The following is a 94,893-nucleotide window of genomic DNA, read 5'->3' on the forward strand; positions in this document are numbered from 1 at the left end:
CTACTTCTTCTTGAAGATAAAAGCGGCTTTCCCCGGAAAGCCGCGATGAACCTTTAAAAAGGCCTGTATTGCTCTTGCTAATAAAGTGGTTCGAACAGCATGGGCAATGCTTCGGAACGAAACAAAATATTCACCTATTTTAATGACAGCGTAAACCACTAAACACACAATACTAATTTGAAGTTTTACAAAATGATGATGCAAAAAAGGTAAGACCAACCTACTGAAAACCTGGCCATTCCTTCACGCTATTAAAAGCTGATAACTCGATGAGGACAGTAGGTGCGCAAACATCAAAGGCTAGAAGGTAGCGCCTTCAACAAGAAGCCGTATATACGACCGCATCTTAACTTTAATTGCTAAATCACTTTGTAAATACGTGGATTCCATATATGGAAAGGGGCAAAGATAAGTTAGAGCTCCTAGTGATCTCTGACATAAAAAACAAGCGAATCCCCCCAAAAAAAGCATCAAAGTAATTCCAATCACCGCGTAAATATCGGTTTTGCCCATATACTAGCCAAGACAACGCGACGTCCAACAACATGATTACCGCCATACTCGACGCACAAAAAAGCGCGAGAGACGGATGTCATTCTCGCGCTTTTTAGGACCGTATAACTTGAAGTTTACGGTTAGATCTTAGCAGTAAACGTACGGCTAATTACATCTTGTTGCTGCTCACGTGTTAGCGAGTTGAATCGTACTGCGTAACCCGAGACTCGGATAGTTAACTGTGGGTATTTTTCTGGATGTTCGACGGCATCCAACAACATGTCACGGTTAAGCACGTTAACGTTGAGATGCTGCCCACCCTCAACACGAATCGATCCTCCATTTTCCTCATGGTGGAAGTAACCATCCATTAGTGCTGCTAGGTTCACTTTTTGGCTTAGGTCATCTTTACCTAGTGCATTTGGTACGATTGAGAAGGTGTAAGAAATACCATCTTTAGCGAATTCAAACGGCAGTTTGGCAACTGAAGAAAGTGAAGCAACCGCACCTTTCTCGTCACGACCGTGCATTGGGTTTGCGCCCGGGCCAAATGGCATACCTGCGCGGCGACCATCTGGTGTGTTACCGGTTTTTTTACCATATACAACGTTTGAAGTAATCGTAAGGATAGATTGAGTTGGAACCGCTTCACGGTAGGTGTTCATTTTCTGAATTTTTTTCATAAAACGTTCAACCAAATCACAAGCAATATCATCAACACGTGAATCGTTGTTGCCGAATTTTGGATATTCACCTTCAATCTCAAAGTCGACAGCGATGCCATCTTCGTTACGTACTGGTGTTACCTTCGCGTATTTGATAGCCGCTAACGAGTCAGCAACAACCGACAGCCCTGCAATACCACAAGCCATTGTGCGATGAACATCGCGGTCCATTAATGCCATTAACGATGCTTCATAGCTGTAACGGTCATGCGAGTAATGGATCACGTTCAGCGCAGTGACGTATTGCGTTGCAAGCCAATCCATCATGTCATCAAAGCGAGGCATTAAGCGGTCAAAATCGAGAACTTCATCTTCGATACGAGCAACTTGGGGGCCAACCTGCATGTTAGATTTTTCATCAACACCACCGTTAATGGTGTAAAGCAACGCTTTAGCAAGGTTTGCACGAGCACCGAAGAACTGCATATGTTGGCCAACCACCTGCGGGCTTACACAACACGCAATCGCGTAATCATCGTTATCAAAATCCGCACGCATTAGATCATCGTTCTCATACTGAAGTGATGAGGTTTCGATAGACACTTTAGCCGCGTATTGTTTAAACGCGATAGGCAGTTGTTCAGACCATAGAACCGTCATGTTCGGCTCTGGTGCTGGGCCCATCGTGTGCAATGTGTGCAAGTAGCGGAAAGTCGTTTTGCTAACAAGAGTACGACCATCAACGCCCATACCAGCCATTGCTTCTGTTGCCCAAATTGGGTCGCCAGAGAACAATGAATCGTATTCAGGAGTGCGAAGGAAACGAACCATACGAAGCTTCATGATGAAATGGTCAATCAACTCTTGCGCTTGTTTTTCATCAATCAGACCAAGTTTAAGGTCACGTTCGATGTAAACATCTAGGAAGGTTGATGTGCGGCCTAGCGACATCGCAGCACCATTTTGAGACTTAACCGCAGCTAAGTAGCCAAAATAGGTAAACTGGATTGCCTCTTGCGCAGTACGAGCAGGAGAAGACATATCAATGCCGTACTTCAAACCCATTTCTCGCATTTCATCAAGGGCACGAATTTGATCAGTAAGCTCTTCACGTAGACGCAATGTCTTATCTAAATCACCACCCGTTTCAAGCATCTTCTGAGTTGATTTGAACTGCTCATTTTTGTCTGATTTTAGGAAGTCGATACCGTACAAAGCAAGACGACGGTAGTCGCCAATAATGCGTCCACGACCATAAGCATCTGGCAGACCAGTAATAATACCAGAACGGCGACATGCTTTAATTTCGTCAGTATAAAGATCGAACGCTACTTGGTTATGCGTTTTGCGGTACTCAGTGAAGATCTTTTCGATTTGTGGCTCTAATTCACGACCGTACACTTCGCACGACGTTTTCACCATTCGAATACCACCATTAGCGATGATGCCGCGTTTCAGTGGTTTATCGGTTTGTAGACCCACGATTTTTTCGAGGTTTTTTGCAATGTAACCTGCATCGTGTGAGGTGATAGTGGAAACGATATCAGTATCAAAATCGACAGGGGCATGAGTGCGGCTTTCTTCTTTAATACCCTCTAGCACCGATTCCCATAGCTGTGTCGTCGACTCCGACACGTCCGCAAGAAAAGACTCATCGCCTTCATAAGGGGTGTAGTTTCGCTGAATAAAATCACGTGCATTAACGGATGTTTGCCAGTCGCCAGCTTGAAATCCCGTCCAAGCTTCCATCATATCGGTTGTCGGAATAGTCATAATGACCCCCTAAGTTATTGATAAAAAGATAATATCTATGATTATTTATAATCATTGGTTTCTGCTGGCTATACTAAACCGACCAATCTATGAGTAAAGTGAGCTGTTTTCATAAAATACATGCACAAAATGCATTTATTGGAATTACTATATTATATTCAATACCTTAAGTTGAAGGCTAACTACTCTAGATTCCAATTAGTTTGTTCCTTCAGAAGTAGGAAATAGACTCTTAGTGACTCACCGACGTTGAAAACAGGTTAATGATCACCACACCAGACAGAATCAAAGCGATGCCAATGATCGCGTAGATGTCTAGCTTTTGCCCGTAGACCAACCAAGATAACGCCGCGACTAACACAATCCCTGCCCCACACCAAATCGCATAGGCGACACCCAGAGACATAGTTTGAACCGTGAGAGACAACAGATAAAAAGCAAAGCCATAACCGACGAGTACTGCGGCGGTAGCAGGAAGGGAAGTAAATTGCTGCGTTTTAGGCAATAAAGAAGTCGCGACAACTTCAAGCACGATGGCAAGTGACAGCATCACTGGAGGCGGAAGAGATAAAAGCATGTATGAGTCCACAACATTAAATACGGCGCTCAGAATATTGTAGTTTTATTTCCAATTCATGTGATTTTCAGTAAGCAATTATTATGACGTACCTTAAAAATTCTTAAGTGTGACTTTCGGTTAACACGAGGAACCTAAATGCTCTATTATTACAAATACGTAATAATCATTTTCTATTTAATGGGATTATCAAAACATGCACTCACACCTATACTAGCTCCAACAAAACGAGAGAGCGGAAACAATTAAGCTCAACTACGCTTAACGGGTTGAATTTAATTGCACAGTTATCCGCTGTACTGACATATATAGGAAACATCCAATGACAATCGAAATTAAACCTGGTCAAACTCATATCAAATCAAAAGCAATGGTTGCATGGGCAGCTGGCGAGCCACTAAAAATGGAAGAAGTTGATGTACAACTTCCTAAAGCTGGTGAGGTTCTAGTTCGCATCGTTGCTACTGGTGTTTGTCACACTGACGCATTCACATTATCAGGTGACGATCCAGAAGGTATCTTCCCTTCAATTCTTGGTCACGAAGGTGGCGGTATCGTTGAGATGATCGGCGAAGGCGTTACAAGTGTTGAGATTGGCGACCACGTTATCCCACTTTACACAGCTGAATGTGGCGAATGTAAGTTCTGTAAATCTGGTAAAACTAACCTATGCCAAGCCGTTCGTGAAACGCAAGGTAAAGGCCTAATGCCAGACGGTACAAGCCGCTTCTCTATCAATGGCGAAACGATTTTCCATTACATGGGCTGCTCGACTTTCTCTGAGTACACAGTACTTCCAGAAATCTCTCTAGCGAAAGTAAGCAAAGAAGCACCACTTGAAGAAGTTTGTCTTCTAGGTTGTGGTGTAACAACAGGCATGGGCGCGGTACTTAACACAGCTAAAGTTGAAAAAGGCGACAACGTTGCTGTATTCGGCCTAGGCGGTATCGGTCTTTCTGCAATCATTGGTGCTCGCATGGCTGGTGCTAACCGCATCATCGGTGTAGATATCAACGAGAGCAAATTCGAGCTAGCAAAACAGCTTGGCGCGACTGACTGCATCAACCCAACTAAGTTCGACAAGCCAATCCAAGATGTTATCGTTGAGATGACAGACGGCGGTGTTGAGTACTCTTTCGAGTGTATCGGTAACGTAAACGTGATGCGTCAGGCGCTTGAATGTTGTCACAAAGGTTGGGGCGAATCAGTAATTATCGGTGTTGCAGGCGCAGGCCAAGAAATTGCAACTCGTCCATTCCAACTAGTGACTGGTCGTGTATGGCGTGGTTCTGCTTTCGGTGGTGTTAAAGGCCGCTCTGAGCTTCCAGAAATCGTTAACCGTTACATGGCGGGTGAGTTTGGTCTTCAAGAGTTCATCACTCATACAATGGGTCTGCAAGACGTAAACGAAGCATTCGACCTAATGCACAAAGGTGAATCTATCCGTACTGTTCTACACATGGATAAGTAACACATCTTGGCCTCGATTCTTTCGAGCATCGAGGCCACAGCTACAAATGAATAGCAACAAACTGTCTTCACCACCTCCTGCCCGGTGGGTGGTGAAACTTTATGTAATATAGACAAATTTACTCCCAAACCATCAACCTAACGGAGCACAATAGATGACAATCGAAAACATTAGCCAAGTAAAGGTTGCTGGTGGTTGGCACAAACAATACACCCACTTTTCTGCAACGCTTGACTGCAACATGCGTTTTGCGATTTTCTTGCCACCTAACGCAAGCAAAGAAAACCCAGTTCCTGTTTTGTATTGGTTGTCAGGCTTAACCTGTACCGATGAAAACTTCATGCAAAAAGCCGGCGCTTTCAAAGCCGCGGCTGAGCAAGGCATCGCGATTGTTGCACCAGACACTAGCCCACGTGGCGAAGGTGTTGCCGACGATGAAAATTACGATCTCGGCCAAGGTGCAGGCTTCTATGTGAATGCCACTCAAGCGCCATGGGACAGCCATTACCACATGTACGATTACGTGGTAACAGAGCTTCCTGCACTGATTGAGTCTTTCTTCCCTGTGACATCAGTGAAATCAATATCTGGTCACAGCATGGGGGGACACGGTGCCCTTACGATTGGCATTAACAACGAAGATAGCTACCGTTCTATCTCTGCATTTAGCCCAATCAGTAACCCAATGCAATGCCCTTGGGGCCAAAAAGCATTTAACCAATACTTGGGCTTAGATATTGAAGAGTGGAAGCAGTACGACGCCTCTGAGCTTCTAAAAGCCAAAGGCACTAAGCTGCCAATGTTGGTCGACCAAGGCGAAGCCGATAACTTCCTGATTGAGCAGCTTAAGCCTGAGCAATTAGTCGAAGCCGCTAAGGTAACCAATGCCGATTTAGATCTACGTATGCAGCCTGGTTACGACCACAGCTACTACTTCATCTCTAGCTTTATTGATGAACACATTGAGTTCCACGCTGCTTACTTAAACAAGTAGCCAGATGAATTTAGCCCGCACTTTGTAAACGCAAGGTGCGGGCTTTTTTATGCCTACTGATTTTATAACGGTTGCTTTTATAACTGCTTAATACGCTGCTTTAACGCTTCTAAATCTATATCATTGCCAACAATTCGTAATCGAACATACTCTTCAGTCATCGCGTCGCACGTAATAGCAAAATCGACACCCGAACATGTCTTAATACCGATACTCTCAAATAGCTTTGAAAGGTGAGTTCCTCTCTTTTTCAACAACATAATGGGCGTCGATATTGACGTGCCAACCACCTCAATATTGTTCTCAGACAACAAGCCGATCATTTGCTGCTTAAAGTATTCAGTTTTGCTGCGGTTCATTTCTAAGAAGTGTTTTGCATTGGGTAAGGTCGCCGATGCGATTTTTATTGAGGGGTAAGTCGGCGTAAACACACTCACCGCAGCTTCGATTGCAGAAGTCAGGTTTTCACTGCTGGCTAAGTAACCGAGTCGAATCCCAGCGAGCCCTAAACCTTTAGAAAAGGTTCGTAAAACTATTAAGTTGTCCAAGACTAAGGTCTGATCGAGCATAGACTGCTCAGGGGTCAGGTATTCACCATATGCCTCGTCGACAATCAAAATAGCGCCAGAACGCTCACATACTCTCGCTATCTCGACCAGATAAGCTCTGTCGTAGATTCGACCCGTTGGGTTGTTGGGATTATCGATATACACCAAGGCAGGATTTTGACTGCTTATTTTTGATGCCAACACACCGAACAGATCCGACTCGTTTTGATAATCAAACATGTTGATGGACTGGTACTTCCCGCCCACCAAAGTGAACTCTGATACTGCTTCAACAAACTGAGGGCCAATGCCTATCATGGTGCGATTGTTGTGATCGATAAGTTTATTGAAGATAAGTTCTAGCGCCCCAAGAGAGCCCGTGGTGTACGTAATACGACAATCTTCAATCCCAATAAACTGGCGAGTCAGATAAGTCAGCTCCGAAAGCTCCCTGTGGCAATAGTACTTATCAATACCGTAGATAATATCTTTGATCACATGTTCAGGAATTTCTGGTGCGCCAAATGGATTGGAGCCAAGTGAACAATCGATACGAAATGAGTGATCGACATAAGAATGGTATTCGCCACTTAACCGTGGATTTAAATGCATAAGAAAACGCTCAAAAAATATTCATGCGCTATTCTTATCGTACTGAATTTTATCTATATAGGTCATTTCGCGACAGTTCTTCGCCTTGTTTCGAGAGACTGGTTAAAAACCAAGATTGGTTCAAATAACGAATTCTCTTAAGCCATAATCAAGAGTTAAGTACTCGTGTTTACATTTCGAGTTAACCGAACCGCTTTCTTTGCGCTAGATTAAGCTGAGATAAGATAGGGTAATAACAGAGCTTGCATCTTTACTCTCCCTAGTTACCATAGCCCCATTAACATCCCCCATATTTTGAAGGTTGCTATGAAAGCAATTAAGACTCTTTTCTTCCTGATGGTTTTATTGAGCGGTCTGTTTACCGCTTGGCTGTTTATTCCAATTCCAGCGACCATGGACAAGCAAACGCTCGACGTTCCATTAACGGAACCATTCAAGCTTGTTGCGTATCGCAGCAACCCGAATGATGCGAGCAAGCCGCTGACTTACCACTACTATGTGATTTCAGATGTGGTTGGTGTAGACGACATGGACCCATTCCTGATTACCACGGACCAGTTCGTGAAGCTTGGCGAATTCGACGAGAACACATTCAACCTTACGGTTAACGGCAAGATTGATAGCTACACCAACGATTTGTGGATCAAGAAATCTGATGGCAAGCTTCAACACTGGTACGTGAGTATTAACGCGAACTATATTCGTTAAAATCGAACTGCAATAAACCTCATTTTAAAACTGCGCTTTGGCTTCCAAGCGCAGTTTTTGTTTCTAGCAACACCCTCCACTTATCCCGACCCGTTCGACATAAACTGCATTGCCTACTTTTGATTCACTGCTGCCCTTGCTCTCAAGGTGTTATAAGCTCTTTAGATACGATAAGCTCAGACCATGCTCGACGCCCAATAAATCAAAATAATAAAGGATCACCCGTGGAATTTACGCTCGACAAATTTAACGGCATCATCATTGACCCAGCAACAGCCCCTCACGATGTTGACTCATTCAATGCCGAACTCAGCGAGATCACCGAATTTTCAAAGCAGAATAACAAAGGCATCATTTGGATTAGCTTACCTATTTCACTCTCGCACCTTATTCCGGTGGCGACTGAGCTTGGCTTTGTGTTTCACAACTGCTTAGAAGACGAGATTACGCTGATCCACAAATCCGAGATTGTAGAGTTTGTGCCTTTCATTCCGACCCACACCTTGGGTGCTGGCGCGTTAATCACTAACGAACACAACCAAGTGCTGATGATTAAAGAACACGGCATGACGGGCTACAAATTACCGGGCGGTCATATTGAGTTGGGTGAAGGCATTGAAGAATCCGTGGTTCGAGAAACCTTAGAAGAGACTGGCATCGAAGCCACGTTCGTTTCAGTGGTTGGCATGGCGACGAGACACCCGTATCAATTCGGAAAGTCTAACCTCTACTTTGTTTGTCACCTTATCGCTCAAACTCAAGAGATTGCGATTCAAGACACAGATGAAATTGCAGAAGCTAAATGGATTGATGTTGAAGAGTACATTAACAACCCCGACAGCTACCCGTTCAACCGCCAGTTAGTCGGCTCTTTGATAGGCAAACAAGGATTAGAACTCACTCAGTTAGAAGGCAACTATGGCCCAGTCCACAAGCCCGAGATCTTCTTTTCGCAAAACTAGAGCGATTCAAATATAAAAACGCCAAGCTCATAAGAACTTGGCGTTTTGCTTTTCATTTTACTTGTATTGTTTAAGCCATCTCGTTGCTAGTGACTTCCTAATAGACTGTTCTAGAACCTATCTATTTTAGAAAAATCCTAGTGGGTTAGTATCGTAGCTGATCAACAGGTTCTTAGTATTTTGGTAGTGATCGAGCATCATCTTATGTGTCTCACGGCCGATACCCGATTTCTTGTAACCACCAAACGCGGCATGAGCTGGGTAAGCGTGGTAGCAGTTCACCCAGATACGGCCGGCTTCAATGTTGCGACCCATTCGATACGCGAGGTTGGCATCACGCGTCCACACGCCTGCACCCAAGCCATATTCGGTATCATTGGCTATCTCGAGTGCTTCTGCTTCATCTTTAAACGTCGTCACCGCGATAACAGGACCGAAGATCTCCTCTTGGAATACTCGCATCTTGTTGTGCCCTTCCAACATTGTTGGCTGGATGTAATAACCATTACCGAGATCATCAGATTGCTGCGCAACTTCGCCACCTGTCAGCACTTTCGCACCCTCTTGACGACCGATTTCAAGGTAGCTCAGAATCTTATCGAACTGCTCTTTTGAAGCTTGTGCGCCAACCTGAGTATCAGTATCTAGCGGGTTACCTTGTTTAATAGTTTGAGCACGCTCGACCACCTTGGCGATGAACTTGTCGTACACCGATTCATGGATCAGCACACGTGATGGACAGGTACACACTTCACCTTGGTTGAAGAACGCCAGCAACATGCCTTCGACACACTTATCAAGGTATTCGTCTTCATGGTTAAAGATGTCTGGGAAATAGATATTTGGAGACTTACCGCCAAGCTCAACCGTTGATGGAATCAAGCTTTCAGCCGCACATTTCAAGATGTGGTGACCGACTTCTGTCGAACCGGTAAAGGCCAATTTCGCTAAACGATCGCTGGTTGCTAACGCTTGACCCGCTTCGTTACCAAAACCATTGACGATGTTGACTACGCCTGCAGGTAGAAGATCAGCGATCTTCTCCATCATCACTAAGATCGATGTCGGTGTTTGCTCCGCTGGCTTCATCACAACACAGCAACCCGCAGCCAGTGCTGGCGCCAATTTCCAAGCCGCCATTAAAATCGGGAAGTTCCAAGGAATGATCTGCCCCACCACACCGATGGGTTCTGGGAAGTGGTAGCTCGCGGTGTTTGAATCTAGCTCGGCTGCGCTGCCTTCTTGCGCCCGAATACAGCCTGCAAAGTAACGGAAGTGGTCAACAACTAACGGGATGTCTGCCGCTAGAGTTTCACGCACAGGCTTGCCGTTTTCCCACGTCTCCGCCACCGCGATTTCTTCTAGGTGCGCTTCAATGCGATCGGAAATTTTAAGTAGGATATTGGAACGTTCTGTCACACTGGTCGCAGCCCAACTAGCACGAGCCGCATGCGCCGCATCGAGTGCCAAGCTAATGTCTGCCTCTGTTGAACGTGCCACTTGGCAATACACCTGACCATTCACTGGGGAAGTGTTATCAAAATACTCGCCGCTGACAGGCTTCACCCACTCGCCACCGATAAAGTTATCGTATTGAGCTTTAAAGTTCACCACTGCGTTGTCACTACCCGGCTGTGCGTAAATCATAGTTAGATCCTTCTTCGATTTGATATTCGTTATTGAGCTAGAGCTGTCTTATTTTTGTGGCGGCTCCCCTTGAGAAAAGAACTCATGGCGAGACGCCCATGTTTATGCTTTCTGTTTAAAACACTGATACTTCGTGTTTTCTTCACAACAGTAACAACGCAAATCACACGCCAGAACTTCAAAACTTGTTGTTAATAAATTGTAAAACTATGATTACCAAACGTTTACAACCCAAAGTGAGTTGGCATTGAACGGACGTATGGAAACCACTCCAGTGTTCAACTGTTCCAAATTGGTACACCCTCACTGTTACGACATGGAACAGTCATGCACCTTCAACAAGCAAACACCTCAGATTGGCTTTCGTCCTCTTGGCACCGCAGCACAGAAGCGGGTCTAAAACAGAGACGACTTCCTGAAGACATTCGCCTACCACAATCGATTCTTAAGCAGCGACGTCATCAATCGGCTGACTTGATCCACATCGTCGAACGCAATGCGCTGCCTTTGTTTAATCAGATGTTTGCTCGTACCGACAGTCGTTTGATTCTGACCGATATTGAAGGGGTGATTCTGGCGAGTTGGGGACAGGAGCGGTTTAAGGAGAAGCTGACATCAATTGCACTCAGCTCAGGAGCGTGTTGGCAGGAACAACTTAAGGGCACCAACGCGATTGGCACCGCGATTGTTGAAGCTAAACCCGTGACCATCATTGGTGAGCAGCACTTCATCCACCAGCATCGATTTATCAGCTGTTCAGCAAGCCCTGTGTTTGATCACCAAGGGAACATGGTTGGCGTATTGGACATTACCAGTGAGCAGCAACAGCACGACAGTTCGGTGCAGCTACTGGTTCAAAATATGGTTCAGCTTGTTGAAAACCAGCTACTGAGCCACATCCCACAAGGCACCACTCGAATAGATCTCGCGTGTGAGAAATCTTTATTACACAGTGGTTGGCAAGGGATTGTAATAGCCAATGAAGCTGGGGAGGTGGTGGCACACAATCAGGTCGCCTCTCAACTATTGGATCAAACCTCGATCGTCGGTGAGAGTATCGATACCCTCTTCAACCGAACCTCATTAGACACGCCTTTTGTATTTGAGAAACAACACCTCAAACAACCAACCACCAAACGCACGCGCTCCATTTCAGCATCGTGTGATTTGCACCATGGCGAGCAACAAATCGAACACGCTTGGCAGCAAGCCAACAAGGTAATCGATAAAGGGATCAGTTTGTTGATCTTAGGAGAAACAGGAGTTGGCAAAGGCGAGTTTGTTAAAGCGCTGCACAAGCAAAGCCAGCGTAAGTCTTCGCCCTTGGTAGCGGTAAATTGTGGCGCGCTGCCTAAAGACCTTATCGAATCTGAACTGTTTGGTTACGCGCCGGGCGCCTTTACGGGAGCAAGCCACAAGGGCTTCCAAGGTAAGATCCGTCAAGCAGATAAAGGGATTCTATTTCTAGATGAGATCGCCGACATGCCTTTAGAAGCTCAGTGCCGACTACTGCATGTTCTGCAAGACAAATCCGTGGTGCCAGTTGGTTCCAATCAAAGCTATCAAGTCGATTGTCAGATCATCGCTGCAACTCACAAAAACCTCGAGCAGTTAGTCGCAACAGGTGAGTTTAGGCAAGACCTGTATTACAGACTCAATGGCTTAGCCTTCACCTTGCCAAGCCTACAACACCGACAAGACAAGCACGCTTTAATCGAGCACATTCATCGTAAATACGCCGAAGACGAACAGACAATCTGCCCGCACTTGATGAGCTTACTGTGCGCCTATTCTTGGCCGGGTAATATCCGCGAATTAGACAACTTACTTAAGGTTGCTGCTCTATTAGCAAGTGATGAACCCCAACTCACACTCGAGCATGTGCCCAGCCACCTTGCTCAACATCTCACGTCATTAGCGCAAGATAATCAGCATCAACTGACGACTCCTAATGCCATCAAAGGTGCAACGAATAACGATCTAAGAAGTACCGTTGAAGATACCTTGTTGCAAACGTATCAAGCGAACCAAGGCAACATCAGCAAGACATCTCGAATACTCGGCATCAGCCGCAATACCATTTACCGAAAGCTAAAGAGCTTGGGGATTCTATAGTAGGAAAAGGAATCTAAGCTACTCAGAATCCAACTCCACAAGTTGATTGAGCACTTCTTTATCCAATACCGGGTGATGCTTGGTCGCTAGGATCAGCACAATATCGACCGAAGGCAACGGTGGCATATCATCGAGGATTCTCAAATCTGAAGTCACGCTCAGCTTACCCATCGCGCCAATGGCTAATCCAGCTTTAACGATCGCTCGCTGCGCTGAAGCAGTATTGCTACACGCCAATAACTGATAAGGCGTGCCCTGCTTGGTTAAGCCATTCACTGCCGCGGCGTGGTACTTACAATCGGTCTGAAACAAGGCTAATGGCACTGGTTTAGACTCATCGAACACATAATCAGGGCTGCTTATCCATACTCCGATATCATGAGTGAGCCAGTAACCCTCTTCACTATCGGGCGCTCGGGTGACAATCGCCGCATCAAGCCTGCCGTCATCCAACCACTCTCTCAGCGTAATGCTGGGCAGGCTGAATATTTGGATTGAACAGGTGGGTTCTGCTTTCTGCAACAGGCGAATCACTTTCGGCAGAATGGTGTCATTGTAGTCTTCAGGGCAGCCGAGTCGCAGAGGTTGTTTGTCTTCGTAACGCTTTACTTGCTTAAGTGCGGTATTGTGGAGGGCGACCAACTGTTCGGCATGAGATCGCAGCGCTAAGCCAGCTTCAGTCAGTATTAAATTACGTCCTTCTTTCTGGAAAAGAGTGACGTTGAGTTCTTCTTCCAACTTACGCATCTGAGCACTGAATGCCGATTGGGTGCGATTTATCTGTTTCGCTGCACGAGTGAAACTACTGGTTTCTACAAACGCGAGAAAGCCTCGCAAAGCATCAATATCCATATTGAAATCACCACCCATCGTTTTTGTTAATGTATTGCATCAAAATTATCCGTTAGTGCGCCGCAATACAATCCCCTAATCTCAAATGCATGCCCACCAAACGCAAGGAAGCAACGATGCAGCTTTATATTGGAAACCAGAACTACTCAACTTGGTCACTGCGCGCATGGCTAATATTCGACAACTACAACCTGAATGCAGAAGTCATCAAGCTCAAGCTATTCACCTCTGATTTTTACGACACTCTGGCGAAAGTGACGCCAACGGCCAAGGTTCCAACCCTAGTTGATGGTAATGTTGCGGTGTGGGATTCATTGGCGATTCTCGAATACGTTAACGATGCCTATTTGGACGGTGCAGCGTGGCCTAGCTCAGTGAAAGAACGCGCTCATGCCCGAGCAATTTCCGCCGAGATGCACTCTGGGTTCTTTGCCGTCAGAAATGAAATGCCGATGAACTGCCGCGCACAACGAAAGCTCACACTGAGTGAAGACGCACTGAAAGACATCGCTCGTATTGATGCAATATGGTCTGCACAAATGGAACAATACCCAGAGGGATGGTTATTTGGTGAATGGTCGATTGCCGATGCGATGTTTGCACCCGTCGCATTGCGCGTAGAAACCTATGGAATACAACTTTCCGAAAAGGCATCGCAGTATCAACAACGTGTGCTTAACAGTCCATCGATACAAAAATGGCTGGCAGAGGCAAGCTTAGAAACCGATGTGGTTGAAGAAGATGAGGCGGGCAAGCCAGTATAAAATACAAGACACCCTTCCAAAGCTCACTAGTCTGTGAGCTTTTATCTAAACCTTATTAATTTGGTCGATTGTGATCGCCTAATCACAATGTGCAGATGTGATTGTTTATATTCAAAGAAATTCAAATAGTTAAGATAAACATCATGTTACGAGCAACGATCGCATTACTCAGTATTACTAGCTTCGCCGTATCTGCCAACGCCCATCTTCCTTCTGGAGAAGAGTGGCTCAACCATGCGACTGAAGGGCTTGCACCTTATTGGTTAATGCCTAGCGCTCAAGGAGAACCGGTAGGAAACTTCCCTACTTTCCGCTGTGATGACGGTACCTTGCTCGATGTTTCTGATGTGTGCCATGAACTAAACAAAGGCTGGATCACGCCACACTTTGGCAAAGAGTTTACGCGGATGAAGTCACGTCAAACTTATGCCTATGGCGTGCTCTACCACCTTAGTGGCGATAAGCAGGCTTTAGCGCTTGCCAAGCAAGGAGCCTACTACATCATTGATCAGCTAGAAGATAAGCAAAACGGCGGCTTTATCGGCTACACAAAAGAGGGAAAAGTAGGCCAGAATTGGCAGCAGCGTACTTCTCAAGATCAAGCGTATGCATTAGTTGGCCTTGCCATGTACTACTACCTGACCCAAGACAAAAAGGTAGAAGAAGCACTCATCGCCCAACAAGCTTTTATCTTTGATAAATATCGACTTAGCGACAACAGCGGTCTTGCTTGGGTACTCGCCGACGGTGAAGATGGCAGTGCAAAACGACGTGAACTGGTTGCGCAACTTGATCAAATAAACGGCTACCTGTTGTTAGTCGCTCCTCTGCTCAAAGAGCCCATCAAATCAAAATGGCTTGATGACTTAAACTGGCTCACGCAAGCCATGATTGACCAATACCATTCTGAAGATGAACAACGCTTCTACGGTGCAATTCACGATAAAGCAGCGATGATGCCGAATGCTAATCACAATGATTTTGGGCACACCATCAAAGCGTATTGGATGACTTACCTTACAGGCCAAACATTGAATAACTCTGAATGGTCGGAGTTTGGTTTAGACGGTATGAAATACACTTTGGATCAGGCGCAATATCAGAAAGAGTTCGTGAGTGTCTCCCAATATTATGGCGAGGAACTTCAGAAAGCCTGGAAAGGACAAGAGATAACTGGCTGGCAAAGCAGACCGCACAGTGAGTGGGCTTCATCATGGGAGTGGGCGGAACTTGATCAAGCAGCAATGACGGTTTCACTTGTCGATGGTTCGATGAAAGACGTCCTGCAATACACGTTACCGACCTTTCATGATGTATGGGTCGACCACAAATACGGCGGTGTCGGGCTTGAGCCAAAACGCACCAAAGCTTTCCATTGGGGCAACGGTTATCACCAGTTTGAACATGCGCTGATTGGCTATTTGTTCGCTCAGCAAGTTGACGCGAAGCCAGCAATATTGCATTACGCAAGGCCGACCAACAGCGAGATGCCAATGGAACCGTATTACTATCAAGGCGATGTGGTGGAGCTATTGAATAAAGATGACGGAACGCAGAAGGTCAGTTTCAATAACATTCGACCTTAGCGTTGGTTGTTTGTTCTAAATGGACTTGAGATTCAGGGCTACGGGGAATGGACAAGGTCAAAGAGTTAGCACAATAGTGATGTCGCAGACCAAACAAAAGCCGCTGTTGATGATCAGCGGCTTTCTTGATGGAGATAAGCGGAGGTTAGTTGTCCAACCCTTTAATTGGGTTCATCGAGTGATAAACGGTGTTCACGTCACCAGTCATCGACAATGAACTCAAGTCATCAATGAAGAAACGGCTGGTCATTGTGTGCTTACCGCCATTGATAAAGATTTCGATCACTGACTTATCAACATAAACCTCGATGATTTGCTTGGTGCTCAACCTCGGTGCTTTTCTCACTGAGCCAAACTCTTCCGCGTAGAGCTGAGACATCTTACTGCGATCAAGCATGAACTCCTTTTCTGTAGCACTGAATACGATGTTATCACCCGCAACGTTAGTAAGTGTAAACTCAAACTCGTCAGTATCCGTTTCGAGCTCAACCATGAAGCTGGTTGTATCCAATTCAAGAGCATTTTCAACCACCACAGCTTCACCCTGTAGCGCTTTCAATTCAGGTAAAGCAGACTGAACAAGATAGCCATCTTGGATTTGAAGTTCGCGTGGTAACGACAACATGCCCGCCCACTGATACTCATTAGATGGTGTATCAATCTCAGGCAGACCAATCCAAGCAATCAGAATACGGCGGCCTGTATCATCTAAATAAGTCTGTGGTGCATAGAAATCGAAGCCATAATCTGGCTGCGCAATATCTTGGTGGTTTTCCAGTTCTACCGAATCGAGATTTAGGCGGTCACCGACGATATAAGCCACCGAGTAGATATTTTTGAAATCGTATGGATTTTCGCTAGACACACCTTGTGGAGAAAACAGCATCACCGACTGATTCTCTATTTCAAAGAAATCTGGGCATTCCCACATATAGCCAAGGTTGTTGTAACGAGTTTGAATTGGACCTTTGTGCTGCCAATTCATCAGGTCTCGGCTGCAATATAGCGCCATAGAGCCAGTATTTTGAGGCGTTTGAGCACCCACAACCATCAGATAATCGCCGCCCTGTTTCCACACTTTTGGGTCGCGGAAATGTTCGGTGTAGTGATCGTTTTCGATAACCACGCCGTGCTTTTCTATTTTGCCGTCAGCAGTCATCTTGGCAAAACATTGAGTTGGCACTCGCAACCAATTTCCGTCGCGCTTGTTACCTGTAAAAAACAACAATGCATTGTCGTTTTCAACCAATGCACCACCAGAGTAAACACCGTGAGAGTCGTAATCTTGGTCTGGGTGCAAGCCAATGCCGTGGTCTTCGAAATGAACGAAGTCTTTGGTAGAAAGGTGGTACCAGTACTTCATACCATGGACGGGGCCAACTGGCGTCCATTGGTAAAATAGGTGGTGTTCACCATTAAAGAAACACAGACCATTCGGATCATTAAGCAGACCAAACTTAGGCGCAATATGGTAGCTTGGATAGCCAGAGTCTTGTTTGCGAAGCTCTACCATCGCATCAATACTATCTAGAGAAATATCTTCTATACGGCGATATCTTTGCTCTACTGTCCAGTTCGAGTTCAAACTCATACACTCTCCTCTACGGCATTCGTATTTGAAGAGTCTTTTTGAATAAACTGAGTAAGAGCTTCTTGCGTTGGAAGTGCGGTCATTGCGCCTTTTTGCGTGGTCGCCAGTGCACCACACCCATTCGCCCACTGAATTGCAGAATCGACGACTTGTTGATTGTTCCACTCATCATCTTGAGAAAGCTTTGCAAGCAAACCGCCAACAAAAGCATCGCCTGCACCCGTGGTATCCACTGGCGTCACTGAGCGACCTGAAATCAACACACCTTGGTTTTCAAATACTCGCCAAACGCCTTTCGCGCCCTGCGTAACCAAAACAAGCGTGTTGTTAAGATCTGCAATGTTAGCTAAACCTTGTTCGATAGAAGTTGAATCGGTTAAGAAATCCAGCTCTTCTTCTGAGAATTTAACCACATCAGCCAATTCAACCGCTTTCATGACCACAGACTTAATTTCAGATGGGTTTTGCCATACTTCATCACGAAGGTTTGGATCGAAACTGATGTAACCGCCCGCGGCTTTCATGCGTCGGATAGCTTCAAAGGTACTGCTTCGGCTTGGTTCATTAGCTAAAGAGATTGAGCAGACGTGTAACCACTCGTTTTTCTTAAATTCGGGAATGTCTTCAACAGACATAAACTGGTCGGCACTTGGCTTAACCATAAACGTAAAACTGCGCTCGCCTTGGTCATCAAGATCTACCACCACGGTTGATGTGCGTTGTTCAGGGTCCTTCACCAAACGCTCGGTATTCACACCTTCCTTTTGCAGAGTCACCTCCATAAAAGTGCCAAACGGGTCGTTACCCACTCGGCCGAAAAATGCGCTTTTGCCTAAAAGGCGAGAAATCGCTACCGCGACATTGGCAGGCGCACCGCCCGGACATTTCAATAATGTCGAGTCAGTCTCCGGAATGAGGTCGACGACAGCGTCTCCAGTTACCCAAACTTGATTCATCTTTCTTACCTTAAAACTGAAAATCATGACAACCGAAAGCGATGGCCATCGAAAGCAGTAGCAACCGAAAGCAAGGTGACACTTCACGCAGTCATATAAAAATACAAAAAGGCTAGCTAAGCCAAATCACCTAGCTAGCACCCCAAAGCTTAGGAAATGAAGTGAAAAGGGGGGGCTTCACTCCTAGGGAGAAACGTTAAGCTGTTGCTTTAATGTTTTGCTTGCTGCGCTCACGCAGACCTAAAACAACGGTCAGAGCAAAGGCAGTCACGAACGCGATAATCATACCTACCACGTAGTAGCCAATTTTTTCTGGTGATATTGAGATGATGCCCGGAATACCCGCCGCACCCAGTGCTTGTGCTTTCACATTGAACATAGTGATAAACGCGCTTGAAACCGCAGCTGCACAGACCGCAGCAATGAATGGATAGCGAAGCTTCAAGTTTACACCGAACATTGCAGGTTCAGTAATACCAAGCAAACCGGTCACACCAGAAGGAATCGCGATACCTTTCATTTTCTTATCTTTACTCATGAAACCAACCGCCAGTGCCGCTGCACCTTGTGACACGTTAGACATCGCCGCGATAGGGAAGATGAACGTACCGCCAGTCGTTGCGATATCCGCAAGCAGCTGAGTTTCAATAGCAATAAAGCTATGGTGCATACCAGTAATAACGAACGGCGCATAAATTAAACCAAATACCGCACCACCAATGAAGCCTGCGCTGTTGTATAGCCAGTTAAGACCGTCACCCAGTAAGAAACCGATATCACGTGTAAATGGACCCACAACCGTAAATGTCAGAAGGCCAGTCACGAAAATAGCCAGTAGCGGCGTTAGCAAGTTATCCAGAACCGAAGGAATAACTTTACGTAGGCCAAGCTCAACTTTCGCTAGAATAAACGCAGAAACAAGAACGGGCAGTACTGAACCTTGATAGCCCACTTTCTCGATTTCGAAACCTAAAATGTTCCAAACTGGAATACTGCCCGAAACCGATGCGCCACCGAAGCCCCAGCCGTTAAGCAAGTCTGGGTGAACCATCAACATACCTAGAGCCGCGCCAAGGTATGGGTTACCACCAAACTTCTTACTCGCTGAAAATGCTAATAAAATAGGCAGGTAGACAAAAGGAGCATTAGCAAATGTATTGATCATGTTTGCTAAGTCGGTCAAACCCGGATTAGCGTCGATTAAAGATTTGCCATCAATGAACAAGCCTTGAGCCGTCAATAAGTTGTAGATACCCATCAAAAGACCACCAGCAACAATCGCCGGAATGATTGGTACAAAAATATCAGACAGACCTTTCACTGCGCGTTGCAGGATATTTTGGTTGTCAGCACCTGCAGACGCTACATCGTTGGTCGACATTTCCGTCATTTCAGTCAGCTTAGCCAACTCAGCATAAACTTGGTTTACGATACCTGAGCCAAAGATGATCTGATATTGACCTGCCACTTTAAACTGGCCCTTAACCCCTTCTAGGTTATCAATCGCCTGTTCATCAATTTTATCTTGGTCTGCAACCGCAAGACGCAGACGAGTCGCACAGTGTGCAAGTGCGGTGATATTACTTTTACCACCTAATAGAGAAAGCAGCTCTTTTGCTATTTTTGGATAATTCATTACATACCCCATTGGATTATCATTTGAGCTTTTGAATTTTCGGGAACGTTTGCAAAACAAATTTTTGCCTATAAATAACAAATGATCAAAGATAATGGCTCCATAATGTGAGAATGATCTTTAAATTATCTCCCTAGGATGAAGTGACAAGGTTAAAATCGCCTTACAAACAGGAAATGTTATTCCAGGTTTGCAAACAATCCCAAAACTAAAATTACAAATGGATAATGAATAATGGCTAGTCTTCATGATGTTGCTCGTCTCGCTGGAGTTTCCAAGTCGACGGTTTCTAGAGTAATCAACGATGAATATGGTGTAAAAGACGCGACCAAAGTGAAGGTGCGTAAAGCGGTCGAAGAGTGTGGCTATCTCCCAAACCAAGTCGCTAAAGACTTGAAATCTCAGAAAACCAATCTCGTTGGTGTGATTGTCCCTAGGGTTTCTTCCCACGCTACCTCTCAAGGTGTCGACGGTTTAACCGCAGTCTTAGAGCAAGCGGGCAAGCATGTTTTATTAGCGAGCACACACCAAACACACCACAAAGAACTTGAATATATTCAGATATTTAACCAAAAGCGAGTAGAAGGCATCATCCTATACGCGACTCATCTAGACAAGCAATTAGTTAAAGCCATTCAAAGCTCTGCTGTGCCGGTGGTATTGGTTGGTCAAGACGGATCTATGTTTAACATCCCAAGCATTGTGCACGATGATGCACGTGTAGGGTTCGAAGCGGGTAATCGCCTAATCGCGAAAGGTTGTAAGAATATGGGGTTCATTGGCGTTCAAGGCGATGACATCGCGGTCGACAAGATGAGATCGGAAGGATTTACTCAATCGCTCCAATTCAACGACCTCACACTGCAATTTCACGCGCGAGGCGACTTCACCATAGATTCCGGCTACCAGCTGGCTAAGCAGTCTCTCAAAGAGCACAAGAAGCTCGACGGCCTGTTCTGTGCCACTGACCGTATCGCAATCGGTGCGATCAGAGCGATTCAGGAAGCAGGGTTCATTCCAGGGAAAGATGTATTGGTGCTCGGTGTGGGTGACGATGAACTCGCTTCCGTATGCACACCAACGCTGTCTACGTTTAACTATGCGTTTGATAAAGCGGGAGAAAATGGAGCCAAACTGTTGCTCGACCGTATTGAGAAAAAAGGCTTTGAAATGAGTAAAATGGTGCTGACCTTCACCACCATTGACCGAGAATCTTGCTAGTTAATCAGTTCAACAGCTAGCAAAAAGAGCCAGAGTATTAACTAGTCAAACATCTAAACACAGATGCCAAAATGCCAACCTACAAGTTAAAATGATAAGGTTGGCATTTAATGATGCAAATATCACATCATGATTGACGATCTCTATCTCAACGATATATCAAGCAATTAGAACCAAGTTTCCATCTGCAGTGCAAACAGAACCTCGCCGCCCTCTCCCATCGTTGCTGCATCTGCCTCAGTGCTGATCGAGTAACCATTCAGGTCTTCACTCCAATCTACATAGCTTACAGCGAAACGTAGTTCTGGTCGGTCAAAAAAACCAGTGCTGGTTGAAAGCTTCAGTGTTGGTGCAACTGTCGCTTTGTAGAAACCTCCGCTCGCTTGCTCTGTCGAGTTGTCTAAATCCATGTACTGCAATGAACCTTCGTAAACCATCTCAAAGTTTTCTGAGAACTCTTGAGCTAATCGAACGTTTAAAGAAGCCCATGTGAACTCGTCATTCTTCTTCAGACGGTCTTGGCTATGCTCTGCCATCAATGCAGGCGCTAAACGCCAGTTGTCGCCAATACGAGTGACGCCGTAGCTAAACAGGCGAACGGCTTTTGCGTCATCCAGCAGGTCACCATTGGAACCGATGCCTTTTAGCTCTGCACCTAGGCCACTACCCACTAACATACCCGTTTTAAAGAAGCCTTCGCTCAGACCAAAGAAGTTGTCTCCATGGTACGCAAACATTGCGTGTACACCGCTTTCAGCTGCGCCATTTAGGCGGCTATCGTTGTCTGCTGAGGTCATACCGCTCAACATCACTTGCCATTGGCCAATACGGTTATTCATGGTTGCAATGTAGTTTTCTACATCTGTTGACGAGCTATCAATCTCACCAAAATCTCGGCCATAAATAGAGAAATTCGCTTTCCAGTTGTCGCTCATCTGAACGTCATAAACGCCCGCACCAGTACCTGATAAGAAGACAATATCCGAATCGAAAAAGTGAATATCAAAGTTGTCGCGATCGAATCGTTTACCCGCCCAAAACGTTGCTTCAGAAAACGCTTCAGATTCAGAGAACATGCTCAGACGGTTCAGTTCTGAATACACTTGTCGCACATTCAACTGGCTTTCGCTGGCAGTCCACTCGTTATTTGTCTCAGTACTGTCGGCCAACATGATGCGAAACAAAGCACTAGAGCCATCGTCTGCAAATCGCTTATGAATCAAGTTCGCTTCAACGTAATGATCATCTTCAACACCAAGACGTCCAATTGGAGCTCCAATGGCACCCGCCGCTGTCATGTAAGGACCAGTACCTGTCGCGCCGTTTAGGTCGTCGTTGATCAATAACCCAGAGCGAGCATAGCCGTGAAACTCAAACGAAGAAGCCTTTTCATTGGCCTCGGTAGAGACCTGCTCTGTTTGTGCAACCCTTTGTTCTAATTCATTAATACGTTGCTCTAATGCTGCAACGTCTTCACTTGCTAATACCGATGTAGTCATTAGCCCCATTGTTACAGCAACCGCTAAAATGTGTCGTTTCATTCTGATGTTCTCACGTTAATTGTTTTGGATTATCTGCAAACGTTCCCAAAATAATTCGTAAGCACATTTCGGCTTATACTTTTGATGTATAAGCTCTATATCGAAGAAGAAATAGAAATCAGTCGTGTTGATTACTTCACTTTTGTATCTGAGTGGATGATAGATCGATAATTTCGGGAACGTTACCGAAAATGCATAATTCTGATAACTTTGTCACAAGTGAAATTGATTAATGGGCGAAAAATAGTGTATCGCGCACATTGAAGCCTTTATCAAGGTCGTCGATAAGCTAGAGTCAGTTACGAACAAAGCGTGATGAAACACACAATAACCACCACCTTTAACTGATGAATAACTCGATTATCGAAGGTGAACACGGTTTTGTTCGATCTAATAAATGACGATCGAATCATAAAAGGGAAGTTAGAAATGAATCCAGATACTTATGAAAGCTTCCAATAAAAAAGCCAAGTTGAACCTTAGTGATCAACTTGGCTTTAAATGGCTCAATGAATGCTTTCTAGCGCGTTGTAACGTCACAAAAGTAGAGATTATTTAATTGGATAATGTCGCTTTAAAAACGCAATCACATGCGGTACATACTTATCGGTATCAAAAATTGGAGCACTATGACCAACACCCTCCTCGATAAACAGCTGATTCTCAATGCCGTACTTGTCCAAAGCATGTTTGAGGATCTGGCTTTGCGCTAAAGGCACTCGCTTATCCAGTGTTCCATGGAACTGAATGTAAGGCGGAGCATCACTGTTTATATAACTGGTCGTTGAAGCTTGTGCCGCTAGCTCTGGTACTTCACTCGGGATATCACCTAAAAAGCGTGACACCGACGACTTTTTACTGGTTGGTCTGTTCCCTTTATTACCTAGTTCCAGCAGGTCCGTCGGGCCAAAAAAGCTTACAACTCCAGCCACTCGATACTTAGGTTCTGAGTAAAAGCTAATGTCACCGTGCGTATTACTTGCGCCGACCAATCCCGCTAAATGACCACCAGCTGAACGCCCCATCATAACCACGTTATCGGCGGCAAGATTGTACTTGTTAGCATGGTCATGAAGATAGTTAATAGCATCATTAATATCCGCGACTGGTTTTGGGAAAGTTGCTTCGCCACTTAAACGATAATCGACCGCAGCCAACGCATAACCTTCATCCAAAACAGAATTAAGCAACAACGGGTTTTTAGTCGGAATATCGTCTTTAGTGCCACGCTTCCACGCACCGCCATGTACCCAAACGAGCAACGGATATTTTCCATCAACCTTTGCTTCTGTTTTGGGAAGGTAGAGATCAAGCTTGATCTCTCGTGCTTCTACCGTCTTAAACAAGATGTCCTTTTCTACTGTGTATATCGCATTAGCATTAGCATTAGCATTAGCATTAGCAGCCGATAATCCAACAAATGAAAGCATCAGTAATTTTGTTATCTTTTTCATTATGAACCTCTTATCTAGAATGACGCTTCTGCTGCTAACCAGTAACGACGACCATCTTCAACGTAGCCAAACTCTTCGTAATCGGTTTGTTCATCAAATAGGTTGTAGATACCAGCCATCACCTTAAGGTTCTTTTGCACATACCAGTTGGCACCTAAGTCAACATAAGTAATTGATGGCGCTTCGTATTGTGTTCTTGAACTACTCGTTGTCGGTTCTGACTCTTTGCCACGGTATGTCACTCGCATCCAAGATTGGACATCATCACGTACTTGCCAATCTGCATTTACGGTAACTAAATGCTCAGGAACTTGTGTTAGTGGCTTACCCTCATCTTCACCAGACTGCTTCTCAGTATATGTATAGGTATACGTCGAACCGACAGAAATCGCCTCAGTAATGCCTTTGTTTATCGTGTATTCAGCACCGTAAGTAATCGCGTCTTCAATGTTCACGTAGGTAGAATCACAACCACGTCGGCCACAGTTAGTGCTCAGCTCTTTCTTGTCGATCTTGTCTTTAAAGTCACTGTAGAATACGGTGATGTTCGAGCTTAAATCGGCATCGCCAACAAAGTACACGCCCATTTCACTGTTCACTGACGTCTCGGCTTTTAGATCAGGATTACCGTAAACCGAGCAGTCGCCACCACAACTGTCTTGCGCCCAACCCGCTTCCATCTCAGTTAAGCCTGGTGCTCGATATCCCGTTGAAACACCGCCTTTCACTGTCCAATATGAGTCGACACTCCACACACCATAAACGCGAGGGCTCAGATGAGACTCGAACACGTCATTTTGATCAAATCTGAGGCCAGTTGTTAGAGCAAAAGAATCGGTGATGTACCATTCATCTTCCGCAAACAGTGACCATTGGTTATTTTTGAAGACATGATCTTCTGCAGAATCTGTCAGCTCCTGACGTGTATAGTTGAAGCCGATAGTTAGGTAGTGCGCCTCAAGCACAGGCATAGACCATTGTGAGTTCAGAGTCAGGTTTTCCACTTCCATTTCTCCGCCTTCATTCTCAACCGTTTCATTGTTGATGTATGAAGTGCCCGAGCCCCAGTCGTAGTTGCCTGAGTGAGATAGGCCCAATGATTGACGATTGTTCACACGCTCAGAATCTGTGGTTTTCGATTTTCCATCCGTCGTCACTCGTTCTTGATCGTGATAGGTGTAATCAAACGAGAAAGTATCGTCATCCGTAGGCGTCAAGTGTAGTGCGCCACGGTAACTCTCTAATGTTTTGCCTCCGTATCCGTAAAGAATCTCATCTTCCTTACGCTCTTGATATAAACCAGAGAAAGAAGCACTCAACAAGCCATCAATAAGAGGGCCCGCTAGATGCACTTGGCTTTGATATGAATTGCCCGAGTCTGAGTTCTCTTGCAGTGTTGTTTCACCACTGTCATACGATAGATATTTTGCTCAGCAGAAGGCGGCTGATGCGAAGATAAGGCAAAGTGCACATCACCTGCGACCAAGGCTTCGAAATGACGCTTGGGCGCAGAATCTAAACTCACGATCATGTTCGGCGCTTCTTTGCGGATCTTAGCGATCACCTTGGGCATTAAGGTATTAATTTGAGGCAGTAAGCCATAAAATTTCACAGTACTATCAACCTTGCTTGGGTCAAACGACTGCTTATGAACCAACTTTTCCAGGTTAGTAATAACGGTGTTGATATCGTTTTTAATCGACTCTGCTTTTGGGGTCAGCTCATAGCCATACTTCTTACGTACCAGCAGCTCATCATCAAAGAAGGTACGCATTTTTTGTAGCGTACGACTTACCGAAGACTGGCTCATGTTCAGAGACATTGCGGTATTAGAGACGTGTTTTTCTTCGAGTAAATGCTTAAGAACGAAAAGAAGATCCAGGTCAATCTGGGAGAGGTTCATGAGTGCGTCACCAAAATAATGAGGGCATCGTTGAGACAATACGCCGCGCTCAAACCACGGCAATGCATATCAATGATTGGGGTTCAAGATATCGAGTTAACGGCTCTGCGAGCATGATTTAAAGTTCAATAGAAAAACGACTAAATCAAAAAATAGAAATAGAGATCGCTACTTTCTCTTCCCCTGCTCCACCAACTTTTCATTCCATGCCGTATTGCCGTCACGCTTAGTCACGTCATACTCTGAACAGAACTGAGATATGGTCATATTGTTATCGCCAGTGGCAAGCTTGAGAGCCAACTGAACTTGTTGAAGCTTGCTTTGCAGTCGCAAGATTTGACCAGCATTTGGGCTTTTCTCTTTGGCGTATTTTAAAGCCGCATGCTTACGTTCTGCCGCGCCCGCTCGGCGATCTGCTTCTGATAACAGATACTTGAGTTGAGCAACACTCTTGCCTTTCTTGAAGGCAGGATCAAGCAACTCAACGCATTCATCAAACGATGGATCGATAACGTATGGGTCAACTTTATGAGCTTGTTGGCGCATCCATTCGAGTGCGAGTTTTTCATCTGACATAATTACATCTTTACCAAAGAAACAGCCCTATATGGTATCGCTCAATAGCAAACCGCTGCAATAACAAATTGAGTGACTTTACGCCTTTTTACACTGTGCCGATTGACTAATTTAACAATCACAGCTCCAATAGTTGGCTTTAACGCATCACAAACAGCTCTTCGTGGTAGTGCTTTTCAATATCAAATTGATAGGTGTCTAATTCTTTTTTCAGTGATGTAGAGAACAACTCCGGCCCGCAGAAATACATCTCGTACTCGTTGAGGTCGCCACATTGATTGACAATTCTTCCGGCGTTTAGCCGCGGTGAGTGCAAGGTATCTATCACGGTCAACTTCACACCAACCGCGAGTGCTAGGTGCCACAACTCATCGATTAATTGCTTATCAACACCGCGAGTACAATAAAACAGTTGAATACGAGGATGATCTCGTTCTGTTTTGAGCGCTTCAAGTGTTGCAAAAAACGACGCTATCCCGACACCACCAGCAATCCAAATTTGTGGCTTGCTTAGGTCAAAATAAAGTCGACCATAGGGTCCTTCAACCGTAACCGCATCGCCCGCTTTCACTCGTTCATATAGGCCATTAGTAAAATCACCCAGCTCTTTGATCAAAAAGCGCAGCTCTGGATCATCACTGCCAGAAACAATGGTAAACGGATGCGGGTCTTCATTACCGAAACGCAAGTACGCAAACTGCCCAGCTTTGTGACCTTGCCAAGATGCCTCCGGTTTTAACACCAGCTCCATCACTTCAGCTTGTGGAAAATAGCGAGTCGAGATAATCGTCGCTGAGTGACGATTACGACGCCCAACCAAGCCCAACAAACTGTAAATCGCTGCGATAGACCCAGCCAAAGCAAATGCCACAGTTAGATAATAAATAGGTTCTCCCCAATACGCTCGTTTAAGCAGGATTACTGAGTGGAAAGCGATAAACAGGTACGCAACCGACATCAGACGGTGCGACAATTTAAACGGTTTGTACTTCACTGCCGCCCATAGTGACGCCACCAGTAAAATGAGCAACAAGTAGAAGCCCCACTCGCCAATACTCTGAGCAATACCGCGTAATTCATTGACCCATAACTCCCATCCAGTCAAAACAGCTTGCGGCCCTGAACCATCGTGTCGAACAGGCTTATCTAACACACCAGACACCACCAATGACTTAGGTATTTGGTACCACAACCAGTGTGTCACACCCAGTGCAACACCACCGATACCGAGCCATTTATGGACTCGATATGCTTTATCCATACCTTTCAGCCAATTCTCAACCATAGGCAAACGCATCGCCAAGATCATTGTGATGGACATTAACACCAGAGACAAAATACCTGAGTACTGAATCATGGCTGAGCGCCATTCAAAGACATCGCTTGAAGCGAATAATTGCGGTTCCATCGCAAACCAAAAGGCTGACATTGTGGCAATCATTGCCCAAATGATATTGCGGACTGTTTTCATTTGTTAACACTCATAAAGACGACATCATTACTTTAGCTCCTGTGATGTAAAGGGACGTCAACGTACGTAAATCTATGCAAAGGATCTCGTTCATTGTGCTGTAGCAGAGATAAAAGAGACAAACTGCCCACGGCCAATAAGCGCTCTTTGATCGATAAAAGCGGATTCTTCGTACATATAAGTCCGTTAGTGAGCATGCTCGAAGATAACAATAAATGAGAAGAAGAGAAGATATGAAGGACATGACCCTTTCTAAACAAGATATCCAAACAATGGACCCGCGCCACCGCATTCGTTTGGTTAACTCCCTATCTGGATTTAAAAGCGCCAACCTAATTGGTACTTGTGATAAACAGGGGCTTGAAAACCTTGCGATAGTGAGCTCTGTCATTCACCTAGGGTCTGATCCGGCGCTGCTTGGTTTTATTGTTCGCCCAGATAAAAGCCGCCGTCATACGCTAGAAAACATCCTAGAAACTAAGTACTTCACCGTTAACAGCATTGGTGCTGACTTTGTTAAAAAGGCCCATCAAACCTCGGCTCGCTACCCTAAACCAGTCTCAGAATTCAACGCGGTCGGCTTAACGGCCTATTATGACGACACATTCCCCGCTCCCTTCGTCTTGGAGAGCAGTTTAAAGATAGGGTTAGCGTTCAAAGAACAGATAACAATCGAAAGCAATCAAACGCAAATGTTGATCGGTGAAGTTATAACGATTCACGCACCCAAACGCGCCGTGATGCCGGATGGCTACCTTGATTTAGAAGCGTTGGATTTGGTCACGGTATCAGGGCTTGATAGCTACCACGTAACTCAAAGACTGCACCGATTAAGCTATGCAAAACCACAACAGCCACTCTTTCCACTCACTCGTGAAGGTAACCCAACTTCATGGGAAGCTTTCGAACTCAATCTAAACTAATTTTGTTCGGCAATTTGCTATCAAAAGTGCTAACGTCCTTTAATTCCAAGAGATGCATCTCACACAGGCGCATCTCACTGAGCACACTATTCATTCTTACGTCTGTTTCCAAGGACCCTTTTGAAGTTAACTCACTTTAAATACAAAACGCGCGAAGGCCCAGACTACCGACATGGCGATCAGGTGTCATTCATGGACATCAAACAAACCTTCGGTATGGGCAGCATTCGTGTGGGTGCTTGGGTGACGAAAGAAGAAAAAGAGTTGGCCGCAAATCTGATATTCGATTCGCTAGCCGACTTGGCTTACATCTTGGCTTTGCCACCAGAAGCGATTGGCCTTCGCGGCACATTAGGCTTAGCGTTCGGCAGTGGCGGCAGAAAAGGCGTACAAGCACACTATGCCCCGAACCAACGAGAATTAGCCCTCGCGAAGAATGCCGGAGCTGGCGCGCTCGCTCACGAGTTTTGGCATGCATTTGACCACTATATCGCTGAGAAAGCGTTTGAAATCGGCGATACCTCTGGCCCTCGCAAGCAGATCCTGTTCGCCAGCGACTGTTGGTTGCACGATAGAACGGTGCGACCTCATCCATTAAACGAGAGTTTGATGTCTTTGTTTGACGCCACCTTGCTTAGCGACAATAACTTGGACAAACACGATTACGTGGCTCGCAGCGTTATTGCCGACAAGGCGATGTCTGCCCGTTACTTCTCACTACCCACAGAGATGATGGCACGTGCCTTTGAGTCCGTGATTGAATCGTGTTCCGATATCAAGAACGCGTATCTGGTCAATGGCACAACCAAGCCTGACATGTACCCCGTGTATCCAGATATAGCGCACCGAGAACAGATATACCAAGCCCTGCAAGGTTACTTCGCACCATTAGGGCGATCTTTGAGTAAATAGCATTTTGAGTCAGTAACTCTCTGCATATTTACAATGAATGACATGTACCATAAGTTGATCATGTGTAACCTCTGATATAACATGTACAACAAGCGGAACATGTATAATAGTTAATTCATGAATGATTAACTATTCTGTGTATATAGAAAGATTAAACATATCCAAAAGCAACAGGGTAAATAAGTGATGAATATTGTTTCTTTTACTGAGGCCAGAAATAGCCTAAAGTCTGTGCTCGATAGAGTGGTAGACGATTCTGATGTTACGGTAATAACCAGGCGAGATTCAGAAGATGCAGTGGTAATGTCTCTTGATCATTTTAATTCAATGCAAGAAACCTTGTACCTAATGAGCTCGCCTAAAAACGCTGAAAGATTGGCTGAATCTATTGCTCAACTCGAAACCGGAAATACAACCGTTCGAGAATTGAATAATGACGAATGATCGAAAGATTGTATTTACAGATAATGCTTGGGAAGATTACCTATACTGGCAAACCCAAGACAAGAAAATGCTCAAGAAACTAAACAAGTTGATTGAAGCTGCCAAAAGAACGCCCTTTGAAGGGATTGGAAAGCCGGAGCCACTAGTCGGCAACCTGTCTGGCTTTTGGTCAAGACGAATCGATGACAAGAATCGATTAGTGTATAAAGCAGATGACGATAACTTTTACATAATTGCTTGTCGTCACCACTATTAAAAGCAGTAAGCAGCACATAGAAAGAGCAGTAATGATCAGTTGGCCATCTTTGGTAAAACTCGACGGTGACGATGAGCTTATTTACGTCGCATCCGAGAACGATTTTCAGGCAGAATGCTCAGACATGATCTTGGGTGAAGATGATTACCTCATCGATTCTGAAGGTGACAGTTACGCACTTCAATCGAACTCAAATCAACTGTCGCTAGCGAAACGAACTGAGCAGTATTCAGTAGAAAGCGTGACTAAGCTGATACGAAATCATGAGTTCCAGAAAGCCGAAGTGTGCCTGATGAAGATCCACTTCCTGACGATTGAAGAAGCGATTCAGTCTTTGGCTTTTGAGCCACGTTAATAGTTCATTTAAAAGCTAATAAACGAAACCTGTTAAAACAAAAACAGCGCCAATTTAGGCGCTGTTTTCTAGGATGCAATGAGTGGTAATAACCTCAACAACTAAGACGTCGCTTTGTGCGTAATTCCTGACTTATCAACAACCCCTTCAGCAAACTCACCACGCTCAAGTTTTTCGCGTAAAATTGCATGCTGGTCTTCAGTAAAGGTATAACGAGACATAATAAATATACGTACCAAAGCCCCTAAAGCCGGCAGTAAAGCAATACAAAAGAACATGCCATTCAATGCTGTTTCTGTTTGGTCCGCATTTGGAACATAACCAATAGTTGTCAGGATCAGACCTGTTACACCACCTGCTACCGCAACGGATAATTTACCTGTAAATGTTTGGCCAGAGAAAGTTATCGCTGCTGTACGCTTACCACTATGGTAGTAAGAGTATTCAACGGTATCTGCAATCATCGCTGAAATAAGCGGGTTAGTCATCATAAAGAGCCCCGTTACTACTGCCAGCCACATCATCACCACCGTTGTGTTGTCATAACCTGTTAGATAAAAACCAACACGTGCGATAATTTCCAACACACATAGCGCAATAAAGATATCTCTCTTCTTGAAACGTTTAGTTAGGATTGGCGTCGCTAAACACGCGATAGCACTGACTAAAGTGATAGTACCAATCAATGAAACTAAACCTGCATCGCCCATGTTGTAGGTGAAAAAGAAAATGTATAAACCATTAACTAGATTGAAGAACACATTCATAAAGAATGCAGCCAAGATGAAGAATAATGGCTTGTTTTTACGTACCGCTTGAAAAGTATCTTTCAGTGTTACTTTTTCACAGCTCGCCGTCGAAATACGCTCTTTGGTATTGTAGAAACCGTTCAGCATAAACAGCAGACCTGCCACCATCAATACGATAACAGCAGGTAAGTAACCTTGATCAGCACGACCATCAGCAAAAAATGCGCTTAATTTAGGAAAAATAACTAGCGTTGCGCCAATACCAGCATTAACACCTAACATGGCACACGTTGCTGCTTTGGCACGCTCTTGAGGCTCATCAGTCATCACCGACGACATTGACCAAAATGGCACGTCAGAGATGGTGTAAAGGGTACCCCACAGAATATAAGTGATACCCGCATACATCACTTTAGTCGACATGTCCGCATCGATATTATAGAAGGTAGCGATGGTCACCAATACAATCAAAAACGGAGTAAACAACATGTAGGGACGGAACTTACCGAAGCGAGATTCTAACGTATCCATATAGCCAGCAATCAACGGATCATTAACAGCATCCCACACTCGTGCAATAAGAAATATGGTACTCGCAGCAATCGGCGAAATACCGAGAATATCGGTGTAGAAGTACAAGATGAACGAGCCAACCAAGCCAAAACTAAAGCATTGGCCCACGCCATAACCGAAATAAGAAATCAGCTCTCTATTGTTCAATCTATTTTTTATAGTAGTCATTGTTCACGTCTCGATTGATTTAATTCTAGTTTAGAAGCCGACCTTTTTCTCTAGGCCGGCTAAATGACAGTTATTCCACCTCTGCGAGTGTTTGAATCAACTGTACTTCGCTTGCATCATATGGCTGTCCTTGGTCATCAAGCAGATCGTGGAACCACTGACTGGCATAGTTAACGTCATTGCGTTTAATTTCAGGCCAAGGAAGGTGCGTTTGTGTTTTACCTTTCACTAATCCCCATTGATAGCAGCCAATATTCTTATCTTTAAAAATTGGCAGCTGTTCATGTAAGGAAGATTGTGCATGACGTGCTAACCACTCGGTACACATCATCGGGCGATTGTGCGCTTGCACAACTTTCAGCGCTTCATGGAACAAATCCAACGGAAGATAAGCATGGAAAGTGATAATGTCCGATAGCTCCATCGCTCGGCGATCGGTTGGATGCTCAAAAATAGGCAAACTACGGTCGAGAATACTAGGGCAATGCCATGCACCCACCGTTAGGGGCTGAGTCGGGTTCACATCGCGCGCCCACTCAAACGCTTTTTCCATCAACTCGTGGCTAAACGTCTCCATTTCTTCATCGTAAGCTAGCTCACCATTGGTGGTAAAAATCATACGGTTGGTAGGCTCGTTGTACAGATCCCAAATCGCAATACGCGGGTCGTTTTTATAAGTCGAGATAATGTCACGGATGTAAGTTTCAACGTCACCCCACTGTGACTTATCCATAACAACATTACGACCTGGGCTGGCCGCAGCTTGGCTATTATGCAGGTCAGGGACGGGGGCTTTTTGTTGACCTAGATACGGATGGTCACCGGAGAATCCACAATCATCCATTGGGGTCATCATTACCTTAATCTGGTTTCGTTCACAAATATCTAAGAAATGATCAATGCGCTCATGCAGTCCTTGGCGGTCGACTTGCCACACAATGAAAGGCAAATTGGTACGCAGCGTGTTGTAGCCAACCTCTCTCGCCCAAGCCAACTCTTGTTCCATTATTTCTGGTGAAAATGAGTCTGCTTGCCACATTTCGTTCCAGTTTACAGCCGTCCTTGGTAAGTAATTAAATCCACGTAACCATCCATGTTGTTGTTGCCATTGCCACGCTTTGTCTTCAGACCATCTTTTCATCTTACTCACCTTGAAACTAAATTATTAACTAATAATATTAGCTAATATAATGAGCTGCATTTTTATCGCTACTATCTAAGATTAAAAACGAGTGAGCAATCACAACTATCAGACTGCTCGGACAACTTTTTGTGATCCCCATCTTTAACAGGTGATCGAAAGCTGATAATTAGCTAATATCTTTAGCTAACTAAGTTGAGTTGAAATTTACGATGGCTAAAAAAATCACTATGAGTGACATTGCTGCAGCGGCAGGTGTGTCTCAATCAACGGTATCACTGGTACTTAATGGTTCAACGTCTGTAAAAATTGCAGACACCACAAAAAGTAAAGTGCTCGATACCGCCGAATCACTTGGCTACAAAAATAAGAAAGTCGCTCATGCGCTGGGTCGACCTAATAAAATAGCACTGGTTGTCAACGGGTTATCGAGTTATGACCCTTTTATTGATGCTATAAACTCAGCGCGTGAAGAGGCTTGGGCGAACGACTTTATTTTAGTGATCTTCAATTACAGCCACGATGAAGTGCTAGCGAGCAAAATTGAAGTGGAAATCAACAGCGGAGATTATGCAGGCTTGGTGTACGCATCGAGCATGACTCGTGAACTTGAACAACAACGGGTCAATACGCCTCTGCCAACCGTGCTCCTAAACTGCACAAACGAAAGCAATAGCGATGCACCAAGCATTTTACCTGCCGATATGATCGGTGCTTACAAAGCGGTCTCTCACCTTATCCAACAAGGCTATTGTCGTATTGCTATGCTCACAGGCGAAAACTGGATGCTTGCGAGCCAACAACGCAGTGAAGGCTACCGTCAGGCACTAATTGATGCCGATATTGTCCCGAACAGCAATTACTTAGCAGAGGCCAACTGGTCATTAAAAGAAGCACATCAGCAGACATTAGCTTTGTTTAAGTTAGCTCAACCACCAGAAGCTATCTTTTGTGGCAGTGATTACATGGCGATGGGGTGCTATCAAGCACTGGCTGAACTAGGGCTTAAGATCCCTCAAGATGTCGCGATCGTTGGCTACGATAACCAACAAATCGCATCGGAAAGTTTTCCTGCGTTAACATCCGTTGAATTACCTTACTCAGATATGGGCAAGCTAGCGATTGAGTCCTTAATGGCGCAAATTGAGGCTCAGCCTTTGTTATCCAGTAGACGAAAAGTGGAAGGAGAATTGATTATTCGTACATCCTCAACACCATCGGATAAGGTGGGCACATAGCCCACCAATAGTTAGGGCCTAAAACTTAAACTGATAAACCGTCTGATGTTGATAAAGCTCTCCAGACTTCAGGAGCCCGCGGTTAGGTCCCCATTCTGGCTTATTAGGACCATCTGGAAAATATTGGGTTTCTAAGCAAAGACCATCGTACAACTCATAATTTTTACTCTTACCAGGCGTCCCTGCTAGAAAGTTACCCGAATAAAACTGAATAGCAGGCTTCGTCGTTTTTACCTTCATCACGACTTCTTTTGCAGGTGCAACCAGAACCGCTGCAACCGACTCTCCATCGGTCACTTCAGGCTGAAGCACAAAAGCATGATCATAACCACCAGCCATTTTCTGGTCCGACTCAGTCAGAAAATCCCGCCCAATGAGCTTTGCGTTTGAAAAATCAAAACTCGTATCCTCAACCGCCTTTATTTCTCCCGTTGGTATTAAGCCTTGATCTGTTGGTAAATAATGGCCTGAACTCAACTGCAATACATGATCCAAGCTTTTCGAACCAGAAGCCTCACCAGCCAAATTAAAGTAAGCATGATTGGTTAAGTTAACGGGGCAAGTCTTATCAGTATTGGCTTCATAAGAAATAGATACTTGGTTGTCATCCGTTAGAGAATAGGTAACTTTGACACCAAGATTACCCGGATACCCTTGATCACCATCTTTGATATGAAGAGTAAACACTACCTTTTGTGCACTTTGTTCAACAATGCTCCAACGCTTTTTATCAAAGCCCTCTACTCCACCATGTAATGAGTTTTCACCATTATTAACCCCGAGTTGGTAGCGCTTCCCTTCAAGTTCGAATTGGCCTTTAGCGATACGGTTTGCGAAACGTCCAACAATCGCACCAAAATAAGAGCTCTGCTCCATATGTTCAGCCATATTGGGTGAGCGAAGTAACACCTCTCGAGCTACTTCATTCACTGGCATAGAACAACTCAGCCAAGTAGCTCCAATATCCATGAAGGATACACTCATTCCATTGCTGTTCTTGAGGTGGACCAGTTTAGCTAACTGACCATCAAACGATGGAGTGGATGCCATATCTTGCTCTAATTGCTCAAAGTTAGTAATCATTAGTGCCTCTTCGTCTCACAAAAATAGCGTTATATCACCACTACCCCACTTACAACTAATAATATTAGCTAATATTTTGATCTAAATTGCCTTTTACTTAATTCACATACCTTTTCAAGCGTCAGAAACAAAAACAGCGCCTCAATAGGCGCTGTTTCTCGTTTCTTATCTCGCTAGTCGATTAAGCGACAATTAAGCGATAAAAATCTGTGCCAGAGCGTAGCCTAAACAACATGCGCCCACGACACCGATTAAACCCACCGACATGAATGAGTGGTTGAAGTACCACTTACCAATCTTGGTGGTGCCAGAAACATCGAAGTTTACTGTTGCGATATCTGATGGGTAGTTCGGGATGAAGAAGTAGCCGTAAACCGCTGGCATCAAGCCGATCAACAAGGCTGGGTCTAGTCCTAAGCCAAGGCCAACCGGTAGCATCATACGTGCAGTTGCTGCTTGAGAGTTCACCACAACCGATACGATGAATAGCGCTAGTGCGAACGTCCATGGGTAGTTGGTCACCATTTCCACGATGCCAGACTTGAACTGAGGCATTGCGTATTGGAAGTAGGTATCCGACATCCAAGCGATACCGAAGATCGCAATCGCCGCCACCATACCCGATTTGAATACCACACCGTTTGGCACATCTCGCGGGTCAGTTTTAGTCGCCAGCAAAATGATACCGCCGAAGCAGAGCATCATCATTTGGATGATCACCGACATCTTGATTGGCTTGTCGCCGTCAACGATGGTTCTGATCTCAGGCACCATCGCCACGATAACAATCACCACAATCGACAATAGGAAAATCAAAACCGCATTACGAGCCGAGGTTGGCAGCACTTCATCCAAAGACGTCGCAGTAGTGCTTTCGATACGCTTTTTCCACTCAGGATCTTTTAGACGAGCTTGGTATTCAGGATCGTCGTTCAGTTCTTTGCCGCGTTTCAGGCTGTACAAAGAAAGCAAAAACGTACCAAACAGCGTTGCAGGCACCGTCACCATCAAAATGGAAAGCAGTGTAATAGAGTGTTGAATATCAGAAAGCTGCGCGAGGTAGTACACCACAGCGGCTGAAATTGGAGATGCGGTAATAGCTAGTTGAGACGCAACTGACGCTGCCGCCATTGGACGCTCAGGACGAATACCGTTCTTCAGTGCAACATCGCCAATGATCGGCATGATGGAGTAAACCGCGTGGCCAGTACCCAATAAGAAAGTCATCGAGTAAGTCACGAACGGAGCTATCAGGGTAACGCGTTTCGGGTTCTTTCTAAGCACCCTTTCCGCCACTTGCAGCATGTATTTCAAACCACCTGCCGCTTCGAGAATCGAAGCACAAGTAACAACGGCGAGGATGATCAGCATCACGGTGACAGGTGGAGACGTTGGTGGCATCTTGAAGACAAACACCTCGATAACCAAACCAATACCAGAAACAACACCTAAGCCAATACCGCCATACCGAGATCCGATATAAAGGACGACTAATAAAAATAGAAACTCAAAATACAACATAAGCAACCCTGCTAAAAATGTGGACTAATGTTATTTTCTCCCTAAGCTCAGCCATTTACTTATTGCTTGGTCACACTATGATTGCAGGCTCCCGGTAATTGTTTTTTATAAGATTATGGTCACGTAAACAGACCTGTAAGTTTATGAAATGTAATAAGAAGCCAGACGCACAAGCTAGATTTGTTATGTGGAATAATCATAATTGTTTCTGTTAGATCTGGATGGCCTATAAAACACAAGGCTCATAACTGAACGATATTATTTCAACCACAACCAATCACATTTAAAGTCATGCAGAAGCATATTGCCGAGCCGATTGGATATATTCTTACTGAACGTTGACTCGCCTATCACTAGACACTATGTCAAAATACCCGCCCTCACGATGACAACACATTAAGAACCACGGATATGAATTTTCAAGCTGCTATTTTTGATATGGATGGGCTGCTGCTCGACACCGAGCGACTTTGTATGCAGGTTTTTGAAGAAGCATGTCACGCGCAAGGTGTTCCGTTTTTGCAAGATGTCTACCTAGGCATCATTGGTTGTAACGCAAAAACCATCGAACAGATTTTTCGAAATGGTTACGGTGAAGGGTTAGATTACCCAGCGCTGAATAATGAATGGCGCACGCGCTACAGTGCAATTGTTAAAAACCAAGCAATCCCAGTAAAAGATGGCGTGATTGAGCTGCTTGAATGGCTAAAATCGAATGACATTCCAATCGCGGTGGCGACCTCCACTCAGCTTGATATCGCAAAGAAGAAGCTTGAGCTGGCTGGCCTAGATTCGTACTTCACTTCATTAAGCACAGGCTGCGAAGTGACTCACGGCAAGCCTCACCCAGAGATTTACTTGCTGGCGGCTGAACGCCTAGGTGTTGCGCCTGAAACCTGCCTAGCGTTCGAAGATTCGAACAACGGAATTCGCGCTTCTATGGCAGCCAACATGATCAGCTTCCAGATCCCTGATTTAGTAGAGCCATGTGACGAAGTGAAAGCGCTTGGACACACCATCAGCCCTTCTCTGCATGATGTGCTAGCACAGCTTCAACAAGCTGCAGCTTAAGCTCTGACTGCCGTTGATAATGCTTTTATCAACGTAGACAAGCCCCTCTATTAAGCCGACTCACAGAGTCGGTTTTTTTGTTGATATACTTTTTATAAAAGATAAAAACTCGCGCTTGAAACTGTTAAAGTCGATTTGGGATAAATGCTAAGTAATCAGCAAGATTGCTAACGTCTAAATATGGAGACAGAGACGCGTGAAGGAAAAGTTTGAAGACCAACTGCTTGAGTTTGCACAGCAAGAAATGACACAAGATGCAGCGCACGATATCAGCCATATTAAGCGCGTAGTCAAAACCGCCAAGGCTTTATGTACTCAAGAACAAGCTAAGCTTGAAGTCGTGCTGCCCGCCGCTTACCTTCATGATTGCTTCACCTTTCCAAAGAACCACCCAGACCGCGCTCAAAGCTCACAAATGGCAGCAGACAAAGCCATCTCTTATCTCAAATCTATCGACTATCCCGCGCCCTATCTTGATGAGATCCATCATGCCATTGTCACGCACAGCTACAGCGCCAACATCACACCTGAAACGTTAGAAGCTCAAATCGTCCAAGATGCCGATCGCCTAGATTCTCTCGGCGCAATTGGCATTGCGCGCTGCCTGTATGTGGGTCAGAGTTTTAACGCAGAGCTCTATAACCACGAAGATCCGTTCGCGGAACATCGTGACTTGGATGACAAGCATTACAGCGTCGACCATTTCTACGTGAAGCTGTTCAAGCTCGCTGAAACCATGAATACAGAATCCGCCAAGTTAGAAGCCAACAAGCGCACCGACTACATGCGTGGTTTTCTTGAGCAATTGGGCTCGGAAGTTTAACGGCTTAGAAAAAGAAGCAGGCAATAAGGAAGAGAGAAGGATATGGAAATAAACCGCTTTAAAGCATCCGACGCCGAAGAGATCGTCACTTGGTTTACATCCCTAGAAGACTATGTGCTGTGGGGCGGACGAACATTTGGTTGGCCATTGGAAGCAGCCTCAATCGTCGAACGTTCTCAAAAACCACAGGTTGAGCTGTATACCTTCTCTGAAACTCATTCATTACCTGAACCGAACTCAGACACCAAAAGTAATGACTTACTTGGCTTTATGGAGTTTCAGCGTATGTCAGACAGTGAGCTTCGCTTTTGCCGAGTCGCGATTCACCCAAACCAACGAGGTAAAGGGTTAGGACAATCGATGCTTGAAACAGCTTTGGAAGCGGCAAAACAAATACCGGATGTCACCACCATCACCTTGGCCGTATTTAAACAAAACCACGGCGCAAAACGCTGCTACGACAAAGCCGGCTTTCAGGTGGTCGACAAAGAGCCGAGCGTGAAAGAGTTCAATGGCAAAACGTGGCCCCTGTATCAAATGGAATTAAAGCTCAGCTAGTTTGTTTTAATTGTCAGACTGGTTTTAGTTAACAGACTTGTTTTAATTGCCAAATTTGACCCCATATCATTAAGCATTAGCTACACACTCAAGATACACAGATGTAATTTGGAACCTCCAATGACCCAAGAAAAATTCGACACTATTTATCAACGAGCAGCTCACCGCAAAGGCGGAGCAGCCGAGCTCGAAAAGATTGTTCGTGCGCCCCTTTCCCAAGCCGAGTTATCGAAAATCACCGACGATCGTTGGCTAGCCGCCTTTACCGAAAAGGTATTCCAATGTGGTATTTCATGGAATGTGGTGAGAAAGAAGTGGCCGCAATTTGAAGAAGTGTTCTTTGAATTCAATATCGAAAAAATGCTGATGCTGCCGAATGAAATGTGGGAACAGAAAGCGCAAGACCCGCGCATTATTCGTCACCTTACTAAGGTGATGACCATCCCAGCCAATGCCACCATGATCCACAATGCCAAGCGTGAAGCCGATTCATTCTCGCAAATGGTTGCCGAATGGCCATCAGAACGTATCACTGAACTTTGGGATTATCTGAAGAAACACGGCAAGCGATTAGGTGGTAATACTGGTGCCTACACTCTGCGCCAAATGGGTAAAGACACCTTCATCTTGTCATCAGATGTTGAAGCACACCTACGCAGCACCGATGTGATGGATAGCGGTCGTAACACCAAGCGAGCACAACTGGCAGCGGGTAAAGCCTTCAACGAATGGCAGCAACAGTCAGGTCGTAGCCTGAGCGAAATCAGCCAGATCGTTGCCTACAGCTGCGGTGATAATCGAGTTTAGTTGGATTAAAAATGGCTTAAAGCTAAAGATTGCACACAGTTCCCTGCAAACAAAATGTTATAAGTCATTAACAAATAAGCGTGCATCGCACTTTCATCCGGTGGCATTGTATAGATAAATGTATACAATATAGAGTAATACTCATGAATTATTCTCGACCAACCCAACTCGACTAAACAAGGGTCCTTATCTCTATGACAGTTCTCAAAAACTCTGTCTCCAAAGGTGTAAAAACGAAAGTAACAGGCCAGACTCAAGACGATGTTGTTTACTGCCATATCTTCGACGCGATACTAGAACAAAGGCTGCCACCAGCCACCAAATTAAGCGAAGAAGCGTTAGCAGAAATCTTTAGCGTTAGCCGCACCATTATCCGCCGTGCCTTACTGCGTCTTTCTTTAGAACAAGTTGTGGTGATCCGTCCTAACCGAGGAGCCGTGATTGCAGCCCCAACGGTTGACGAAGCCAAACAAATCTTTAAAGCACGTGAGGTGATGGAAATTGCTATCACTGAGCTGGCGGTGAAAAACGCAACCAAAGCTCAAATAGAAGAATGCAGAAAATTAGTCGCGAAAGAGAACTGTGCTTTCGACCAAGGTGACTACGGCTCCGGCTTACGCTTGTCTGGTGAATTCCACATCAAACTGGCCGAAATGGCCGAAAACGCACCACTGTTGGCTTTCCAACGCAGCTTGGTATCGCAAACCTCACTGCTGATCGCTCAGTACGAAACGGGCAATCACTCGAACTGTTCTCTAGACGAACACTCAGGCTTACTGGATGCGATAGAGTCAGGCAACGAACAACAAGCTGTAGAATTGATGCAAGAACACCTAAGCCATATTCGTTCGAAGCTCAACCTAGACAGCAGCACAGCTTCTAGTGATCTGCATGTCGTGTTCTCAGATCTGCTAAAGAGCAAGTCATAGACGATTCAACAAGCGATTAATAACCATCCGCTAACAGCTTTTTGTTAACAGCTTTTTGTTAACAACTTTTTGTTAACAACTTTTTGTTAACAGCTTTTCGTTAACAAAATTGGAGAGAAGTAAGCCTTAGTGTTTACTTCTCTTTTTTATGCCCTCTCCTCTAAAAACAAATACGACGATCGACTCACATCCATCTAAAAATACTGTCTATTCTGCCCTCAACAACGATCTTAGCCTCTATAGAATCACTTCCAACAGTGCCATAAACCCCTCCTTTATCTTGTATACATAGCTATCAATTCATTCACATCATAAAACTGTTCGCTTTTAATTCAACCCCTTATAAAACAAGCAACTAAAGTTAAAATAAAATTGTACACAATCCCTACAAAAGACTATTTGTTGCATTTTTGTAAATAAATAGTTGACCACAGGGTCAGAATGGATAATTATTGACCTAGAAGTCAAAAAGAATACACATGGAAATATGTCGATTTACAAGGAGGTCTCTTGATTACTTTTTTGCTCAATCAGGAAATAAGACGTGAAGATAATCTGTCGCCAAATATGACAGTGCTCAACTACCTTCGTACCAAGGTTAATAAAACGGGTACCAAAGAAGGTTGTGGGTCGGGTGACTGTGGTGCATGTACGGTAGTTCTCGGTGAAGTGATTGATGGACAACTGCAATACCGCTCGGTGAACTCTTGCCTGACGTTCGTTTCAGCGCTGCATGGCAAGCAACTGATCACAGTAGAAGATCTGCAAAATCGAGATCGCTCATTGCACCCAGTGCAGAAGGCAGTAGTTGATTTTCACGGTTCACAATGTGGTTACTGCACGCCGGGCTTCATCATGTCGATGTTTGCACTAGGCAAGAACAAACCCGATGCGAGCAAAGAAGACGTCATGGAATCACTGGCGGGTAACCTATGTCGCTGTACAGGCTACCGACCAATTGTTGATGCTGCGATGTCGCTTTCAACAGACCAACCTTTGATCGACCAATTTGCTGAACTTGAACGCAACACCATCAAGAAGCTAGAAGGTATTCAAGACACCGAGGCCAACTTACGCCTTGGTCACCTCACCGCTTTTTCCCCAAAAAGCACTGATGAGCTGGCCAAGCTGTTTCAAGCACATCCGAACGCGAAACTAGTTGCTGGCGGCACGGATTTAGCACTGGAAGTGACGCAATTCCATCGCGAGATTGAAACGCTGATCAGCGTAAACCTTGTTGAAGATATGAAGGTATGTGAAGAGACCGACACCGATTTAATCATTGGTGCTAACCTGCCTATCAGTGACTCTTACGCACTACTGAAAAAGCACTACCCAGATTTTGGTGAACTGTTGCATCGCTTTGCTTCACTGCAAGTACGCAATCAAGGCACCATCGGCGGTAATGTGGCGAATGCCTCGCCTATCGGTGACACCCCTCCTCTGCTGATTGCTCTCGACGCGAAAATCAAACTTCGCTGCGGAGACGAGTCACGCACGATGCCGATTGAAGATTACTTCATCAGCTACAAAGTGACGGCGCAAAAAGAGAGTGAATTCATTGAACAGATCATCATTCCTAAGCCAACCAACGACAGCTTCCGAGCTTACAAAGTGTCGAAACGTTTAGACGACGACATCTCTGCGGTGTGTGGCGCGTTTGATATTCAAATTGAAGATGGCAAGGTTTCTTACGCTCGTATCGCTTTCGGCGGTATGGCAGCAACGCCTAAGCGTGCAACTCGTTGTGAAAATACGTTATTAGGCAAACCGTGGACAGACGCTAATATTAAGTTAGCGATGCAGGAACTGTATAACGACTTTGAGCCGCTATCTGATTTCCGTGCAAGCCAAGAATACCGTTCATTGTCGGCAGCAAATATGTTGCGTCGTTACTTCATTGAACAACAGAACAAAAACAACCAAATCGAAACAAGGGTAACGTCTTATGTCTAAATCAAATTCCTCTGTTCACAAGAGCAATGCGATGACCCACGAAGAGATGGTTACCATTGCAAAACAAGACCTAAAAACTGGCGTAGGTAAAAGCGTTAAACACGACAGTGCAGCCAAGCAAGTCACGGGCGAAGCGGTATACATTGATGACCGCCTAGAGTTCCCAAATCAGCTGCATGTATACGCACGCCTGAGCACGCAAGCGCACGCTAACATCACCAAAATAGACCTATCACCGTGTTACGAATTCGAAGGCGTGGCGATTGCCATTCAAGCAAAAGACGTACCGGGTGAGCTGGATATCGGTGCGATTCTTCCAGGTGACCCACTGCTTGCCGACGGCAAAGTCGAATATTACGGCCAACCTGTGATTGCCGTGGCAGCTAACGATTTAGAAACGGCACGCAAAGCCGCACACGCTGCAATCATTGAATATGAAGAGCTGCCTGCGATTCTTGATGTAAAAGAAGCGCTAGAGAAAGAACACTTCGTAACAGAAAGCCACACTCAACAACGTGGTGACTCGAAAGCCGCACTGGCAAAAGCGAAACACGTGATCTCTGGTGACCTAGAGATCGGCGGACAAGAACACTTCTACCTAGAAACTCAAATCAGTAGCGTAATGCCAACCGAAGACGGCGGCATGATCGTGTACACCTCGACCCAAAACCCGACTGAAGTTCAAAAACTGGTTGCGGAAGTGATTGGCGTACCGATGCACAAAGTCGTGATTGATATGCGTCGTATGGGTGGTGGTTTCGGTGGTAAAGAGACTCAAGCGGCCTCTCCAGCGTGTATGGCTGCGGTTATTGCCCACCTTACAGGCCGACCTACCAAAATGCGTCTGCTGCGTAACGAAGACATGCAGCAAACCGGTAAACGCCACCCGTTCTACAATCAATACACGGTCGGTTTTGACGACAATGGTGTGATACAAGGTGCCGACATTACCGTTGCAGGTAACTGTGGTTACTCACCAGACTTATCAAGTTCTATCGTAGACCGCGCAATGTTCCACTCAGACAACGCCTATTACCTAGGTGATGCAACTGTGGTCGGTCACCGATGCAAAACCAACACAGCGTCGAATACCGCTTATCGTGGCTTTGGTGGCCCGCAAGGCATGATGACCATCGAGCACATCATGGACGAGATTGCGCGTTACCTGAAAAAAGATCCTTTGGAAGTACGTAAGGCGAACTACTACGGCGAAGAAGGCCGTAACGTAACCCATTACTACCAAACCGTTGAAGACAACTTTTTACCTGAGATAACCGAACAGCTTGAACGCAGCAGTGACTATCACGCACGTCGTAAAGAAATCGCTGAGTTCAACAAGCAAAGCCCTATCTTGAAGAAAGGCCTTGCTATCACACCCGTGAAATTCGGCATCTCGTTTACTGCGACTTTCTTGAACCAAGCAGGTGCGCTCATCCATATCTACACCGATGGCAGTATTCATTTGAATCACGGTGGTACGGAAATGGGGCAAGGCTTGAACATCAAAGTGGCACAAATCGTTGCACAGGAGTTCCAAGTCGATGTCGAACGTATCCAGATCACCGCTACAAACACAGACAAAGTTCCGAACACATCACCAACCGCAGCCTCATCGGGCGCCGACCTCAACGGTAAGGCCGCGCAAAACGCCGCAATAACCATTAAGCAGCGCCTGATCGACTTCGCTTCTTCGCACTTCAAAGTGTGGCCTGAAGAAGTGGTGTTTAAAAACGGCATGGTGCAGATCCGCGATGAGATCATGACCTTCAACTCATTTGTTGAACTGGCTTGGTTCAACCAAATCTCGCTATCAAGCACTGGCTTCTATCGCACTCCGAAGATCTATTACGATCACGAGAAGGCGCGTGGTCGTCCGTTCTACTACTACGCCTATGGTGCTTCTTGTTCAGAAGTCATCATCGATACCCTGACTGGCGAGAACAAGATTCTGCGTGTCGATATTCTGCATGACGTAGGCGCTTCATTGAACCCGGCGATTGATATCGGCCAAGTCGAAGGTGGCTTTGTACAAGGTGTCGGTTGGTTAACAACGGAAGAGTTGGTGTGGAACCAGCAAGGCCGCTTGATGACCAATGGCCCTGCAAGTTACAAGATCCCTGCGATTGCTGATATGCCAATTGATTTCAGAACGCACCTTTTAGAAAACCGTAACAACCCAGAAGACACCGTCTTCAACTCGAAAGCCGTGGGTGAACCGCCTTTCATGTTGGGTATGTCGGTATGGAGCGCACTGAAAGACGCCATTAGCTATGTCGCCGTCGATGGCGCGATTCCTAAGCTCAACACACCTGCAACGCCAGAACGTATTCTGATGGCGATTCAGGAAGTCACTGAAACGGCTCCGACTTCGGTCGATGCTCAATCAGAAACGGCTTAGGGCTCATATCGATCGTTTAGCTTGAGAAGCATAAAAAGGGATTTAGGAGGACATATGTTTAAGGATAATTGGATTCACGAACTGGCAAAGCTGGAAGAGAGCTACGAACCATGTGTCATGGTGACAGTGCTTGAAGACAGAGGCTCAGTGCCACGTGATGCGGGCACCAAGATGCTTGTCACTCGTGACCGAATCATCGCTACGATTGGTGGTGGTCACCTTGAACATGTGGCCACTAAAATGGCGCGTGAGATGCTGATTGCCAGCGAGAAATCACTCAAAGTGGAACGCTTCAACCTCGGTGCTCGTTTAGGCCAGTGTTGTGGCGGAATGGCAACACTAAGCTTTGAACCGATTGGCACTCAGCAGAACCACCTCGTGCTGTTTGGCGCTGGCCACGTTGCCAAGGCACTGCTGCACATTGTCGCGACCCTGCCCTTCCGTGTTACCTGGATTGATGAACGCGAAGAAGTATTCCCTGAAACGCTACCACACGGTGTGAAGAAGCTTGTTTCAGATGATCCGGTTGGCGAAGTGAAACACATGCCACCGAACAGCTATTACCTAGTGATGACCCACAACCACCAGCTCGATTTCGATTTAACTAAAGCGATTATCGACCGTGCAGACAGCCGTTACTTTGGCATGATTGGGTCACTCACTAAGCGCAAGAAGTTCGATTTCCGCTTAGAGCAACGTGGTTACAGCCAAGAACAGATAGAAACTATGCTTTGCCCGATTGGCATTAGTGCGGTGAATGGCAAACATCCTGCGGAAATTGCAGTATCGGTTGCAGGTGAACTGATCGCACACTATCAAGGGCAAGCACTTGAACAAAAGCGCCCAACCAAACAATATCGAAATCAGGATTTGACCGATCAACACAGTCAACCAAGCGACGTAGGCGAACCACCATTGGAAGAGAAGATCGCCTAATAAAAGTCGCAAAGCTTCAGTGACCATAACGTCGCTGAAGTCATTAAAAGGAAGTAAACATGACAACGCAACGCAAAGCTTATCGCGCCAGCATTTTACACAGCGTCGCCGACCCAAAAGACGTCGGTATCGATGAGTCTTACGACTATTTTGAAGACGGTGTTTTAGTGGTTGAGAGCGGCCATGTCGTCGACCTAGGGCATGCCGACGAGGTATTAGCTCGCCAACCTAAAACACTCGAAGTAAAAGAATACAAAGACAAGCTGATCACCTCTGGCTTTATTGATACGCACATCCACTACCCTCAAACAGGGATGATCGCGTCTTACGGTGAGCAACTTCTTGATTGGTTAGAGAACTACACCTTCCCAGAAGAAAAGCGCTTCAAAAACCCAGTCTACGCACACAAAGTGGCGAAGCTATTTCTAGACGAATTGGCAAGCAACGGCACCACCACGGCACTGGTATTTGGCACGGTACACAAAGAGTCCGTCAACGTATTCTTTGAAGAAGCTGAGAAGCGTAATCTACGAATGATTGCGGGTAAGGTCTTGATGGATCGCAATGCGCCTGATTACCTCACTGACACACCGGAATCTGGCTACGCAGACTCCAAGGAACTGATCGAGAAATGGCATAACCGCGGCCGTTTGCTTTACGCGGTGACACCTCGTTTTGCGCCAACCAGCACACCAGAGCAACTTGCAACCGTGGGTAAACTGCTAGAAGAATACCCAGACGTGTACATGCACACTCACCTTTCTGAAAACGAGAAAGAGATCGAGTGGGTGAGATCGCTGTTCCCAGAGCGTGACAGTTACCTAGATGTCTATGACCATTACGGACTACTTCACAAACGTTCGGTATTTGCTCATGGTATTCACCTATCAGATTGCGAATGTAAACGCCTTGCTGATACTGAATCTGCCATCGCCTTTTGCCCAACTTCGAACTTATTCTTAGGCTCTGGCCTATTCCGATTACCAGAGATGGAAGAACACGGCATTCGTGTCGGCGTCGGTACTGATGTTGGCGCAGGCACCAGCTTCTCGATTCTGCAAACCATGAGTGAAGCATACAAGATCATGCAGTTACAGCATAAGAAGCTACACCCGGCTAAGTCGCTATTCTTGGCAACACTAGGCGGAGCTCGTTCGCTGCATTTAGAAGACAAGATTGGCAACTTGGAAGTAGGAAAAGAAGCCGATTTCGTGGTGTTGGACTTACACGCCACACAATTGATGCGCTTTAGAATGGAACAAGCGACCAAGCTTGAAGAGAAGCTATTTGTATTGATGAGCCTGGGTGACGACAGAACCGTCAGCGAGACTTACATCTACGGCGAGAAAGCCTACGATGTGAATTTCAAAGATTATCAAAAGCTCGTTAGCTAGACTGAAAACCGAGTAACAATCGCTAGACAGCGACAGCCGTCGTTAATTAAAAATCCGTCCAGATTTATCTAGCCTTGAAAGACCAGTTGCTGATGCCACTGGTCTTTTTTGTGCTTCATTCAAAGAAATATAAATTAACCGTTCACAAACAACGATCTTCGGTGACGCCAAGTCATTATATTGATAGGTTAATGTTTATACATATCGACTTCATACTTCACTTTAGCGTCTCTCTAAAACATTCGTTTCTCAGCTAAATGGAAGCACTCAATCTAGAAAGGAATTCTATGTTCGAACAGGTCGTCAGCATTCTGTTTCCCGTTTTTGCTTTAGCCAGTGCTGGCTTTGCGGTGGGTCGTTGGCTCAAGCCCGATTTCAAACCGATCAATCGCATCAACATGGATGTGTGTATTCCTGCGCTAGTGTTTGCCTCGCTGACCACCATGCCTCTCGACACCGAACAACTGCCACTCATCACCGCCTCTTTGGTCGCGGTGTTGGTGCCCGCTTTATTGATGATACCAATCTGTAAGATCTTTAAGCTCAACTTCAAAGCTTGGGCGCCGCCACATATGTTCCGCAACAGTGGCAACCTGGCCATTCCCCTGTTCACCTATACCTTTGGTGAGAGTGCATTAGCCCCTGCGGTATTGCTGTTTGTGGTATCGGCATGCGTGCACATTAGTGTCGGTTTAGCGCTACTAAGCGAAGGTAATCCGATCAAACAGATCCTCAAGATGCCGATATTCTTAGCCGCAGCATTAGCGATGACGCTCAACCTATCTGGCATTGCAGTATGGAATCCAATCTACGAAGCCACTTCACTGCTTGGACAAGCTGCTGTCCCAATTATGCTGTTGTCGTTGGGTTCGCAAATGGTGAACTTGAAGCTAAGCGGACTCAAAGTTGGCTTGCTGTGTACGGCTCAATCGCTGTTTACTGGTGCCATCGCCTTCGCCATCATCTACTTCTTTATCCCGCTGCCAACGCTGCACCTACAAATGATGGTGCTGTTCACCATGCTGCCACCTGCCGTGATGAACTACCTGTTCGCTGAACGGTTCAATGTCGAGCCGCCTAAAGTCGCGTCTATGGTGTTGTTCGGCAACTTCCTAAGTGTGGTTACCTTGCCTATCTTGCTGTCGTTCGCGCTGTCTATGTCGAGTTAATTGTCTACGCACTTATCCAGTTTAAGCTCTGCCGTCACTTTAGTAAGGCGCAGAGCTATTGCGAAACAGACTAAGTAAGGACTCACATACCAGAAGAGACTTTCTAGTGGCTGCTTCACCTGTACTTCTCTGGTTTTTATGTATTGGTTTTTCTGCTTCTCATATTGACTCAGCATACCGTCCACCCACACGGCGTCGCTTTCAACCAACGACACGCTCGGCGCAGGAACCGTAAAATCCGATGCATTCGGTAGCAAGGTGAAATCGACATCTTTGAAAGTGATTGCCGTATTCAAATACCACAAACACGCTTCGTGGTGCTGAGCGTGATTATCCAAAGATGGTTGACCTGTGCAGGTATCACTTCGCAGCTTATCCAAAGAAAACTGCTGAACCGATTCTAAAATCGCCACCGCTCTGGTTTGTTCGGTTTCAACCCAATCGCCCGCTACTTTCGCACGAATCTCAGACACCGCACCCAGCATCCCGATACCCGCCAAGAACGGCCATAAATAATCCATGAGCTTCCATTTTCGTCGGCTCAAGTTGAACCCACACCAAATCGGAAGATGAAAAAGGAGCGTTAGCCCAAGCGATAGCAAAACGAAATTCAAAGAGCTAGAGAGCATGAGTTCGCTATCAAAGAAGTTCTTCATAATGAGATACTTGCCTGTATAACAAAGAGAAATTTGATACTAGGTTCGATATTTGAAAAGAGTGTAAGAGGAAAGTAAAAACAGCACAAAAAGTTAGGATTTGGATGAATAATATCCAATCGAAACTTGTTGTTATTTCAAAGCCAACACATGCTCGATAAAAGCCGACTTCTTTTCACGGTACTCTTCTTGCGACCAATCTTCACAAGACATTTTGAGGGTGTTGTATTGCTCCACTAATTCCGGATCCGCACGTAGCTTGTCACGAAACCTTAGAAAACATTCGAACTCAGAACCATTGGCAACTACTTGCAAGGCCACGTCATGTCCTGATGTAGACTCCAACATGCACAGTTCCGGCGTTCTTAAGGTATCGAGTTTCTCATTGAAGCCGAGTGTTGTGAGTTGTTCAATGGCGTACTCAAGTTCACTCGATTCAATACCGACGAATATATCCAAGTCGCCTTTAGATACTGCAGATGGAATAGAAGATGCGCCTACATGCTCAACTCTCGCGTTAGGGATTAGCTTTTTGATTTCACGTTCGTATCGGATAAACAGCTCGTAGCAAGCCGCTTGGTATTGCTCCGCGGGGTAAAATTTCATATATCCTCACTCCGAATCACAAACTATTGAAGACACCAATTGCTAACAGAAGTAACACAATGCTAATAGCTCCGATATAAGAGATTCTGGTTCGCTCTTTTTCAGTTGGAATCAATGGGGGGAAGCGCCCTAGTGTGAATACTTTACAGACTATCCAGCCAGCTCCGTAACCAATGAACTCAATCAAGATCGACTGAAACAGATACCTAAAGAATGAGCTCAATGCTCTAAAATACGCGACTATCAAGTCTTCCATTTTTTGTCCTAACTAAAGTCAATTTGGACTAAAAGTGCCATGGGTAGGTATTCACATCAAGTGCTAAATATAGAACTAAATTCATATGCTTGAATAACGCAAAAGCAATATTCGCTAGATAATCGAGAAAGAAATTAACTTAAAATGCCTGAGTTGGTCAGTGTCACGAGTCCAAACTCACGGCTTCACCAATAATAGTAAGCATTGCAAAGCAAACTACACATTTAAAATACATCTCAAAAAAGGCTTCTCAAGCTTGTAGCTTAGTTAACACTTTAATCGCAGACTCACCAAACGATCCATCTGGATGCTGCTTAGTATTCAAAAAAAAGTGACGCAATACGACATAATAAGTCTCTCTAACTGCAAAGATTAGATCCTTAATCTCATCCGGACTCAATGAATTATCCCTTAGTACAGATCTGTCATCATACCTCATATCTGTATGAGCAATAATTTTACTCCGAATATCTAGTACTTTCTGTACTGAAGTAGAATACGAGTGGAGACTTTGAGAGATTATATCTACTATTCTAGTGTGCCCATTAGCTGTTAAATTATCTTTTAAGCTTCGAATACTTGAAGATCTACTGTCGTTATCGAAAATTCGTCCCAAAGCCAATAGCATAGCCAAACTATGTGCTTCGTATGACGCATGTAGATAATAATTATACTCCTCTGACTCGAACTCCTTTTTAAATTTTGTCCTATTTTCAGAAACACCTAGTTCCCACCATATTTCTCTGTGCCTCGCAGCTTCATCAATAGACAGTTTCAAATCATTTAGTATTTTTTCAGTTTCTTTGTTCATAATTCCCTAATTACAGCTGGACGTACTCAACAAATGAAGTGTTACACAGAATTCCTAAAGTTTAAAACAACTCTTTTAAATCAAAAATAACAGAAGCTTACAGAGCGTTCTTACTGAAAAATCCATCTATAATCGGACTAAATGATGTACCTACTTTTATCTGTCCAAAAACAAAAAGCCCCGGTTATAGGAACCGGGGAAACAGGGTGGGATGAGTTTGGTGCGTGCCCGAAACCAAACTCTCCCCAAGCCTCACCTAAGACTCATGCTCTTAGGTGAAGGATTCACATCATTATTGAAGCGTAGCGCCTTGCTCTACCCAAGTGCCGATCAGTGCGCGTTCTTCGTCGGTCATTTGAGTCATGTTACCGAGCGGCATCACCTTGGTTGTTACGGTTTGAGCAACAATTCTTGGGACGTTGGCTTTGATCTCTTCTGGGGTATCAAACATCACACCGGCTGGCGCAGCAGCAAAAGCAGCGTGGCTCGGGGTTGAAGAGTGACACACAGAACAGCGCTCTTGAATGACCTTGTTGATGGTTTCAAAGCTGACTCCTGCGCTAGCGGTTTGAGCTGCGTGGTCTGCTGGTAAAGCTAGAGCATCAGTTGTAGTTGAAGCAGTATCGATTGAAGCAGCCTCTTCTACCGTCGATTCAGTCGCGCTTACTTGCACTTCTTGAACGACTGGTGCCTGTACAACTGGAGTCATCTGCTTTTTCGCATAAGGCGAGGTAACAAACGCGAGCGTGATCATACCCAATGCCGCTACTGGTACTGTCCATGCAAACTTCTGGCTACCATGACGCGTGTTGAAGTAGTGACGCACCAAGATACTGAAAATCGCTAGACCTGCAAGAATCAGCCAGTTGTATTCCGAGCCATAAGTGCTTGGGAAGTGGTTACTGATCATGATGAACAGCACTGGCAGTGTCATGTAGTTGTTGTGACGAGAACGCAGTAAGCCTTTCGCTGGCAGTGCAGGATCCGGTTCGCGCTTCTCTTCAATCGCTTTCACCAAGTTACGCTGTGCAGGCATGATAACGCGGAATACGTTACCCACCATGATGGTACCAATGATCGCACCAACGTGGATGTAAGCACCACGACCACTGAACACTTGGGTTAGACCATAGGTCGCAGCAACGAGCAATACAAACAGCACAACGCCAAGCAGTACGGGTGTTTTACCTAATGGTGAGTCACACAGTAAGTCGTAGATAAACCAACCGGCAACGAATGAACCAATACCAATCGCGATTGCCGTTGTTGAATCAAGACCAGAGCCCGGTGCAATCAGGTAAATCTCAGCGTTGAGGTAGTAAACCACACCCAGTAGACACACACCGGTGATCCACGTGAAGTAAGCTTCCCATTTGAACCAGTGCAGGTGCTCTGGCATTTCTGGTGGCGCAAGTTTGTACTTCTCTAGGTGATAAATACCACCGCCGTGAATTGCCCATAAGTCGCCTGAAAGGCCCGTTTTTGGGTTTACTCGGTTAAGGTTGTTCTCTAACCAAACAAAGTAAAATGATGCGCCTATCCACGCAACACCAACAATCATGTGAGCCCAGCGTATTGCTAGATTCAACCATTCTGTAATATGCGGATCCATAATAAACTCCTGTATCACAACGCTTTAGCTAAGCGTTGCTCTTCCTTATTGTCGTCCGTTGGCAGATCGTCCAAATGCAACGCCACTCGATCGCTGTCGAAATAAACTTCATCACAGTTGTGCCCTTCGCCGCCTCTATCGACGATCAAGAACTGGTCTTGATCGGTGAGGGCGAGAACTGGGTGATGCCACACCCCTTTGTGATAGTTCACTCCTTGACGACCGTTGCTCAAGAAAGCTCGGCTATTGGCTAATGTAGGATCGTCGCCTTTTGGCGCAACAACAATTAAATAGGGTTGACCAAGTAATGGAATGAATGCCTGAGAGCCAAGTGGATGACGCTCTAACATTTTGATGGTCAGTGGGTAGCTCAACGGTGTGGCTTGGAAGATGCTGATGATCGCTTCTCCATCTTGGTCTTGCACATCCGTTGTCGCTAGCTTGTGGTAGCGACGTGTTGATCCACTATTGATCATGAAGAAATCACTATTATCGGACTCGATAACATCGCCAAACTCTGCAAAAGCCTGCTTGGTTAACGGTTCGATAGATAAACGACGTATTCCATTACTCATACTCATTTCCTTACCTATTTCGCTTTCGTACCAAACAGACGCAAACGGCTGATACCACCATCTGGGAATATGTTTGCACGTACGTGGGTAATCGCACCAAGGTCGTTAACCTCAGAAATGAATTCGTGAATTTCATGTGCTTGCAGTTTTTGTGCTGGCAAGAGTTCACGCCAGAATAGGCTTTGTGTTTCAACTTGGTCGTCGGTGCCACCTTTCACGTAAGCCGCTTGAATTGAGCAGCTGTCTGGGTAGTTACCTTTGAAGTGTGCCGTATCCACAACGATACGTTCGATATTACCTGGGTGGCCTAATGCCACGATTACCCAGTCGTTACCCGGTGTACGACGACGTGCTGTTTCCCAGCCATCACCCATGTTTTCACCGCGCCCAGGGCCTAAGATGTTGGCTTTGTTGCCATAATGTTCATCGCTACATGCGAGTGCTCGGCCACCGTGCTCAACGGCTGCTAGGTCAACTTGTTGCTGAGAGTCTATTGCGTCCCAATCCACGCTTGGTCGGCCATAAACACGTAAGCGTGCGACACCGCCATCTGGGTAGATGTTCAAACGTAGGTGCGTAAATACTTGGTCGCTTTCGATGTCTTCAAGATGATGATGATCGCCTTGTAGTGCCATTGAAGGCAGAATCTCTTGCCACTCTGTTGAATCTGTTGGCTCACCTTGTGGTGAATAACACGCGTCAATTGATGCCGAAGGTGGGAAGTTACCTGTGAAGAATGAGGTATCAATATCAACGCCAGCAATGGTGCCAGCTAGGCCAAGGCGAACGACACAGTAGTCGTAACCTTCGCCGCGTTTGCGTCTGCTTTCCCAGCCGTCCATCCACTTGCCGTTGTCGTCATATAAGTCGTCTTTCCACTCTGGCGCTGCGTGGCTGAGTAGACGGCTTTTATCTGCGAAAAAATCGTCGGTTGCGAAGATAGCTTCTGCGCCGAGTTTTTCGTCTGCAAGGTTTATGTACTGTTCAAATTTATGGGTCATGTCCGTGTAATCCTATGAAATTAATCAAGTAATAATAAAATGAGAACTTAGTGGCTTATGTTTTTACAAATCAAACCTTTAACGCACTAAGACTGGGCTGAGATAGCTGTTAACTCCGTTAACTTACATATCCCAGAGACGAAACATCGCGATCTTGTTGATCTCTTGAATCGCCGTAGCAAACTCAGTTTCACTATCATTTCCTAATCGCATCTCGAACGACTCAAGAATTTGGTAACGATTGGCTCCCTTCACCGCCATGATAAAAGGGAAATTGAAGCGACTTTTGTAGCTGTTGTTGTAAGAAGTGAATTTTTCAAATTCTTCGGCGCTGCACTGGTCGATGCCCGCCCCCGCTTGTTCTTTGGTCGACGACTCGGTGAGTTCGCCGTTTACTGCTGCTCTGCCCGCTAAATCTGGGTGAGCATTGATCAAAGCCAACTGTTTGCCTTGGTCGGCATTTAACAAGGTTGATGCCATTTTTAGATGAAGATTCTCGATATGATCATCTTCGGCATTCAAACCTTGGTCATACACCACTTCTGCAACCCACGGGCTGTGTTCGTAGACATCAGCAAAGTGAGCGACAAAGGTATCGCGGTCCATGGTTGTTGGTTGGCATGATCGAAATTCAGTCACGTTAAGCCTCCTTGCTTCACTGCTACTTTTGCTGTTGATGATTAGCGTTATTTGGTTGATATGGATGATGTTGGTGCCAGTGGTTGGCGATATCGATTCGACGACATAACCACACACTGTCGTGTTCTTTGACGTAATCTAAGAAGCGTCTTAATGCAGCAATACGACCGGGGCGACCAATCAGACGACAATGCAGCCCAACCGACATCATTTTCGGTGCGATTTCGCCTTCCATATAAAGGGTGTCAAACGTGTCTTTCAGATATTGGAAGAACTGCTCACCCGAGTTGAAACCTTGCGCGGTTGAAAAACGCATGTCGTTTACATCGAGTGTGTAAGGGATCACCAATTGCGGATGACCAGTCTCGGTGTGCCAATAAGGCAGGTCATCATCATAAGCATCCGAGTCGTAAAGAAAGCCGCCTTCTTCTGCGACTAAGCGACGCGTATTTGGACCTGTTCGACCTGTGTACCAACCTTGTGGGCGCTGACCCGTCACTTGTTGGATAATCTCAATCGCTTTCGTCATATGGTCGCGCTCTTCAGAATCATCAATATATTGATAGTCGATCCAGCGATAACCGTGACTACAGATTTCGTGACCTGCTTCTACCATGGCTTTAGCTACGTCTGGGTGACGCTCAATTGCCATAGCGACCGCAAAAACAGTCAGTGGAATTTCATATTCATCGAACAAGCGAAGAACACGCCACACACCTACACGGCTACCATACTCATAGATGGATTCCATGCTGATGTGACGTTCGCCTTTGATCGGCTGTGCTGACGGGATCTCTGAGAGAAAGGCTTCAGACTCGTCGTCTCCATGTAACAAACAACGCTCACCGCCCTCTTCATAGTTCAATACAAAAGAAACCGCGACGCGCGCATTACCTGGCCATTGAGGGTTGGGAGGGTTAGCTCCGTAACCGATCAAATTTCTTGAATAATCCTTATTCATCCAAGTACTCCTAACATAAGTGGTTGGCTTAGCCGCTCTTTAGCTGGTTCATCAATATGATTCTTCTATTGGTGATTCCGCTATTGGTTATTTCAAAACCGAGTAACCTTACCCCTGTACATTTATTGTATACAATTATTTATCTCAATGTAAAGATTTTGTTATTCAAGTTAAATTTTGTTACTTTTGTAATTTAAAAACAATAACTTAAAAAATCAAAACCTCACCAAAAAACGATAATCAGGATCTATAAAGCCAGAAAAAAAGACACAATAGTTAACATTTTTCCAACAATTCGCTTTACTAATTGTGTACAGTTCGTACATAGTTAGTGATAACAAAGTGACCAGTTGCACTCTTTTGCAAGGTCGAAATGGATACATAAACCACGGAACAGAGGAGCGCCAAAAGCGCTATTAAAGGACTATGGGAAGATTAACAACACACGTATTAGACACCACACACGGCTTGCCTGGCGCAGAGATCAAGGTAGAGCTTTATAAGGTAAACGAAGACTCAACAGAAAAGCTGGCGACCGTGCTCACCAACTCCGATGGCCGAACCGATGCGCCGATTCTGGCTGGGAATGAATTCCGACCGGGAAAATATCAATTGGTATTCTATGTAGCCGACTACTACAAAAACAAAGGTGTGGAATTGGATGGCGTGCCTTTCCTAGACGATGTGGTTATTCGCTTTGGTCTAGATGATCCAGACGCGCACTACCACGTTCCTCTTCTCGTCTCGCCTTACAGTTTCTCAACCTATCGGGGCAGTTAGTCCCGTGACCTAGAACTTCGAACTAGGCTCAATCACCAAATATTAAACAGATTCACGTGTACACCCCAAAGGTGTGCACCCACTAAACACGCTCATATAAAAATACTAACAACGTTATTAGTTAGAAGTTGATGACTAAACAACAGATAACTAAAGAAATAACGGCTAGGAAAAAACCTTAAAACTTAATATTGAAATCTCGCTGTATTCAATAAATGGATCACAACATAAAAGGACTTGCTGACATGAGTGAGAGTAAAACAGAAATACTCAACCAAGATGCGAACAACGGAATTTTAGAGAAGTTTTTTAAAATTAAGGCCCACGGAAGTAGCGTAAAAAATGAGTTAGTCGGTGGTGTCACTACCTTCGCAACCATGGCTTACATCATCTTCGTGAACCCACAAATCATGGCCGCTTCAGGCATGGATTCAGGCGCGGTATTCGTCGCGACCTGTATTGGTGCTGCGATCGGTTGTTTGTTAATGGGGCTATTTGCGAATTGGCCTGTCGGACTTGCGCCGGGCATGGGCTTGAACGCCTTCTTCTCGTTCACAGTAGTAAGCGAAATGGGCTACAGCTGGGAAGTGGCACTGGGTGCGGTGTTTATCTCCGGTATCTTGTTCGTCGGGATGAGCTTTTACAAAGTCCGCCAATGGATCATTGAAAGTATCCCTGTGAGTTTACGTTACTCCATGACTGCGGGCGTTGGTTTGTTCTTAGGTCTAATTGGTCTTAAAACAGCAGGCATCGTCGTCGAAAACCCAGCAACACTGGTGTCACTAGGTGACTTCACTAAACCTGAAGCGCTACTGGCCGCTATCGCTTTCCTTATCATCGCTGTTCTTAGTGAGCGTAAAGTATTTGGTGCGGTGTTAATCGGTATTTTGAGTGTAACGCTCGTCGGTATGATGCTTGGCTTAGTGCATTACAACGGCTTCTTCGCGGCGCCACCAAGCTTAGCGCCTACGTTCCTAAAAATGGACATTATGGGCGCTCTCGATGTTTCGATGATCAGCGTTATCTTGGCTTTCCTTTTTGTAAACATGTTCGATACCGCGGGTACTTTGATGGGCGTGGCTGAGCGTGCAAACCTAACTAACCCTGAAACAGGAAAAATTGAAGGCCTAAGCAAAGCGCTGAAAGCCGACAGTATCTCAAGTGTGGCAGGTGCGTGTGTGGGTTGTCCGCCAGTAACCAGTTACGTAGAAAGTGCAGCGGGCGTTGCAGCAGGCGCACGAACAGGCCTATCGGCAATTGTGGTTGGTGTGTTGTTCTTAGCGGCGATTTTCCTATCTCCACTTGCAGGGATGATCCCAGCTTACGCAACCTCTGGCGCGTTGATTTACGTGGCGTTCGTTATGATGAGCAGCATGCAGCACGTTGATTGGAAAGACTTCACCAACGGTGCACCTGCTGCCATTACCGCGTTAATGATGCCACTGACGTTCTCTATCGCGAATGGTATCGCACTGGGTTTCATTACCTACACAGTGCTAAAACTGGCGACAGGTAAAACAAAAGACGTATCAATTTCGATGTACTTCCTAGCGGCTATCTTCATCGCGAAGCTCGTGTTCATCGGTTAATCACCCAACGTAACTATCGCTTGGCTTGTTCGCAGGCCGAGCTATCAAGACACATGCTAGAACAACATTTTTAAGAAAAAGCTAATTGTGCTAATCAGCGGAACACACAAATATCCGCTCGGTTAGTGCACCTTTTTTATGACCCTACGCAGTTTGTAGAAGTCATTATTTGACCGCCAATCGCCTGTAAACGGAAACACAGGCAGAGGAATATCAAATGAAACTTCTGTACACCCTAAATGAAAGACCGCCTCACGGCTTAACCTTCCTACTCGCATTACAGCACATGCTCGCCTCGATTGGTGGCATCGTCGCTGTTCCCCTTATTGTCGGCGCGTCAATTGGCTTGCCTAACACCGAAATCGTTTCGCTGATCAATGCTGCGCTGCTGGCGTCAGGTATTGTGACCGTCGCTCAATGTCTCGGTTTTGGCCCTATTGGCATTCGACTGCCCGTGGTGATGGGTTCGAGCTTTGCCTTTTTGGGCGTCGCCATTTCAATCGGCAACGAAGGCGGTGTCGCCGCTATCATGGGCTCAGCGCTTATCGGCTCGTTCGTGGTGATTGGTGCCAGCTTCTATATGGACAAGGTTCGCAAGCTGTTCCCGACCGTGGTAAGTGGTGTGGTGGTTACCCTAATCGGCTTAACCATTTTACCGGTTGCCATGAACTGGGTTGGCGATTCTCCTGCCAACACGGAACAATTCGCCACGCTACCAAAACTGTTTCTCGCACTGGTCTCTTTGGGGATAGTGATTGGCGTATCGGTTTACTGTAAAGGCGCGGTTGCGGCCTCCGCTATCGTGATTGGCCTAGCAGGTGGTTACATTGTGGCGCTGTCACTCGGCATGGTCGATCTTGAGCAGATCAGCTCTGCTGCTTGGGTCGGTGGCCCAGAACCATTTAAGTATGGCTTTACGTTTTCTGCTAGTGCCATCATCAGTATGAGCTTGGTGTACATCGTGGTTATCGCTGAAGCAACCGGTGACTTCATGGCGCTTGGCAACAACTGCCAAACCCAAGTCAGCGGTAAAGATCTAAAACGTGGACTGCTAGGCGATGGTCTTGGTAGTACCTTGTCTTCGATTTTAACAGCGATGCCACTGGCGTCATTCAGCCAAAACGTCGGTATTGTGGGTATCACAGGTGTAGCAAGTCGCTATGTAGTAGCTGCAACCGGTGGTTTGTTAATTTTAGGTGGTTTATTCCCGAAATTAGCCGCTATTGCCGTCACGATTCCGAAACCTGTTTTGGGTGGTGTGGGCTTTGTGATGTTCGGGATGATTGCTTACGCGGGTATCCGCATGTTGATCAAGGCCACAGACACCAAGCGAAATGCCTTAGTAATCTGTGTAGGTTTAGCGTCTGGCTTAGCCGTCACCTTCGAACCAAGATTGCTTCAACATTTGCCACACGATTTGGCCAATTTCCTTCACTCTGGCATCACTACCGGTACTATCATGACGGTGCTGCTGAACCTTGTTCTGCCAAAATCTTCACGCGCAGAAGAACAAGAAGCGTTAGCCGAAAGCCAAGCGCAAGTTGAGCTAGAAATGAAAGAACAAGCAGAAGAAGAACTACACTCAAACGAGCAATTAGAAATTCAACAAGCAACAACAGAAACTGAAGTTCAAACGGCATCAGATAACCCTGAGCCAAAAACGAACTAGATAAATCGCTAACGAGCGTAAAACCGATTTCCGTAGAATCACGGGCGTAACGATAACAGTGAATGTCTCATCGCCCTTGATTTGAATTTATCTTTCAACAACAAATACCAAATAAAGACCCTCTTCCCTGAAAAGGCTGAGATGGCTAAGGACTACTATGAATGGAAACCATCTGGATTAAGAATCCTCTCGCAATCTACACTGGCTCGCAGGCTGATGCAGAAGGCGGAATCGTCATAAAAGGTAATAAAATCATTGAACTGGTTGGCAAACACAAAGAGCCGACCTTACCCGTAGATTACAGCGTCGACGCCTCTCGTCATGTTGTGACTCCTGGGCTTATCAATGCGCACCACCACTTCTATCAAACCCTAACGCGAGCCTACCCCGGCGCACTCAATAAAGAACTCTTCCATTGGCTACAAAGCCTCTACCCAGTTTGGGCCAACCTCGATTCGGAGATGATGAGCCTCGCAACAGAGCTTGCTCTGGTTGAGCTGATGATGTCGGGCTGTACCACTGCTTCCGATCACCATTACTTGCTACCAGACGGGCTTGAGCACGCTATTGATTTGCAAGTCGAGGCCGCAGAGAAACTGGGCGTTAGAGCGATATTTACCCGAGGTTCCATGAGCCTAGGGGAAGATGAGGGTGGATTGCCACCAAGACACACCATTCAAACCGAACAAACCATCATTGATGACAGCCAGCGCTTGATTCGTGATTACCACCAGCGTGATGAAGGGGCGATGATTCAAATCGCGCTCGCGCCTTGTTCGCCGTTCTCAGTCACTACCGACCTGATGAAAGAGACCGCCAAGATCAGTGAGCGTGAAAACGTCATGATGCACACGCACCTATGCGAAACGCTCGATGAAGAAGACTTCTGTATAGAGAAGTTTGGCTTGCGCCCAGTTGATTACCTAGAAGATGTGGGTTGGCTGAACGAGCGCACTTGGCTCGCTCATGGTATTCACTTCAATCCAGAAGAGATCAAACGTTTGGGTAAAGCAGGCATTGGTATCAGTCACTGCCCAACTTCCAATATGATGTTGGCTTCCGGTATTTGTAAAAACAACGATCTAGAAGCAGCAGGCGTAAAAGTCGGGCTAGGTGTGGATGGTTCGGCCTCAAACGACGGCTCTAATATGATTGCCGAAGTGCGCATGGCGATGTATCTACAACGCCTGCAATATGGTTCCGCCAACGTTTCACACTTTGATGCATTGCGCTGGGCGACATCCGGTTCTGCCGCGGCAATGGGCAGAACCGACATTGGTACACTAGAGGTTGGCAAACAAGCCGATATCGCGATGTTCAAGCTCGATGATATTCGTTTTTCTGGCAGCCACGACCCACTGGCCGCATTACTACTTTGTGGTGCTCAACAAGCGGATAAAGTGATGGTTGCAGGTAAGTGGCGAGTGAACGATGGCGCTGTGATTGGCGTAGACATGGAGCAACTGATGCACCGCCACCATGCTGCCGCCATGAAGCTCGGTAAGCTGGCGATGAATAACTAGGTACACGCCAACTAGAAAAGCGAAAACAAAAAGGCCGACATGATGTCGGCCTTACTTATTCATTCACAGCCCCGTCCTCAATGTGTAAATACATTTCAGGAAGGGACATTATAAGCACGAAAAGAATATCTACAATGACCTTTATATTAAAATACAATGTCTTAACTCAAATCCTAAACAACTTCCAGAATAATTTTCTCAAGCTTATCTAAGCCTTCGCTGAGTACTTCAGATTCAATAGTTAATGGTGGAAGCAGACGAATTACATTCGCTTTTACACCACACGAAAGCAGAATAAGACCATTTTCTTGTGCTTTCGCTATCACCGCTTTAGTTAAGTCCTGCAATGGCTTGCCTGACTCTGGATCAGTAAACTCAATAGCCATCATCGCTCCAGTGGTACGTATTTCACCAATAGCTGGAACCGATTCCTGTAGCTTGCTCATACGGGCATTCACAACCTCACCAATGCCCATTGCTTTAGCACACAATTGCTCTTCTTCGATAATTTTTAGGACTTCTAAACCAGCCACACACCCCAACGGAGAGCCAGCGTAAGTACCACCTAAGCCACCTGGTAGTGCCGAATCCATAACACCGGCTTTTCCCACTACTGCTGAGATAGGGAAACCACCCGCAATACCTTTTGCCATTGTTATCATGTCGGGTTCAATGCCCAGATATTCAGTGGCAAACATTTTACCCGTGCGCGCAAAGCCCGTTTGAATTTCATCCGCGATAAGCATAATGCCGTATTTGTCACACAACTCACGCAGGCCTTGAGCAAACTCCGCGGGGGCTTGATAGAAACCGCCTTCACCTTGCACAGGCTCAAAGATTATCGCCGCCACGCGTGATGGCTCAATATCACACGCAAACAAATCATCGAGCGCTTGCAGGCTTTGTTCTGTGCTTACGCCATGAAAAGCATTTGGGTAAGGTGCATGAAATATTTCATTTGGAAATGGGCCAAAGCCCGCTTTGTAAGGCGCGACTTTACCAGTTAGCCCCATGGTCATATTAGTACGGCCGTGGAAGCCACCTTTAAAAGCAATCACACCACTGCGGCCAGTATGAGCTCTCGCTACTTTCACAGCATTCTCAACCGCTTCAGCTCCTGTTGTCAGGAAAATCGCTTTTTTATCACTGTCACCGGGGGCGAGTTCTGTGAGCTTTTCTGCCAGTTCAACAAAGGAGGCATAAGGCGTCACCATAGCACAAGTGTGTGAAAAGTTATCCAGTTGAGCCTTTACCGCTTCGTTGATACGCTTATTTGCATGCCCTGTATTCGTTACCGCGATACCAGCAGCAAAGTCGATATATTTATTTCCATCCACATCCCACACGTGAGCATTCTCTGCTTTTTCGACATAAAGTGGGTACAGTGCGCCCATGCCTTGAGCGATAACTTCGCTTCTTCTTTGATGTAGTTGTTGATTTGTCATTGTCATGTCCTTTGATTAGTTGCCGCCAAAGCAGAGATATTTGATGCTCATGTATTCATCGATACCTTGTTTTGCCCCTTCACGCCCGATACCGGACTGCTTAACTCCACCGAAAGGGGCTACCTCGGTAGAGATCATGCCTTCGTTAATTCCTACCATGCCGTACTCCAGTGCTTCTGCTATCTTCCATACACGGTGGATATTTTGGCTATAGAAGTAAGACGCTAAGCCATAGATAGTGTCGTTAGCCATTTCGATAAGCTGTTGGTCATCATCAAATTTGATCACAGGAGCGACGGGGCCAAAGATCTCTTGCGAGATAATATCCATATCATGCGTAACGTTTTTGAGAACGACAGGTTGCATGAATAGACCATCAAGAGTTTTCGGCTCAGTAACTGGTTTCGCGCCCTGTTCGATTGCGCCGTCAATGAGGGACTGAATACCTTGTTTTGCTGATTCGCTGATTACCGGACCAACATTTACACCCTCTTCTAGACCATTGCCTACTTTAAGCTGCTGCACTGCTGCATCGAATTTTTCAACAAACTCATCGTACACCTTGTTATGTACATAAAAACGGTTAGCGCAGACGCAAGTTTGACCGGCATTACGAAACTTAGACGCCATTGCACCAAGCACAGCCGCATCAATATCTGCATCATCAAATACGATAAATGGTGCATTTCCACCGAGCTCCATTGACGTTCGCTTGATGTCGTTTGCACTTTGCTGCATCAGCACTCTTCCAACTTGCGTAGAGCCCGTGAAAGAGAGCTTACGAATCAGAGGATGTGAGGTAAAAATACCGCCAACTTGACGAGAATTCGCGCCCAATACCACTTGCAGTACATCACGAGGAATGCCCGCTTGATATGCTAGCTCAGCTACAGCAAAAGCAGATAAAGGTGTGGATTCAGACGGCTTCACAATAAAACTACAGCCAGCCGCAAGTGCTGGACCTGCCTTACGAGTTATCATTGCAATAGGAAAATTCCACGGAGTAATCGCACAAGCTACTCCAATAGGTTGTTTCATAGTTACAAGGCGTTTGTCGCTACTTGGCGCTGGAATTGTCTCACCATAGGTACGCTTCGCTTCTTCAGCAAACCACTCGATAAAGCTTGCGCCGTACAACACCTCACCTTGTGCTTCTGCCCATGGCTTGCCTTGCTCTAACGTCATCAGGCGACCGAGATCTTCCTTGTTATCAAGTAACAACTGATACCATTTTTGTAGTAAACCAGAACGGGTTTTGGCTGGCAGCAAAGCCCACTCTTTTTGCGCGAAGCTTGCACGCTCGACCCCATCTAAAATGTCATGTTCAGACGACACTGGTGCATAACCAAGTATTTCACCCGTCGCGGGGTTACTTACAGCAATACCTTGGTCTTGATTTAGCACCATAAACGACAGCAATGATTGATTTGTAATTTGTTGCATGGGGATTCCTTTTGACAGCTTTACCTTGGCGTCTACTGATAGTTACCCTACCAAGCAGAAAACCAATAGTTCATTGTTTTAATAATGGTTTTCCTAAGCAGGGATCTGCTGAGTAATGCAGTGGATGTTACCTCCACCCAGCAAAACCTCACGCGTTGGTATACCAACGACTTGATGTTCAGGCATCGCTTGCCGCAATATTTTTATTGCCTGCTCGTCAGTTCTATCATCGAGCAATGGCAAAAACACATAACCATTCGCGATAAGAAAGTTGGCATAAGAAGCACTTAACCTTTCCCCTGCATCACGTGTCATTCCATCACTTTTATCAATTCCGCTTGCTTCTGCTTCGCTATAGTGCAAAGGCCCTGGCAACGGTAAACGGATGATTTCAATCTCTCGACCTTTAGCATCAGATTGATCTTTTAACACTTGTTCCGCCTGACGAGATAATGCGAATTGTGGGTCTGATGGATCATCTGTCCAACTCAATACCACTTTCCCCGGGGCAATTACATGCATCAAATTATCAACATGTCCGTCAGTTTCATCATCGAATAGTCCTTTAGGCAGCCAAATGACCTTTTCAATACCTAGATATTCTTTGAGATGTGTTTCTATCTGTTGTTGATTCAACTCAGGGTTGCGTCCCGGACTAAGCAAACACTCTTCTGTTGTATATAGCGTACCTTCGCCATCAGTATGAATTGAGCCCCCCTCTAAAACGAATGGGGCGTTGTAGTGATCAATTCCGATAATGTCACATACTGAGCTAGCCACTAGGTCGTCCTGCTGCCAGTTTTCATAGAGGCCATTATAGTCACCACCCCAAGCGTTAAACTGCCAGTTGATTCCACGACGCTCGCCGTCTTGATTCACCAACACTGTGGGCCCAATATCACGCATCCACGCATCATTGAATGGGATTTCAACAAGCCGAATATCTGAATGAAGCAATGTTCTCGCCTTATCAAATTGCTTCGCACTCACGGCGACACAAACCTTAGTCACTTCTGCTATTGCATTCGCAATGCTAGCGAATGTTTGCTGGGCAGGAAGGGCGTTATCACGCCAATTGTCTCGTCTTTCTGGCCAAGCCAACCAAACTTCTTCAATAGGATGAAACTCAGCTGGAAAGTAGAACCCATCTTGCAGTGGTGTTGTCGATAACTGCATAGTCTGCCCCTTTAAACTGCTAGTTTGCCCACAGAGCCATATAGATCTGGGCGGCGGTCACGGAACAGCCCCCACGAGTGACGCGCTTGAGCCGTTGCGGCTAAATCAATCTCCGCGTAAATGATAGCTTCCTCATCACGTGGCGCTTCTGCCAACTTGCCACCAGTATGATCGGTAATAAAAGAAGAACCGTAGAATGTGGTTTCAATGCCATCATCACATTCTGTGCCTACGCGATTAGACGCAATCACAGGAACCAAGTTTGCAGCGGAATGGCCTTGCATAGTGCGTTGCCAGTGATCACGAGAATCTAAAGTTGGATCTTGTGGTTCGCTGCCAATAGCGGTTGGGTAAAAAATGGCTTCTGCACCATGTAACGCTAAGCTACGAGCAAGCTCGGGAAACCATTGATCCCAGCAAATACCAGCGCCGAACTTACCAAACTGGGTTTGCCATACTTTGAAACCAGTATCTCCAGGACTAAAATAGTATTTTTCGCTATAACCCGGACCATCCGGGATGTGTGATTTGCGGTAGTTATCTAGCACAGTGCCATCGGCATCAATCATCACTAATGAGTTAAAGAAGGTATTGCCCGCTTTTTCAAAATAACTAACTGGAATCACGACCCCGAGTTCTTTTGCCAATGCACTCATCTCTGTTATCAACAGACAATTGTCTACTTCCTCAGCCAACTCAAAATACTTAGCTTCTTGCTTCTTACAAAAATAAGGAGCAGCGAACAATTCCTGCGGCAAAACCACATTGGCACCGTTACTCGCAGCTTCACGAATCGCTTGCTTAGCTTTATTTAGGTTATCTTCCAGATCCCAGCTTTTGGTCAGTTGCAGGGCCGCGAATTTTACTACTCTACTCATTGGATGTTCCTTATCGTCCGGTTAGATAGCCAGTTTATCTCTTAGGTTGTAATACGCTGCGCCAACTGCTGTGAATGGTATTTGGAAGTGACGTCCACCAGGGAAGGCGTAGTGCTTGAGTTGTGCGAAGGCATCAAATCGTTCGGCATGCCCTGTTAAGGCTTCTGCCAATAACTTGCCAGCCAAGTGAGTACAGGTAACTCCATGACCACTGTAGCCTTGCAAATAATAAATATTGTCGTCGAATGCGCCGAACTGCGGCATACGTGAGTAGGTAAGTAAGAAGTTACCAGTCCATGTGTAATCAATCTTGATACCTTTAAGTTGAGGGAAAATACCTTCTAACTTAGGACGAATCAGAGACTCAATGTCTTGAGGGTCACGAGCGCCATAAACCACCCCGCCCCCAAACAACAAGCGTTTGTCGGCACTCAATCGGAAATAGTCCAGTAAGTAATTACAGTCTTCAACGCAGTAGTCACTTGGTAAAACCTGTTTTAGTTGCTCATCGGTAAGCGGCTCTGTCGCCACGACTTGAGTTCCACATGGGATGGCTTTGTTACTGATATTCGGAGCCAACCCACCTAAGTAGGCGTTGCCAGCTAACACCAAGTATTTACTCTTCACGCTACCGCTCGCTGTTCTTGCAACAGGATTCGCACCTTTTTCAATGGACGTTACCGCTGATTGTTCAAAAATTTGGCCACCAAGAGAAACAAATGCTGCGGCTTCCCCCAATGCGAGTTTAAGCGGATGAATGTGCCCACCTCGCATATCAAGCAAGCCACCGGTGTAAGCTTGAGTACCAACCGCCTCTTCTACTTGGCTAGCATCCAACATGGTGAGCTGGTCATTACCATATCGCTCCCAGTTTTTCTTATGATGCTCTAAACCTATTAACTGCTTTTTGTTTAGCGCGGTAAATAGGCCACCGCGTTTGTGGTCACACTCAATATCGTATTTTTCGATTAGGCCACGAATGACATCTCCGCCTTCGAAAATCATGTCACACAGGGCTTTAGCCTGGGGTTGGTCGTAACGGCTTTCTATTACATCAACATCTCGGCTGTAGCTATTGACGATCTGTCCACCATTACGACCAGTTGCTCCAAAACCAACTTTGGCACTCTCTAGTACCACTACCTTAAAACCTTTCTCGGCTAAATGAAGAGCCGAAGATAAACCTGAAAACCCAGCCCCAACCACACACACATCACACTCAATGTTGTCTTGCAGTTGTGGGAACACTGGCATGTTCGGGATAGAGTGGGCGTAAAACGAATCCGTATGCTTATTCATAGTGATATTCCTTTATTAATCATCAGCAGGCTAAGGGTGAAGGCGAATCCAAGTGGTTTTGGTTTCTGTGAATTTTTCGATGGCGTGCAGTGATTTATCACGGCCGTTACCACTCATTTTGAACCCACCAAAAGGGACGGTCATATCACCTTCGTTGTAGTTGTTCACCCAAACAGAACCTGCCTGAAGCTGTTTAGCTACACGGTGTACGCGGTTAATGTTATTGCTCCAAAGCGCCGCACCTAAACCGTATTTTGAGTCATTGGCGATTGCGACGGCTTCAGCTTCATCTTTAAATGAGATAACACAAAGTACAGGACCAAAGATCTCTTCCTGGGCGACACGCATTTTATTGTCAACGTTATCAAGAATGGTCGGCTCAACAAATGCACCTTTGCCTTCAACATCACCCCCGCAACGAAGAACTGCACCTTCCGCTTGGCCAAGCTCTATATATTCAAGCACTTTTGATTTGTGACCTTGATCGATGAGCGCTCCCATCGAAGATGAGGTGTCCATTGGGTCTTTCGGCATAAAGGATTGAGCCGCAGAAATGACTTTATCAACAAAGCGATCTTTGATGCTTTCGTGCACTAATAAACGAGTTGCAGCGACACAGACTTCGCCTTGGTTATAGAAGCAACCACCAGCGGTTTCTGCGGCTGCACGATCGAGGTCTTCGCAGTCTTCAAATACGATATTGGCATTCTTACCACCAGCCTCAGCAAACACACGCTTAAGATTGGTTTCACCAGAACGAACCATTAATTGACCAGCAATACGAGTGGAACCCGTAAATGCAATACAGTCGACGTCATGGTGTTTCGCTAAAGCATCACCGGCTTCATGGCCAAAGCCTGTAACGACTTGAAAAACGCCACGTGGTAAGCCTGCTTGATTGGCGAGTTGACCAATATAAATAGCAGTGAGAGAAGATTTTTCAGAGGGTTTAAGAATAACGCTATTACCTGCTGCTAATGCAGGGCCAAGTTTCCAGCAAGCTAACCATAATGGAAAGTTCCATGGAACTACCGCTGCAACAACACCGATAGCTTGATGAGAAACAAAGGCGTGTACATCTTGTTCCGTTGGCGCGACTTCCCCATACACTTTATCGATGGCTTCTGCATACCAACGCAGTGCACTTGCAGCACCAGGGATATCGGTTGAAAAGCTATGGCTGATTGGCTTACCCGTATCTAGGGTTTCCAGCAACGCAAGTTCTTCACGATGTTGGTCAATCAGCGTTGCAAATTGGCTGAGTACCGCTTTGCGATATGACGGAGCGCTGTTGCTCCATTCACCAGAAAGGAAAGCTTGACGAGCACATGTTACCGCAAGCTCAACATCTTCTTCTTGGCAACGAGCTATCTGGGTCAGTGTCTCGTCGGTAGCCGGGTTAACAACATCTAGAGTTTCTCCACTGATAGCTGCGCTATATTCGCCATTAATAAAGGCACGATTTTCGATGTTTAGATTGTTTCTCAGTTCAATCCATTGTTCTTGGGTTTTCATACGCTCTCCTTGTTATCACAACAAGGCAAGGCCCACTTAGAATGTGGTTGGCGTATGCGCGCTTATCATTCGACAAGCCTTGTCTGTGTGATTTGTGAACTTGTGCGGCTGCGTCGTATCAATAATGTACGATTCACCTTGTTTAAGGACAAAAGATTGCTCTTTGTATTCCAGAGTGATTTCGCCCTCTAAAATAGTGCCGATCTCTTCGCCTTCATGTTTAATTTCCGCCGCACCCGTTGTGCCGTGGGGGGCATACTCTTCAATCAAAAATCCAATTACCTGTTCTTTGCTGCCGTTGGTTACCAATTTCATTGAAACCGACTCACTGCCCATTTCAACCAACTCTTCAGGTGCAACGACAACCTTCACTTCATCGCTTTTGGGTTGTTCAAGTGTGAAAAACTCCGAAAGAGATAAAGAAAAAACATTCACTATTTTTTGCAACGAACTTACTGAAGGGCTTACCTTCGCATTCTCAATCGAAGAGATCGCGCTATGTGTAATACCTGCTCGTTCGGCTAATTCTCGTTGTGACAATCCATGTTCTTTTCTTAATCGAACAATATTTTTACCAATCTCTTGGTTGTCCATGTAGGTGGCTCCTAACTTATAGAGAGGCCGCCATCATAAATTCTTTAAACAAAATTTGAGAGAAATGATTCGTTTTTGCTTTCCATTCTGGGTGCCACTGCACGCCAACAAAGAATTTTTGCCCTGGAAGACTAAACGCTTCCACTAAACCATCCGGTGCTTTAGCTTCCACAGTCAGTTGGGGAGCTAATTGGTCAACCCCTTGGTTATGAAGAGTATTAACCTCAAAAAAGATAGTGTTTTCCCAATGATTTTCAGTCAGCCATTTCTCAAACAAACTTTGTTTTTGCACCAACACCGCGTGTGATGGAGCGTACTTTTCCTCAAAGTCTTCGACCTCACTCTCTCTATGGTCGTTGAAACCTGAATCATGAACTGCTGGGTTCAGTGAGCCTCCCAGAGCAACATTCATCTCTTGAAATCCACGGCAAACACCAAAACACGGAATGTCTTTGTCTATCGCTTGACGAATCAAAGTAAAGGAAAGCTCATCTCGAGCTTCATCTTTCTTAGACTCTTCATGAGTGCCGTTGTAATGATGTGGTGCCACATTTGAGTGACTCCCCGGAAATAAAAAACCGTCGCAGATGTTAAGAAGACGCTCAACGTCTTCACTTGCCATATCCGGAGCCAATATCAGTGGCAACCCACCAAAGTCTTTCACAGCCGTGAGGTAAAAATTATTCACTGCCTGTATTTGATAGCCACCCAATTCTTTAGCGCAACTAACAATTCCAATAATGGGTTTGCTTGTTCTAGACATGTTACTTCCGTGCTCGATTTATTTAACACTTACACTACAAATCATGTACAAAATTATCAACACCGATGTTCGATATTATGACCAAAGCGTGACCAAACCAACCTTTTTGGTCAAAAAAACGACTAATTTTGGACATTATATTGAGCAAAACACAATCAACTGTTACAAAATAGTTAACAGAAACATCTTTCAATAAAATTGTAAATTTCAAAGTAATCAACGCAAGCTTATGTATTAAAAGGAAATAACCTTTAAAACTAGACTTTAGTCTAATTAGTACAATTGACTTGTTTCTTTTTTATTACTTTTAATTTACCAAATAGAGGCTAGTTGGAGAACACAATGGAATCGTATCTACAGGAAGTTAAAAATTTTCGACAAAAATGGCCCAACATCGAGTTTGTTGATCTGATTTTTACCGACATCAATGCCACACCAAGAGGCAAGCGCATCCCAGTAAGTGCACTACACAAGCTGCATAAAGGAGTAGCTCTTCCCCTCTCGACAATTACTTTAGATACCAAAGGTAATGTGGTTGAAACAGCAGGGTTAGGTGAAGAATTGGGAGAACCAGACAACATGTGTTTCCCAATTGCGGATACATTGATGCCTACCGCTAAAGAGCAAGTGGGCCAAATAATGTTGAGTATGATGGATGAGTCAGCCCACACCCCAAACCCGCTCTTTATTCGTAATATCGTCAGTGAAATTCTCGAAAAGTTACACACCAAAGATCAACATCCATGTGTTGCCTTAGAGCTAGAGTTTTACTTAATAGACAGGAAGCGGGGTGAGATGGGAGCACTACAAACAGCCATCAACCCAAACAAAAAATCACGAGAAAAAGATACCGAAGTCTATGACTTAGATGGTTTGGATGATTACGCAGACTTTTTGGCCGATCTTAACAAAGTCGCTCAAGAACAAGGGTTAAATACTTCGGGGGCACTATCTGAATCCGCCCCAGGACAATTCGAAATTAACTTCAACCACTCTAAAGATGTACTACGAGTGTGTGATGAAATCATCATCGTCAAACGCCTAATTCGTCAAATTGCTAATCAACATGATTTCGATGCTACCTTCATGGCTAAGCCATTTAGTGAGCAAGCTGGTAACGGTATGCACATCCACCTTAGCTTGGTGGATTCCAACGACAATAACCACTTCAGCCAACAAGATGGTGAACCCAGTAATCTCTTTTATCAAACCATGGCCGCGATGCTTGCTCAAACATCCGATTCCATGGCCTTGATTTGCCCTAACGTTAACTCTTACCGCCGCTTTGTTCCAGGAGCTTACGTGCCAACGAAAGCAGACTGGGGCGAGAACCATCGTGGTGTCGCACTGCGTGTTCCTATCAGCGACAGCAACAATCGCCGAATTGAACACCGCATTGCGGGAGCTGACGTTAACCCTTACATTCTCGCTGCAGTAGTACTATCCGCAGTATTAGCGAGTGAAAACTATACCAAAGACCAATGTCCTAACTCCCTCAGTGATGATGCAATAGACTTACCTCTGCGTATGTCTGAAGCTCTCGATCAGCTAGAACGCAGTGAGCTGACCCCGTACATCTCTAAAGAGTTTGTCGATCTATATTTAGCTTGTAAACGAAGTGAACTGGCGGAGTTTGAACGCGCCATCACTCCATTAGAAATCGACTGGATGTTGCACTCAGCATAAACAAAGGAACTACACGTATGACTACGCAAACTAAGGCGTTGGACGCGCCGCTGAAGATCAACAGTCAACACATCATGGTATCTCTATTGGTTGTCGCGACTTTCATTTTCTTCACATCAATTGGATTGAACCACCAAGAAGGAGAGGCCTATGGATGGATGAGCCTTCTCCCTACCGCACTTGTTTTGGTATTCGCCCTAACTACACACCGCACCGTAGAGGCGCTTTTTAGTGGTACCATCGCTGGTGTACTACTACTCAATCCTGCGCAAGCCGTTGAGCAAATTGTCGGCATATCGATGGATGTAATGATGAACGAAACCATTGCATGGATCGTTCTAGTTTGCGGACTGATGGGGGGATTAATCGCAATTCTCGAAAAAGGCGGCAGTATTTTAAGCTTTTCAGATATGTTGGTCACAAAGGTTAAGAGCCGTAAACAATCTATGCTGATGACCTTTTTCCTCGGCATCATGATCTTTATTGATGACTATCTGAACGCGATCGCTATCTCATCATCGATGAAGAAGATTACTGACGGATACAACATCTCCCGTGAAAAACTATCTTATCTAGTCGATTCCACCGCTGCGCCGATTTGTATTCTGGTGCCAATATCAACATGGGCTATTTTCTTTAGCTCACTGCTTGAAGCGAATGGAGTGGCTGAAGCTGGTGAGGGTATCAAAGCATATATTGAAGCGATTCCATACATGGCTTATGGCTGGGTTACGCTGATAATCGTCCTTCTCGTTGCGTTAGAAAAGATGCCGGATTTAGGCGCAATGAAGCAGGCTGAGGAACGAGCGAAGAAAGGTCAAGTACGTCCTGACGGTGCAACAGACATCGACTTTGGCGCAGATATTACAGCGCACACCAACCCAACGATGGGATTAATCAACTTCCTATTGCCTATGGTGGTGTTAGTTGGTGCAAGCTGGTACTTCGGTATTGATCTATTAGCAGGCGTATTTGTCGCAATTATCTTTACTATCTGCTTCTATGGTGTTCAACGTCTAATCTCAATGAATGATATGTTTGAAGCTGTCTACGACGGAATCAAAGTTATGCTGCTGCCATTGGCAACGGTGATTGGTGGATTCATGCTGAAGTCTGTGAATGATTCTCTAGGAGTGACACAATATGTCATCGAGACAGTAAGCCCTTATCTATCGGCGTCTTACTTCCCAGCAATTATCTTTATGATCACCGGTGCATTGGTGTTTGCTACCGCATCTTCTTGGGGAACTTTTGCAGTTGCTATGCCAATCGTATTGCCTCTAGGCGAACAACTTGGCGTACCTCTACATTTAACTATTGCGGCTCTGCTTTCGGCATCAGCAGCGGGCAGTCACTCATGTTTCTTTAGTGACTCAACGGTATTGTCAGCTCAAGGTTCCGGGTGTACCTCAATGCAACACGCAACCACTCAATTCCCCTACGCATTGATAGGTATTGTCGCAACAGCTCTCTTCTTCTTGTTAGTTGGCTAAGCCTCATACAGCTAAAATACAAGCGTAAAAAATGCCTTATTCTACGATAAGGCATTTCAATTTCCTGAAGAGCAAGCTTAAAGCAACTCTCAGCAAGACTCTCCAGCTTTCAAGTGCTCCCTTTCACACCACAGCCTTTAATCACTAGCTGAGTGATGAACTCAGCGGCATCGGCATAGTCTTTATCATCGAGTTGGTCCTTCTGCATCACGCTGCAAATCTGCCAGCCAAAATCGGCGTAGGTTTGAGTTGCCGCCCAGATGGTAAACATCAGGTGATGAGCGGGAACATCGTCCATTAGGCCCTGCGCCGACCATGTCGAGAACTTATCAAGAATCATCTGGGATTGCTTATACAGCTCGTCACCAATCTCTTTCGGCAATACTTTAGCGCCAGACATCACTTCATTGGCAAATACCTTAGAAGCATGTGGATGGTCGCGAGAAATGATCAGCTTGGTTTGAATATATTGAGACAAGGCTTCAACAGGATCGCTCAACTCTTCAATCGGACGAGACGCTTCTAGTAAAGGCTGAGTGACGGTTTCAAGCACAGCGTTGTAGAGCTTATCTTTTGAGCTGAAATAGTAGAAGACGTTGGGTTTGGGAATGTCGGCCGCTTTTGCGATATCAGCCATTTTTGTTGCGGCATAACCATGAGTGGCGAATTGTTCACACGCGACTTCGATGATTAAATCTTGATTCTTTTGTCTGATCCTAGACATATTGCATCCTTTACAGCTCGTTACTAAAATCATAGTAATCAACGTGCTTCATTAGTCCAGAAGATAATCTCAGAACTCAAGGTCACCGCATTGATAACAATAAAATGGCCGCTCTATTTGTTAAGAAGCGACCATTCCATACCGTGTTTTTGAACTGTTCAAGTTAAAGAATCAATATCGCGCGGAAGTCATTCACATTGGTCAGCGTTGGCCCCGTGGTTAGAAGCACATCGACTTGCTTGAAAAAATCGTAGCTGTTGTTCGCATCGAGATAGTCTTGCGCTTTAAGCGACAGGCTCGAACCTAGTTGCCATGTTTGAGGCGCGATCCATGCTCCCGCATTGTCTTCAACACCATCAATCCCGTCGGTATCAGCAGCCAATGCAAATATGTTGTCTTGGCCTTTAAGCTCGTTATACAAGCTCAACAAGAACTCACAGTTACGCCCACCGCGACCATTCCCTTTAACGGTTACCGTGGTTTCCCCGCCGGAAAGTATCACGCAAGGCGTCTCAAATGGGTGCTTGTTATTAGCCACTTGTTTGGCTAGCGCAGCATGCACCTTCGCGACATCTCGCGCTTCTCCCTCTATGCAATCACTCAACACATAAGCGGGAATACCCAAGCCTTCAGCTTCTGCAGCAGCGGATTCCAATGCCGACATTGGTGTCGCGATAATATGGTGCTCCGCGTTCTTCCAACATACGTCATCTGGTTTAACCGTCTCTGACTCTGGATTATTTAGCCATTCAAATGCCGAGCGTGGTGTTTCTATTTGATAACGTTCTAAAATGGCCATCGCATCAAAACGCGTGTTGGTGTCGGGTACGGTTGGGCCCGATGCAATCACACTAATGTCATCGCCCGGCACATCAGAAATCGCCAAAGATACGACTCTTGCTGGGTAAGCAGCCTTTGCTAGTCGCCCACCTTTAATCGAAGATAAATGCTTGCGAACACAGTTCATCTCATCAATGGCAGCGCCTGATTTAAGCAACGCCTTATTGATTTGTTGCTTCTCTGCTAGGCTGATGTCACCACCGGGCAAACTTAGCAAAGCAGAGCCACCGCCTGACAGTAGGCAAATAACCGTGTCGTCAGCGCTCAAGCCACTCACCAATTGCAGCATACGTTGGCTTACCTCTAAGCCCATCGCATCTGGTACTGGATGCGCCGCTTCAATCACCTCAATGTGTTCGCAAGGTGCGGTGTGCTCATAACGAGTCACCACTAAGCCTTCAAGATCACGCAGTGCGAGATCTTGCTGTTTCTTTGCCTGCCAAACCGCTTCAAGCTCTGCGGCCATCGACGCGGCTGCTTTTCCTGCTCCTATCACCACAGTACGCCCGGCTTGATTAGCAGAGCGATAAAAAATGTCTTGAGGAAGAAAAGGTTCGATGTGATTTTTAGGTAGCGCCTGATTAACAGCACTTGAGAAAAGGGTTTGTAGAAACTGCTTAGCATCAATGTCCATCAGCCACTCCTTAGTTGACGGAGAAAAAAAGAACCCCGATACAAGGCCAAAGGGTGCCTGCTAAGATCAAGTTGGAAAGGAACAACTTCAACCTCTGCCCTGTATCAGGAACGCGTATAAAAGGAGACGAAACTACGCGATTTATAAACAAACTGTTGGGCTACGAATCGATAGCAGCCCTAATTAATTAACTGATAATCGGTTGATTGACTAACCACTAAACGGACAAACCGTTAACTAGATTAACGAATCGAGTGGTCAGAACGTTTCTCAATCGCTTGGATAAGCGCAGAGTGGTCCCAACCTTCGCCACCCATTTCGGCACACTCGCCAAACAACTCTTGAGCGTTAGCCGTATTAGGTAGTGCGACACCCAATTCTTGAGCGCCCGTTAGCGCTAAGTTCAGGTCTTTCTGGTGAAGCGAGATTCTAAAGCCCGGGTCGAATGTGCCTTCAACCATACGCTCACCGTGCACTTCCAATATCTTAGAGTTAGCAAAGCCACCTAATAGCGCCTGACGTACGCGTGCTGGATCAGCGCCAGCTTTTGAAGCAAAAACTAACGCTTCAGACACGGCTTCGATATTCAGAGCAACGATGATTTGGTTAGCCACCTTACACGTTTGGCCTGCACCGTTGTCACCCACCAGCGTGATGTTCTTACCCATGATTTCAAATAGAGGTCGCGCTTTATCGAAGGCATCTTGCTCGCCGCCCACCATGATAGTCAGCGCTGCATTGATCGCGCCCACTTCACCACCTGATACCGGTGCATCAAGGTATGAAGCACCACCTTCATTGATTCGCGCTGCAATTGCTTTGGTCGCGATTGGCGAGATCGAACTCATGTCGATAACCAGTTTCCCAGCTGCACCGCCCGCCATTAGGCCTTTCTCAACACCGTTGTCACCAAACAGGACATCTTCCACTTGAGGGGTATTCGGCACCATTAGGATAATGATATCCGCTGCTTCAGCCGCTTCCGCTGGTGAGTGGCAGACCGTTGCACCCGCTGCCACAAGATCGGCAGGTGCTGCATTAAAGTGATCCGACAGAATCAAATCGTGACCTGCTTTTTGAAGGTTACTCGCCATAGGTTTCCCCATGATGCCAGTTCCGATAAATGCAATTTTAGACATGTTGTTCTCCTTAACGTTTGAGGGTTACCAGACGCAATTAACGGTACTGGTGTAGCCAACCAAGGCCTTCTGTCGTTGTCGTTTTAGGTTTATATTCGCAGCCAACCCAGCCTTGATAACCAAGCTCATCAAGATAATTGAGCACGAATGGGTAATTGATTTCTCCAGTCCCCGGTTCGTGTCGACCTGGATTGTCAGCCAGTTGAACGTGTGCGATTTGACCAATGTTCTGCTGCATGGTCGGCGTAAGATCGCCTTCCATAATCTGCATGTGATAAATATCGTATTGGATAGAAAGGTTATCGCTCCCTACCTCTTTGATGATCGCTTTGGCTTGCTCAGTCGTGTTCAAGAAGAAGCCCGGAATATCACGGGTATTGATCGCCTCTATCACTAAGCTAATGCCTTCTGCTGCTAGCGCGTTCGCCGCGTAATGCAGGTTAATCACAAACGCCGATTGCGCATCTTGTTGGGTCACACCTTGCGGAACAATCCCGGCCAAGCAATTCACTTGAGTACAACCGAGCGCTTTTGCGTAAGCGATAGCTTTAGGTACACCCGCTTGAAACTCTTCAACTCGTGCAGGGTCGACCGCGATACCACGGTCGCCAGCGTCCCAATCACCCGCAGGCAAGTTAAATAGCACTTGCTCTAGGTTATTAGCATCGAGCTTTGCTTTGATTGCCTGAGCATCAAAGGCGTAAGGGAAAAGATACTCCACACCTTGAAAGCCCGCTTCTGCGGCGGCTTCAAAGCGATCCATAAAATCAACTTCCGTGAATAACATTGACAAGTTTGCTGCAAATTTTGCCATGACTCTGTCCTTATTCTTTATTTGGTGAAACTATGACTGTTTAGTGAAGCAACGGTTATTTGGTGGAGCTACGGTTGCTTAGTAAGCCTCGCTCTATTGGAGACTTTTCGTAGAGCTAAACCTCAGCTCTACGGATACACATTACTTAATGATTACTTGTACGCCAGCGCCGTTGGAGCGTCGCCGCGGCTTTCGGCAAGTGGCTCAAATTCGTTGATGGCGTTGATCTCTACGCCCATCGCAATATTGGTCACTCGCTCAAGAATCAGCTCAACAACAACCGGTACTTTATGCTTATTCATCAACTCTTTGGCTTGTTCAAACGCAGCGGCAATTTGCTCAGGTTCACGAACTCGAATCGCCTTACAACCTAAACCTTCAACTACTGCGACATGGTCTACCCCGTAGCCTTCAAGCTCTGGCGCATTCTGGTTATCAAACGCCAGTTGTACACAATAATCGATATCAAATTGGCGCTGTGCTTGGCGAATCAAACCTAAGTACGAGTTGTTCACCAACACATGAATGTATGGCAGGTTGAATTGCGCACCAACGGCCAGTTCTTCGATCATGAATTGGAAATCGTAATCACCAGAGATAGCAACGATATCGCGATCTGGATCGGCCGCTCGTACGCCTAATGCAGCGGGTGTAGTCCAACCTAGTGGACCTGCTTGACCACAGTTGATCCAGTTACGCGGCTTATAAACATGCAGGAACTGAGCGGCAGCAATTTGCGACAAACCAATGGTGCTCACATAACAAGTGTCACGACCAAATGCCTTGTTCATCTCTTCATAAACACGCATCGGTTTCATTGGCGCTTCATCGAAATTGGTTTTACGCAGCATGGTCGACTTGCGTTCCTGACACTCACTTGCCCAAGCATTTCGGTTCGGCAGCTTGCCAGCATCACGCCACTCTTGCGCCACTTCAACCATTAGCTCTAGTGCTGCTTTCGCATCAGAGACAATGCCTAAATCAGGACAGAACACACGGCCTATTTGGGTTGGTTCAATGTCTACATGTACGAACTTTCGGCCTTCGGTGTAAACATCCACAGAACCGGTATGACGGTTAGCCCAGCGGTTACCAACACCAAACACAAAATCAGAATTAAGCATGGTTTCATTGCCATAACGGTGAGAAGTTTGTAGCCCTACCATACCCGCCATTAACTCATGATCATCCGGAATCGAGCCCCAACCCATTAAGGTTGGAATCACAGGAACACCAGTGATCTCGGCAAACTGCTGCAACAATTCAGACGCGCCAGCGTTAATCACGCCACCACCAGATACAATCAGCGGTTTTTCAGATTGAGACATCATGGTTAATGCTTTCTCAACCTGCGCGCGTGTCGCTTTTGGTTTGTATGGTTCAAGCGGCTCATAGGTATCAATATCGAACTCAATCTCAGCCAACTGCACGTCTAAAGGCAAGTCGATCAAAACAGGGCCAGGGCGTCCAGAACGCATCAAATGAAAGGCTTTTTGAAATGCGCGTGGTACTTGAGCAGGTTCCAGCACCGTGGTTGCCCACTTAGTGACTGGTTTAGCGATAGATTCAATATCAACCGCTTGGAAGTCTTCTTTGTGAAGGCGAGCACGCGGAGCCTGACCTGTAATACATAGGATTGGGATTGAATCTGCAGACGCCGAATAAAGCCCCGTGATCATGTCCGTTCCCGCAGGGCCAGAGGTACCAATACACACACCGATATTGTCTTGATTGGTACGCGTGTACCCTTCGGCCATATGCGATGCACCCTCTACATGTCGAGCTAAGACGTGGTCGATTCCTCCAAGCTTTTTCATAGCCGCATACATAGGGTTAATTGCTGCGCCGGGAACACCAAATGCGATGTCTACACCTTCACGTTTAAGCACTTCTACCGCTGCTTCAATCGCTTTCATAATTGCCATTCGAACCTCCAGTTCAGATTGTATACAATTAAACTAACTTTTGTGTACTATGAACCATCCTCGCTATTTATCAACCCCAGAATGAAACAATTTCGTTACATCAACCCATCGCATTAAGTACGCACTCATCCTGAAAAGCTTACAATTCATTGCTTTACATAAAATATCTTTACGTAAAAATAAATTACAAAAAGATCAAATGATAAATAAATGTTAAATACCGTTTGCTTGTTTACAATTTCTACAATATAAATATCCTTAAAAATAGCATTTTGTATACAAAGTGGCATCGTATTGTTTAAAGGAGACAACAATGATGAATGACGTAAAAGAGAGAGAAGAAGTGCAGTGTATGCAGGTACTCGGGAATATGGACAACTCCGAGTACAAAGAGATCTTGTCTAAAGATGCATTAAAATTCTTAGAAGCTCTCGTCAATAAATTTGGAGATCGCCGTCATGCCCTGCTAAGTGACCGCGACACAAAACAAGCTCAATATGACGAGGGTGAGCTACCCAATTTCAGAAAAGACACCATTTCCATTCGTCAGAATAAAGAGTGGAAAGTGGCAACACCTCCAACAGAGCTACTCGATCGCCGCGTAGAGATCACCGGCCCTATCGAAAGAAAGATGGTGATCAACGCGCTAAACTCAGGCGCGAAAGTCTTCATGTGTTGCTTTGAGGATGCGTCTTCCCCGACTTGGGCCAATATGGTCGAAGGGCAAATCAACCTAAGAGATGCCAACCTTGGAACCATTAGTTACTTCGATGAGAAAAAGCAGAAGAGTTACCAGTTAAACAACGATCCTGCACTGCTGATTGCCCGCCCACGAGGCATTCACTTGCCAGAGCAGTCCATTCAATTCAACAATCAGCCGATAGGCGGTTGCTTGATGGACTTCGCTTTGTACTTTTTCCATAACTATCAGTCACGTGCAAAACAAGGCTTAGGTGTTTACTACTACATTCCCAAGCTTGAGAGCATGGAAGAAGCACAGTGGTGGGACGATATTTTCAGCTTCACCGAAAACTATTTCCACGTACCCAAAGGCACCATTCGTGCGACCGTGTTGATTGAAACTCTGCCAGCCGTATTCCAAATGGAAGAGATCTTATACGCCATGCGTGATCATATCGTAGCGATGAACTGTGGCCGTTGGGATTACATCTTCAGCTACATCAAAACGCTGAAAAACCATAAAGACCGCATCTTGCCAGACCGCCACGGGATCGGCATGGATCAAGAATTCCTCAACGCCTATAGCCAACTGTTGGTGCGCACTTGTCACGCTCGTGGCGCATTAGCAATGGGTGGGATGTCAGCCTTTATTCCAGCAAAAGACCCGCAAGAAATGGCACGTGTAACCGCCAAGGTTATCGAAGATAAACAAAGAGAATCTCAGAACGGACACGACGGCACATGGGTCGCGCACCCTGCACTGGTTGATTTGGCAATGTCGATCTTTGATAAGCACTTAGATGGCAAAGTAAACCAAATGGATTTCCAAAGCCCAGAGCATGTGATCAATGCAGACTCGTTGCTAAAGCCTTGTGAGGGCAGTCGCGACGAAGTAGGAGTACGTAAGAATATACGCATCGCGCTGTATTACATCGAAGCTTGGATTCAAGGCTACGGCTGTGTGCCTATCTACGGCCTCATGGAAGATGCCGCGACTGCTGAGATCTCAAGAGCCAATATCTGGCAGTGGATCCACCACGGGGTAACACTCGATGATGGCCAAACCTTTACCAAATCACTATTCCACTCTTGGCTTTACCAAGAGCTAGACACGATAAAACATGAAGTCGGAGACTCGCGCTATACAGCAGGTCGATTTGAAGAGACAGCTGATCTTTTCTATCAACTTTCTACAGCCGAAGAGTTCGCTGCCTTCCTAACTTTACCCAGCTATGGGCTATTACAAGAGTCCAGTTAGGACTCTTGTACCGAGCTGAATCAGTCAATGATATTCACAACAAGCGTAATGATTGGCTGACTTAGCTTGGTACACGGCCCCTTGAAAAACTAGGAGATAACATGGGAAGTTTGACTCTACAACAAGCGTTAACCATCATTGATGGCACCTTAAAAGCAGGAAACAAGATCCACACAGAACCTTTGACGGTCGCCGTCTTAGACAGCGGTGGCAAGCTGATTTCTCTGCAACGTCAAGACGGCTCTAGCATGATGCGACCAGACATCGCGATTGCTAAAGCGTGGGGAGCACTCGCACTGGGTTGTTCCTCTAGAAAACTCGCCCAAGATGCTGATAATCGACCAGCATTTATCTCCGCCGTAAACGTACTCGCACACGGAAACATGGTGCCAGTGCCAGGGGGCCTACTGATTCGAGATAAGGATAAAACGGTACTTGGTGCGATTGGGGTCAGCGGTGACATCTCAGACATCGACGAAAGTTGCGCCATCAACGGCATTGGTTGTGCAGAACTGTTCAGTGACGAGATGCTGCAAGCTTAACTCGCCAATTCGCTGTACTTGAAGTTCTTAAACAAGCACAAAAAAACCGAAGCAATTAAGCTTCGGTTTTTTATTGAATCTAAAGGAAGATCAGAAAAACTACTCGTACGCGCTCAACCATGTTTTCAGAAGTTGGTTGGTGTTCTTCTTCTGACTCGCAGACAATGATTTAACCAGTTTTTTCTGCATTTCGACATGTTCAGTCATCATTTGGTCAATCAGAATAAGACCATCTTTAGTTAACTGGACACTCACGCTGCGTCTGTCTTCTTTGCTGTGTTCACGACTGATCAGCCCTTTGGCTTCTAGCTTATCAAGGCGATTGGTCATCGCGCCAGATGTCAGCATCATGGATCCAATCAGTTCAGATGGCGTCAGTCGGTAAGGCTTCCCAGAACGTCGCAACGTCGCCAGCACATCAAACTCACCCAGCTTCATGTCGTATTTTTTATGAAGCTCGGCAACTTGCGTCTCCATATACTTGGCAATACGCATAATCCGACCCATCATTGCCATAGGCTCAGTATCTAGTTCGGGCTTTTCCTTTGCCCATTGCTCTACTACGCGGTCGATAGCATCCATTTGCAATCTCGCTCCGTTGTTAGTCTGATTACTTCAAACTAGTTTAACATAAAGATACTTTACAACCACTAGTTCTCAGTATACAGTTCACACAATAGTTATCTTAACGTAAAGATATTTTAAATGAACATATTATTAGCAATGATCCCCGCGTTCTTTTGGGGAACAACCTATGCAGTGACGCAATTTACGCTACAGGAGTGGCCACCATTATTATTGGGTGCTTTGCGTGCGTTACCTGCTGGTTTGTTATTGCTAGCAGTAAAACCAACACTGCCTAAAAAAGGCGAGTGGCAAATCATTTTCACACTGGGCCTTATCAATATCGCGACCTTCTTTGGCTTGATCTTCGTGATGGCGCTAACGCTGCCTTCGGCAATCTCTGGCGTGGGCATGATCTCCGTGCCGGTGTTCGCGATGATCTTCCACTGGGTAGTGAAAAAACAGCGCCCGCATCTGATTCAAGCCCTTTCGGGTATTGGCTTGATCACCTTAGCGTGGATACTGTTTAACCCAAGCCAAATTGCTCTGAACCCAATCGGTTTAGGCGCAATGTTTGCCGCAATAATGTGTATTGTCATCGGCAGCAGCATTACCAAGTCACTGGGTAACCGCATGCACTGGTGGAAGGTATTAACATGGCAACTGATTCTGGGCGGTACGATTTTGTCTGTCGCGTCTGGCGTTCATGCATTCATCGATCCGCAGCCTTATATTAATGCCGTGACTCATTTCGATACTCGTAATGCTATGGGACTCGTATGGGTTATTGGGCTAAACACAGCGCTGGGTTACGGCATGTATGTGTGGTTGCTACAGCGTATGTCGGTGGTTGATTTCACCTTCGGTGGCATCGCAAACCCAGTAGCTGGCATCGTGACCGGTATGGTGTTGATGGGTGAATCATTCACTGCAGTACAATACTCACTAATGACCGGCATGATAGTGATGTCACTGCTACCACAACTTATCCTTGCGGTAAGACAATCCAAACAAGTCAAGCCTGTTACGCAGTAGACGCAGCCTCTTAAACGTATTGTTCAAAAACGCGCCTCATTGAGGGCGCGTTTTTTGTTGCTACGCTAACAGCAATAACCCAACAGCCATACTCGTTGAGTTGACCATTCCTTAAGTTAAATTAAACCTCACAAAGAACAATGACTTTACTTTAACTATCTAAAGCGAATTTATTTTCTATAAAATAATCATACTAGAGATTTAATTTCCACAAAAAACTCAAATTAGAGATAAAAAGACAAAACTTTTCTCCGACTACCTTTCTATACTGTGCCATGTCATTAAGGCGCTACAAGCCTATGATTTAAAATAATTATTAATGAGTAGTCACCATGAATTCGAAGTCGCTAACTATTTTGCTTTTTGTCTCTGTTTGCTTAATTTGGGGAACCACTTGGTTCGCTATGGAAGTAGCATTGCATTCTATCCCACCTATTTTTGCTACTGCGTTGCGCTTTTTACTTGCAGCACCTCTGCTTGCAGTATTGGCGAAAGTCTTCAACCAACCACTGCTGTTCCCTAAAGGTAAGCGCCAATGGCTGCTTATTGTTGCGTTGATGTATTTCGCGATTCCGTTTACGTTGATGATCTATGGCGAGCAATACATCTCTTCAGGTTTAGCGTCGATCATCTTCGCCAACATGCCTGTGGCTGTGATGTTGATGTCTGGCTTATTCTTAGGTCTACGACTAGCGAAGCACCAGATATTCGGGTTGATCGCTGCTGTTGTGAGCCTATGTGTAATCCTTGGTAATGAAATGCAGATGGGTGGCGATGACTACCTAATTGGCACGGTTTGCTTAGGCCTTGCTGTTGCGATTCACGCAGTGATGTATGTGCTGGTTCAAAAGCACTGCAAAGGTATTGAAGTACTGACCTACAACGCCGTACCAAGCCTAATTGCAGCTCTATTCTTATTTGCTGTATCAGCTATAGGTGAAAACGTGAATATTGAATCTTTCACTTGGGACTCAATCTCTGCTGTGGTTTACCTAGGCTTTGTGGCGAGTGTTGGCGGCATTGTGGCTTACTTTAAATTAGGTCAGGTTTCGACACCTTTCCAAGCGTCTATCTGCTTCCTAATCTTCCCAGTGGTTGCGCTGCTGATCTCTTGCTACATCAATGGTGAGGTTCTATCTGAACAGTCACTTGTAATGATGATTCCTCTACTTTGCGGCATCTTACTGACCAAAGCACCAAAGGGAATCTTCAAGCTGCGTACCGAATTAAAAACCGTAAGAAACTGATCCGCGTGAAACCTATTTTGCGGATTAGATATACATATCCCACATAAACAAAAAGCTCCAATATCACTATTGGAGCTTTTTGCTTATTTCATAATATCGAGACCAACATTAACGCCAGCTAAACATTCGCACTTCATTACCTTCTTCAGGTGTCTTAGGAATGTTTAAAGACAACGCCAAAGAAACCGCCGCCATCGCAGCACCAATATAGAAAACCGTTGCAGGAGAAGACAACCAAATCACACCAAACACCACTGGAATAACGACCGCTGCAATATGATTGATGGTGAAAGAGACACCAGCAGTTGATGCCATGTCTGCCGGGTCTGCGATTTTCTGGAAGTAAGTTTTGATCGCCAGCGCCAATGCAAAGAACAGGTGATCGATCACGTAAAGTGCCGCCGCCCATTCCGCGCTTTGCACCAAACCATAACCGACAAACACACCAATCAAGCCAACATACTCGAAGATCAACGCTTTACGCTCGCCAACCACACCGATAAATCGACCAATGCGCTTCGCAAACAAGAAGTTAAATAGGTAATTAACCAAGAACAACAATGTGACGTCGGCAGCCGAGTAACCAAACTTCTCTACCATCAAGAAGCCTGCAAACACAGTGAAGATTTGTCTTCTCGCACCGCTCATAAACGTTAGCGCGTAGTAGAGCCAGTAACGCTTCCGCAGTACCAACTTCTTATTCTGTGTCGTCTTGGTTTGAAACTCAGGGAAGCCAAAGGTCATCACCAAAACTAAAACAAAACCAATTCCGCCAGTGATGCCATACACCCAAGCAAAGTCGAGTTTGAGTTGCTCTAACATCACCCAAATAGAGCCATAAGTGATTAAAGATGCCAACGCGCCAACGGAGATCATCTTACCTAACATCTCTGGTGCTTCTTCTTTACTCAACCATTGCAGTGACAGAGACTGCTTCAGCGTTTCAAAATAGTGAAAACCCGTCGACATCAAAACCGTAGTCAGCAACAATCCAGTGAGTGAAGGGAATAAACCGGTTATCGCCGTGCCCACGGTCAGCATCGCCAGCGATATCAACATAAAGCGTTGCTCTCGAATGAAGGCTAAAACAAACACCACGGTAAACGCTAAGAAGCCTGGGATCTCACGAACACTTTGCAACAAACCAATATCGGCGCCATCAAAGTTCGCCTTCTCAATCACGAAGTTATTAAGTAAAGCCATCCAGCTCGAAAACGCGATCGGTACAACAATCGAAATCAGTAATAAAAAGTTTTGCGGCGTTTTCCAGCTCGCGGTTCTATCGAACATTGACGGACTCCTGTTCGTCTAATTGAGTGAGCACTCGTAAGGTCAACTGCTCAGTATAAGGGTTAATCTTCCAATGCTCTGGGCTCCAGCCTTTTACGAAACGTTGGAAATCGGCCCACGCCACGTAACACATTGGTCGCCATGCTGCTTCTACCTCATCAAATGAAAGGTGTGGCTGATAGTACGCCAATGCCTCTTTCAAGTGTCGGAAGTAAATATCCAGTACCTGTGGCTCAAGTTCAGCGCAGTCTTGCGGCCTCACCGCACTACTCATGAACAAAGCGACATCTTTCATCGCACAACCATGGCCCACATATTGGAAATCGACCGCAGCCGCGCGCTCGCTTTCAGAATCAAAACAAAAATTGGCGAGCTTGGCATCGCCATGGACTAAGGTTTGATATGGACATTCTTTTAATAAACGGTCGATGTGCTTGGCTTGGTTCTTCAATGGTAAATCAGCCAAGGCATTGAGTTCATCAGGGCGTGTATCTAGATGCCAATAAGTACCGACTTGCCACAATGATGACAACTGCTCTTGATTGATATTGATGTGCTTTGCGTGAAAGTTAGCAAGCCATTTAAGGCAAGCATTACGTTGTTTTTGCTCTTCTCTTGTGTAACTAGATGCCTGATAGTCAGAAGCAGCAAGCACATCAAACTGAGAGATCAACGGGAAGCCAATATCCGCTAAGTCTTGCATCACTATCAGCCACTCATTCTCTTCTAGTTCACATTGCAGCCCAACAGGTACAGGGCAGCGCTCGTCCCATTGTTGGGTGAATGACTGATACCAAGCTGTTTCCACTTGGTAAGAGTGTACCTTTCGTTGGTGAGAGAGTTTGGTATTCCAACCCTTTGGGTGTTCAGCTTTATCTGGCAACGCGACATGTTTAACAATCACACTCTTGAGTTCCGCACTGCTTTCTTGAGAAAAGACTAAGCGAACTAACTCGCCATATCCACCCCATAGGCGTTGAATCACTTGGACATCAAACCCTTCATGACAACCCAGCGAGGTCGCTATTTTTTGATAAAGCTCATTTTGATAAAACTCTTGTTGATAAAGCTCTGGCTGATTTTGACTTGAACCCGCTTCAGGTTGAGCTCGATTATTCGACGATATTGATTGAGACATATTACTCGTTGTTATGCTTTATCGGATAGAAGGTGTGACCACTGTGGCTGCCTATTCATGTAGTGAACCACATAGCTACAAACCGGCACAATTTTGAAGCCCGCTTGTTCAATTTCAGGCAATACCGACTCCATCATCACCTTCCCAAAGCCCTTGCCTTGCAGTTCATCAGGGATTCGAGTTGAGGTGATATGCAGTACATCGCCATCCTTTTTATACTTAACTACCGCAAACTGATCTGGTTCTAACTCAACCGTGATCTGGTTCACATCTTGATCCCATTTAACTGCCTGCATTCTCAACTCCTGCAAATAATGGATACGACAAACAATTAAAGTTTGAAGTATGAATTCCTTGTAATAGACTAACGCAAGTGCATATAAATAAAACTAAGTACTTACAATCAAAGAAAATATTATTATAGCGTGTGGTTATAAATAAAATTCAAACCAATTAAAAGCACTCTATAAATTGCGTTAGTACACCTACTAAATCTAGCACGTAACAACCCCTTGTTAGCAAGTTATCAATATCTAACAGACGCATGTTGGCGCATGGAGAATATATAATGAACGCACCACTGAAGAAGCCTTTGGAGCATAATCAGGCACTTCAAGACCCTCGTAACCGCACCGTTTCTACGATAAACAGCACCGATGCACTGGCCATGATTGAGCACGGCAGTGAACTGACATTAAATGTCTCGACTCCGGTTGGCACTAAGTTTCTCGCCACCACCAAATTTATCGGTACGCACAGTGATAACTGTATTGTGGTTGAGGTTCCCGAGGTATCCAATGAAGATCTGAATTTTTTCTTTCAAGAAGGTTTTTGGATGACCGCTCGTGCCTATTCTCTACGAGGTGAAGGCGCACTTATTCACTTTAGAAGCCAAATTCACCATAAGATTGGTGAACCCTTCCCTATTCTTGTGCTTTCGACACCAAGCACGATGCAAGTCACTCAGCTGCGTAAAGAAACACGCTATGAAGTGAACTTGGCTTCAAGAATTATCTTCAACGACCAACGAGCAAACTGTGAGATAAGAGACTTATCGAAAAGTGGTTGTCGTTTTGTGACCTCACCGACCTCTCGTGCAATTCAGATTGCCGATCGAGTGTCTATCGAGATTACACCTGAAAACTATAATGGCCCTCTTATCCCTCCTTTGAGAGGCATCATCTGTAATCTGCAAAAATCGACGCACTACGCTCGATACGGTGTGGAATTTGATGATATTGGCCGCGCTAACGCTAAACACTTGTTGGCAAAATTGAAGTTCGATGGCACCAAGCTCTGCTTACGAAACGGCTAAGATCATTTAACCACACTGCGCTCATCAAATTCGTGAATTGACCAAATACAAACCACTCACTCGCGAGCAAAGTCGCAACCAATAAAAAAGCCATCGACTCTAGAATCGATGGCTTTTGCGTTTTGGCTGTTTTTATCTGTTTATCTGTTTATCTGTTTATCTGTTTATCTGTTTATCTGTTTATCTAGGCATAAACTAGCTAACTATCTAGTCTAGCTATACAGCTATTTACGTAGTGCGTTCAGTTTGGCTTGAGCGATACCAAAGATAGTATCAATTGGATAGCTACCCTCATCACTTGCCTCACCTGCGGCTTTGCCTGTGAACAGTTCAATCGCCTCTGTGACATGGTCAATCGCCCAGATATTGAACTCGCCTTTTTCAACCGCTTTCACGATGTCACCGCGCAGCATTAAGTTATGAACATTCGAGCGTGGGATTATCACCCCTTGTTCGTTTGAACGTCCTTTGATTTCACACACATCAAAGAAACCTTCAATTTTCTCGTTCACACCACCAATTGGCTGAGACTCACCGAACTGGTTCATCGATCCGGTAATTGCAATATCTTGGCGGTTTGGCTGCTTAGAAAACGCAGACACCACCGCACAGAACTCGGCCATACTCGCACTGTCACCATCGACGCCACCATACGATTGTTCGAAAGTGATGTTAGTGGTGAGCGGGACTTTCGCTGTCTTACCAAATACCGAAGAAAGATAAGCCGACAAGATCATCACGCCTTTTGAGTGAATACTGCCACCTAGATCTACGTTTCTTTCAATATCAATCACTTCACCGTCACCGTAAGCTGTGGTAGCCGTGATTCGGTTCGGCGCACCAAACATATGATCGGTCGTGCTGAGTACAGAAAGCGCATTGACCTGCCCAACCGCCTGACCATCTACGTGGATCAGCGTTGTGCCGTTAGTGAAGGTTTCCATTACGCTGTCTTGCAGTCGTCCGACACGCATCTGTTGGTTAGATAACGCTTGGTCGACGTGCGTTGCACGAATCAAGTTCGATTTTGAGCCTCTCGCCACGTAGTTTGATTCACGAAGCAGATTAGCAATGTGAGCAGAGTGCAGAGACAATTTACCTTGGTCACCCGCCTGACGAGAGCTGTGCTCAATGATGCGAGCGATCGCTTTACGGTCACAATGCAGCATGTTGTTGTCGTGCACGATGCTCGAAATAAAGCGCGCGTAATGCATTTCAGAATCGGGAGTACGCTTCATCTCATCTTCAAAATCGGCCGTTACACGGAACAGTTCACCAAACTCTGCATCGTAGTGTTGCAGCAGTTGGTAAGTTCGGTAATCGCCAAACAGGATGATCTTAACATCCAATGGAATCGGTTCTGGATCAAGCGATACCGCCCCCGTTAAGGTCACCTCTTTTTCTAATGAAGTGAAACTCAATTGACGTGAACGCAGTGCTCGTTTCAAGCCTTCCCAAACGTACGGCTGCTCAAGTACCTTCACCGCATCCATCAGTAATACGCCACCGTTGGCTCTGTGTAAGCTACCTGCGCGAATCAATGAGAAGTCAGTAAAGACAGTACCCTTGAACGTCGCCGTTTCTACATAGCCAAACAGAGAGTGATAATTTGGATTCTCTTCCACCACGATCGGCAGAGTCTCCTCCTTTTGGCTCACAATCACATTAACCTTGTAGCGACGCGGCATTTTCTTATCCAAAGAGGCCGTTGCAACTTCTGCTTGCTCAGTGCTCTCTTCTAAGAAGATGTCAGCGTTGTCGACAATGTCTTTACGCAGTGCCGTTAGGTACTTTTTAATGTCTGGATATTGGCTGTAATCCTTCTTCAATTGCTTGATGAAGTGCGTGATCACGTCTCGCGCCGTATCATCATTCAGTTTTTGAATTTTCTCAGTGTACGTTTCTTCAAGTTCCGTCAACTCACGAGAAATGGTTCGCAGACCGACTTCCAATCCATCAATGGTTTTATCGAACTGGTCTTGCTCTTCTGGCGAAAGCAGATCGAAGCTCTCTTCGGTATGAAGATCATCCCCATTCATGGCCACAAACTGGTAATCACCCTGAGTGGTGATCGTCAGGTTAATGCCCTTGTCTTTCGCTTCTTGGCTAATGCTTTCTAACGCGGCTTGTTGCTTAGCTGCTAATTGGTTTTTAAGCCTATCAGCACGGCTAAAGTACATCTCGTTATCAAACGCTAGAGGCATACCTTTCAGCAATTTACGCATTAGCTTTTCAATATCTTGCTTTAAGCTGCTGCCAACGCCACGAGGTAATTTCAGTACCTTAGGTGTACGAATATCTTCAAAGTTCGCGATATAACACCAATCAAAAAGCTCCTGCACTTCTTGAGGGTGACGGTTCAGATAGCGCAAGATCATGGTGCGTTTACCCAGACCATTTCGCCCTATCGCATAAATGTTGTAACCCTTTTCCTTGATTGACATCGCGAACTCAACGGCTTTTTGTGCCCGTTCCTGCCCGACGATTTCGTCAATTGGAGCCAGTTCTTTGGTCGACTTACATGGTAGCTTGTCTAAATCCGCTACCTGATACAGCTGTTCTGTATTGAGTCTTTGCATCGCCATCGCCGCCTCCTTAGTCCTTCATTACTTGGGTGTAGATAAAATCAGTGTAGATGTAATTTCCTACAAATTTAGTGACTTACGCTACACAGCTGTTCAACTGAACAAATAACACACAATTTAAGCCATTTTTAGGAATAGCTCGTCATTTAATTCACCAACTTAACATGTGAATGATTTTAATTTGCAATTGATAATGAATATCATTAACATTTTATGATATTATAAATTGAGGATGTGGATATGGAAATTGAACGATGCTGGATGCACTACCTAAAAGCTGAACAGTTAGTGGAACAAGGTCACTGGCCAGAAGCACAACGCCTTTATGGTGATGTTCTAACCTCACTTCCTCATCACATCCAAGATGCAGCATACCAAAGCGATATCAAGCCTTGCCAATTTGCCTGCTTGCTTGCCGGGTTAAGAGACGCGAGCGTCGCTCAATCAGAGATACTCAACCGATTAGGTCAGCACCAACAAGCCTTCGATACCTTGAATCAATCTTACGCTCTGATGCAATTTATCTCTCTGGAGAACACTGAGCTGATTCAACGTACCTTTGGGTTATTGGAAAAGCAGAGCGAAGGTTTGCTCAATCACCTGATCGCTTTTTGCAGCGCTCAGCGCAGTTCGCATTGGATGCTCGAACTAGAACAAATTCAACGTGCTCATCACCATTTTGGGCAACTTAAAACAACGTCAGAAGTGAAATCTTCACCTAATGTCTTAAATTGATAAGGATATATCATGTCGGACCGGGCCATTCTTAAAGTCAATAACCTCTCCGTTAGCTTCACAACCAATGATGGAATCATTGATGCGGTAAAAAAGGTTAACTTTACCCTTAATTCTAGCGAAACCTTGGCCATTGTTGGTGAATCAGGTTCAGGTAAATCAGTCTCTTCTAACGCACTCATACGTTTGCTCCCTGATAACGCCATCATTGATGCTCAATCTGAAATAGAATTTGAGGGGCAATCAATACTTGGCAAGACTGAACGAGAAATGCAGTCGATTCGTGGCGATAGAATCGGCATGATCTTTCAGGAACCGATGACCTCTCTCAACCCATACCTTCGCGTGGGCACACAAGTGGCAGAAGCCATTATGTGTCACCGCAATGTATCGAAATCAAAAGCAAAACAGCGTGTGCTAGAGCTCTTCAATCTTGTGCATTTACCAATGCCAGAACAAGCTTACAACAAGTATCCGCATGAGTTTTCAGGCGGTCAGTTGCAGCGCATCATGATTGCGATGGCTTTGATCAACGAGCCCGATATTTTGATTGCCGACGAACCCACCACCGCATTGGATGTGACCGTACAAGCGGAAGTGCTTTCTCTTATCAAAGAAATCCAAGGCAAGATGGGAATGGCAATTTTGTTCATCACCCATGACTTAGGTGTGGTGAAACACTTTGCAGACCGCGTGCTAGTGATGTGTAAAGGTGAGCTCGTAGAAGAAGGGATGACTCAATCTTTGTTCGATAGTCCTAAACATGATTACACAAGAATGCTCATTAACTCGATTCCGAAAGGCGCTAAGGTTCCTGTTGAGGCGACAGCCCCAGAACTATTGTGTGCTGACGACATCCGAGTTCAGTTCTTGGTGAAATCACACTTTATCAAGAGTAAAAGCCAGTACTTCGAAGCCGTAAAAGGCATTTCGTTGAATCTTAAGCAAGGCGAAACGCTAGGCATTGTTGGTGAATCTGGTTCAGGTAAATCAACCCTTGGACGTGCATTAATCGGCTTGCTGCCGAGTACCGGACGTATTGTTTACAAAGGCCAAGACGTTAGCTTATTAAATGATAAAGAGCGTCACAAGCTCAAGAAAGATGTCCAAATGGTGTTCCAAGATCCTTATGGTTCTTTATCACCACGCATGACAGTTGGGGAAATCATCACCGAAGGCTTAACGGTGCATCACCTCATCTATCCAAGCAAGAACGTTTAGAAAGAGCGCGCAAAGCATTGATTGAAGTTCGCTTAGAGCCGAATTCAATAAACCGTTATCCACATGAGTTCTCTGGCGGGCAAAGACAACGTATCGCGATTGCTCGCGCACTGATTCTAGAGCCCTCTTTCATTTTGCTGGATGAACCGACTTCAGCACTCGATCGCTCAGTACAACTGACCGTGATTGACCTGCTGAAAGACATTCAAGCCAAGCACAATATCGGCTTCCTGTTCATCAGCCACGATCTCTCGGTAGTGAAAGCACTGTCGGATCGCGTACTGGTGATGCAGAAGGGCGAAGTAATGGAAGAAGGGTCTGCAGAAGAGATTTTCAATGCGCCGAAAAACAACTACACCAAGAAATTAATCGCTGCGTCATTCGACTTAGAAGATAAATCGAAAAAAAATGCCGCATAAAGGGAACTAATCAACATTAACAGCGTCTTATAATTACATTCTGAATAATCTCCTAATGGATTGAAATCTAGAATGGATATAGCAAAACTGGTTTGGCCGCCAAAAGAGAAATGTCGCATGGATGCGACATTTTTCGTTTCTGGCGTATATGAAAAATCAACTCAGTGATTCGCGCCAGTGATTCGAACCAGTGATTATGAAGGTTTGCTAAAATTAACGGACTTTAAACAGAGTTCGCTGCAGGGCAAGATCATGAAAAACCCATATGGAATAAGGGGTAGCGTGAAGTGATGTT

At 45.5% G+C, this 94,893-nt stretch carries 80 protein-coding genes and 2 pseudogenes; 37 read left to right on the forward strand and 45 right to left on the reverse strand.

The features are described from left to right. Nucleotides 1–635: 635 nt before the first annotated feature. Both pflB and ACED41_RS10275 read right to left on the reverse strand, forming a co-directional pair. Nucleotides 636–2,933 (reverse strand): formate C-acetyltransferase, encoded by a 2,298-nt coding sequence (pflB, locus tag ACED41_RS10270; RefSeq protein ID WP_371724912.1) that lies wholly within the window; start codon nt 2,931–2,933, stop codon nt 636–638. 232 nt (nt 2,934–3,165) lie between these two features. Further along, complete coding sequence (locus ACED41_RS10275; RefSeq protein ID WP_017069768.1) at nt 3,166–3,510, reverse strand: multidrug efflux SMR transporter; 345 nt, start codon at nt 3,508–3,510, stop codon at nt 3,166–3,168. A gap of 322 nt (nt 3,511–3,832) precedes the next feature. Here ACED41_RS10275 and ACED41_RS10280 point away from each other — a divergent pair, with 322 nt between their 5' ends. Both ACED41_RS10280 and fghA read left to right on the forward strand, forming a co-directional pair. After that, nucleotides 3,833–4,981: an S-(hydroxymethyl)glutathione dehydrogenase/class III alcohol dehydrogenase gene (locus ACED41_RS10280; protein WP_017076927.1), complete on the forward strand. Its 1,149-nt coding sequence runs from the start codon at nt 3,833–3,835 to the stop codon at nt 4,979–4,981. Between the two features lie 154 nt (nt 4,982–5,135). Next, nucleotides 5,136–5,975 (forward strand): S-formylglutathione hydrolase, encoded by an 840-nt coding sequence (gene fghA, locus ACED41_RS10285; RefSeq protein ID WP_371724913.1) that lies wholly within the window; start codon nt 5,136–5,138, stop codon nt 5,973–5,975. Nucleotides 5,976–6,052: 77 nt separating this feature from the next. On the opposite strand, the gene ACED41_RS10290 is transcribed toward fghA, so the two are convergent. After that, on the reverse strand, nt 6,053–7,135 hold the full coding sequence (locus tag ACED41_RS10290) for a pyridoxal phosphate-dependent aminotransferase (protein ID WP_017061632.1): 1,083 nt from the start codon (nt 7,133–7,135) through the stop codon (nt 6,053–6,055). A 306-nt stretch (nt 7,136–7,441) separates the two neighbouring features. On the opposite strand from ACED41_RS10290, the gene ACED41_RS10295 reads away from it, so the two are divergent. Then, entirely contained in the window at nt 7,442–7,843 is a 402-nt protein-coding gene (locus tag ACED41_RS10295; RefSeq protein WP_017061631.1) for a hypothetical protein, read from the forward strand. Nucleotides 7,844–8,067: 224 nt separating this feature from the next. Beyond that, nucleotides 8,068–8,805, forward strand: a complete 738-nt coding sequence (locus ACED41_RS10300; protein ID WP_017071682.1) for an NUDIX domain-containing protein — start codon at nt 8,068–8,070, stop codon at nt 8,803–8,805. A gap of 126 nt (nt 8,806–8,931) precedes the next feature. On the opposite strand, the gene ACED41_RS10305 is transcribed toward ACED41_RS10300, so the two are convergent. Next, complete coding sequence (locus ACED41_RS10305; RefSeq protein ID WP_137002175.1) at nt 8,932–10,452, reverse strand: aldehyde dehydrogenase family protein; 1,521 nt, start codon at nt 10,450–10,452, stop codon at nt 8,932–8,934. A gap of 327 nt (nt 10,453–10,779) precedes the next feature. On the opposite strand from ACED41_RS10305, the gene ACED41_RS10310 reads away from it, so the two are divergent. Then, a complete protein-coding gene (locus ACED41_RS10310) occupies nt 10,780–12,567 on the forward strand; it encodes a sigma-54-dependent Fis family transcriptional regulator (protein ID WP_371724914.1) in 1,788 nt (595 codons plus the stop codon). 18 nt (nt 12,568–12,585) lie between these two features. On the opposite strand, the gene ACED41_RS10315 is transcribed toward ACED41_RS10310, so the two are convergent. Further along, nucleotides 12,586–13,437: a LysR family transcriptional regulator gene (locus ACED41_RS10315; protein WP_371724915.1), complete on the reverse strand. Its 852-nt coding sequence runs from the start codon at nt 13,435–13,437 to the stop codon at nt 12,586–12,588. Nucleotides 13,438–13,535: 98 nt separating this feature from the next. On the opposite strand from ACED41_RS10315, the gene ACED41_RS10320 reads away from it, so the two are divergent. Together ACED41_RS10320 and ACED41_RS10325 are read left to right on the forward strand one after the other, a co-directional pair. After that, entirely contained in the window at nt 13,536–14,183 is a 648-nt protein-coding gene (locus tag ACED41_RS10320) for a glutathione S-transferase family protein (RefSeq protein ID WP_017069761.1), read from the forward strand. A gap of 143 nt (nt 14,184–14,326) precedes the next feature. Continuing rightward, nucleotides 14,327–15,769, forward strand: a complete 1,443-nt coding sequence (locus ACED41_RS10325) for an N-acylglucosamine 2-epimerase (protein ID WP_371724916.1) — start codon at nt 14,327–14,329, stop codon at nt 15,767–15,769. Nucleotides 15,770–15,914: 145 nt separating this feature from the next. On the opposite strand, the gene ACED41_RS10330 is transcribed toward ACED41_RS10325, so the two are convergent. The 3 genes from ACED41_RS10330 to ACED41_RS10340 form a co-directional block, all read right to left on the reverse strand. Then, complete coding sequence (locus ACED41_RS10330; protein WP_371724917.1) at nt 15,915–17,360, reverse strand: sucrose-6-phosphate hydrolase; 1,446 nt, start codon at nt 17,358–17,360, stop codon at nt 15,915–15,917. Further along, nucleotides 17,357–18,316 (reverse strand): aminoimidazole riboside kinase, encoded by a 960-nt coding sequence (locus ACED41_RS10335; RefSeq protein WP_371724918.1) that lies wholly within the window; start codon nt 18,314–18,316, stop codon nt 17,357–17,359. Before ACED41_RS10335 ends, ACED41_RS10330 begins: the two co-directional genes overlap by 4 nt. 196 nt (nt 18,317–18,512) lie before the next feature. Further along, nucleotides 18,513–19,952 (reverse strand): sucrose-specific PTS transporter subunit IIBC, encoded by a 1,440-nt coding sequence (locus ACED41_RS10340; RefSeq protein ID WP_010432806.1) that lies wholly within the window; start codon nt 19,950–19,952, stop codon nt 18,513–18,515. Between the two features lie 234 nt (nt 19,953–20,186). On the opposite strand from ACED41_RS10340, the gene ACED41_RS10345 reads away from it, so the two are divergent. Further along, nucleotides 20,187–21,173 carry a LacI family DNA-binding transcriptional regulator gene (locus tag ACED41_RS10345; protein ID WP_016766972.1) on the forward strand — a complete coding sequence of 329 codons (987 nt, stop codon included), beginning with the start codon at nt 20,187–20,189 and terminating at the stop codon, nt 21,171–21,173. Nucleotides 21,174–21,340: 167 nt separating this feature from the next. On the opposite strand, the gene ACED41_RS10350 is transcribed toward ACED41_RS10345, so the two are convergent. The 6 genes and pseudogenes from ACED41_RS10350 to ACED41_RS10375 form a co-directional block, all read right to left on the reverse strand. Further along, a complete protein-coding gene (locus ACED41_RS10350; RefSeq protein WP_371724919.1) occupies nt 21,341–22,714 on the reverse strand; it encodes a carbohydrate porin in 1,374 nt (457 codons plus the stop codon). Nucleotides 22,715–23,265: 551 nt separating this feature from the next. Then, nucleotides 23,266–24,168, reverse strand: a complete 903-nt coding sequence (locus tag ACED41_RS10355) for an alpha/beta hydrolase fold domain-containing protein (protein ID WP_371724920.1) — start codon at nt 24,166–24,168, stop codon at nt 23,266–23,268. Nucleotides 24,169–24,182: 14 nt separating this feature from the next. Beyond that, on the reverse strand, nt 24,183–25,520 hold the full coding sequence (locus ACED41_RS10360) for a TonB-dependent receptor domain-containing protein (protein WP_371724921.1): 1,338 nt from the start codon (nt 25,518–25,520) through the stop codon (nt 24,183–24,185). 20 nt (nt 25,521–25,540) lie between these two features. After that, nucleotides 25,541–26,071: pseudogene (locus tag ACED41_RS10365) on the reverse strand (LysR family transcriptional regulator); the annotation flags it as partial. 168 nt (nt 26,072–26,239) lie between these two features. Then, nucleotides 26,240–26,647, reverse strand: coding sequence for a hypothetical protein (locus ACED41_RS10370; RefSeq protein WP_017061620.1), 408 nt, complete (start codon nt 26,645–26,647; stop codon nt 26,240–26,242). A 139-nt stretch (nt 26,648–26,786) separates the two neighbouring features. Further along, on the reverse strand, nt 26,787–28,118 hold the full coding sequence (locus ACED41_RS10375) for a ferric reductase-like transmembrane domain-containing protein (RefSeq protein WP_371724922.1): 1,332 nt from the start codon (nt 28,116–28,118) through the stop codon (nt 26,787–26,789). A 233-nt stretch (nt 28,119–28,351) separates the two neighbouring features. Between ACED41_RS10375 and ACED41_RS10380 the strand changes: the two genes are divergently transcribed. From ACED41_RS10380 to ACED41_RS10400, 5 genes are all read left to right on the forward strand, one after another. Next, complete coding sequence (locus tag ACED41_RS10380; RefSeq protein WP_017061618.1) at nt 28,352–29,041, forward strand: flavin reductase family protein; 690 nt, start codon at nt 28,352–28,354, stop codon at nt 29,039–29,041. A 120-nt stretch (nt 29,042–29,161) separates the two neighbouring features. Further along, nucleotides 29,162–29,953, forward strand: a complete 792-nt coding sequence (locus tag ACED41_RS10385; protein WP_371724923.1) for a CLCA_X family protein — start codon at nt 29,162–29,164, stop codon at nt 29,951–29,953. Nucleotides 29,954–30,139: 186 nt separating this feature from the next. Continuing rightward, nucleotides 30,140–30,397 (forward strand): type II toxin-antitoxin system Phd/YefM family antitoxin, encoded by a 258-nt coding sequence (locus ACED41_RS10390; protein ID WP_017069755.1) that lies wholly within the window; start codon nt 30,140–30,142, stop codon nt 30,395–30,397. Continuing rightward, a complete protein-coding gene (locus ACED41_RS10395; RefSeq protein WP_102320856.1) occupies nt 30,387–30,653 on the forward strand; it encodes a Txe/YoeB family addiction module toxin in 267 nt (88 codons plus the stop codon). Before ACED41_RS10390 ends, ACED41_RS10395 begins: the two co-directional genes overlap by 11 nt. Nucleotides 30,654–30,684: 31 nt before the next feature. Next, a complete protein-coding gene (locus ACED41_RS10400) occupies nt 30,685–31,008 on the forward strand; it encodes a DUF4144 domain-containing protein (protein ID WP_371724924.1) in 324 nt (107 codons plus the stop codon). Nucleotides 31,009–31,109: 101 nt separating this feature from the next. Here ACED41_RS10400 and ACED41_RS10405 read toward each other — a convergent pair whose 3' ends face one another. Next, nucleotides 31,110–32,498: an MFS transporter gene (locus ACED41_RS10405; RefSeq protein ID WP_371724925.1), complete on the reverse strand. Its 1,389-nt coding sequence runs from the start codon at nt 32,496–32,498 to the stop codon at nt 31,110–31,112. A gap of 70 nt (nt 32,499–32,568) precedes the next feature. Continuing rightward, nucleotides 32,569–33,639 (reverse strand): cellulase family glycosylhydrolase, encoded by a 1,071-nt coding sequence (locus tag ACED41_RS10410; protein ID WP_371724926.1) that lies wholly within the window; start codon nt 33,637–33,639, stop codon nt 32,569–32,571. Between the two features lie 212 nt (nt 33,640–33,851). Here ACED41_RS10410 and ACED41_RS10415 point away from each other — a divergent pair, with 212 nt between their 5' ends. Next, nucleotides 33,852–34,877 (forward strand): LacI family DNA-binding transcriptional regulator, encoded by a 1,026-nt coding sequence (locus ACED41_RS10415; RefSeq protein WP_017064985.1) that lies wholly within the window; start codon nt 33,852–33,854, stop codon nt 34,875–34,877. A gap of 18 nt (nt 34,878–34,895) precedes the next feature. Here ACED41_RS10415 and galM read toward each other — a convergent pair whose 3' ends face one another. After that, nucleotides 34,896–35,960 (reverse strand): galactose-1-epimerase, encoded by a 1,065-nt coding sequence (gene galM / locus ACED41_RS10420; protein ID WP_017069082.1) that lies wholly within the window; start codon nt 35,958–35,960, stop codon nt 34,896–34,898. Between the two features lie 192 nt (nt 35,961–36,152). Then, the gene (locus tag ACED41_RS10425) at nt 36,153–37,481 is read right to left on the reverse strand and encodes an anaerobic C4-dicarboxylate transporter (protein ID WP_010432780.1); all 1,329 of its coding nucleotides are present in this window, start codon (nt 37,479–37,481) and stop codon (nt 36,153–36,155) included. A 411-nt stretch (nt 37,482–37,892) separates the two neighbouring features. On the opposite strand from ACED41_RS10425, the gene ACED41_RS10430 reads away from it, so the two are divergent. The 10 genes from ACED41_RS10430 to ACED41_RS10475 all read left to right on the forward strand — a co-directional run bounded on the left by ACED41_RS10430 (nt 37,893) and on the right by ACED41_RS10475 (nt 49,522). Next, the gene (locus tag ACED41_RS10430) at nt 37,893–38,552 is read left to right on the forward strand and encodes an HAD family phosphatase (protein ID WP_017069081.1); all 660 of its coding nucleotides are present in this window, start codon (nt 37,893–37,895) and stop codon (nt 38,550–38,552) included. Nucleotides 38,553–38,748: 196 nt separating this feature from the next. Then, nucleotides 38,749–39,375, forward strand: coding sequence for an HD domain-containing protein (locus ACED41_RS10435; protein ID WP_371724927.1), 627 nt, complete (start codon nt 38,749–38,751; stop codon nt 39,373–39,375). A 42-nt stretch (nt 39,376–39,417) separates the two neighbouring features. Beyond that, nucleotides 39,418–39,933 (forward strand): GNAT family N-acetyltransferase, encoded by a 516-nt coding sequence (locus tag ACED41_RS10440; RefSeq protein WP_371724928.1) that lies wholly within the window; start codon nt 39,418–39,420, stop codon nt 39,931–39,933. 120 nt (nt 39,934–40,053) lie between these two features. Then, nucleotides 40,054–40,740, forward strand: a complete 687-nt coding sequence (locus ACED41_RS10445) for a DNA-3-methyladenine glycosylase I (protein ID WP_371705478.1) — start codon at nt 40,054–40,056, stop codon at nt 40,738–40,740. Between the two features lie 194 nt (nt 40,741–40,934). Then, the gene (locus ACED41_RS10450; protein ID WP_017061609.1) at nt 40,935–41,669 is read left to right on the forward strand and encodes a GntR family transcriptional regulator; all 735 of its coding nucleotides are present in this window, start codon (nt 40,935–40,937) and stop codon (nt 41,667–41,669) included. Nucleotides 41,670–42,179: 510 nt separating this feature from the next. Next, entirely contained in the window at nt 42,180–43,625 is a 1,446-nt protein-coding gene (xdhA, locus tag ACED41_RS10455) for a xanthine dehydrogenase small subunit (RefSeq protein WP_076647232.1), read from the forward strand. Beyond that, nucleotides 43,618–46,023 (forward strand): xanthine dehydrogenase molybdopterin binding subunit, encoded by a 2,406-nt coding sequence (xdhB, locus tag ACED41_RS10460; RefSeq protein WP_371724929.1) that lies wholly within the window; start codon nt 43,618–43,620, stop codon nt 46,021–46,023. Before xdhA ends, xdhB begins: the two co-directional genes overlap by 8 nt. Nucleotides 46,024–46,077: 54 nt before the next feature. Further along, nucleotides 46,078–46,959: a xanthine dehydrogenase accessory protein XdhC gene (gene xdhC / locus ACED41_RS10465; RefSeq protein WP_371724930.1), complete on the forward strand. Its 882-nt coding sequence runs from the start codon at nt 46,078–46,080 to the stop codon at nt 46,957–46,959. 59 nt (nt 46,960–47,018) lie between these two features. Beyond that, a complete protein-coding gene (guaD, locus tag ACED41_RS10470) occupies nt 47,019–48,353 on the forward strand; it encodes a guanine deaminase (protein WP_371724931.1) in 1,335 nt (444 codons plus the stop codon). A gap of 287 nt (nt 48,354–48,640) precedes the next feature. After that, entirely contained in the window at nt 48,641–49,522 is an 882-nt protein-coding gene (locus tag ACED41_RS10475) for an AEC family transporter (protein WP_004732869.1), read from the forward strand. Here the strand turns inward: ACED41_RS10475 and ACED41_RS10480 are convergent. The 9 genes from ACED41_RS10480 to puuE form a co-directional block, all read right to left on the reverse strand. Beyond that, a complete protein-coding gene (locus tag ACED41_RS10480; RefSeq protein WP_371724932.1) occupies nt 49,519–50,043 on the reverse strand; it encodes a hypothetical protein in 525 nt (174 codons plus the stop codon). The genes ACED41_RS10475 and ACED41_RS10480 overlap by 4 nt on opposite strands. Nucleotides 50,044–50,310: 267 nt before the next feature. Further along, nucleotides 50,311–50,784 carry a GrpB family protein gene (locus ACED41_RS10485; protein ID WP_017071669.1) on the reverse strand — a complete coding sequence of 158 codons (474 nt, stop codon included), beginning with the start codon at nt 50,782–50,784 and terminating at the stop codon, nt 50,311–50,313. Between the two features lie 16 nt (nt 50,785–50,800). Then, nucleotides 50,801–51,040 carry a hypothetical protein gene (locus ACED41_RS10490; RefSeq protein ID WP_017086627.1) on the reverse strand — a complete coding sequence of 80 codons (240 nt, stop codon included), beginning with the start codon at nt 51,038–51,040 and terminating at the stop codon, nt 50,801–50,803. Between the two features lie 250 nt (nt 51,041–51,290). Continuing rightward, nucleotides 51,291–51,851 (reverse strand): hypothetical protein, encoded by a 561-nt coding sequence (locus tag ACED41_RS10495; protein ID WP_017071670.1) that lies wholly within the window; start codon nt 51,849–51,851, stop codon nt 51,291–51,293. A gap of 292 nt (nt 51,852–52,143) precedes the next feature. Then, nucleotides 52,144–53,463, reverse strand: coding sequence for a urate hydroxylase PuuD (locus tag ACED41_RS10500; RefSeq protein ID WP_102463055.1), 1,320 nt, complete (start codon nt 53,461–53,463; stop codon nt 52,144–52,146). A 14-nt stretch (nt 53,464–53,477) separates the two neighbouring features. Then, entirely contained in the window at nt 53,478–54,038 is a 561-nt protein-coding gene (locus tag ACED41_RS10505; protein ID WP_004732859.1) for an ureidoglycolate lyase, read from the reverse strand. Nucleotides 54,039–54,052: 14 nt separating this feature from the next. Continuing rightward, nucleotides 54,053–55,039 (reverse strand): allantoicase, encoded by a 987-nt coding sequence (gene alc, locus ACED41_RS10510; protein WP_017069066.1) that lies wholly within the window; start codon nt 55,037–55,039, stop codon nt 54,053–54,055. Between the two features lie 123 nt (nt 55,040–55,162). Next, entirely contained in the window at nt 55,163–55,678 is a 516-nt protein-coding gene (gene uraD, locus ACED41_RS10515) for a 2-oxo-4-hydroxy-4-carboxy-5-ureidoimidazoline decarboxylase (RefSeq protein WP_371724933.1), read from the reverse strand. Between the two features lie 22 nt (nt 55,679–55,700). Further along, nucleotides 55,701–56,639 carry an allantoinase PuuE gene (gene puuE, locus ACED41_RS10520; protein WP_371724934.1) on the reverse strand — a complete coding sequence of 313 codons (939 nt, stop codon included), beginning with the start codon at nt 56,637–56,639 and terminating at the stop codon, nt 55,701–55,703. Between the two features lie 426 nt (nt 56,640–57,065). Between puuE and uraH the strand changes: the two genes are divergently transcribed. From uraH to ACED41_RS10540, 4 genes are all read left to right on the forward strand, one after another. Next, entirely contained in the window at nt 57,066–57,419 is a 354-nt protein-coding gene (uraH, locus tag ACED41_RS10525) for a hydroxyisourate hydrolase (RefSeq protein WP_017071967.1), read from the forward strand. A gap of 245 nt (nt 57,420–57,664) precedes the next feature. Further along, nucleotides 57,665–59,008: an NCS2 family permease gene (locus ACED41_RS10530; protein WP_048611821.1), complete on the forward strand. Its 1,344-nt coding sequence runs from the start codon at nt 57,665–57,667 to the stop codon at nt 59,006–59,008. A gap of 217 nt (nt 59,009–59,225) precedes the next feature. Next, on the forward strand, nt 59,226–60,677 hold the full coding sequence (locus ACED41_RS10535) for a nucleobase:cation symporter-2 family protein (RefSeq protein WP_371724935.1): 1,452 nt from the start codon (nt 59,226–59,228) through the stop codon (nt 60,675–60,677). 161 nt (nt 60,678–60,838) lie between these two features. Then, entirely contained in the window at nt 60,839–62,200 is a 1,362-nt protein-coding gene (locus tag ACED41_RS10540; protein WP_017067339.1) for an 8-oxoguanine deaminase, read from the forward strand. A 173-nt stretch (nt 62,201–62,373) separates the two neighbouring features. Here ACED41_RS10540 and gabT read toward each other — a convergent pair whose 3' ends face one another. From gabT to ACED41_RS10580, 8 genes are all read right to left on the reverse strand, one after another. Then, entirely contained in the window at nt 62,374–63,645 is a 1,272-nt protein-coding gene (gene gabT, locus ACED41_RS10545; RefSeq protein WP_017065005.1) for a 4-aminobutyrate--2-oxoglutarate transaminase, read from the reverse strand. A 15-nt stretch (nt 63,646–63,660) separates the two neighbouring features. Next, on the reverse strand, nt 63,661–65,088 hold the full coding sequence (locus tag ACED41_RS10550; RefSeq protein WP_017065006.1) for an NAD-dependent succinate-semialdehyde dehydrogenase: 1,428 nt from the start codon (nt 65,086–65,088) through the stop codon (nt 63,661–63,663). 93 nt (nt 65,089–65,181) lie between these two features. Further along, the gene (gene aguA / locus ACED41_RS10555) at nt 65,182–66,264 is read right to left on the reverse strand and encodes an agmatine deiminase (RefSeq protein ID WP_017065007.1); all 1,083 of its coding nucleotides are present in this window, start codon (nt 66,262–66,264) and stop codon (nt 65,182–65,184) included. Nucleotides 66,265–66,275: 11 nt separating this feature from the next. Then, entirely contained in the window at nt 66,276–67,142 is an 867-nt protein-coding gene (gene aguB, locus ACED41_RS10560) for an N-carbamoylputrescine amidase (RefSeq protein WP_017067340.1), read from the reverse strand. A gap of 21 nt (nt 67,143–67,163) precedes the next feature. Next, entirely contained in the window at nt 67,164–68,441 is a 1,278-nt protein-coding gene (locus ACED41_RS10565; protein WP_017067341.1) for an FAD-binding oxidoreductase, read from the reverse strand. Nucleotides 68,442–68,471: 30 nt separating this feature from the next. Then, a complete protein-coding gene (locus ACED41_RS10570; RefSeq protein ID WP_017065010.1) occupies nt 68,472–69,956 on the reverse strand; it encodes an aldehyde dehydrogenase in 1,485 nt (494 codons plus the stop codon). A 36-nt stretch (nt 69,957–69,992) separates the two neighbouring features. Then, nucleotides 69,993–70,550, reverse strand: coding sequence for an HTH-type transcriptional regulator PuuR (gene puuR / locus ACED41_RS10575; RefSeq protein ID WP_017065011.1), 558 nt, complete (start codon nt 70,548–70,550; stop codon nt 69,993–69,995). Nucleotides 70,551–70,566: 16 nt separating this feature from the next. Continuing rightward, nucleotides 70,567–71,313, reverse strand: coding sequence for a gamma-glutamyl-gamma-aminobutyrate hydrolase family protein (locus ACED41_RS10580; RefSeq protein ID WP_017065012.1), 747 nt, complete (start codon nt 71,311–71,313; stop codon nt 70,567–70,569). A 342-nt stretch (nt 71,314–71,655) separates the two neighbouring features. Between ACED41_RS10580 and ACED41_RS10585 the strand changes: the two genes are divergently transcribed. Together ACED41_RS10585 and ACED41_RS10590 are read left to right on the forward strand one after the other, a co-directional pair. Further along, on the forward strand, nt 71,656–72,999 hold the full coding sequence (locus tag ACED41_RS10585) for a glutamine synthetase family protein (protein ID WP_017065013.1): 1,344 nt from the start codon (nt 71,656–71,658) through the stop codon (nt 72,997–72,999). Between the two features lie 17 nt (nt 73,000–73,016). Then, nucleotides 73,017–74,492 carry a Na+/H+ antiporter NhaC family protein gene (locus ACED41_RS10590; protein ID WP_017067343.1) on the forward strand — a complete coding sequence of 492 codons (1,476 nt, stop codon included), beginning with the start codon at nt 73,017–73,019 and terminating at the stop codon, nt 74,490–74,492. A 109-nt stretch (nt 74,493–74,601) separates the two neighbouring features. Here the strand turns inward: ACED41_RS10590 and ACED41_RS10595 are convergent, their stop codons facing one another. The 5 genes from ACED41_RS10595 to gcl all read right to left on the reverse strand — a co-directional run bounded on the left by ACED41_RS10595 (nt 74,602) and on the right by gcl (nt 80,568). Continuing rightward, entirely contained in the window at nt 74,602–75,216 is a 615-nt protein-coding gene (locus tag ACED41_RS10595; RefSeq protein ID WP_065584813.1) for a TetR/AcrR family transcriptional regulator, read from the reverse strand. 163 nt (nt 75,217–75,379) lie between these two features. Then, nucleotides 75,380–76,690, reverse strand: coding sequence for a glycerate kinase (locus tag ACED41_RS10600; protein ID WP_371724936.1), 1,311 nt, complete (start codon nt 76,688–76,690; stop codon nt 75,380–75,382). Nucleotides 76,691–76,932: 242 nt separating this feature from the next. Beyond that, nucleotides 76,933–77,829 (reverse strand): 2-hydroxy-3-oxopropionate reductase, encoded by an 897-nt coding sequence (locus tag ACED41_RS10605; RefSeq protein ID WP_017067345.1) that lies wholly within the window; start codon nt 77,827–77,829, stop codon nt 76,933–76,935. A 37-nt stretch (nt 77,830–77,866) separates the two neighbouring features. Continuing rightward, nucleotides 77,867–78,643, reverse strand: coding sequence for a hydroxypyruvate isomerase (gene hyi, locus ACED41_RS10610; RefSeq protein ID WP_017075254.1), 777 nt, complete (start codon nt 78,641–78,643; stop codon nt 77,867–77,869). 152 nt (nt 78,644–78,795) lie between these two features. Further along, nucleotides 78,796–80,568, reverse strand: coding sequence for a glyoxylate carboligase (gcl, locus tag ACED41_RS10615; RefSeq protein WP_371724937.1), 1,773 nt, complete (start codon nt 80,566–80,568; stop codon nt 78,796–78,798). 313 nt (nt 80,569–80,881) lie between these two features. Here gcl and aceB point away from each other — a divergent pair, with 313 nt between their 5' ends. Together aceB and ACED41_RS10625 are read left to right on the forward strand one after the other, a co-directional pair. Further along, the gene (gene aceB, locus ACED41_RS10620) at nt 80,882–82,507 is read left to right on the forward strand and encodes a malate synthase A (protein ID WP_371724938.1); all 1,626 of its coding nucleotides are present in this window, start codon (nt 80,882–80,884) and stop codon (nt 82,505–82,507) included. Nucleotides 82,508–82,608: 101 nt separating this feature from the next. After that, complete coding sequence (locus tag ACED41_RS10625; protein ID WP_008220964.1) at nt 82,609–83,049, forward strand: heme-binding protein; 441 nt, start codon at nt 82,609–82,611, stop codon at nt 83,047–83,049. 99 nt (nt 83,050–83,148) lie between these two features. Here ACED41_RS10625 and ACED41_RS10630 read toward each other — a convergent pair whose 3' ends face one another. Continuing rightward, on the reverse strand, nt 83,149–83,631 hold the full coding sequence (locus ACED41_RS10630) for a MarR family winged helix-turn-helix transcriptional regulator (RefSeq protein ID WP_017061583.1): 483 nt from the start codon (nt 83,629–83,631) through the stop codon (nt 83,149–83,151). Between the two features lie 123 nt (nt 83,632–83,754). On the opposite strand from ACED41_RS10630, the gene ACED41_RS10635 reads away from it, so the two are divergent. After that, a complete protein-coding gene (locus ACED41_RS10635; RefSeq protein WP_017067653.1) occupies nt 83,755–84,648 on the forward strand; it encodes a DMT family transporter in 894 nt (297 codons plus the stop codon). A gap of 332 nt (nt 84,649–84,980) precedes the next feature. After that, nucleotides 84,981–85,895 carry a DMT family transporter gene (locus tag ACED41_RS10640; RefSeq protein ID WP_017067652.1) on the forward strand — a complete coding sequence of 305 codons (915 nt, stop codon included), beginning with the start codon at nt 84,981–84,983 and terminating at the stop codon, nt 85,893–85,895. Between the two features lie 108 nt (nt 85,896–86,003). On the opposite strand, the gene ACED41_RS10645 is transcribed toward ACED41_RS10640, so the two are convergent. The 3 genes from ACED41_RS10645 to ACED41_RS10655 are packed head-to-tail and all read right to left on the reverse strand — an operon-like array spanning nt 86,004 to nt 88,619. Next, entirely contained in the window at nt 86,004–87,185 is a 1,182-nt protein-coding gene (locus ACED41_RS10645) for an MFS transporter (protein ID WP_371724939.1), read from the reverse strand. Continuing rightward, nucleotides 87,175–88,323, reverse strand: a complete 1,149-nt coding sequence (locus ACED41_RS10650) for a phosphotransferase (RefSeq protein WP_371724940.1) — start codon at nt 88,321–88,323, stop codon at nt 87,175–87,177. The genes ACED41_RS10645 and ACED41_RS10650 overlap by 11 nt, the downstream gene beginning before the upstream one ends. Before the next feature lie 11 nt (nt 88,324–88,334). After that, a complete protein-coding gene (locus ACED41_RS10655; protein WP_371724941.1) occupies nt 88,335–88,619 on the reverse strand; it encodes a GNAT family N-acetyltransferase in 285 nt (94 codons plus the stop codon). A gap of 272 nt (nt 88,620–88,891) precedes the next feature. Between ACED41_RS10655 and ACED41_RS10660 the strand changes: the two genes are divergently transcribed. Next, nucleotides 88,892–89,638, forward strand: a complete 747-nt coding sequence (locus tag ACED41_RS10660; RefSeq protein WP_004732802.1) for a flagellar brake protein — start codon at nt 88,892–88,894, stop codon at nt 89,636–89,638. 224 nt (nt 89,639–89,862) lie between these two features. On the opposite strand, the gene ACED41_RS10665 is transcribed toward ACED41_RS10660, so the two are convergent. Beyond that, entirely contained in the window at nt 89,863–92,223 is a 2,361-nt protein-coding gene (locus tag ACED41_RS10665) for a Lon protease family protein (protein WP_248641907.1), read from the reverse strand. A gap of 240 nt (nt 92,224–92,463) precedes the next feature. Here ACED41_RS10665 and ACED41_RS10670 point away from each other — a divergent pair, with 240 nt between their 5' ends. Together ACED41_RS10670 and ACED41_RS10675 are read left to right on the forward strand one after the other, a co-directional pair. Further along, the gene (locus tag ACED41_RS10670) at nt 92,464–92,958 is read left to right on the forward strand and encodes a hypothetical protein (RefSeq protein WP_371724942.1); all 495 of its coding nucleotides are present in this window, start codon (nt 92,464–92,466) and stop codon (nt 92,956–92,958) included. 12 nt (nt 92,959–92,970) lie between these two features. Next, nucleotides 92,971–94,598 (forward strand): annotated as a pseudogene (locus ACED41_RS10675) (ABC transporter ATP-binding protein). Nucleotides 94,599–94,893: the final 295 nt, after the last annotated feature.

This window comes from Vibrio sp. 1F255, from assembly GCF_041439145.1.
In the GTDB taxonomy this organism is placed as follows: domain Bacteria; phylum Pseudomonadota; class Gammaproteobacteria; order Enterobacterales; family Vibrionaceae; genus Vibrio; species Vibrio crassostreae_C.

Bases quoted from the DNA above. Each gene is read 5' to 3' on its own strand.
- pflB (WP_371724912.1), bottom strand. From the start codon at position 2,933: ATGACTATTCCGACAACCGATATGATGGAAGCTTGGACGGGATTTCAA.
- ACED41_RS10275 (WP_017069768.1), bottom strand. From the start codon at position 3,510: ATGCTTTTATCTCTTCCGCCTCCAGTGATGCTGTCACTTGCCATCGTG.
- ACED41_RS10280 (WP_017076927.1), top strand. From the start codon at position 3,833: ATGACAATCGAAATTAAACCTGGTCAAACTCATATCAAATCAAAAGCA.
- fghA (WP_371724913.1), top strand. From the start codon at position 5,136: ATGACAATCGAAAACATTAGCCAAGTAAAGGTTGCTGGTGGTTGGCAC.
- ACED41_RS10290 (WP_017061632.1), bottom strand. From the start codon at position 7,135: ATGCATTTAAATCCACGGTTAAGTGGCGAATACCATTCTTATGTCGAT.
- ACED41_RS10295 (WP_017061631.1), top strand. From the start codon at position 7,442: ATGAAAGCAATTAAGACTCTTTTCTTCCTGATGGTTTTATTGAGCGGT.
- ACED41_RS10305 (WP_137002175.1), bottom strand. From the start codon at position 10,452: ATGATTTACGCACAGCCGGGTAGTGACAACGCAGTGGTGAACTTTAAA.
- ACED41_RS10310 (WP_371724914.1), top strand. From the start codon at position 10,780: ATGCACCTTCAACAAGCAAACACCTCAGATTGGCTTTCGTCCTCTTGG.
- ACED41_RS10315 (WP_371724915.1), bottom strand. From the start codon at position 13,437: ATGGGTGGTGATTTCAATATGGATATTGATGCTTTGCGAGGCTTTCTC.
- ACED41_RS10320 (WP_017069761.1), top strand. From the start codon at position 13,536: ATGCAGCTTTATATTGGAAACCAGAACTACTCAACTTGGTCACTGCGC.
- ACED41_RS10325 (WP_371724916.1), top strand. From the start codon at position 14,327: ATGTTACGAGCAACGATCGCATTACTCAGTATTACTAGCTTCGCCGTA.
- ACED41_RS10330 (WP_371724917.1), bottom strand. From the start codon at position 17,360: ATGAGTTTGAACTCGAACTGGACAGTAGAGCAAAGATATCGCCGTATA.
- ACED41_RS10335 (WP_371724918.1), bottom strand. From the start codon at position 18,316: ATGAATCAAGTTTGGGTAACTGGAGACGCTGTCGTCGACCTCATTCCG.
- ACED41_RS10340 (WP_010432806.1), bottom strand. From the start codon at position 19,952: ATGAATTATCCAAAAATAGCAAAAGAGCTGCTTTCTCTATTAGGTGGT.
- ACED41_RS10345 (WP_016766972.1), top strand. From the start codon at position 20,187: ATGGCTAGTCTTCATGATGTTGCTCGTCTCGCTGGAGTTTCCAAGTCG.
- ACED41_RS10350 (WP_371724919.1), bottom strand. From the start codon at position 22,714: ATGAAACGACACATTTTAGCGGTTGCTGTAACAATGGGGCTAATGACT.
- ACED41_RS10355 (WP_371724920.1), bottom strand. From the start codon at position 24,168: ATGAAAAAGATAACAAAATTACTGATGCTTTCATTTGTTGGATTATCG.
- ACED41_RS10370 (WP_017061620.1), bottom strand. From the start codon at position 26,647: ATGTCAGATGAAAAACTCGCACTCGAATGGATGCGCCAACAAGCTCAT.
- ACED41_RS10375 (WP_371724922.1), bottom strand. From the start codon at position 28,118: ATGAAAACAGTCCGCAATATCATTTGGGCAATGATTGCCACAATGTCA.
- ACED41_RS10380 (WP_017061618.1), top strand. From the start codon at position 28,352: ATGAAGGACATGACCCTTTCTAAACAAGATATCCAAACAATGGACCCG.
- ACED41_RS10390 (WP_017069755.1), top strand. From the start codon at position 30,140: ATGAATATTGTTTCTTTTACTGAGGCCAGAAATAGCCTAAAGTCTGTG.
- ACED41_RS10395 (WP_102320856.1), top strand. From the start codon at position 30,387: ATGACGAATGATCGAAAGATTGTATTTACAGATAATGCTTGGGAAGAT.
- ACED41_RS10400 (WP_371724924.1), top strand. From the start codon at position 30,685: ATGATCAGTTGGCCATCTTTGGTAAAACTCGACGGTGACGATGAGCTT.
- ACED41_RS10405 (WP_371724925.1), bottom strand. From the start codon at position 32,498: ATGACTACTATAAAAAATAGATTGAACAATAGAGAGCTGATTTCTTAT.
- ACED41_RS10410 (WP_371724926.1), bottom strand. From the start codon at position 33,639: ATGAAAAGATGGTCTGAAGACAAAGCGTGGCAATGGCAACAACAACAT.
- ACED41_RS10415 (WP_017064985.1), top strand. From the start codon at position 33,852: ATGGCTAAAAAAATCACTATGAGTGACATTGCTGCAGCGGCAGGTGTG.
- galM (WP_017069082.1), bottom strand. From the start codon at position 35,960: ATGATTACTAACTTTGAGCAATTAGAGCAAGATATGGCATCCACTCCA.
- ACED41_RS10425 (WP_010432780.1), bottom strand. From the start codon at position 37,481: ATGTTGTATTTTGAGTTTCTATTTTTATTAGTCGTCCTTTATATCGGA.
- ACED41_RS10430 (WP_017069081.1), top strand. From the start codon at position 37,893: ATGAATTTTCAAGCTGCTATTTTTGATATGGATGGGCTGCTGCTCGAC.
- ACED41_RS10440 (WP_371724928.1), top strand. From the start codon at position 39,418: ATGGAAATAAACCGCTTTAAAGCATCCGACGCCGAAGAGATCGTCACT.
- ACED41_RS10445 (WP_371705478.1), top strand. From the start codon at position 40,054: ATGACCCAAGAAAAATTCGACACTATTTATCAACGAGCAGCTCACCGC.
- ACED41_RS10450 (WP_017061609.1), top strand. From the start codon at position 40,935: ATGACAGTTCTCAAAAACTCTGTCTCCAAAGGTGTAAAAACGAAAGTA.
- xdhB (WP_371724929.1), top strand. From the start codon at position 43,618: ATGTCTAAATCAAATTCCTCTGTTCACAAGAGCAATGCGATGACCCAC.
- xdhC (WP_371724930.1), top strand. From the start codon at position 46,078: ATGTTTAAGGATAATTGGATTCACGAACTGGCAAAGCTGGAAGAGAGC.
- guaD (WP_371724931.1), top strand. From the start codon at position 47,019: ATGACAACGCAACGCAAAGCTTATCGCGCCAGCATTTTACACAGCGTC.
- ACED41_RS10475 (WP_004732869.1), top strand. From the start codon at position 48,641: ATGTTCGAACAGGTCGTCAGCATTCTGTTTCCCGTTTTTGCTTTAGCC.
- ACED41_RS10480 (WP_371724932.1), bottom strand. From the start codon at position 50,043: ATGGATTATTTATGGCCGTTCTTGGCGGGTATCGGGATGCTGGGTGCG.
- ACED41_RS10485 (WP_017071669.1), bottom strand. From the start codon at position 50,784: ATGAAATTTTACCCCGCGGAGCAATACCAAGCGGCTTGCTACGAGCTG.
- ACED41_RS10490 (WP_017086627.1), bottom strand. From the start codon at position 51,040: ATGGAAGACTTGATAGTCGCGTATTTTAGAGCATTGAGCTCATTCTTT.
- ACED41_RS10495 (WP_017071670.1), bottom strand. From the start codon at position 51,851: ATGAACAAAGAAACTGAAAAAATACTAAATGATTTGAAACTGTCTATT.
- ACED41_RS10500 (WP_102463055.1), bottom strand. From the start codon at position 53,463: ATGGATCCGCATATTACAGAATGGTTGAATCTAGCAATACGCTGGGCT.
- ACED41_RS10505 (WP_004732859.1), bottom strand. From the start codon at position 54,038: ATGAGTAATGGAATACGTCGTTTATCTATCGAACCGTTAACCAAGCAG.
- alc (WP_017069066.1), bottom strand. From the start codon at position 55,039: ATGACCCATAAATTTGAACAGTACATAAACCTTGCAGACGAAAAACTC.
- puuE (WP_371724934.1), bottom strand. From the start codon at position 56,639: ATGAATAAGGATTATTCAAGAAATTTGATCGGTTACGGAGCTAACCCT.
- uraH (WP_017071967.1), top strand. From the start codon at position 57,066: ATGGGAAGATTAACAACACACGTATTAGACACCACACACGGCTTGCCT.
- ACED41_RS10530 (WP_048611821.1), top strand. From the start codon at position 57,665: ATGAGTGAGAGTAAAACAGAAATACTCAACCAAGATGCGAACAACGGA.
- ACED41_RS10535 (WP_371724935.1), top strand. From the start codon at position 59,226: ATGAAACTTCTGTACACCCTAAATGAAAGACCGCCTCACGGCTTAACC.
- ACED41_RS10540 (WP_017067339.1), top strand. From the start codon at position 60,839: ATGGAAACCATCTGGATTAAGAATCCTCTCGCAATCTACACTGGCTCG.
- gabT (WP_017065005.1), bottom strand. From the start codon at position 63,645: ATGACAAATCAACAACTACATCAAAGAAGAAGCGAAGTTATCGCTCAA.
- ACED41_RS10550 (WP_017065006.1), bottom strand. From the start codon at position 65,088: ATGCAACAAATTACAAATCAATCATTGCTGTCGTTTATGGTGCTAAAT.
- aguA (WP_017065007.1), bottom strand. From the start codon at position 66,264: ATGCAGTTATCGACAACACCACTGCAAGATGGGTTCTACTTTCCAGCT.
- aguB (WP_017067340.1), bottom strand. From the start codon at position 67,142: ATGAGTAGAGTAGTAAAATTCGCGGCCCTGCAACTGACCAAAAGCTGG.
- ACED41_RS10565 (WP_017067341.1), bottom strand. From the start codon at position 68,441: ATGAATAAGCATACGGATTCGTTTTACGCCCACTCTATCCCGAACATG.
- ACED41_RS10570 (WP_017065010.1), bottom strand. From the start codon at position 69,956: ATGAAAACCCAAGAACAATGGATTGAACTGAGAAACAATCTAAACATC.
- puuR (WP_017065011.1), bottom strand. From the start codon at position 70,550: ATGGACAACCAAGAGATTGGTAAAAATATTGTTCGATTAAGAAAAGAA.
- ACED41_RS10580 (WP_017065012.1), bottom strand. From the start codon at position 71,313: ATGTCTAGAACAAGCAAACCCATTATTGGAATTGTTAGTTGCGCTAAA.
- ACED41_RS10585 (WP_017065013.1), top strand. From the start codon at position 71,656: ATGGAATCGTATCTACAGGAAGTTAAAAATTTTCGACAAAAATGGCCC.
- ACED41_RS10590 (WP_017067343.1), top strand. From the start codon at position 73,017: ATGACTACGCAAACTAAGGCGTTGGACGCGCCGCTGAAGATCAACAGT.
- ACED41_RS10595 (WP_065584813.1), bottom strand. From the start codon at position 75,216: ATGTCTAGGATCAGACAAAAGAATCAAGATTTAATCATCGAAGTCGCG.
- ACED41_RS10600 (WP_371724936.1), bottom strand. From the start codon at position 76,690: ATGGACATTGATGCTAAGCAGTTTCTACAAACCCTTTTCTCAAGTGCT.
- ACED41_RS10605 (WP_017067345.1), bottom strand. From the start codon at position 77,829: ATGTCTAAAATTGCATTTATCGGAACTGGCATCATGGGGAAACCTATG.
- hyi (WP_017075254.1), bottom strand. From the start codon at position 78,643: ATGGCAAAATTTGCAGCAAACTTGTCAATGTTATTCACGGAAGTTGAT.
- gcl (WP_371724937.1), bottom strand. From the start codon at position 80,568: ATGGCAATTATGAAAGCGATTGAAGCAGCGGTAGAAGTGCTTAAACGT.
- aceB (WP_371724938.1), top strand. From the start codon at position 80,882: ATGATGAATGACGTAAAAGAGAGAGAAGAAGTGCAGTGTATGCAGGTA.
- ACED41_RS10625 (WP_008220964.1), top strand. From the start codon at position 82,609: ATGGGAAGTTTGACTCTACAACAAGCGTTAACCATCATTGATGGCACC.
- ACED41_RS10630 (WP_017061583.1), bottom strand. From the start codon at position 83,631: ATGGATGCTATCGACCGCGTAGTAGAGCAATGGGCAAAGGAAAAGCCC.
- ACED41_RS10635 (WP_017067653.1), top strand. From the start codon at position 83,755: ATGAACATATTATTAGCAATGATCCCCGCGTTCTTTTGGGGAACAACC.
- ACED41_RS10640 (WP_017067652.1), top strand. From the start codon at position 84,981: ATGAATTCGAAGTCGCTAACTATTTTGCTTTTTGTCTCTGTTTGCTTA.
- ACED41_RS10645 (WP_371724939.1), bottom strand. From the start codon at position 87,185: ATGTTCGATAGAACCGCGAGCTGGAAAACGCCGCAAAACTTTTTATTA.
- ACED41_RS10650 (WP_371724940.1), bottom strand. From the start codon at position 88,323: ATGTCTCAATCAATATCGTCGAATAATCGAGCTCAACCTGAAGCGGGT.
- ACED41_RS10655 (WP_371724941.1), bottom strand. From the start codon at position 88,619: ATGCAGGCAGTTAAATGGGATCAAGATGTGAACCAGATCACGGTTGAG.
- ACED41_RS10660 (WP_004732802.1), top strand. From the start codon at position 88,892: ATGAACGCACCACTGAAGAAGCCTTTGGAGCATAATCAGGCACTTCAA.
- ACED41_RS10665 (WP_248641907.1), bottom strand. From the start codon at position 92,223: ATGGCGATGCAAAGACTCAATACAGAACAGCTGTATCAGGTAGCGGAT.
- ACED41_RS10670 (WP_371724942.1), top strand. From the start codon at position 92,464: ATGGAAATTGAACGATGCTGGATGCACTACCTAAAAGCTGAACAGTTA.